Annotated in this window: 103 protein-coding genes and 2 tRNA genes (1 of these 105 running past the window's edge); 58 read left to right on the forward strand and 47 right to left on the reverse strand. The window is 70.8% G+C overall.

What is annotated here, in order from left to right; genetic code table 11:
* Positions 1-276 precede the first annotated feature (276 nt).
* Complete coding sequence (locus tag ACIREE_RS27870; protein WP_404157704.1) at positions 277-1,161, reverse strand: helix-turn-helix transcriptional regulator; 885 nt, start codon at positions 1,159-1,161, stop codon at positions 277-279.
* A gap of 100 nt (positions 1,162-1,261) precedes the next feature.
* Between ACIREE_RS27870 and ACIREE_RS27875 the strand changes: the two genes are divergently transcribed.
* A complete protein-coding gene (locus tag ACIREE_RS27875) occupies positions 1,262-2,044 on the forward strand; it encodes an NAD(P)H-dependent oxidoreductase (RefSeq protein ID WP_404157706.1) in 783 nt (260 codons plus the stop codon).
* A 100-nt stretch (positions 2,045-2,144) separates the two neighbouring features.
* On the opposite strand, the gene ACIREE_RS27880 is transcribed toward ACIREE_RS27875, so the two are convergent.
* Positions 2,145-2,267 (reverse strand): hypothetical protein, encoded by a 123-nt coding sequence (locus ACIREE_RS27880; protein WP_404157709.1) that lies wholly within the window; start codon positions 2,265-2,267, stop codon positions 2,145-2,147.
* A 22-nt stretch (positions 2,268-2,289) separates the two neighbouring features.
* On the opposite strand from ACIREE_RS27880, the gene ACIREE_RS27885 reads away from it, so the two are divergent.
* A complete protein-coding gene (locus ACIREE_RS27885) occupies positions 2,290-3,141 on the forward strand; it encodes a haloalkane dehalogenase (RefSeq protein WP_404157711.1) in 852 nt (283 codons plus the stop codon).
* Positions 3,138-4,064, forward strand: coding sequence for an RNA polymerase sigma factor (locus ACIREE_RS27890; protein WP_404157714.1), 927 nt, complete (start codon positions 3,138-3,140; stop codon positions 4,062-4,064). Before ACIREE_RS27885 ends, ACIREE_RS27890 begins: the two co-directional genes overlap by 4 nt.
* Here ACIREE_RS27890 and ACIREE_RS27895 read toward each other — a convergent pair.
* Positions 4,053-5,156, reverse strand: a complete 1,104-nt coding sequence (locus ACIREE_RS27895; RefSeq protein ID WP_404157717.1) for a tyrosine-protein phosphatase — start codon at positions 5,154-5,156, stop codon at positions 4,053-4,055. The two genes, ACIREE_RS27890 and ACIREE_RS27895, sit on opposite strands and share 12 nt — an antisense overlap.
* Before the next feature lie 270 nt (positions 5,157-5,426).
* On the opposite strand from ACIREE_RS27895, the gene ACIREE_RS27900 reads away from it, so the two are divergent.
* Positions 5,427-6,548 carry an ADP-ribosylglycohydrolase family protein gene (locus ACIREE_RS27900; RefSeq protein ID WP_404157720.1) on the forward strand — a complete coding sequence of 374 codons (1,122 nt, stop codon included), beginning with the start codon at positions 5,427-5,429 and terminating at the stop codon, positions 6,546-6,548.
* Positions 6,549-7,172: 624 nt separating this feature from the next.
* Here ACIREE_RS27900 and ACIREE_RS27905 read toward each other — a convergent pair.
* Positions 7,173-8,741: a sodium:solute symporter family protein gene (locus ACIREE_RS27905; protein ID WP_404157723.1), complete on the reverse strand. Its 1,569-nt coding sequence runs from the start codon at positions 8,739-8,741 to the stop codon at positions 7,173-7,175.
* Between the two features lie 326 nt (positions 8,742-9,067).
* Positions 9,068-9,862, reverse strand: coding sequence for an SDR family oxidoreductase (locus ACIREE_RS27910; RefSeq protein WP_404157726.1), 795 nt, complete (start codon positions 9,860-9,862; stop codon positions 9,068-9,070).
* A 115-nt stretch (positions 9,863-9,977) separates the two neighbouring features.
* On the opposite strand from ACIREE_RS27910, the gene ACIREE_RS27915 reads away from it, so the two are divergent.
* A complete protein-coding gene (locus tag ACIREE_RS27915) occupies positions 9,978-10,862 on the forward strand; it encodes a hypothetical protein (RefSeq protein ID WP_404157729.1) in 885 nt (294 codons plus the stop codon).
* 194 nt (positions 10,863-11,056) lie between these two features.
* Here ACIREE_RS27915 and ACIREE_RS27920 read toward each other — a convergent pair whose 3' ends face one another.
* The 3 genes from ACIREE_RS27920 to ACIREE_RS27930 form a co-directional block, all read right to left on the reverse strand.
* Positions 11,057-11,257: a DUF397 domain-containing protein gene (locus ACIREE_RS27920; RefSeq protein WP_404157732.1), complete on the reverse strand. Its 201-nt coding sequence runs from the start codon at positions 11,255-11,257 to the stop codon at positions 11,057-11,059.
* A gap of 271 nt (positions 11,258-11,528) precedes the next feature.
* Positions 11,529-12,386 carry a helix-turn-helix domain-containing protein gene (locus tag ACIREE_RS27925; protein WP_404157735.1) on the reverse strand — a complete coding sequence of 286 codons (858 nt, stop codon included), beginning with the start codon at positions 12,384-12,386 and terminating at the stop codon, positions 11,529-11,531.
* A gap of 402 nt (positions 12,387-12,788) precedes the next feature.
* On the reverse strand, positions 12,789-13,526 hold the full coding sequence (locus tag ACIREE_RS27930) for a GPP34 family phosphoprotein (protein ID WP_404157738.1): 738 nt from the start codon (positions 13,524-13,526) through the stop codon (positions 12,789-12,791).
* A gap of 214 nt (positions 13,527-13,740) precedes the next feature.
* Here ACIREE_RS27930 and ACIREE_RS27935 point away from each other — a divergent pair, with 214 nt between their 5' ends.
* Together ACIREE_RS27935 and ACIREE_RS27940 are read left to right on the forward strand one after the other, a co-directional pair.
* Complete coding sequence (locus ACIREE_RS27935; RefSeq protein ID WP_404157741.1) at positions 13,741-16,479, forward strand: D-alanyl-D-alanine carboxypeptidase; 2,739 nt, start codon at positions 13,741-13,743, stop codon at positions 16,477-16,479.
* 133 nt (positions 16,480-16,612) lie between these two features.
* Positions 16,613-18,463, forward strand: coding sequence for an MFS transporter (locus ACIREE_RS27940; protein WP_404157744.1), 1,851 nt, complete (start codon positions 16,613-16,615; stop codon positions 18,461-18,463).
* Positions 18,464-18,490: 27 nt separating this feature from the next.
* Here the strand turns inward: ACIREE_RS27940 and ACIREE_RS27945 are convergent, their stop codons facing one another.
* The 7 genes from ACIREE_RS27945 to ACIREE_RS27975 form a co-directional block, all read right to left on the reverse strand.
* Complete coding sequence (locus tag ACIREE_RS27945) at positions 18,491-19,819, reverse strand: alpha-glucoside ABC transporter substrate-binding protein (protein WP_404157747.1); 1,329 nt, start codon at positions 19,817-19,819, stop codon at positions 18,491-18,493.
* Positions 19,816-20,973 (reverse strand): hypothetical protein, encoded by a 1,158-nt coding sequence (locus ACIREE_RS27950; RefSeq protein ID WP_404157750.1) that lies wholly within the window; start codon positions 20,971-20,973, stop codon positions 19,816-19,818. The genes ACIREE_RS27945 and ACIREE_RS27950 overlap by 4 nt, the downstream gene beginning before the upstream one ends.
* A complete protein-coding gene (locus ACIREE_RS27955) occupies positions 20,970-23,228 on the reverse strand; it encodes a tetratricopeptide repeat protein (RefSeq protein ID WP_404157752.1) in 2,259 nt (752 codons plus the stop codon). Before ACIREE_RS27955 ends, ACIREE_RS27950 begins: the two co-directional genes overlap by 4 nt.
* 165 nt (positions 23,229-23,393) lie before the next feature.
* Positions 23,394-24,545 carry a galactonate dehydratase gene (gene dgoD, locus ACIREE_RS27960; RefSeq protein WP_404157755.1) on the reverse strand — a complete coding sequence of 384 codons (1,152 nt, stop codon included), beginning with the start codon at positions 24,543-24,545 and terminating at the stop codon, positions 23,394-23,396.
* A gap of 110 nt (positions 24,546-24,655) precedes the next feature.
* Positions 24,656-25,282, reverse strand: coding sequence for a bifunctional 4-hydroxy-2-oxoglutarate aldolase/2-dehydro-3-deoxy-phosphogluconate aldolase (locus tag ACIREE_RS27965; protein WP_404157758.1), 627 nt, complete (start codon positions 25,280-25,282; stop codon positions 24,656-24,658).
* On the reverse strand, positions 25,270-26,016 hold the full coding sequence (locus tag ACIREE_RS27970) for an IclR family transcriptional regulator (protein WP_404157761.1): 747 nt from the start codon (positions 26,014-26,016) through the stop codon (positions 25,270-25,272). The genes ACIREE_RS27965 and ACIREE_RS27970 overlap by 13 nt, the downstream gene beginning before the upstream one ends.
* Positions 26,017-26,020: 4 nt before the next feature.
* The gene (locus ACIREE_RS27975) at positions 26,021-26,980 is read right to left on the reverse strand and encodes a sugar kinase (RefSeq protein ID WP_404157764.1); all 960 of its coding nucleotides are present in this window, start codon (positions 26,978-26,980) and stop codon (positions 26,021-26,023) included.
* 116 nt (positions 26,981-27,096) lie between these two features.
* Here ACIREE_RS27975 and ACIREE_RS27980 point away from each other — a divergent pair, with 116 nt between their 5' ends.
* The 5 genes from ACIREE_RS27980 (at position 27,097) to ACIREE_RS28000 (ending at position 31,891) form a co-directional block, all read left to right on the forward strand.
* Positions 27,097-28,551, forward strand: coding sequence for an MFS transporter (locus ACIREE_RS27980; RefSeq protein WP_404157767.1), 1,455 nt, complete (start codon positions 27,097-27,099; stop codon positions 28,549-28,551).
* An 8-nt stretch (positions 28,552-28,559) separates the two neighbouring features.
* The gene (locus ACIREE_RS27985; RefSeq protein ID WP_404157770.1) at positions 28,560-29,141 is read left to right on the forward strand and encodes a GNAT family N-acetyltransferase; all 582 of its coding nucleotides are present in this window, start codon (positions 28,560-28,562) and stop codon (positions 29,139-29,141) included.
* Between the two features lie 214 nt (positions 29,142-29,355).
* Positions 29,356-30,444, forward strand: a complete 1,089-nt coding sequence (locus ACIREE_RS27990) for a GNAT family N-acetyltransferase (RefSeq protein WP_404157773.1) — start codon at positions 29,356-29,358, stop codon at positions 30,442-30,444.
* Between the two features lie 88 nt (positions 30,445-30,532).
* Positions 30,533-30,958, forward strand: a complete 426-nt coding sequence (locus ACIREE_RS27995; RefSeq protein WP_404158356.1) for a hypothetical protein — start codon at positions 30,533-30,535, stop codon at positions 30,956-30,958.
* A 39-nt stretch (positions 30,959-30,997) separates the two neighbouring features.
* Positions 30,998-31,891 (forward strand): ATP-grasp domain-containing protein, encoded by an 894-nt coding sequence (locus ACIREE_RS28000; RefSeq protein ID WP_404157776.1) that lies wholly within the window; start codon positions 30,998-31,000, stop codon positions 31,889-31,891.
* 260 nt (positions 31,892-32,151) lie between these two features.
* On the opposite strand, the gene ACIREE_RS28005 is transcribed toward ACIREE_RS28000, so the two are convergent.
* Positions 32,152-32,496, reverse strand: a complete 345-nt coding sequence (locus tag ACIREE_RS28005; protein WP_404157779.1) for a hypothetical protein — start codon at positions 32,494-32,496, stop codon at positions 32,152-32,154.
* A gap of 452 nt (positions 32,497-32,948) precedes the next feature.
* Here ACIREE_RS28005 and ACIREE_RS28010 point away from each other — a divergent pair, with 452 nt between their 5' ends.
* Positions 32,949-33,461: a hypothetical protein gene (locus ACIREE_RS28010; RefSeq protein WP_404157782.1), complete on the forward strand. Its 513-nt coding sequence runs from the start codon at positions 32,949-32,951 to the stop codon at positions 33,459-33,461.
* Positions 33,462-33,492: 31 nt separating this feature from the next.
* On the opposite strand, the gene ACIREE_RS28015 is transcribed toward ACIREE_RS28010, so the two are convergent.
* Positions 33,493-34,263 (reverse strand): GntR family transcriptional regulator, encoded by a 771-nt coding sequence (locus tag ACIREE_RS28015; RefSeq protein WP_404157785.1) that lies wholly within the window; start codon positions 34,261-34,263, stop codon positions 33,493-33,495.
* A 137-nt stretch (positions 34,264-34,400) separates the two neighbouring features.
* On the opposite strand from ACIREE_RS28015, the gene ACIREE_RS28020 reads away from it, so the two are divergent.
* Genes ACIREE_RS28020 through ACIREE_RS28030 form a run of 3 tightly spaced genes read left to right on the forward strand, consistent with a single transcriptional unit; the run spans position 34,401 to position 35,750 of the window.
* On the forward strand, positions 34,401-34,679 hold the full coding sequence (locus ACIREE_RS28020; RefSeq protein WP_404157788.1) for a hypothetical protein: 279 nt from the start codon (positions 34,401-34,403) through the stop codon (positions 34,677-34,679).
* Positions 34,680-34,683: 4 nt separating this feature from the next.
* The gene (locus ACIREE_RS28025) at positions 34,684-35,001 is read left to right on the forward strand and encodes a hypothetical protein (RefSeq protein ID WP_404157791.1); all 318 of its coding nucleotides are present in this window, start codon (positions 34,684-34,686) and stop codon (positions 34,999-35,001) included.
* Positions 35,001-35,750 (forward strand): ATP-binding protein, encoded by a 750-nt coding sequence (locus ACIREE_RS28030; protein ID WP_404158359.1) that lies wholly within the window; start codon positions 35,001-35,003, stop codon positions 35,748-35,750. Before ACIREE_RS28025 ends, ACIREE_RS28030 begins: the two co-directional genes overlap by 1 nt.
* A gap of 154 nt (positions 35,751-35,904) precedes the next feature.
* Here the strand turns inward: ACIREE_RS28030 and ACIREE_RS28035 are convergent, their stop codons facing one another.
* Positions 35,905-36,129 (reverse strand): cold shock domain-containing protein, encoded by a 225-nt coding sequence (locus ACIREE_RS28035; protein ID WP_404157794.1) that lies wholly within the window; start codon positions 36,127-36,129, stop codon positions 35,905-35,907.
* Between the two features lie 282 nt (positions 36,130-36,411).
* On the opposite strand from ACIREE_RS28035, the gene ACIREE_RS28040 reads away from it, so the two are divergent.
* Positions 36,412-36,762 carry a hypothetical protein gene (locus ACIREE_RS28040; RefSeq protein ID WP_404157795.1) on the forward strand — a complete coding sequence of 117 codons (351 nt, stop codon included), beginning with the start codon at positions 36,412-36,414 and terminating at the stop codon, positions 36,760-36,762.
* A gap of 223 nt (positions 36,763-36,985) precedes the next feature.
* On the opposite strand, the gene ACIREE_RS28045 is transcribed toward ACIREE_RS28040, so the two are convergent.
* From ACIREE_RS28045 to ACIREE_RS28055, 3 genes are all read right to left on the reverse strand, one after another.
* Positions 36,986-38,092, reverse strand: a complete 1,107-nt coding sequence (locus ACIREE_RS28045; protein ID WP_404157798.1) for a pentapeptide repeat-containing protein — start codon at positions 38,090-38,092, stop codon at positions 36,986-36,988.
* Between the two features lie 352 nt (positions 38,093-38,444).
* A complete protein-coding gene (locus tag ACIREE_RS28050; RefSeq protein ID WP_404157800.1) occupies positions 38,445-38,858 on the reverse strand; it encodes an Imm10 family immunity protein in 414 nt (137 codons plus the stop codon).
* A gap of 688 nt (positions 38,859-39,546) precedes the next feature.
* Positions 39,547-39,622: transfer RNA gene (locus ACIREE_RS28055), tRNA-Arg, on the reverse strand.
* A gap of 398 nt (positions 39,623-40,020) precedes the next feature.
* Here ACIREE_RS28055 and ACIREE_RS28060 point away from each other — a divergent pair.
* Both ACIREE_RS28060 and ACIREE_RS28065 read left to right on the forward strand, forming a co-directional pair.
* Positions 40,021-41,022 carry a chitinase gene (locus tag ACIREE_RS28060; protein WP_404157803.1) on the forward strand — a complete coding sequence of 334 codons (1,002 nt, stop codon included), beginning with the start codon at positions 40,021-40,023 and terminating at the stop codon, positions 41,020-41,022.
* A gap of 86 nt (positions 41,023-41,108) precedes the next feature.
* Positions 41,109-42,980, forward strand: coding sequence for a class I adenylate-forming enzyme family protein (locus ACIREE_RS28065; RefSeq protein WP_404157805.1), 1,872 nt, complete (start codon positions 41,109-41,111; stop codon positions 42,978-42,980).
* On the opposite strand, the gene ACIREE_RS28070 is transcribed toward ACIREE_RS28065, so the two are convergent.
* Positions 42,967-44,256, reverse strand: a complete 1,290-nt coding sequence (locus tag ACIREE_RS28070) for a M6 family metalloprotease domain-containing protein (RefSeq protein ID WP_404157808.1) — start codon at positions 44,254-44,256, stop codon at positions 42,967-42,969. The two genes, ACIREE_RS28065 and ACIREE_RS28070, sit on opposite strands and share 14 nt — an antisense overlap.
* Before the next feature lie 225 nt (positions 44,257-44,481).
* Here ACIREE_RS28070 and ACIREE_RS28075 point away from each other — a divergent pair, with 225 nt between their 5' ends.
* Both ACIREE_RS28075 and ACIREE_RS28080 read left to right on the forward strand, forming a co-directional pair.
* The gene (locus ACIREE_RS28075; protein ID WP_404157811.1) at positions 44,482-45,171 is read left to right on the forward strand and encodes a TetR/AcrR family transcriptional regulator; all 690 of its coding nucleotides are present in this window, start codon (positions 44,482-44,484) and stop codon (positions 45,169-45,171) included.
* 217 nt (positions 45,172-45,388) lie between these two features.
* A complete protein-coding gene (locus ACIREE_RS28080) occupies positions 45,389-46,927 on the forward strand; it encodes an MFS transporter (protein WP_404157813.1) in 1,539 nt (512 codons plus the stop codon).
* A gap of 27 nt (positions 46,928-46,954) precedes the next feature.
* Here the strand turns inward: ACIREE_RS28080 and ACIREE_RS28085 are convergent, their stop codons facing one another.
* Entirely contained in the window at positions 46,955-47,458 is a 504-nt protein-coding gene (locus ACIREE_RS28085; RefSeq protein WP_404158362.1) for a MarR family winged helix-turn-helix transcriptional regulator, read from the reverse strand.
* A 146-nt stretch (positions 47,459-47,604) separates the two neighbouring features.
* Between ACIREE_RS28085 and ACIREE_RS28090 the strand changes: the two genes are divergently transcribed.
* Positions 47,605-48,366 (forward strand): dioxygenase, encoded by a 762-nt coding sequence (locus tag ACIREE_RS28090; protein ID WP_404158365.1) that lies wholly within the window; start codon positions 47,605-47,607, stop codon positions 48,364-48,366.
* A gap of 126 nt (positions 48,367-48,492) precedes the next feature.
* Here the strand turns inward: ACIREE_RS28090 and ACIREE_RS28095 are convergent, their stop codons facing one another.
* Together ACIREE_RS28095 and ACIREE_RS28100 are read right to left on the reverse strand one after the other, a co-directional pair.
* Positions 48,493-49,503 carry a questin oxidase family protein gene (locus ACIREE_RS28095; protein ID WP_404157816.1) on the reverse strand — a complete coding sequence of 337 codons (1,011 nt, stop codon included), beginning with the start codon at positions 49,501-49,503 and terminating at the stop codon, positions 48,493-48,495.
* A 48-nt stretch (positions 49,504-49,551) separates the two neighbouring features.
* Positions 49,552-50,088 (reverse strand): GNAT family N-acetyltransferase, encoded by a 537-nt coding sequence (locus ACIREE_RS28100; protein ID WP_404157817.1) that lies wholly within the window; start codon positions 50,086-50,088, stop codon positions 49,552-49,554.
* 179 nt (positions 50,089-50,267) lie between these two features.
* Here ACIREE_RS28100 and ACIREE_RS28105 point away from each other — a divergent pair, with 179 nt between their 5' ends.
* On the forward strand, positions 50,268-51,275 hold the full coding sequence (locus ACIREE_RS28105) for an RNA polymerase sigma factor RpoD/SigA (RefSeq protein WP_404157820.1): 1,008 nt from the start codon (positions 50,268-50,270) through the stop codon (positions 51,273-51,275).
* A gap of 541 nt (positions 51,276-51,816) precedes the next feature.
* Here ACIREE_RS28105 and ACIREE_RS28110 read toward each other — a convergent pair.
* Entirely contained in the window at positions 51,817-52,806 is a 990-nt protein-coding gene (locus tag ACIREE_RS28110; protein WP_404157823.1) for a helix-turn-helix transcriptional regulator, read from the reverse strand.
* A gap of 61 nt (positions 52,807-52,867) precedes the next feature.
* On the opposite strand from ACIREE_RS28110, the gene ACIREE_RS28115 reads away from it, so the two are divergent.
* The 5 genes from ACIREE_RS28115 (at position 52,868) to ACIREE_RS28135 (ending at position 58,844) form a co-directional block, all read left to right on the forward strand.
* Entirely contained in the window at positions 52,868-54,403 is a 1,536-nt protein-coding gene (locus ACIREE_RS28115) for an MFS transporter (RefSeq protein WP_404157825.1), read from the forward strand.
* 137 nt (positions 54,404-54,540) lie between these two features.
* Positions 54,541-55,302 (forward strand): DeoR/GlpR family DNA-binding transcription regulator, encoded by a 762-nt coding sequence (locus ACIREE_RS28120; RefSeq protein ID WP_404157828.1) that lies wholly within the window; start codon positions 54,541-54,543, stop codon positions 55,300-55,302.
* Between the two features lie 80 nt (positions 55,303-55,382).
* Positions 55,383-56,339 carry a 1-phosphofructokinase gene (pfkB, locus tag ACIREE_RS28125; RefSeq protein ID WP_404158367.1) on the forward strand — a complete coding sequence of 319 codons (957 nt, stop codon included), beginning with the start codon at positions 55,383-55,385 and terminating at the stop codon, positions 56,337-56,339.
* Between the two features lie 106 nt (positions 56,340-56,445).
* Positions 56,446-58,512, forward strand: a complete 2,067-nt coding sequence (locus ACIREE_RS28130) for a fructose-specific PTS transporter subunit EIIC (protein ID WP_404157830.1) — start codon at positions 56,446-56,448, stop codon at positions 58,510-58,512.
* Between the two features lie 86 nt (positions 58,513-58,598).
* The gene (locus ACIREE_RS28135; protein WP_404157833.1) at positions 58,599-58,844 is read left to right on the forward strand and encodes a hypothetical protein; all 246 of its coding nucleotides are present in this window, start codon (positions 58,599-58,601) and stop codon (positions 58,842-58,844) included.
* 34 nt (positions 58,845-58,878) lie between these two features.
* Here the strand turns inward: ACIREE_RS28135 and ACIREE_RS28140 are convergent, their stop codons facing one another.
* The 4 genes from ACIREE_RS28140 to ACIREE_RS28155 all read right to left on the reverse strand — a co-directional run bounded on the left by ACIREE_RS28140 (position 58,879) and on the right by ACIREE_RS28155 (position 63,921).
* The gene (locus tag ACIREE_RS28140; protein WP_404157834.1) at positions 58,879-59,652 is read right to left on the reverse strand and encodes a DUF6227 family protein; all 774 of its coding nucleotides are present in this window, start codon (positions 59,650-59,652) and stop codon (positions 58,879-58,881) included.
* A gap of 267 nt (positions 59,653-59,919) precedes the next feature.
* A complete protein-coding gene (locus ACIREE_RS28145) occupies positions 59,920-61,110 on the reverse strand; it encodes an Ig-like domain-containing protein (RefSeq protein WP_404157837.1) in 1,191 nt (396 codons plus the stop codon).
* 133 nt (positions 61,111-61,243) lie between these two features.
* Positions 61,244-62,506, reverse strand: coding sequence for a P1 family peptidase (locus ACIREE_RS28150; RefSeq protein WP_404157839.1), 1,263 nt, complete (start codon positions 62,504-62,506; stop codon positions 61,244-61,246).
* A 179-nt stretch (positions 62,507-62,685) separates the two neighbouring features.
* Complete coding sequence (locus ACIREE_RS28155) at positions 62,686-63,921, reverse strand: low temperature requirement protein A (RefSeq protein ID WP_404157842.1); 1,236 nt, start codon at positions 63,919-63,921, stop codon at positions 62,686-62,688.
* A gap of 292 nt (positions 63,922-64,213) precedes the next feature.
* Here ACIREE_RS28155 and ACIREE_RS28160 point away from each other — a divergent pair, with 292 nt between their 5' ends.
* Both ACIREE_RS28160 and ACIREE_RS28165 read left to right on the forward strand, forming a co-directional pair.
* Positions 64,214-64,534, forward strand: coding sequence for a hypothetical protein (locus tag ACIREE_RS28160; protein ID WP_404157845.1), 321 nt, complete (start codon positions 64,214-64,216; stop codon positions 64,532-64,534).
* A gap of 70 nt (positions 64,535-64,604) precedes the next feature.
* A complete protein-coding gene (locus ACIREE_RS28165) occupies positions 64,605-64,787 on the forward strand; it encodes a hypothetical protein (RefSeq protein ID WP_404157848.1) in 183 nt (60 codons plus the stop codon).
* A 28-nt stretch (positions 64,788-64,815) separates the two neighbouring features.
* Here ACIREE_RS28165 and mscL read toward each other — a convergent pair whose 3' ends face one another.
* The 6 genes from mscL to ACIREE_RS28195 all read right to left on the reverse strand — a co-directional run bounded on the left by mscL (position 64,816) and on the right by ACIREE_RS28195 (position 70,765).
* On the reverse strand, positions 64,816-65,298 hold the full coding sequence (gene mscL / locus ACIREE_RS28170) for a large conductance mechanosensitive channel protein MscL (protein WP_404158370.1): 483 nt from the start codon (positions 65,296-65,298) through the stop codon (positions 64,816-64,818).
* Positions 65,299-65,448: 150 nt separating this feature from the next.
* Entirely contained in the window at positions 65,449-65,937 is a 489-nt protein-coding gene (locus tag ACIREE_RS28175; protein ID WP_404157851.1) for an RcpC/CpaB family pilus assembly protein, read from the reverse strand.
* A gap of 417 nt (positions 65,938-66,354) precedes the next feature.
* The gene (locus tag ACIREE_RS28180) at positions 66,355-67,209 is read right to left on the reverse strand and encodes an S-methyl-5'-thioadenosine phosphorylase (protein WP_404157853.1); all 855 of its coding nucleotides are present in this window, start codon (positions 67,207-67,209) and stop codon (positions 66,355-66,357) included.
* A gap of 89 nt (positions 67,210-67,298) precedes the next feature.
* Entirely contained in the window at positions 67,299-67,658 is a 360-nt protein-coding gene (locus ACIREE_RS28185) for an FmdB family zinc ribbon protein (protein ID WP_404157856.1), read from the reverse strand.
* A gap of 69 nt (positions 67,659-67,727) precedes the next feature.
* Complete coding sequence (locus ACIREE_RS28190) at positions 67,728-69,017, reverse strand: MFS transporter (RefSeq protein ID WP_404157858.1); 1,290 nt, start codon at positions 69,015-69,017, stop codon at positions 67,728-67,730.
* Between the two features lie 248 nt (positions 69,018-69,265).
* Positions 69,266-70,765 (reverse strand): potassium/proton antiporter, encoded by a 1,500-nt coding sequence (locus ACIREE_RS28195; protein WP_404158373.1) that lies wholly within the window; start codon positions 70,763-70,765, stop codon positions 69,266-69,268.
* Between the two features lie 244 nt (positions 70,766-71,009).
* On the opposite strand from ACIREE_RS28195, the gene ACIREE_RS28200 reads away from it, so the two are divergent.
* Positions 71,010-73,769, forward strand: a complete 2,760-nt coding sequence (locus ACIREE_RS28200; RefSeq protein ID WP_404157861.1) for a penicillin acylase family protein — start codon at positions 71,010-71,012, stop codon at positions 73,767-73,769.
* 63 nt (positions 73,770-73,832) lie between these two features.
* Here ACIREE_RS28200 and ACIREE_RS28205 read toward each other — a convergent pair whose 3' ends face one another.
* Entirely contained in the window at positions 73,833-74,456 is a 624-nt protein-coding gene (locus ACIREE_RS28205) for a 5-formyltetrahydrofolate cyclo-ligase (RefSeq protein ID WP_404157864.1), read from the reverse strand.
* Positions 74,457-74,550: 94 nt separating this feature from the next.
* Here ACIREE_RS28205 and galU point away from each other — a divergent pair, with 94 nt between their 5' ends.
* From galU to ACIREE_RS28240, 7 genes are all read left to right on the forward strand, one after another.
* On the forward strand, positions 74,551-75,453 hold the full coding sequence (galU, locus tag ACIREE_RS28210) for a UTP--glucose-1-phosphate uridylyltransferase GalU (RefSeq protein ID WP_404157867.1): 903 nt from the start codon (positions 74,551-74,553) through the stop codon (positions 75,451-75,453).
* Between the two features lie 4 nt (positions 75,454-75,457).
* Positions 75,458-76,810, forward strand: a complete 1,353-nt coding sequence (gene glp / locus ACIREE_RS28215; RefSeq protein ID WP_404157870.1) for a gephyrin-like molybdotransferase Glp — start codon at positions 75,458-75,460, stop codon at positions 76,808-76,810.
* 94 nt (positions 76,811-76,904) lie between these two features.
* A complete protein-coding gene (gene moaC, locus ACIREE_RS28220; RefSeq protein WP_404157873.1) occupies positions 76,905-77,405 on the forward strand; it encodes a cyclic pyranopterin monophosphate synthase MoaC in 501 nt (166 codons plus the stop codon).
* Positions 77,402-77,926, forward strand: a complete 525-nt coding sequence (locus tag ACIREE_RS28225) for a molybdenum cofactor biosynthesis protein B (RefSeq protein ID WP_404157876.1) — start codon at positions 77,402-77,404, stop codon at positions 77,924-77,926. The genes moaC and ACIREE_RS28225 overlap by 4 nt, the downstream gene beginning before the upstream one ends.
* Positions 77,923-78,591, forward strand: coding sequence for a GNAT family N-acetyltransferase (locus tag ACIREE_RS28230; RefSeq protein WP_404158376.1), 669 nt, complete (start codon positions 77,923-77,925; stop codon positions 78,589-78,591). Before ACIREE_RS28225 ends, ACIREE_RS28230 begins: the two co-directional genes overlap by 4 nt.
* Before the next feature lie 172 nt (positions 78,592-78,763).
* Entirely contained in the window at positions 78,764-79,912 is a 1,149-nt protein-coding gene (gene glpR / locus ACIREE_RS28235; protein ID WP_404157879.1) for a gephyrin-like molybdotransferase receptor GlpR, read from the forward strand.
* 70 nt (positions 79,913-79,982) lie between these two features.
* Positions 79,983-80,056 (forward strand) — tRNA-Ala (locus ACIREE_RS28240).
* Positions 80,057-80,124: 68 nt separating this feature from the next.
* On the opposite strand, the gene ACIREE_RS28245 is transcribed toward ACIREE_RS28240, so the two are convergent.
* Positions 80,125-80,631, reverse strand: coding sequence for a GNAT family N-acetyltransferase (locus ACIREE_RS28245; protein ID WP_404157882.1), 507 nt, complete (start codon positions 80,629-80,631; stop codon positions 80,125-80,127).
* Between the two features lie 46 nt (positions 80,632-80,677).
* Between ACIREE_RS28245 and ACIREE_RS28250 the strand changes: the two genes are divergently transcribed.
* Both ACIREE_RS28250 and ACIREE_RS28255 read left to right on the forward strand, forming a co-directional pair.
* Complete coding sequence (locus ACIREE_RS28250; protein WP_404157885.1) at positions 80,678-81,499, forward strand: exodeoxyribonuclease III; 822 nt, start codon at positions 80,678-80,680, stop codon at positions 81,497-81,499.
* Positions 81,500-81,651: 152 nt separating this feature from the next.
* Positions 81,652-82,686, forward strand: coding sequence for a DUF6528 family protein (locus tag ACIREE_RS28255; protein ID WP_404157888.1), 1,035 nt, complete (start codon positions 81,652-81,654; stop codon positions 82,684-82,686).
* 2 nt (positions 82,687-82,688) lie between these two features.
* On the opposite strand, the gene ACIREE_RS28260 is transcribed toward ACIREE_RS28255, so the two are convergent.
* Positions 82,689-83,336, reverse strand: a complete 648-nt coding sequence (locus tag ACIREE_RS28260; RefSeq protein ID WP_404158379.1) for a MerR family transcriptional regulator — start codon at positions 83,334-83,336, stop codon at positions 82,689-82,691.
* A 170-nt stretch (positions 83,337-83,506) separates the two neighbouring features.
* Here ACIREE_RS28260 and ACIREE_RS28265 point away from each other — a divergent pair, with 170 nt between their 5' ends.
* The 4 genes from ACIREE_RS28265 (at position 83,507) to ACIREE_RS28280 (ending at position 87,229) form a co-directional block, all read left to right on the forward strand.
* Complete coding sequence (locus tag ACIREE_RS28265; protein WP_404157894.1) at positions 83,507-85,054, forward strand: flavin-containing monooxygenase; 1,548 nt, start codon at positions 83,507-83,509, stop codon at positions 85,052-85,054.
* Positions 85,051-86,037, forward strand: a complete 987-nt coding sequence (locus ACIREE_RS28270) for an alpha/beta fold hydrolase (protein ID WP_404157896.1) — start codon at positions 85,051-85,053, stop codon at positions 86,035-86,037. The genes ACIREE_RS28265 and ACIREE_RS28270 overlap by 4 nt, the downstream gene beginning before the upstream one ends.
* The gene (locus ACIREE_RS28275) at positions 86,034-86,909 is read left to right on the forward strand and encodes an SDR family oxidoreductase (protein ID WP_404157899.1); all 876 of its coding nucleotides are present in this window, start codon (positions 86,034-86,036) and stop codon (positions 86,907-86,909) included. Before ACIREE_RS28270 ends, ACIREE_RS28275 begins: the two co-directional genes overlap by 4 nt.
* Before the next feature lie 113 nt (positions 86,910-87,022).
* A complete protein-coding gene (locus ACIREE_RS28280) occupies positions 87,023-87,229 on the forward strand; it encodes a hypothetical protein (RefSeq protein ID WP_404157902.1) in 207 nt (68 codons plus the stop codon).
* A gap of 87 nt (positions 87,230-87,316) precedes the next feature.
* On the opposite strand, the gene ACIREE_RS28285 is transcribed toward ACIREE_RS28280, so the two are convergent.
* Complete coding sequence (locus ACIREE_RS28285) at positions 87,317-90,604, reverse strand: S41 family peptidase (RefSeq protein WP_404157905.1); 3,288 nt, start codon at positions 90,602-90,604, stop codon at positions 87,317-87,319.
* Positions 90,605-90,783: 179 nt separating this feature from the next.
* On the opposite strand from ACIREE_RS28285, the gene ACIREE_RS28290 reads away from it, so the two are divergent.
* Both ACIREE_RS28290 and ACIREE_RS28295 read left to right on the forward strand, forming a co-directional pair.
* A complete protein-coding gene (locus ACIREE_RS28290) occupies positions 90,784-91,371 on the forward strand; it encodes a TetR/AcrR family transcriptional regulator (protein ID WP_404157908.1) in 588 nt (195 codons plus the stop codon).
* 170 nt (positions 91,372-91,541) lie between these two features.
* The gene (locus ACIREE_RS28295; RefSeq protein ID WP_404157911.1) at positions 91,542-93,749 is read left to right on the forward strand and encodes an MMPL family transporter; all 2,208 of its coding nucleotides are present in this window, start codon (positions 91,542-91,544) and stop codon (positions 93,747-93,749) included.
* Positions 93,750-93,796: 47 nt separating this feature from the next.
* Here the strand turns inward: ACIREE_RS28295 and ACIREE_RS28300 are convergent, their stop codons facing one another.
* On the reverse strand, positions 93,797-94,159 hold the full coding sequence (locus ACIREE_RS28300) for an SsgA family sporulation/cell division regulator (protein WP_404157914.1): 363 nt from the start codon (positions 94,157-94,159) through the stop codon (positions 93,797-93,799).
* Positions 94,160-94,292: 133 nt separating this feature from the next.
* On the opposite strand from ACIREE_RS28300, the gene ACIREE_RS28305 reads away from it, so the two are divergent.
* Genes ACIREE_RS28305 through ACIREE_RS28320 form a run of 4 tightly spaced genes read left to right on the forward strand, consistent with a single transcriptional unit; the run spans position 94,293 to position 97,375 of the window.
* Positions 94,293-95,348, forward strand: coding sequence for an energy-coupling factor ABC transporter permease (locus ACIREE_RS28305; RefSeq protein ID WP_404157917.1), 1,056 nt, complete (start codon positions 94,293-94,295; stop codon positions 95,346-95,348).
* A 1-nt stretch (position 95,349) separates the two neighbouring features.
* A complete protein-coding gene (cbiQ, locus tag ACIREE_RS28310; protein ID WP_404157919.1) occupies positions 95,350-96,111 on the forward strand; it encodes a cobalt ECF transporter T component CbiQ in 762 nt (253 codons plus the stop codon).
* Positions 96,099-96,872 (forward strand): energy-coupling factor ABC transporter ATP-binding protein, encoded by a 774-nt coding sequence (locus tag ACIREE_RS28315; protein WP_404157922.1) that lies wholly within the window; start codon positions 96,099-96,101, stop codon positions 96,870-96,872. Before cbiQ ends, ACIREE_RS28315 begins: the two co-directional genes overlap by 13 nt.
* Entirely contained in the window at positions 96,869-97,375 is a 507-nt protein-coding gene (locus ACIREE_RS28320; RefSeq protein WP_404157925.1) for a GNAT family N-acetyltransferase, read from the forward strand. Before ACIREE_RS28315 ends, ACIREE_RS28320 begins: the two co-directional genes overlap by 4 nt.
* Here ACIREE_RS28320 and ACIREE_RS28325 read toward each other — a convergent pair.
* Positions 97,365-97,970, reverse strand: coding sequence for a hypothetical protein (locus ACIREE_RS28325; protein WP_404157927.1), 606 nt, complete (start codon positions 97,968-97,970; stop codon positions 97,365-97,367). The two genes, ACIREE_RS28320 and ACIREE_RS28325, sit on opposite strands and share 11 nt — an antisense overlap.
* 101 nt (positions 97,971-98,071) lie before the next feature.
* On the opposite strand from ACIREE_RS28325, the gene ACIREE_RS28330 reads away from it, so the two are divergent.
* Positions 98,072-98,845: an SDR family NAD(P)-dependent oxidoreductase gene (locus ACIREE_RS28330; protein WP_404157930.1), complete on the forward strand. Its 774-nt coding sequence runs from the start codon at positions 98,072-98,074 to the stop codon at positions 98,843-98,845.
* A 40-nt stretch (positions 98,846-98,885) separates the two neighbouring features.
* On the opposite strand, the gene ACIREE_RS28335 is transcribed toward ACIREE_RS28330, so the two are convergent.
* The 5 genes from ACIREE_RS28335 to ACIREE_RS28355 all read right to left on the reverse strand — a co-directional run bounded on the left by ACIREE_RS28335 (position 98,886) and on the right by ACIREE_RS28355 (position 105,629).
* Entirely contained in the window at positions 98,886-99,737 is an 852-nt protein-coding gene (locus ACIREE_RS28335; protein WP_404157933.1) for an EamA family transporter, read from the reverse strand.
* Positions 99,734-100,234 carry a YbaK/EbsC family protein gene (locus ACIREE_RS28340; protein WP_404157936.1) on the reverse strand — a complete coding sequence of 167 codons (501 nt, stop codon included), beginning with the start codon at positions 100,232-100,234 and terminating at the stop codon, positions 99,734-99,736. The genes ACIREE_RS28335 and ACIREE_RS28340 overlap by 4 nt, the downstream gene beginning before the upstream one ends.
* Before the next feature lie 64 nt (positions 100,235-100,298).
* Positions 100,299-102,002 carry a penicillin-binding transpeptidase domain-containing protein gene (locus ACIREE_RS28345; RefSeq protein WP_404157939.1) on the reverse strand — a complete coding sequence of 568 codons (1,704 nt, stop codon included), beginning with the start codon at positions 102,000-102,002 and terminating at the stop codon, positions 100,299-100,301.
* Positions 102,003-102,100: 98 nt separating this feature from the next.
* Complete coding sequence (locus tag ACIREE_RS28350; RefSeq protein WP_404157942.1) at positions 102,101-103,741, reverse strand: penicillin-binding transpeptidase domain-containing protein; 1,641 nt, start codon at positions 103,739-103,741, stop codon at positions 102,101-102,103.
* Between the two features lie 124 nt (positions 103,742-103,865).
* Entirely contained in the window at positions 103,866-105,629 is a 1,764-nt protein-coding gene (locus tag ACIREE_RS28355) for a dolichyl-phosphate-mannose--protein mannosyltransferase (RefSeq protein WP_404157945.1), read from the reverse strand.
* An 84-nt stretch (positions 105,630-105,713) separates the two neighbouring features.
* Here ACIREE_RS28355 and rsmI point away from each other — a divergent pair, with 84 nt between their 5' ends.
* The 7 genes from rsmI to ACIREE_RS28390 all read left to right on the forward strand — a co-directional run.
* The gene (gene rsmI, locus ACIREE_RS28360; RefSeq protein ID WP_404157948.1) at positions 105,714-106,598 is read left to right on the forward strand and encodes a 16S rRNA (cytidine(1402)-2'-O)-methyltransferase; all 885 of its coding nucleotides are present in this window, start codon (positions 105,714-105,716) and stop codon (positions 106,596-106,598) included.
* Positions 106,599-106,795: 197 nt separating this feature from the next.
* A complete protein-coding gene (locus tag ACIREE_RS28365) occupies positions 106,796-107,263 on the forward strand; it encodes a hypothetical protein (protein ID WP_404157951.1) in 468 nt (155 codons plus the stop codon).
* Between the two features lie 23 nt (positions 107,264-107,286).
* Positions 107,287-108,168 (forward strand): TatD family hydrolase, encoded by an 882-nt coding sequence (locus tag ACIREE_RS28370; RefSeq protein ID WP_404157954.1) that lies wholly within the window; start codon positions 107,287-107,289, stop codon positions 108,166-108,168.
* Between the two features lie 151 nt (positions 108,169-108,319).
* Entirely contained in the window at positions 108,320-109,738 is a 1,419-nt protein-coding gene (locus tag ACIREE_RS28375; RefSeq protein ID WP_404157957.1) for a ubiquitin-like domain-containing protein, read from the forward strand.
* Between the two features lie 69 nt (positions 109,739-109,807).
* Entirely contained in the window at positions 109,808-110,680 is an 873-nt protein-coding gene (gene rsmA, locus ACIREE_RS28380; RefSeq protein WP_404157960.1) for a 16S rRNA (adenine(1518)-N(6)/adenine(1519)-N(6))-dimethyltransferase RsmA, read from the forward strand.
* Positions 110,677-111,567 (forward strand): 4-(cytidine 5'-diphospho)-2-C-methyl-D-erythritol kinase, encoded by an 891-nt coding sequence (locus ACIREE_RS28385; protein ID WP_404157963.1) that lies wholly within the window; start codon positions 110,677-110,679, stop codon positions 111,565-111,567. The genes rsmA and ACIREE_RS28385 overlap by 4 nt, the downstream gene beginning before the upstream one ends.
* Before the next feature lie 284 nt (positions 111,568-111,851).
* Positions 111,852-113,357, forward strand: partial view of an ABC-F family ATP-binding cassette domain-containing protein gene (locus tag ACIREE_RS28390; RefSeq protein ID WP_404157965.1) — the 5' portion only. It continues 303 nt past the right edge of the window; 1,506 of the gene's 1,809 nt are visible here — the first part of the coding sequence; the start codon lies at positions 111,852-111,854; the stop codon falls past the right edge of the window.

Here is a 113,357-nt window from a genome sequence, read left to right on the forward strand (position 1 = left end):
CTGCACACCTACAATCACCACCGCGGACACACCGCGCTGAAAGGCCAACCACCCGTCAGCCGCGTCCCCAACCTCACGGGTCAATACACCTAGGTCTGGGCTGACGGGCGGGCGTACCGGTGGTGGTACGCCCGCCTCTACGGGCCCGGTCCCCCTTCGGGCACGCGAGAAGAACCGCTTCCGCTGCAGAACTGCGACGAGTGCGACCGGGCGTTCCGGGTGGCCGGGCCCGGGGAGTGCCGGGACCGCTCCGCGACGGCGCCGGCCGCGTGAGTGTCAAGGCAGCTGTGGCGTCGGGACGCTCGTGCCGGGGGCGGTCAGCGGCAGGCGCGTCAGTGCTTTCGCCTCGGGGCCGGTCGGGTCGGCTCGGAAGATGTGGACCACCAGGGCCATCTCGCCCGGCTCCGCCGGAATGTGCAGGGTTTCGAAGTCGAGGTCGAGGGGGCCCGTCGCCGGGTGGCGGAGTTGTTTGCGGCCCGCTGTGCACATCACCACCTCGCCCGTCGCCCACAGCGCTCGGAACTCGGCGCTGTGCGCGCTCAGTTCGGCGATGAGAGCGGTGAGGGCCGCGTCGCCGGGGTAGCGCGCCGCCGAGACCCGGAGCTGGCCCACCGCCTCCGCCGCGCGGGTCTCCCACGCGGGGTGCAGGGCGCGGGCCGCCGGGTCCAGGAAGAGGAAGCGGGCGTTGTTGGGGTCCCGCCGTGACGGGTCGCCGAGGCCGCCCATCAGCTCCGCGCCCAGCGCGTTCCAGGCCACCACGTCCAGCCGGTGGTTGGTGACGAACGCCGGGAACAGGGCGGGGGAGAGGGCGTCCAGGACGGACCGGACCAACGGGCTGACCTCTGCCGTGGGCGGCGGGGCCGTGCGGCCGGTGGCCAGCGTCGTCAGGTGGGCGCGCTCCGCCGTGTCGAGGCCCAGGGCCGTCGCCAGCGCGTTCAGGATCTCCGGGGAGGGCTGGGTCGCGCGGCCCTGTTCCAGGCGGACGAGGTAGTCGACGCTGATCCCGGCCAGCTGCGCCAGCTCCTCGCGGCGCAGCCCGGCGACCCGTCGCCTGGCCCCGCCGTTGATACCCGCGCTGATACCGGCGCGCTCCGGCGTGACACGACCCCTGCGCGCCCGCAGGAACGCGCCCAGGTCCCGCCCGTCGTCCCCCATGCTCATGATGTCCAGTATGCGGGGAGGACCGGCAGTACCAGGATTGCAGGTCCGGTGGTCGAAGAGGGTGCTGGCTGGTCGTTCGTGGGCGGGAGAACGTGGCCGTATGGATACGCGGAAGCAGAAGGTCCTCGTTGTCAGCGCCCACCCCGAACCCCGTTCTCTCAACGCCTCGTTGACCGACTTCGCCGTCGAGCGGCTGCGCGCCGCCGGACACGAGGTGCGGGTCAGCGACCTGTACGCGATGAAGTGGAAGGCGACCACCGACGCCGACGACTACCCCGGTCTGGACGCCGGGGCGCGGCTGCACGTGATGGGGGCCTCCGAGCGGGACACCCTCGCCGGGCGGCTCACCGCGGACGTCGTCGCCGAGCAGGAGAAGCTGCGGTGGGCGGACGCCGTCGTGTTCCAGTTCCCGCTGTGGTGGTTCGGGGTGCCCGCGATCCTCAAGGGGTGGATCGACCGGGTGTTCACGGCCGGGTTCGCGTACGGGCCCGAGGTCGCGCCTCCGTACAGCCACGGGCCGCTCGCCGGACGGCGGGCGCTGGTGTCGGTGACGTACGGGGCGCGGCCGGGCGCGTTCTCCGACCGCGGGATCCACGGGCCGCTCGCCGACGTGCTGTTCCCCGTGCAGCACGGACTGCTCTGGTTCACGGGCATCGCGCCACTCGAACCGTTCGCCGTGTCCGGCGCGCACGAGGTGCCCGAGGCGCGGTTCACCGAGATCCGGGAGGTGTACGGGCGACGGCTCGACGCCCTCTTCACCGAGCAGCCGGTGCCGTTCCGGACGCTCACCGGCGGGGACTACGACCATGAGATGCGGCTGGTCGAGGGGCGGGAGGACGCGGGTGCGGACGGGTTCGCTCTGCATGAGCGCGGGCTCGGCTGAGAAAGTTGCCCGTGCCGTGTCACAGGCGGGTGCTTCCCTGTGTCCAATCCGAGTGAAGGCCCCGGGAGAGTCCGGGACCACCGCATCTCTCGGAGGGCACTCACATGTCGGCCAGCACCAGCACCAGCACCAGCACCAGCACCAGCACCAGCACCAGCACCAGCACCAGCACCAGCACCAGCACCAGCACCAGCACCAGCAGTATTGGTACCAGCAGTAGCACCGTTCCGGTTCTTGGCTCCTTTATGTCTCATCGGGAGACCGGTACCGGTGGTGGCCCCGCCGTCGTGTTCCTGCACGGCAATCCCACCTCCTCCCACCTGTGGCGCGGCGTCGTCCCGTACGTCGCCGGCCAGGCACGCACCCTCGCCCCCGACCTCATCGGCATGGGCGCCTCGGGCAAGCCCGACATCGGCTACCGGTTCGCCGACCACGCCCGCTACCTCGACGCCTGGATCGACGCGGCCGGACTCGGCGACGTCGTGTTCGTCGGGCACGACTGGGGCGGCGCCCTCGCCATGGACTACGCGGCGCGGCACCCCGGGCGGGTGCGCGGGCTCGCCCTCGTCGAGACCTTCCTGAGGCCACTGAGCTGGGCCGAACTGCCGCCACTCGGGCAGGAGTTGTTCCGCGGATTCCGTACGCCGGGCCGGGGTGAGGAGATGATTCTGCGGGACAACATGTTCATCGAGTTCAACCTGCCGCACGGCACCGCCCGCCTGTCCGCCGAGGATCACGACGTGTACCGCGCGCCGTACCCGACCGAGGCCTCCCGCAAGCCGCTCCTCGTGTGGCCCCGCGAGATCCCCTTCGACGGCGAACCCGCCGACGTGCATGCGCGCATGGAGGCGTACGGGGCGTGGCTGGCCTCCCAGGAGTCCGCCTCCGTGCCGAAGTTGGTCATGCACGGCACGGACGGGGCGGGCATGGGGTCCGCCGGGGTCGTGGCCTGGGCCCGGGAGACCTTCACCAACGTCGAGACCGCCGACATCGGTGTCGCCGGGCACCACGCACCCGAGGACCAGCCGGACGCGATCGGTACCGCCGTCTCCGACTGGCTGCGGCGGCACGACGACATGCTGACACTGTCCGTATGAGCGAGGAGCGGATGCGTAGCGATGTTGATGTCGGTGGTGGTGCCGGTGGTGCCGGTGGCGGGGGTGGTGAAGTGTTGGACGCCGAGCGGGAGTTGGTTGCCCGTGCCGTCTCCGGTGACAAGGACGCCCTGGAGGATGTCGTGCGGCGCGTCCAGGACCCGCTGTACCGGCTCGCCCTGCGGATGACCTGGCGGCCGGCCGACGCCGAGGACGCCGCCCAGGAGATTCTGATCCGCGTCGTCACCGGGCTCGCCACCTGGCGGGCCGAGGCGCGGCTGCTCACCTGGGCGTACCGGATCGGCGTCAATCACCTCCTGAACCTCAAGCGCCGCACGTCCCAGGAAGCGGCCGGGCTGAGCCTGGACGCGTTCGGGGAGGGACTGGTCGACGGGCTCGCCCCGGTTGCCTACGCGGGGCCCGACGCCGAGTTGCTCGCACGTGAGGTGCGGCTCACCTGCACCCAGGCCATGCTCCAGTGCCTGGAGCGCGGCGAACGCGTCGCTTATGTTCTGGGCGAGGTCTTCGAGCTGCCGTCGCCCGAGGCCGCCTGGGTGCTCGATGTCTCACCGGCCGCCTACCGCAAGCGACTTGAACGGGCGCGGACGCGGTTGCGCACCTTCATGGACGCCACGTGCGGGCTCGCGAACCCGGCCGCGCCGTGCCGCTGCGCGCGCCGGGTGGCGCCCGCGGTGGCCGCAGGCCGGGTCGATCCGCGCCGCCCCGCCCTCGCGTCGCACCCGGTCAGTCCGGGCGGCCGCGATCTCGCCCGCGCCTCGGCCCAGATGGGCCGGCTGCACGACGCGGCGACCGTGCTCCGCTCGCACCCGGATTACGCGGCGCCCCGGGCCCGGTCGGAGGTGGTGCTGGGGTTGCTGGGCTCGGGGCGGTTCCCCTTGTTGTCGGACGAGCACTCAGACCAGTAGGTCTCGCTTCAGACGCGCGATGTCCTGGGCGTCCAGGTGCAGTGCCTTCGCTTCGTACGCGTTGAACGACCCGAATGTCTTCTTGATCTCGTCGAATCCCGAGTTCAGGTACTCCGCGCGCACGTCGAGCATCGGCTTGTACACCTTCGCCTGCTCCGGCGGCATCGCGGCGAGCGTCGCCGCGTTGGCCTCGGCCCGGTAGTCGTTGGAAGCCAGGTAGTCGGCCATGACGGTCGCGCGGGGCACCCCGAGGGCCGTGAGCAGGGCGGCGTTCGCCCAGCCCGTGCGGTCCTTGCCCGCCGTGCAGTGGAACAGGTCGCCGCCGCCGTCCACGATGCCCGCCATCACCGTCCGGTAGGCCGCCTCCGCGGAGTCCGAGCTCACCATGGCCTTCTCGCCCTGGACCATCATCTCGGCCGCGCCCGCCTCGGACGTCGGCAGCTGGAAGACCGGGCTGTCGTCGCCGAGGACGTTCGCGACGACGTACGACGTGCCGGCCGGGACCTTGTCCGGCGCCGCGGCGCGCTCGCTCGTCGTCCGCAGGTCGTAGTCCGTGCCGATGCCGAGGCGCTTCAGCTTCGCCAGGTCGGCGGCGGTCAGCTTGTCCAGGGCGTCCGAACGGTAGACCTTGCCCATCTTCACCCAGTGGCCGTCCGTCGTCCGGTAGCCGCCCGCGTCACGGAAGTTGACCGCGCCGTCGAGCTTCACGAGACGGTCCGCGAGGTGCAGGCCCCGCCCGTGGTCGGGCACCAGGTCGAACCACTGACGGTCGACGCCCGCCGCGAGACCGGTGACCGTGAGTTCGCCCGTCGAGCCGCCGTGCGCCACCGTGCGGGCGCCCGCCTTGATGGTGACGTGCCGTACGCCCGGCGCCTTCCACGTGATCTTGTACGTTCCTGGCGTCGCTGTCGCCGTGATCCTCGCCTGCGTGAAGGGGATGCGGGGGGTGGGGGTGTGGTCGGTGTGGCTGCTATGGCTTGGGTGGCTGGTGTGGGCCGAGGCGGCCGGGGCTGCCAGGCCGATGAAGAGCGTGGCGGCCGACAGGGCGCAGAAGGGTAGTGCGGTGGCCCTTACACGAGTCATGTGCGTCATGAGACGGATGTTTCGGGCCTCAGGGGGGCGGGGTGCTACGCCCGGGTGAACGGTGGGCGAACCCGGGAGGAGGACGTGGGGGCGGGTGCCCGGCCCTGCCTGTACACCTTCGCGAATTGGGCAAATGCGGTCCGAACCGGCCTCAAGGGCTACTCCTCACATACCAGTTGAGGTCGCATGAGTAACGCAAGCGAACGTTCCCGGTCGCGCTCGGTCGATTACAGTGCTGCGAGTTGGAGGGGGTCGGAGGGGCCGGAGGGAAGGGAACCCATGGGCGCACCGGTTGCCGCTGCGGCCGTCTGGGGCCGCGTCGAGCAGCAGGACTTTCGCAGCCGTGTGCGCGGCACGCTGCTCGGAGCCGCGCTGGGCGACACCCTTGGCGCTCCGCTCACCGACCTCACGCTCGACGAGATCCAGGACGCGCACGGTGCCGCGGGGCTCACCCAGCTCGCGCCCTCGTACGGCCGCACCGGAGCGGTGACAGCGGCGACACAGCTCGCGCTGTTCACCGTCGACGGGCTCATCCGCGCGCAGGTGCGCCGCGACACCGGTGCCTGGCATCCGCCCACCGATGTGCATCGGGCCTATCTGCGGTGGGCCGCGACCCAGCGTGACTGGGGGCCCGACGAGCGGCGCAAGGAGGACGGGTGGCTGGCGCGCGAGGAGTGGCTGTACTCGCGGCGTGGCGCCTCCCAGGTCTGTCTGCTGGGGCTCGGCAACGACGTCATGGGCACCATGGACAAGCCCAAGAATCCGGACGCGGTCGGGGCGGAGGCGGTGACGCGGTCGGCGCCGTTCGGGCTCCTCGTCGGGTGGGAGCCGCAGCTCGTGCTGCAGTTGGCCGTCGAGTGCGCCGTCCATACGCACGGCGCTCCGGAGGCCTATCTGGCCGCGGGCGCGTACGCCGTGATCGTGCACGCCCTGGCGCGGGGCGACTCGCTGGATGCGGCTGTGCAGCGCACGCTGGTGCTGCTGGCGGCGCGGCCTGGGCATCTGCCGGTCGTGGAGGCGCTGAAGCATGCGGTGGGGGCTGTGCGGCAGGGGATGCCGAGTGCGGCGCGCGTCGGTGAACTCGTCGATGACGGTGGGGCGGTGGGGGCGCTTGCCGCAGCCGTGTACTGCTCGCTGGTCGGTGAGGACATTCGGCACGGGCTGGGGCTCGCCGTCCACCACGATGGGCCTTCGGCGGAGGTCGGGGCGTTGTGCGGGGGGTTGCTCGGGGCGCTGCACGGGGAGACGGCGTTGCCGCCCGCGTGGGTGGCGGAGCTGGAGGGGCGGGCGACGATCCTGGAACTCGCGGACGACTTCGCCATGGAGATGACGCAAGGGGCGGCGCTGCACGGGCCCGGGGCCTCGTCGCCGGGGTGGCTGGCGCGGTATCCGCGGGCCTGAACGGCGTTGGGGTGGGGCCGTGTCCGCATAGGCGGTCCTCCGCTGCGTTTGCGCCCTGTTTCGTGGGTGGGGCGGGGCCGTGTCGGGGTGCCTCCTCGGCCGGATCGGTCTCCACCCCTGATTGCGCCATGGGCGGTCATCCGGCGCTGAGTTCCCGCGGTGTCCTGCGGGGGCACCCCGACACGTCCCCTCCCGTCGCATTGCGTGCGCGGACCGGTGGGGCCTTGGGGTTTTCGGGTGCGCCGCCGTCGGGCGGCCCTATCGCCCCGCCCCGCCGACTGCCGTCGCTACCGTGCCGCCCCGCCGTCGGCTCCGCCACCCCAGCTGCCCCCGCATTGGTCAATCTGCCTCCCCCAGACTCCGTCCGGGGGGACCCCCAGGGCGGCAGGGCGGGCAAGGCGGCACCCCAGCGCCGGGGCACCGTGAAAGCAGGCCCCCGCGAAAGCACCGATACGGCACCCACAGTGCCGGGCGCACCGTGCAAGCAGGCCTGCACGGAAACACCGGTGCGTCCCCCCAGCGCTGGGGGACCAGGTAAGCAGGCCCCGCGAAAGCGACGCGCCCCGCCCCGGGCCACCGTTCAAGTAGGCCCGAGGCAGGGCGCGTTCGACTCAAGTGGCGGAGCTACAGGCGCTGGACGTCGTCCTGCGCTGCTGCCGGCGACGGCACCGCCGCGGGGGCCGTGCCGGGGCCGTCGTCGTCCGTGTTGAGGCGCTCGATGAGAGCGTCCCGCTCAGGCGTGTCCTCCGGCTTGACGAAGCCGATGACGATGTAGAGGACGAGCGAGACGGCCAGCGGGATCGAGACCTGGTACTGGAGCGGTACGCCGCCCTCTACGTTCCAGCTGATCGGGTAGTTGACCAGCCAGAAGGCGAGCAGGCCCATCGACCAGCTGGTGAGCGCCGCGGTCGGTCCGGATTTGCGGAAGGTGCGGAGCAGACCCAGCATCATCGGGATCGCGATCGGGCCCATGAGACCGGCGACCCACTTGATGACGACCGTGATGATGTCCTTGAAGGTGGGCGAGTTGACCTGTGTGGCCACCGCCATGGACAGGCCCAGGAAGATCACCGTGGTGAGGCGTGCTGCGAGCAGGCCCTTGTTGCCGACCCATTGCTCTTTTGCCTTCTTCGAGAGCGCGGGGGCCACGTCACGGGTGAAGACGGCGGCGATCGCGTTCGCGTCGGAGGAGCACATGGCCATCGTGTGCGAGAAGAATCCGACGATGACGAGGCCCAGCAGGCCGTGCGGGAGGAGCTGTTCCGTCATCAGGCCGTAGGAGTCGGAGCCGTCCGGCTTCTGTGCGTGCACCAGCAGCGGCGATACCCACATGGGGAAGAAGAGGACCACCGGCCAGACCAGCCACAGGATGGCCGAGAGGCGGGCCGAGCGCGTGGCCTCGCGGGCGCTGCCCGTGGCCATGTAGCGCTGGGCCTGGTTCAGCATGCCGCCGTTGTACTCGAAGAGCTTGATGAAGAGGAAGGCGAGCAGGAAGACCGTGCCGTAGGGGCCCACCAGCGGCTTGCCGTGGCCTGCCAGTTCCGGTTCGTCCCAGACTCCGAAGATGCCGCCGAACGGGCCCAGCTTGGAGACCACCGCGATGAACATCGCTACGCCCGCGATGAGCTGGATGATGAACTGGCCCAGTTCGGTCAGCGCGTCCGCCCACAGGCCACCGATGGTGCAGTAGACCGCCGTGATCACGCCGGTGATCAGGATGCCCTGGTTGATCGAGATGCCGGTGAAGACCGCGAGCAGAGTGGCGATCGCGGCCCATTTGGCGGCCACGTCCACGATCTTCAGGAGCATGCCCGACCAGGCGAGCGCCTGCTGAGTACCCAGGTTGTAGCGGTTCTTGAGGTATTCGAGCGGTGATGCCACGTGCAGGCGCGAGCGCAGCCTGTTGATCCGTGGCGCGAACAGCTTCGCGCCGATCGCGATGCCCAACGCGATCGGGAAGGACCAGGTGACGAAGGACGTCACGCCGTACGTGTACGCGATGCCCGCGTAGCCGGTGAACATCACCGCGCTGTAGCCGGACATGTGGTGCGAGATGCCGGAAAGCCACCAGGGCATCTTGCCGCCGGCCGTGAAGAAGTCGGAGACGTTGTCCACACGTTTGTGGGACCAGACGCCGATCGCGACCATGATGCCGAAATAGCCGATGAGCACGGCCCAGTCGAGACTGTTCATGTGCCCCCTCCAGGGGTCCGCCTTGTGAACGTTGCGGCTCTTCGTCAGTACGTCCGTTCCAGCGGGCGCCCCCGTGCGGGAGTGGGGACTTCCGGGATTGAACCGCTTGTTCGGTGGGCCGGTCAAGGGCTTCGGTGGTCACGGATGTGAACCGAGATCAGCAAGTCGAACGATTTTGCATTTTCGTTACCGGGTGGGGAGTTGTCGTGAACGTGACCCCGGCCACACCATGAGCGGGCACTTCGTCAGTAGCCGCACATACGCGAACGACCGCACGGGATGCGGGTCCCGTGCGGTCGCGTGAAGCAGAGAGGGGGGTGCGCGTGTCAGCGCATCAACTCACCGGCGTTCACCAGTAGTTGCTGGCCCGTGATGGCGCGGGCCCGGTCCGACGCCAGGAACGCAGCCGCGTCCGCCACATCGCCGTCGGTGGCGAGCTCCGGCAGTGCCATCCGCTCGGTGAGCCTCGCCAGCACCTCGTCCTCCGGTACTCCTTCGGTGTGCGCGGTGAACTGGACGTAGGCCTGCACCGGCGGGCCCCACATCCAGCCCGGCAGCACCGTGTTGACCCTGATCCGGTGCGGTCCGAGTTCGCGCGCCATCGAGTACATCGCACTCGTCAGCGCCCCCTTCGACGCCGCGTAGGCCGCCTGCCACACCTGCGACGGGGCGGCCACCGCCGATTGCGTCCCGATGATGACGACCGAGCCGCCGCGCTCCTTGAGGGCCGGCAGGCAGGCCCGGGTCATCCGTAGGGTGCCGAGCAGGTTCACGTCGAGGACCTGGCTCCAGGTCTCGAAGTCGGCGTCCTCCAGGCCCCCGAAGTAGCTGTCCCACGCGGCGACATGGACCACCGCGTCCACCCCGCCGAACCGCTCCCGCGCGAGCGCCGCGAGAGCCTCGCACTGCCCCTCGTCGCCGATGTCGGTCGACCGGTACGCCGTCCGGGCGCCCTCGGGGTCCAACTCGGCCGCGCACTTGGCGAGATGGGACTCCGTGCGCGCCCCGAGCACCGCGTTGCCGCCGTCGCGCAGTACGGCCGCCGCCACCTGGTGGCCGAGCCCGGCGCCGACCCCCGAGACGATCACGGTCTTTCCGGCGAGCAGCTCACCATTCCCCATTGGGGGCCTCCCGAGTCTGGCCATCTACCTGACGGGGCGTCAGAGTATGGGCGGCATCGGGACTTTGGAAGGCTCGCGTGGCTTCGGGTCGGCCTCGGGCGGAAGGGGAGTGGCAATGGAGAGCGATACGGCGAGTGGTGCAGGGAGTGGTGCGGGGAGTGGCTCCGGTACTCGTAGTGAGACGTATGCGGAACTGGCGGCCCTCGGCCCGTACGGGGTGCGCCCGGGGCACGCTCTGATCACCATGGTCGAACCGCACCCGGGGCACGAGTACGCGTACAACCGCTGGTACGAGGACGATCACTACTACGCCGGCGCGATGGCCATGCCCTGGATGTACGCGGGGCGGCGCTGGGTCGCCACCCGCGACCTCCAACTGCTGCGCTACCCCGAGAAGTCGGCGGTCGCCGAACCCGTCACGGCAGGCTGCTACCTCTCGACGTACTGGGTCACCGAGGGGCGCTACGACGACCACATGAAGTGGACCGTCGGCATCAACAAGCGGCTGAACCGCGACGGCCGCGTCTACCAGGACCGCACCCACGTCTTCACGGCGTTCCAGGACCACGAGGCGACCGTCTACCGGGACGGGGCCGCGGGCCCGCGCGACTATCACGCCCTCGACCACCCGTACGCGGGGCTCGTGGTGGAGGTCATCGACGTCGAATCGGCCGAGCGGCGTGCCGAGCTGCTGGAGTGGCTGCGGTCACGTCATCTGCCGAGGGCACTGGCCGGTTCACCGGCCGCGCTGGTCACGGCCTTCCGGCCCACGCCGCTTCCCGGCGACCGGATGACGTACGTGAGACAGGTGGAAGGCGTCGACACCCGGCTGACGCTGCTGTGGTTCCTGGAGGCGGATCCGCGCGAGTGCTGGCAGGAGCATTTCGCGGGGCTCGGGGAGCAGGTGGCGGGGGCGGGCCTCGGGGCGCGGGTGGAGCTCATGGCACCGTTCGTCCCGACGGTGCCGGGGACCGATCGCTATGTGGATCAATTGCGTTGAGCGAACGTGCGAACGCGCGAAGGCGGGAGGGTGCGAACGGGCGAGTGAGGGGTGGGCGGGCAAGGCCGAGCCCCCTCGGCCGGGACGGCGGGCCAGTCGAGAGGGCTCCTACTGTGGTGCTCTGGTGCTGTGGTGCGTAATACGTGTTGCGTGGTGCGTGGTGGTGCATATGTGATTGTTGTGCCGTTCTTCGGTCAGAACGAACCCGTGCTCACCTCGTGCACGAACGCATTCCAGGTCGCGGGGCCGAAGCCGATCGACGGGCCCTGTACGACCTTCGAGTCCCGTACCGCGATCGCGAGCGGCTGGGGCGACTTGACCTCTACACACGCGCCGTTCCCTGTGGAATACGAGGACTTGGTCCATGATTCCGTGGCGCCCTGCTGAATTGCCATGTTTGCTCCGCTTTAGCCAGTGGTCGAATTTCAGCCCCGCCTGGAGGTCCAGAGCGGTTCTCGCCAACGATGTTGTCCTGATGGCGTGATCGACGCTACTCGCCAAATTGGGTGCGTGAAGCGGGCATTCACCCGACCGGATGGCATATTCCATTGGGGTCTTCCATTCCTCCGAGGCGAAGGTGTACCGTGCGGCGCCTTTGCCTCGGAGGCACGGAATCCGGGGGAAACGGAGCGGAATCCAGCCTTCCGGAGATCGTCGCGGAGGGCGTCAGTGCGCGTACTCCTTGGCGATCTCCGAGATGTACTGTCGGGATTGCTCCACATTCAAGGCTTGTGCCCGCAAATGTTCGTACATGACGCTGTATTTCTGGACGTCATTCGCTTTCTCCAGGTACAGGTCGCTCGTGACACCCTCGATGTAGACCACGCTGGAATCCGCCGCGTCGGGGAACTCCAGGATCGCGTACTGCCCGTTGAGCCCCGGATGTGCGCCCATCTCGAACGGGATGACCTGCACGGTCACATGCGGCAGCGTGGACTGCTCCACCAGGTGCTCCAGCTGCTCCCGCATGATGTTCTTGCCGCCGACGAGCCGGCGCAGCGCCGCCTCGTCGAGCACGGTCCACAGGCGCAGGGGGTTGTCCGGCGCCTGGATGCGCTCCTGGCGGCGCATCCGGACCTGGACACGCTTCTCGATGTCCTGCGGAGTCGTCTCCGGCAGCGCGCCGTTGATGAGCGCCTCCGCGTAGCCACGGGTCTGCAGCAGACCGGGCACGACCTGCGGATCGTAGACGCGCAGGCTCGCGGCGTCGGTCTCCAGACCGATGTAGACGCTGTACGGGATGTCGCCGAAGGAGTGCCACCAGCCCTGCTGGCGCGAGTCCTTGGCCATTTGCATCAGCGAGTCCACTATGCGGTGGTCCTCGACCTCGTACACGCCGCACAGGTCGCGTACGTCGCGCTGGCTGATGCTGCGCCGCCCGTTCTCCAGGCGGCTGATTTTCGACTGCGAGACCAGCAGGCGCTCGGCGACCTCCTCGGCGGTCATGCCCTTGAGCTCTCGGAGCCGACGCAGCTCCTGGCCCAACCGGCGTCGCCTGACGGTGGGATTGACGTTGGACGCCACGGGGCGTGCACCTCCGGCTGCGTGCATCTTTTGTGCGTTGTGTATCTGCTGCTCAGCAGATTGCCACTCCGGGGCTTCCTGCCGCTGGGAAATGGCGGATATGTGCGTGGTACCCAGCACAAACGCGACCGCGCGGGGCGATGGCCGGGGTCGTCGTCCGGACGTCCGGTCCCTCGCCCCGCGCGGTACAGCGGCTCCCGAACCGGGTCTTGGGGACTGCGGTGCGGCGCTGTTGCGGGTGCTTTTTCAGATGCTGCGTGTGCTGCGGGTGGTGCATGCGCTGCGGAATGGTGCGTTGTGCAGCGCGTGGTGCCCTGAACTGCGTGTGGTGCGGCTGTGCGTGGTGCTCGTGCGGCCCGGGTGCTGCCTGTGGCGCCGGTGGTGCTCTGGTGCCCGCCGTGCCTAATGGGCCACGGCGCGCGCCATGGAACCGTGCCGTGGCTGCATCGGAACGCCCCTGGCGGGCTCCGGTGCCGGCCGGCCCGTCGGGATGGCGGGCGAACGGCGTGGCTGAGCGGCCACCCCGTTCTGGACGTCCATCACGGCGTGCGCCACGAGGCCGCCCATCGGGTCGTGCCTGATCAGGTCCCGTAGCCGGGATCGGGACGACCGTCCCTCGTTGCCCGGATACAGGTGCTTGCCGAGACCGACCGCATGGGCCAGCGCGGCGAGCGCCGCGGTCCGTGGGTCCGGCGGAACGCCGGTACGGATCGCTGAATCCAGCCGGGACCTGATCTCCCGGCTGATTGCCGTGTCCGTCGCCTGATAGCGAGTCGTCGGCAGTACCCCGCACATCTGGCCCGCCACGGCATGCACCATGCCGCACCGCTCCAGGTGCGAGAGGTAGGTCTGGCGCAGCCCGAGACGCGGCCCGCCAATCCAGTGGACCGCCCGCACAGGAGCGCCGCGCCTTCGCAGCAACTCCAACGCGCAGTCCAGAGTCGGATCTCCGGTCGGCCGTGGTGCCACCACGGCGATACGATCCCCGTCTGGGGCTATCCGTCCGGCCAGCGCCAGCTCTACTAGCTGTGCTCCGGCCAGACCTAGGTCGAGCGACTGCGGCTGTGCGGTGGTACCCGTGGTCGGGTCCAGCGCCAGCAGCAGAAGCTCCTCCGGAAGTGTTCTGCGGCTCCTGCCCATCCATGCCTCCCCGCGTGGATGAATGACAGGGTGACCCCTCTCACATTGGTCTGTCGAGAGTGCGTGGTTGCTTTGGACGGGAACCAGTAGGTATGTCGTTCTCGTCTACCACGGGGGTTAAGCCCCCACACAGGACACTGGTACATGGTTCGGACAGGGCCGGACAGGCATCGGCCTGTCCGGCGCTCAGTGGTTAGCGGTCGAGGAGGCATCGGTGGCGGGGACCCCGGACAGGTCGGGCGAAGAGCAGAAGGCGTCGGGCGGCCCGGCCCGGGACGAGCAGGACCCGCGCCTCGCGGTGGCGCGGGAGACTCCGTCGCGGTCGGGCGTGGATCAGGCGACGGCGGTGTTCTCGGTCCGTGACGTCGCCGAGACGGACTCCGGTTCCGGGAACGGGTCCGGAAACGGTTCCGCTGCCGCGGAGGAGGCGGGTTCCGGAAACGGTTCCGCTCCCGCGGAGGAGGCCGGTTCCGGAAACGGTTCCGCTCCCGCGGAGGAGGCCGAGGACGCGCCTTCCGCCTCCGCGGAGGAGCCCGGGGACGCTCGGCTGAGGAACGCGGTGGCGGCGTGGGTGACGTCGGCCGCGGCCGCCGGGGCCGAGGCCAGGGGCGAGACGGGCGCTGCGGGGGCCGAGGCGGCCCCGAGCGCGGACGTGGAGCCGGCATCGGATGCCGAGGGCACTGCCGCCGCCGCGGACGCCTCCAAGGGCGCTGACGCGGACGCAGAGCCGAGGCCCGGCGCGGGCCGCGCTGCCACGCCGGAGCCGGGCACCGACGCCGAGCCGCAAGCCGAGCCGGCCGATGTCGTACCGGAGGCGACCGCTGCGGATGCCGCGGCAGCCGCAGCAGCCGCAGCAGCCTCCACGGATGGCGCTGCCAAGCCGGGCGCCCACGAGGACGCCGACGCCGAGCCGCAGGCTGAGCCGGGCGATGTCGTACCGGAGGCGGCCGCTGCGGCTGCCCCCACGGGTGCTGAAGCCGAGCCGAAGGCCGGTGCCGCCGCCAACGACGATGCCAAGCCGGGCGCCCCCGAGGACGCCGATGCCGAGCCGGAGGCGGAGCCGGCGGTAGGCGCCGAAACGAAGCCGAAGCCGGATACCGACGCAGAGCCGAAGGCCGAGCCGGCCGATGCCGCGCCGGACGCGGCCGTCGCCGCTGCCCCCACGGGCGGCGCTGAAGCCAAGCCGAAGGCTGGTGCCGACGCCCGCGCCGAAGCCAAGCCGGACGCCCCCAAGGACGCCGGCACCAAGGCGAAAGCCGACGCCGCTCCCAAGGACGCCGGCACCAAGGCGAAAGCCGATGCCGCCCCCAAGGGCGCCGGCGCCGACGGGCCCGTCGATCAGCCCACCGCCGTGTTCAAGGCCGTCGCACCCCCGGTCGACCAGCCGACGACCATGCTGAAGTCCCCGGGTGCAAAGCCTGCAAAGCCTGCAAATCCTGCAAAGGATGCCAAGGACGCAAAGGGCACAGCGGCAGCGAAGAGCACAGCGGCAGCGAACGGCGCGGCGTCCGTCAAGGGCGGGAAGCCGGAGACCGAGGCCGAGCGGACCAGTAAGTTCGTGCCGCTCAAGGGACTCGACAGCGCGGCCGCGCCCGGCACCGGCAAACCGGCGGAGCCCCCGGTCGCGGAGCGGACCACGCAGCAGCCGTTGCCGCCGAAGCCGCCGCTGGACCTGCTCGCCGAGCTGACCAACACGCCGCCGCCCCCGGAGACCCGCGTCCGCACCACGGTGCGCCGCGTCAAGGTCTGGACGCCGCTGGTACTGCTCCTCATCGTGGTCTTTGCAGTCGTACAGGCCGTGCGCCCGCTGCCGACGCCCACGCTCCAGCTCACCGCGCAGGAGTCCGTCTCCTTCGACGGCGGCAAGCCGTCGGTCCCGTGGCCCGGCCAGGGCCAGGCGGCGATGGACGTGAACGGCATCGGTACGTTCGGCACGTCCGGCGACCAGAAGCCCGTACCGATCGCCAGTATCGCCAAGGTCATGACGGTCTATCTGATCCTGCGCGACCACCCGTTGAAGACCGGCGAGAAGGGTCCGAAGATCCCGGTCGACGCGGCGGCGCAGAAGCACTACGAGACCGGCAAGGCCGAGAACGAGTCGGTCGTGAAGGTCACCGAAGGGCAGCAGATCAGCGAGTACGAGGCGCTGCAGGCGGTCATGCTGCCGTCGGCGAACAACATCGCCAAGCTGCTGGCCCGCTGGGACACCGGAGAATCCTCCGAGGACACGTTCGTCGACAAGATGAACAAGACCGCCAAGGAGCTGGGGATGAAGAACACCACCTACACGGACCCCAGCGGCCTCGACAAGACGACCGTCTCCACCGCCGAGGATCTCGTGAAGCTCGGCCGCGCCGCGATGGAGAACCCGGTCTTCAAGGACGTCTCCAGCCAGCCCAGTTACGTGGACCTCAACGGGGACAAGCAGAACAACTTCTTCGGGCTCGTCCCCACCGTCGCCATCGGCATCAAGACCGGCACCACCACCGCGGCGGGCGGCAACATCCTCTTCGCCGCGGAGAAGAAGGTCGGCGGCAAGACCCAGACGATCATCGGCGCGGCTCTCGGCCAGTACGGACGCAACGGCACGGCCAACATCGACGAGGTCACCGGTGTGGTCCGCAAGCTGATCGAGTCGGGGCAGAGCGCGCTCACCGCCAAGAAGATCGTCACGAAGGGCGACGTCGTCGGCCAGGTCGACGACGGTATGGGCGGCACCACCCCGGTCGTCGCCACGAAGGACGTCACCGCCGTCGGCTGGTCGGGGCTGACCGTCAGGCTGAAGCTCGGTGAGAAGAAGGGCGAGACGCCTCCGCACGCGGCCAAGGCCGGCACCGAGGTGGGTGTGCTCAGCGTCGGTGACGGCAAGAACGACGCCGTCGAGGTCCCCGTAGCGCTGCAGAAGGACCTCGCCGAGCCCGGGTTCGGAGCGAAAATCAAGCGCGTCGGATAGCGCGTTCGCGGGAGGCTGGAGCCACCGGTCTCCCGCGGCGCCCGTACCGGGCGCCCGTGCTAGCGTCGCGAGACCGGGGCAGGACCGGGCGTTCCCTCGGTCGCTAACGACGGTACGTACGGGAGTGTCAGTAGTGGCCACAGCGGAGCCGACGCGCGCCGACGACGACGCCGAGCCGGGTGGCGGGCGCGGACGAATACGGGTGCAGGACCGACCGCCGCAGGACCGGGATCCGGGCCCCGACGGGAACGGCGGCGCGTCCTCCTGGGCGGCGCGTGCCGAGCGGCACCCCGTCATCGTCGTCACCGCCGTCGCCGCGGTGCTGCACATCATCTGGTTCTTCACGTTCGCGAACAGCGGCGGCGACCTCGCGGCGCAGGACGCCTGGGCCGAGTTCGTGGGCCGGCACCCCGACTCCGCGTACAACCTCGCCTGGTACGGCGGCATGCACCCGGTCTCGTACAGCGTGGTCTCGCCGTATCTGATGGCCGTGCTCGGTGTCCGTACGACGATGATGATCGCGGGCACCGTCTCCGCCGCCCTGCTGACCCTCATCCTGATCCGTACGCGGATCGTCGCGAAGCCGCTGTGGCCCGCGCTCGCCGGTGTGTTCGCGCTGCTGTGCAACGCCGCGTCGGGCCGTGTCACCTTCGGGCTCGGCATGATGTTCGGGCTCGCGGCGGCCGCGGCCGTGTTCTGCTGGCCGTACCGCTGGCGCTACAAGCGGTGGGCGAAGGCGGTCGTCGCCGCGCCGCTCGCCGGGATCGCGACGGCCTGTTCACCGGTCGCGGGACTCTTCGTCGGACTCGTCGCCGTCGCGCTCTTCCTCCAGAAGCGGCGGCCCGGCGCGTACGCGCTCGGGATCGCGCCCGCCGTCGTGGTCGGGCTCTCGGCGTGGCTGTTCCCGTTCTCCGGGACCCAGCCGATGTCGTTCTGGTCGGCGCTGCTGCCGATGGTCTACGGCGCCCTCATCTGCTGGCTCGCCCCCAGGGAGTGGCTGACTGTCCGGATCACCTCCGCCGTCTACACCCTGTCCGTGCTGCTCGTGTGGCTGATCAGCTCGCAGATCGGCTCCAACATCACGCGCCTGCCGATGCTGTTCGCGGGCGTCGCGCTGCTCGCCGTCCTGCCGTTCACCGTGCCGCGCTCGCGCAAGTGGTATGTGACGGTCGTCGCCTTCGTCGGGCTGAACGGCTGGGTCGGGTTCAAGTCCGTCGACGATGTCGTGCATACGACTCCGGCCGCCTCCTGGGCCCGTGAACTCGCCCCGCTCGTCAACGAACTCCAGCAGGTCAAGGCCGAGCGCGGCCGCGTCGAGGTGGTGCCCGCGCGCTCGCACCGGGAGGCGTCCGCGCTCGCCCCGTACGTGAACCTGGCCCGCGGCTGGACCCGGCAGGCCGACATGAAGCGCAACCCGCTCTTCTACGACGACACGCTCAACTCGGCGAACTACCACGAGTGGCTGAAGCGCTGGGCCGTGCACTACGTCGTGCTCCCCAAGGGCGAACCGGACGGGACCGGCGGCGAGCGCGAGCGGGAGCTGGTGCAGCGCGGGCTGCCGTACCTCAAGCAGGTCTGGGGCGACGCCAATTGGCAGCTGTTCGCCGTCACCGACGCGGCGCCGATGGCCGAGCCGAACGCGACGGTGGACGCCGCAGAGCAGGCCGAGTTGACCATCGAGGTGACGAAGCCGGGCCGGGTCCGCATCCGCGTCCCGTACTCGCCGTGGCTGGCCGTCGTCGACGCGGAAGGCAAGGCGCTTCAGGCCCCGCAGGAGACCGAGGCGTCGCAGCGGGCGCGGGAGAGCGACGAGGCGTCGCCGAAGCGGTACGAGAACGTGCACGGGTGCCTGTTCGAGACGGAGGAGGACGCCTCCGGCGACAAGTGGACGGAGCTGGTCGCTCCGCGGGCCGGCACGTATCACCTGGCGGCGCCCTATAAATGGTGGTCGCGGGGGACGCCCTGCCCGGAGGAGTTGCAGTAGCCCCGCGGCGTGCGGAGGAGACGGCGGCTATCTGCAGATGTCCGTCGGGGGGCGGATGCCCTTCGGCGTCTCCGTTCCCGCCACCTCCGTGCGTACCGTGTCCAGCTGGCCCAGCAGCTTGCGCAGCGTGGCGTCGTCCGGTGAGCGGAAGTACTGCAGGACGGCGCGGTAGAACGCGTCGCGCAGCACCGGCGGCATCACGTCCGACGCGTCGAGGCAGAGCTTGTTCCTGCTGTCGGTGAGGTAATGGGCGATCTCCTGCGCCGCCGCGTTGTCGTCGGGCTCCGGATCGGTCGCGTCGGGGAAGAACGGGCGCAGGTGCGGACGCGCCGCGTTCCTCCACTGCTTGCGGCCGTCCTCGCTGGTCAGGCGCTTCACCAGCTCCTGCGCGCCGGGGTTGTCGGTGAGTACGGCGGCCATGTCGCCCGACACCTCGAAGGCGTTCTTGTACGCGGCGGAACCCTTCAGGAACCGGGCCGCCGGCTCCACCCGGATGTCGCTGCGTGACGCGTACACGAACCGGACGAACGACCCCTGGTGCTCGTACGTGCAGCCGGGCAGCGAACCGCCGAGCAGGCCGCGCGGGTCCCCGCTCGGACGCTTGGGGTCGGCGGTGCCCCAGAACGACATGGTCAAGGAGCGCTCCACCGCCGCCTGGGAGGCGGCCGGGGAACGGAAGCCGCCCGCCGCGAGCAGCCGCGCCCAGGTGGTGAACGCCCGCGTCACCTTGGGGGAGTCCCAGCTGAGCTGCCCGGTCGCCCACCGCGTGTACGTGTCCGGGCCCGCCTGGTGCAGCAGGATGTCCTCGACCCAGTCGGTGCCCGGCCACCCGGATGTGGCCTGCGCCGCCATGCCCACGCACCATTTCGGGGCGGTGTCGGAGGCGTCGGCTCTGCTCCACATCAGGCTCTTCAGGTCGACCTTGAGCGGCACCCAGTATGTGCGGCGTCTGCCGTCGACCATGAGGGTGGGGGACCAGGGCGCGTAGGCGCGTTCGGCGGTGGACGGGTCGAGGGGCTTCAGCTTGTTCTGGATCGCGTACTCGGTGAGTTCGCCGATGCTGCTGAGGATGGCCACGTCCGGTGGCGCGTCGGCGGCGAGTTGCGCGATGAGGGTCTCGCGCAGCGAGCGGGTGCCCTTGTAGACGTACGTGTGCCCGGAGCCGCGGGACAGATCGCGCAGGACGCTCTCGAACGCGGCGCCCTCGGGGCCGGTCCACGGGCCGAGCACGACGACCGGGGAGCCGCCGCCGGACGAGCAGCCACCGCTGAGTGCGGCCAGGCCCAACAGGCAGGCGGCCAGGAGGAGTTGCAGGACGCGTCGCATGCGGGTGAGCTTCGTGCGGGGGCTTCTCATGAGGCGCCTCCGCCGCGGCCGACCACGAGGTACTCCCGCCGGTACGCGTGCAGTGTGCCGCCCATGACCCCGGCGGCCGCCAGGCCGAGCGGTGCGAGCCAGTCGGCGACCTCCCCCACGTCCCCGAACTGCCCGCGCCGCACGGTGTGTTCCATGCGCGCCGTCGCCGGGTGGATCGCCGCGTCGCTGGGTGAGTCCAGCGGGTTGTCCTCGATGGTGACCTCCGTGTCGGGCGACGCCTGGTCCGCCAGCACATGTGCGTACGGCACGGTGTCGCGCTGCGCCTGCCACGCCCGCACCCCGTCGGCGACGGCCCACGGCACCAGGAGCAGCGGCAGCGCCGCGGCGAGCAGCGGCACGCTCGCCCGGATCCGCATCCGGCGGTGCAGGAAGACGAGGGTGCGCCACAGGCCCACCGTCAGCAGGGTGAAGGCCACCAGCGAGACGGCGGCGGCCGCCAGCACACCCGGGCCGAGTGCGGAGCGGTCGGCCAGGCGGTGGCGGAGATCGCGCTCGAGGGCGGCGATCCGGTCGACGACGGTCGTGGCGTCGACGCCCCGCGCGGCCCCGCACGCCGGGTAGGGCGCGTCCCGGCGCGTGGTCGGCCCGGTGGTGGTCTGCGAGCACAGCATGCTCTGCGCGTACGCGAGTCCGGCCTTGCGCAGCGACTGGTTGCCGACGTTCGTCCTGGCCCAGGCGATCCACTCCTCGTAGCCGTCGATGAGTCCGGAGATGACGTCGAGTTCCTGGCGCTGCGCCTCGCCGAACGCGCCGCCGCGGGAGAGCCGGGCGATGTCCTGGGCGGCGGCGCCGGTACGGGCGGCGTAGCGGGGGCCGAGGCCGGAGAGTTCGACGGCGCGGCCCGCGTCGAGACTGACCTCGGCCTCCCGCTGGGCGATCCGCAGTGAGATCCTCGCGTCGGCCAAGTCGCCCAGAGCGGGGACGAGTTGCGTGCGCACGTACGTCGAGTCGGCGCGGACGTCCGCGTAGGCCCAGCCGAACGTGGCGAAGGCGACGGCCGTCAGCAGCGGCAGTGCGATCAGCCGGTCGCGCAGGTAGACCCGGTTGCGGGTGCGGCCGGGCGGCGGCCACAGCAGGCGGCGCAGGACGGACAGCCACGGGGGCGGCACCGGGTGGCGCGGCAGTGGCCTCACCCGTTCCGCCTCAGCAGAGGGCCGAGCAGGGCGGTCAGCGAAGGCCGGTGCCGTTGGTGGCGCAGTGCCAGCGGGCGGACGAAGTAGGCGCGGTCCAGCAGGCGTTCGGTGATCCCGTTGCCGTGCGGAAGGTCCGCGGAGCGGGCGGCCTGGCGGGCGAGGAAGAGGTAGAAGCGGGACAGGTCGCTGCCCAACTCCCGTTCCTGGGAGGGGAAGGCGAGCCGGGCGCCGGCGTCGCGCGCCTCGCTGTCACGGGCCGCCGCCTGCCGGGCCAGCTGCCCCAGCCCCTCGGCATCGATGATGCCGCCCGTCACGAGCTGCTGCGCCGCCTCCCACACCTCGGCCTTCATGCGGACCCTGGCCGGTTCGTCGGTGAGGCCGTGCTCGGTGAAGAGGCGGGCCAGGCGGTCCAGGACGACGCCCAGGGCTCTGGTGTCGGCGGCGTACTCGATGGCGATCCGGACCGTCGCGGTGCGCGCGGCCGTGCGGTGCCGGGAGTGCTGCGGCACCGCGTCCAGCGCCCTGATCGCCTTCGCCGACGCGTGCGGCTCGCCCAGGGCGAGCTGGGTCCGCGCGGCCCCGAAAGCGGCGCTGCCCAGCGAGGGATTGCGCAGCCTGACGGCCTCGTAGAGCGTGTGCGCCTCCTGGTGCCGGCCGAGGCGCTCGGCGCAGAGCCCGAGGGCGAGTTTGGGCGCGTACTCGCCGGGGATCGCGGCGTAGACCCGGTCGAAGTGGTCGCGGGCCGAGGCGACCTCGTCGCGGGCGAGCTCCAGGAGGCCGCGGTGCCAGTCGACGCGCCAGTCGTACTCCGCGCGCTCCGTGCCGATGGCGTCGATCGCGCCGCTCAGCTCTTCTCCCGCGAGGGACAGGCCGGCCGCGTCGAGGTCGGCGCGCAGGGCGACCCGGAGTCTCAACCGGCAGCGCAGCAGGTGCACTTCGGCGGACTCGTGCCAGCCGGCGGTGTTCTGCAGCAGCGCCGCCGGGTCGGCGTCGGCGAGACGGCTGAGCTCCGTGTGGTGGTCGTCGTGCGGATCGGGCCGGGGCACCGGGAGGCGGGCCGCGGCGTCGGCGGCGGCCGGCGGCTCGTGCAGCGGACCCGGAGGCCCCTCGCCGGGCGGGACGGCCCAGCGGGGAAGGGCGGGCGCGGTGCCGAGTCCGGCGTCGAGGGCGTACGGCGACTGGGTGAACAGCGGTGACGGCTCGAACGTCTCGTCCCCCGTGCGCAGGGACCGCAACTCCCGCCATACTCCGCGCAGTTGTGCCTCCATCTCGCGGGCGTCGGCGAACCGTGTGCCGGGCGTGGAGCGGGTGGCGCGGGCCAGCACCCGGGCCAGCGAGAGCCGGCCGAGGCCGACCGGCGGGAGCGTGGTCGTCAGCAGTGCGGCGTCGGCCGCCCGCTCGTCGTCCTCCCGCAGCCGGTCGAGCGCGCCGAGCTTCGCGAGGTCGGTGTGGTGCCGGCCGAGCCCGCACAGGACGCGCAGCGTCTCGCCGAGCCCGAACAGATCGTCCAGCGGCTCGCTCTCGCCGGACGGCTCCACGTTCGGGGCGCGGTACTCCTCCGTCGTCAGGCCCGGCGCGCCCGCGGGCCGGATCGAGCCGACGTCCACGACCTTGATGGCGGCGCCGTCGTGCATCACGTTCTGCGGCTTCAGGTCCCCGTAGACCAGGACAGCGGCCGCCGGCCGGGAGTGCAGATGGTCCAGGGCCGACAGGATCCGCACCCCGTACGCGAGGACGAACTCGTGGAAACGGGCGTCGCCGAACCGCCCGGGGGTGTGCTGCGCGAGCGCGCGCACCTCCTCCAGGTTCAGCCCGTCGACGTACGGCAGGACGAGGAAGTCGCCGACCGTCTCGTGGGTGCCGTAGTTGAAGACGGGGATGATGCCCTCGTGGTTGAGGTCGGCGAACGCCTGCCGTTCCTCCGCCAGCGCCTGGGACGCCGCGTAGGCGACTCGCTCGGAGCGCAGGGTCTTGACGGCGACCTCGCGGTTGTCGACCTTCTCGTCGAGCGCGAGATACACGTCGCCCATTCCGCCGAGCCCGAGCCGCCGCACCACCCGGTACTGCCCGGCGAGCAGTTCGCCCTCGGCCAGGCCGGGCAGGTCGTCCAGCGCGCCGCCGGCCACCGGTAAGCGGGGCCGTATCTCCGGCAGCGCCGTGACGTCGGCACCTTCCGGAGGCAGCACGACATCGGCGTCACGCGGCGCGATCGACAGCGGCATGACGAACAGCGGTCCCGAGGAGTCCCCCTCCATGGCGACCCAGAATAGGTGCGGGGGGCTGATATTCGACCCCGTACGGACTGTGCGGATTCGACTACAACTCGGTTACAGGAGAGCTGTGTTGGTAAAGGGAGGTCCAGAGGGGGAGGCGAGGACGGCGGCGCGGGGAACGGCGGAGGTGCCGGGACGGGCGGGGGCTCACCACTCCGCGAAGGAGCCGTCCGTGTGCCGCCAGACCGGATTGTGCCAGCGGTGGCCGGTCGCCGCGGCTTTGACGACGGCCTTCTCGTCGACCTCGATGCCGAGGCCGGGCGCGGTGAGGCGGGCCATGTGCCCGTCCGTGGTGTCGAAGGCGAAGACGGACGTGTCGACGAGGTAATCGCCCAGGTCGGAGCCGACGTTGTAGTGAATGCCGAGGCTGGTCTCCTGGATGAACGCGTTCGGGCTCGCGAAGTCCACCTGGAGACAGGCGGCGAGCGCGATCGGGCCGAGCGGGCAGTGCGGGGCGAGTCCCACGCCGTGCACCTCGGCCTGCGCCGCGATCCGGCGGACCTCGGAGATGCCGCCCGCGTGCGAGAGGTCGGGCTGGGCGAGCGCGATCCCCGAACGCAGCACCGGGTCGAAGTCCCAGCGCGAGTAGAGGCGCTCGCCGGTGGCCACGGGGATGGTGGTCGCGGACGTGAACTCGCTGTACTGCGAGGTGAGTTCAGGCAGCAGCGGCTCCTCGATGAACATGGGGCGCAACGGTTCGAGGGCGCGGGCGAGCTGCTTGGCGAGAGCCGGGGACGTGCGGCCGTGGAAGTCGATGGCGACGTCGCCGTCCGGGCCCATGGCCTCCCGTACGGAGGCGACGCGCTCCACGATCGCGTCGATCTCGCGCGCGGTCTCCAGGTGCTTGAGCCGCCCGCCGACGTTCATCTTCACGGCCCGGTAGCCCTGTTCGAGCCGCTCGCGCGCATGCTCGGCGGCCTCGCTGGGGTCGTCCCCGCCGATCCATGAGTACATCCGCATCCGGTCCCGTACGGCGCCGCCCAGCAGATCGTGCACGGGTACGCCGTGGAACTTGCCCTTGATGTCCCACAGCGCCTGGTCGATACCGGACACGGCGGAGGAGAGGACGGGCCCGCCGCGGTAGAAGCCGCCCTTCGTCATGACCTGCCAGTGGTCCTCGATGCGCAGCGGGTCCTTGCCGACGAGGTAGTCCGAGAGCTCGTCGACGGCGGCGGCGACGGTGTGGGCCCGTCCTTCGACGACGGGCTCGCCCCAGCCGGTTATCCCTTCATCGGTCTCGACCTTGAGGAAGAGCCAGCGGGGGGCGACGAGGTAGGTGGTGAGGGCGGTGATCTTCATGAGTACGGCTCCTAGATTCTTGGCTGTACAGCCCATCCGGGGGCGCCATCCAGCCGGTTGATCCAGCCCCTCCGGCGATTGAGGAGCGGGGTCCGGGGCAGAGCCCCGTGTCAGTGCGCCAACAGCTCGGCGAGAAGCGGGAGCTGGGCCGGATCCTCCAGCGCGGAACCGACGGCGACAACCCGAGCCCCGGCAGCCAAATACGCGGCAGCGTTACCCGCATCCATCCCCCCCGTGGCAACGAACGGCACCTCCGGGAACGGCCCCCGCATGGCCCGGAACCACTCCACCCCGAGCACGCTCGCCGGGAACGCCTTCAGCCAGGTCAGCCCGAGCGCCCGCGCCGCCTGGACGTCGGTGGGCGTGGCCACCCCGGGCAGATGCGGCAGGCCGGCCGCGACACTGGCCCGCGCCACGTCGGGGTCGAGGCCCGGGGCGACGGTGAACGCGGCGCCCGCCGCCACCGCCCGGTCGAGCCGCTCGGCGGAGGTCACGGTGCCCGCGCCGACCGGCATGCCACGCTCGGCCCCGGCGGCCACGACGGCGGCGAGGACCCGCCCGGCCTCCTTGTCCTGCACCGGGACCTCGACGCACCTGATGCCCAACTCCCAAGCCCGGACAGTGAGTTCGACGGTCTTGTCGACCGGCATACCGCGCAGGATCGCCATCACGGGCGCCCCGGCGAACAGCTCATAAAATGTGGGTGCCCCGGTCGTGGCAGGGTTCACGGACGCCATCCCAGCTCCTTGGAGATCGTCTCGGCGGTGGCCGCCAGGTCGGGCAGCACATCGGAGACGAGGGCGGGCAGGTCCGCCCTCGCCTTGAGCGCGGTCACGGACACGGCGGCGACCACGTCACCGCCGCTGTCCCGCACGGGGACCGCGACACAGTTCACGTAGTCCTCGTACTCGCCGTCGTCGACGGCCCAGCCGCGCGCCCGCGTCTCGTCGAGGGCTCTGCGGTAGGCGGCCGCGTCGGTGAGTGTCGTGCCGGTGTGCGGCGCGAAGTCGCAGCCGGCGAGGAGTTCGGCGGCCCGCTCGCGCGGCAGGTGGGCGAGGATCGCCTTGGCGACCCCGGCGGTGTGCAGTGTCACCGGGCGGCCGATCTGCGAGTAGAGCCGCACCCCGTCCACCGGGTCGACCTTGTCGACGTACACGATCCGGTCGCCTTCGAGCGCGGCGAGATGCACGGTGTGCCCGCACCGCTCGCCGAGGCCGCGCAGATGCTCGCCCGCGACGTCCTTCAGCCCGAACTGTTCCAGCGCGAGGTGGGCGAGTCCGGCGAGCCGGTGCCCGACCGCGTACCGCCCGTCGGGCAGCCGCCGCGCGAGCCCGCCGTCGGTCAGGGACTCCAGGATGCGCAGCGCGGTCGAGCGGTGCACGCCCAGGTGCTCGCCGACCTCGGTCTGGGTGCGGGGTCTGCGGGCGACGAACTCCAGGATGTCGATGGCCCGCCGTACGGTCTGTGACACGGGGTCAGTTCCCTTCCGTCGCCGCTGCCGCGGGAACGTAGTCCTCGATGCTGCGCAGGGTGCGCCCGGCGAGCCGGTGCCCGAGGGCGAGCCGGTCGTGCGCCGCCGCCCCGTTCAGCAGGGCGCTGAGATATCCGGCGGCGAAGGCGTCCCCGGCTCCGACGGCCTCGACGACCTCCACGACGGGCGCCGCCACGAACTCCCGTGTTCCCGCGCCGAATTCCGTGGCGCCGACGGATCCGTCCTTGACGACCAGAGTGCCGCGCGGGGCGAGGTGGTCGCGGATGTCCTCGGCGGCCGGGGTGCCCCACAGGGCCTCGCCCTCGTCGCGCCCGACGAGTACGACATCGGCACGGCGGGCGAGGTCGAGCAGTGCCTTGGCCGCGTCGTCGCGTGAACTCCACAACGCGGGACGGTAGTTGACGTCGAACGACACCAGGGTGCCGGTCTCGGCCGCCCGCTCCATCAGGGTCCGTACGAGCGCGGCGCACCCCTCGGACAGTGCGGGCGTGATTCCGGTCAGGTGCAGCAGCCGTACGCCGCTCAGGTCGACGCGGTCGGCGTCGTCGGGGCCCATCCGGGAGGCCGCCGAGCCGCCGCGGTAGTAGTGCACGCGGGTGCCGTCGGGCCCGGGGTCCTTGAAGTAGACGCCGGTCGGGGCGTCCGCGTCGGCCCGTACGCCGCTCACGTCGACGCCCCGCTCCGCGACCGCCGCCACGATCCGCCGCCCGAACGGGTCGTCCCCGACGCGGCTGACCCAGGCGGCCCGGTGGCCGAGGTCGGCGAGGTACTGGGCGACGGTCGACTCGGCGCCCGCGACGGCGAGCCGCAGCTCACGGCTGCGCTCGAGTCCTTCCCCGTCGGCCGGGGTGACCTGCGCCATCGTCTCGCCGAGACAGACGGCCGTACTCGTACCCGGATCCGCACCCGTACCCGGATCCGCACCCGTACTCGTACCGGACATTCGCCGTCCCTCCATTGACATCCCGCTGGCCCCATGAAGAACATTAGCAGCTTCTGCGCAACAGGCGTGCGTATGTTGCAACAACAGTCCCCCCGTGCAGCGTGAAAGGGAGTGAGATGAGCCCAAAGACGAGCGCATCCGCCCACAAGGAGACCGCTCCGCCGAAGCCGCCGAAGTCGCCGAAGTCGTCGTCGGAGCAACCGACGCCGCCGAAGGCGATGAGCGCCAGGACGCGGCAGCGCCGCACCGCCGCCGCGAGCGTCGTCGGCTCGATCCTCGAGTGGTACGACTTCTTCCTCTTCGGCGCCTCGGCCGCGCTCGTCTTCAACAAGGTCTTCTTCCCGGACGTCTCCCCGCTCGCGGCGACGCTCGCGTCCTTCGCGACGTTCGGCCTGGGCTTCGCGGTGCGCCCCATCGGCGGCCTCGTCCTCGCCCACCTCGGTGACCGGATAGGCCGCCGCCCCGTCCTGATCCTCACCGTGATCCTGATGGGCGCGGGCACCCTCGCCATCGGCTTCCTGCCCACGTACCACCAGATCGGCATCTGGGCGCCGGTCCTGCTCGTGGTCTGCCGGATGCTGCAGGGCTTCGGCGTCGGCGCCGAACTCGGCGGCGCGTACGTCATGTCGACGGAGGCGGCGCAGGCCGAGAAGCGCGGGCTCTACGGATCGCTGCCCGGCGCGGGCGAGTTCATCGGCGTCGTCATCGCCTCCGGCGCGGTCGCCGCCGTCTCCACGCTGCCCGAGGACGACTTCCTCGGCTGGGGCTGGCGCATCCCGTTCCTGGCCAGCGCCGTCGTCGTGATCATCGCCCTGCTGATCCGCAACGCGGCGCCCGAGACCGAGCAGTTCGAGGCCACCCGGGACAGCGGCAAGCGCGAGAAGCTGCCGGTCCTCGCGGCGATCAAGGAACGCCCGAAGGCCATCGCGCTGCTCATCGGCTCCGGCTGCGCCACGGCCATCGCCTCGTACGCGATCCAGGGCTATCTGCCCAGCTACCTCACCAACCAGCTCGGCCTGTCGTCCGGCACCTCGGTCCTCGGCATCACGATCGCCTCGGCCGTCTCGATCCTCACGATCCCGCTGGCCGGGGCACTCTCCGACCGGATCGGCCGCAAGCCCGTGATGATCGGCGGCGCGGTGGCGATCATGCTCTTCGCGTACCCGTTCTTCTGGCTGGTGGACACGCGCGAACCGTGGCTCATCTACCTGGCGATCACGATCGCGTTCGCGCTGATGCTGAACTCGATCTTCGCGGTCGCGGGCACCTTCTACGCGGAGTCGCTGCCCACCGAGGTGCGCTACAGCGGCCTCGTCTTCGTCCGCGAGATCAACGGCGTTGTTTTCGCGGGTACTTCACCCTTCGTGGCCACGCTCCTGGTCGACGCGGGCGGCGACCGCCCCTGGTACCTGGCCGGGTACATGGCGGCGGCGGGCCTGGCCAGCGCGGTGTGCACCTGGCTGCTCCCGGAGACGGCACCCGCCCGCGCCGAGCAGAACCCCGCCGAGTCCGTCCAAGCCGGGGACCGACCCGGAATCTCGGATGCGCGGGACGGCGGGACCCGGCGATGATGCGGATCATGCCGATCGAGATCAAGCCCGTCATCGCGCCTGGCACCTTCACCTCGGCCCCCCAGCCGACGCTGCCCACCGCGGACGGCGAACTGACCCTTCGGCCCTTCGAGTTGAGCGACGCGCAAACCGTCCACGACGCCTTCCGGGACCCCGCCCTGCGCTTCTGGCACGCCCGCACCATGGAGTCCCCGGACGAGGCGCGCGCCTGGGTGGAGAGGACGCACGAGGACTGGTGCAAGGAAGCGGCGGCCCAGTGGTTCGTCACGCGGGACGCCGACGGGGCCCCGCTCGGCCGGATGGCACTGCGCGACATGGACCTCCTGGAGGGCTTCGCGGAGATCGGCTACTGGGTGCTCCCGGAGGCGCGCGGCCAGGGAGTCGCCCCCAGGGCGCTGACCGCGCTGACGGACTGGGCCGTCGACGTGGGCTTCCACCGCATCGAAGTCCAGCACTCGACCCGTAACGAGCCGTCGTGCCGGGTGGCCCTCAAGGCCGGCTATCCGCTGGAGGGCACGCGCCGCAGCTCGGCGCTGCACACGGACGGCTGGCACGACATGCACGTCCACGTCCGCATCCAGGACGCGTGAGCCGCGGGCCGCCCCCGCTACGCCTGCTCTGCGCCTGCCCTACGCCTGCTCTACGCCAGAGGTACGCGGGTCCGACCGTGGCTTCGACCAGGCCGTGTACATCAACGTGCATGTCACACCGAACGCGGAACTGATCGTGCCCGAACACCTCTTGACAGCGTGCGTACTATTTCGCGACCTTTGAGCCCCATGGGGGAATAGGGGGCGTCCGCAGGTGAAGATCACGACCTATAGACCCGATGAGCTGAGCGCCGCGCTCCGCGGTGCCTGGCACGAGGCCATGGACCAGTCACCGGACTACCAGAACCCTTTCCTGGCACCCGAGTTCGCGATCGGCGTCGGCAGACACCGGGGGCGGGCGCAGGTGGCCGTCCTGCGCGAGGGGAACGAACCGGTCGGCTTCTTCCCCTACGAGAAGGGCCGCCTCGGCGTGGGCCGTGCCATCGGCCTCGGCCTCTCGGACTGCCAGGCGCTGGTGCACAGGCCCGGGATCAGCTGGGACGCGCAGCAACTCCTGCGGGCCTGCGGCCTCTCGGTCTTCGAGTTCGACCACCTCGTCGAGGAGCAGAAGCCCTTCGGCCGCTACGTCACCGGTACGTTCGCCTCGCCGGTCCTCGACCTGAAGGACGGCGGCCACGACTCGTACGAGGAGTGGCTGCGCGCTGCCTACCCGGGCCAGGCCAAGACGGCCCTGAAGAAGGAACGCCGGCTGAGCCGCAACGTAGGGGAGATGCGTTTCGTCTACGACGAGCGCGACCCGAAGGTGCTGCGACGGCTCATGACGTGGAAATCGGCCCAGTACCGCAGGACCGGCCGCATGGACCGCTTCGCCAGGCCCTGGATCGTCGACCTGGTCGACCACCTCTTCAATGTCCGAGAGGACCACTTCACGGGTGTCCTCTCCGTCGTCTACGCGGGCGACCGCCCGGTGGCGGCCCACTTCGGCCCGACGTCCCGCACGGTCTTCGCGGCCTGGTTCACGGCCTACGACCCGGAGTTCGGCTACTACTCGCCCGGCCTGATGATGCATCTGCGCATGGTCGAGGCGGCCGGCCGCCAGGGCACCCGCCTGATGGACTGGGGCCGCGGGGAGAAGGAGTACAAGGACTGGCTCAAGACCCGCGAACTGCGCGTCTGCGAGGGCTTCGCCACCCGCACGCACCCGGTGGCGGCCGCGCACCGGCTGTGGCGGCGCCCGGTCCGGGGCCTGCGCAACACGGTGCTGGCGCATCCGGCGCTGCGGGTGCGGGCGGATCGCCTGCTGAAGACGGTGGGTTCGATGCGGGAGGGCGGCCCGCCCTAGTACTCGGGTCTTCTCTGAGTACCTGCTGAGTACGTGTGCTCTGGGCGGGGCGGAGGCGAGCGGGAACGCTGGTCCCATGGAACAACGAATGGAACCCCGGCTCGGGAAGACCGTCCGCGCGCTGCTCCGGGCCCTGGCCCTGGCGGTGCTCGCGTCGGCGGCGTGGGCCGTCTGGCTGGGCTGGGACCAGCACCGTGACGTGCACCCCGACGGCACGGAGACCGGCCCGTACGCGGCGTGGCAGGTGATCGGGCTCGTGGTGACCCTGCTGGCCCCGGTGTGCTGGGCGGCGACCCGACAGCACATCGCGCCCGCCGTGCTCGGAACGACGGCGGGCCTGACCGTCGCCGCCTACGTCGACTGGTCGGACGACTCCAGCGGCCTCTTCGCGGTCGGCGTGGCGCTGGTCATGGTGGGCACCCTCGCGGCGACGGCGGCTGTCTCCGCGGTGATCGCGGCGGCCCGGCGCGGCGGCCCGCCGCTCGGACGGACGGGTGGCTTGTCGCGCGGATGACCACTTCAGTTGTGGGACCGGTGCCAATACGGTGACCAGGTGCCCGCTACTCCCGCCTCTCCCGCTTCCCCCATCTCGCTGCTGCTGTGCAACGATCCGCTGCGCCCCGCACGGTGCGACCCGCACTTCGCGCCGCAAGCCGCAGCGGCCCGGCAGTCCGGCGCGGCAGTGGCGCTGATCGACCACGACGCGCTGCTCGCAGGCCACGCGGACGAGGCGGTGCGCCGCGTCCCGCAGGGCCTCGGCGCTGCCTGGTACCGGGGATGGATGGTCCCCGCGGCGGCCTACGCGGACCTGGAAGCGGCGCTGACCCGGCGCGGCACACACCTGCGCACCACCGCCCCGATGTACCGTGCCGCACACGAACTCCCGGGCTGGCACGGCGCGTTCACCGCCGCCACCCCGCTCAGCGCTTACGCCGCCTGCGCACCGGGCCGCCCTCCGAGCCCCGCGGCGCTGGCCGACCTCGCGGGGGCCCTGCCTGCCGGCCCCGGAATCGTGAAGGACTACGTCAAGTCCCGCAAGCACGACTGGCACGAGGCCTGCTACCTCCCCGATCTCACCGATGCGGCGGCGGTGCACCGCGTGGTCACCCGCTTCGTCGAACTCCAGGGCGACGACCTGGCCGGCGGCATCGTGCTCCGCGCCTTCGAACCGTTCGACCGGACGGCGGGCGAGGCCCGGGTGTGGTGGCTGGACGGCGAACCCGTGCTCACCACGCCCCACCCCGACACCCCTGACCTGCGGCCGCGCCCTGCCCTCGACGCCATACGCCCGCTGGTCCACGCCCTCGGCTGCCGCTTCGTGACCACGGACATGGCGTACAGGACCGACGGCACGTGGCGGGTGATCGAGGCAGGCGACGGCCAGGTGAGCGACCTCCCGTCCGGGACGGACCCGGCTTTCTTGATCACCGCGCTGCTGGCGACGTGATCGAGTAGCCGACGTGGAGCTCGCCGGGGTTCGGGGCGGCGAGTCGGCGCGGAGTTCGTCGGGGTCGGGGGCGGCCAGTTGGCGTGGAGTTTGTTGGGGTTCGAGGCGGCCGGTTGGCATGGAGTTTGTTGGGGTTCGGGGCGGCCGGTTGGCATGGAGCCGACCAGAGCCGGGGCGGCCAGGCGGTGCGGAGCCGACCTGGGTCGGGCGCGGCCAATCGGCACCGAGCCCGCAAAGGTCCGGTCCGGGCGGGGCCGGCTTCACCACCCGCAGTCGATGTCGGCCCACCCTCCACGGACGACCGGATCGGTCTCCGTCCCGCTGACCCGCAGAAACCCCCCATCCCGCTCCCAGCTCAACTCGTACGTGCCTGCCGCGACGGGCCGGTAACCGTCATCGACCGCCCATGACCCCGACGTGCCCACGGCCACCCCGGTACGCCCCACCGCGTACGCCTCGCCATTGCCGATCACGAAGAACGAGGTCTCCCGCACCACGACCGTGCATCCCCCGGGCCCCGTCGGGCGCAGAACGTGGTACTCGGCTCCGGAGATCAGGTCGTCCACGCCGCCCCACGCGGTGCCGAGCACCGCGGCGACGATCAACAGACGGTTCCCCCGCCGTACCCACCCGGCGCCCCGTGTCACCGAATCCAGCGAAGGCCCTGCTGGGCGACCCGCCCGCCAGAGGGCCCATCGGAACACGAGCGCCATGACGAGAAGAGCCGCACTCACCATCCACCCGGGAACCACCCGCCCCTCAACCACCAGCAGCAGACTGCTCCAGCTCGTCACCGCGGCGAGGACCAGACTCCCGGTGCCGGCGGCCGTGTAAAGGGCGGGCGACAACCCAACGGTGTGCTGTGTACGTATACGCGTACGCGTACGTGCTTCGGTCACAGCGGTTACGACTCCCTACTGATCCACAAAGTTGCGGAAGCCGCCGACCTGCCCGAGCCGGAGCCCCCGACATGTGCCCTTTATGTGTATGAGGCATGCAAGTAGGGTGAACGGTGAGGCGGATCTTCGAAGCGGGCATCGTGAACTGGGGGCGTGGCGTGGGCGAAAGACGCGAGAACGGGAACCTCGGGCGGGCGGCGCTTGGCGGCGCCGTCGGGACCGCGATAGCCGCGGTGGGGGCGATCGTCGCCATAGGCGTCAACGCCGACTTGCCGTGGTGGGCGGTGGCAGGCATGGCCGTGCTGGCGGCAGGTCCGGCCGCCTGGACCGGGGCGCAGATCGGCCGCCGTGACGGCGTTCGCAACGAGGCACTGGAGCCGGGGGAGACGGTACTGGGCACCTACGCGGTCCGGCCCCCCTTCCGCGATCACACCCCACCCGCCGCCCACGAGGGCCCGCAGTACCAGCTCCTGGTGACCAACCACGGCCTGCAGATGTGGGAACGTTCAGCCCTCCTATGGCGCCACCCGTGGCCGGAGCTACGCGTATTCACGGAGGGCCCGCGCCTGCGCATCCACCGCGACGGCCTCGAGGTCGGAGCGATGCGCTTCGCCCGAGCGGGAGCCGAACAGGAGGTCCGCCTGATCGCCCAGCGATACGCGGCGGTCTAGCGGACGGGGCCTCCAACGGGGCCGGTGAGGGTCAGCTGCCGGCGCCGGGGCGGTCGATCCCGAACTCGTAGGCAATTTCCCAGCGGGCATCCGGCACCACGATGTCAGCGGTCTCGACCGGTCGCCCTTCCGTGTCGTAGTAGGTGCGCTCGATCGCGAGCAGCAGGTCGCCCACGCTGATCCCCAGGAGGTTCGCCTGTTCCTGTGTCGCGCGGGAGGGCCGAGGCACTTCCACGGCACGTTCGATCTCGACGCCGATCGACCGCATCCGAGCGACGACTCCCGCTCCGGCAAGCGGCCCCATCTCCGGCAGCACGACGGGAGTTCCGTCCGTCACGGCCATCGGCTCCCAGGACTCGGAGAGCTGGACGGGCTGCCCGTCGGCCAGGAATTCGTAACGCGTGACGACGCACGGTTCACCGGGGCTGATGGCGAGCCGGTCCGCAATGGCGAGGGGCGCCGGCTGACGGGCCTGGCTGTGCGATTCCCAAGTGCCCGCGATGCCACGCTCGCGCAGGTCGGCACGGAAGGGCGAGCCGCCCCGGTCCTCCTGGTGTCGTGAGCGGACCATGCGCATACGTTCGCGCGGGCTGCGGACGTACGTACCCGATCCGGCGCGGCCCTCCAGCAACCCCTCGGTGATCAGCCGGTCCATGGCGCGCTGTGTGACGTTGCGCCCCACTGCGTACTCCTCGGCGAGCCGGGCCCGCGACGGCAGGCGGACGCCGACCTCCCACTCGCCCGCGAGGATGCGGGTGCGCAGCGAGTCGGCGACTTCGAGGTACGGAGCCTCACGGGGCATGGGCGGCTCTCCGGTGGTGTGGCCGTGCAAGGGCGACAACTACGAACAATCCCAACGACATTGACAAGTTACTGCATCAGGTAGAAGCTACTGGAGTAGAACTACTCTCCGCGTTCGGACGACTACGGAGCCTGCCTGTGTGCTCGATGAAATCGAGAGCGGTGTCGCTGGCCGCGCAGCTCGCGGCGCTGACGGGCGACGAGGTTCGCGTCGATGAAGCGGCGAGCCACGTTCGCGTCACTTGCGCGGTGCCTCCGCACCTCGCGGAACGCAGCCGGCGCCTGCTGCTGATCGCTCTGGCGGGCGCGGACCGGTACGGCCATGACGCGACGGCTCAAGGTGCGCACATCTGGGCTGAGATTGCGGCCGATGGCGAGCAACTGGATGCCGATACCCAGGCACTGAAGGGAAGTTGAACGTATGCGCGCTCTCCTCTCACGACTGACCCGCAGAGTGAAGAGCTTTCTGCGCCCGACCGGCCGACACCGGATCGGCTCCCCGGTGCCCGCACCGCATGCAATCCCGTCGCCACAGGAGCCGTGCATCGCTTCCACCGTCCGCGCCTGGTACGCCCCCATCGACGGCGGGGCCACCCGTCTCATCCGCCCGTATCTCGTCGCGTACGAACACGAGGAGTCGGCCCGTCTGCAACGCCTACGCCGCGACACCCTCTGGTGTGCCACCTACGGCATCGACCTCGATGCCCGGAACATCCACGATGCGCTGGAGGCGGCGTGATGGACCACGAACTACGAGCTACCGCAGCTCAGTCGACCTGGACGCAAGGCCGCGGAAGGACCTGTTCGCCGGCGGGCGATGCCGTCGACGGCGACAGTGTGCTCTCCCGCCACGCCGACTCGATGGACGACATCCAGCTCGGCCTCGCGAACAGGCTTCTCATCCGCTCGAGAAAGGCGCTTGCCGCGACGTACCAGGACGGGGCCGAACTCTCCAACCTGACAGCAGACTTGTCGAACGCCCTCAGGGACACCCTGCACATCGCTCGATCACGCGACGCCGCACTCTCCTGCCCACCGCCAACGTACGAGTACAGATCAGCGGAGCTACGGGCCTACACCATGACTCGCATCCCCGGCGACGATTACTCAGCCGCACGCGTCGCCCGCCATCACGTACGCGACGCGGCCCGGACCTGGAAGCTGAGCCCGCAGAGCTGCGACGACCTGGAGACCGTCGCGGGGGAGCTGGTGGCAAACGCGCTGGAGCACGGCAGCGGCGGCACGCTCGCGCTCACCTGCGCGCTGACGGCGAGCGCGGTCACGCTCGGCGTCACCGAGGAAGGGAACTCCGGCGCCCTGTCGATCGAATTGACCCCACCAGGCCCGCCCCGCCCGGACGCGGAGCACGGCCGGGGCCTACTGATCGTGGAGGCGCTCGCTACCCGCTGGGGGAGCCGGAGAACGGCAACGGGGCTGACGGTTTGGGCCGAGCTGTCTGCCTCCTCGGCATCTCCCGAGCCCGCTTAGAGTTGCAGCCCTGGGAGATTGGTCGCGGCGATCAGGACGCTCACCCGCGGCGACCTCGTCCCGGTTCCATAAGGCCCCGCGCTGACGCATGCGGTGGCGTTGCGGACTGTTGGGGACCGTGGACGTACGCCGGCGTTGCTGTCAGCTGTGGATGTCAGGCAGTCCGAGGCACGATGCTCACCGCGCGGTACTCGTACCCGTCCTGCTTGAAGCCCGGGGCTTCCCACGTGAGGTCGATCTGCTGTCCGGCAGACAGCGTGCGGAAGCCGGTCACCTGGATGTCGGAGTAATGGCCGAAGCAGCCGCCGGGAGTCTCGGATGAGTCGAGAACACCCCATCCTTCCTCGTCGTTCCACTCGCGGACAGTCGCGGCCACCATGGACGGAACCCTATATCCTTCCCTGTGGCGACGCGGCTGGCCCCTGACCTTGAAAGGCCCGGTGTACCAAGGGGAGTTGAGCGCCTGAGCTGCGAGGGAGTGCCCTGGCGGCTGCTGTGTGCTGATGGCTCGATGCCAGCCGTTCCCCGTGGTTTCCCGCTCAACCTGACACGAGTCTGGCACGGCCCTGTTGGTGGGGCAGGCGACCCTATAGGGCGCCCATCCGATACGCCCCTGGGCCCTCTGCGTATCCTCGGCTCCGCGCAGGAGGGGGCGAGCAGTATGTGGGACGGGCCGTTTTACCGGGTGCATCGGGAAGGCTATGAGATCTGCTTCGTGCCCGGAGCAGGTGAGAACCTGGCGGAGATCGACGACGTTGACATGTGGGTGGTCCTCGACAATGGCGACCGCTGGTCCGGGACCGTGCACACCCTGGATGTGGTGCGGCGAACCATGGACCGCTGGCGTGACACGGGTGAGTGCCTCGATGGCAGCTACTTCTGGGTCTGGGATGGCCTGATCGTCCGTGATCCGGGCATCCCCGCCATGGTTCGTGTCATTGACCATCTCGTGAGCACAGGCGAGTACCGCACGACGCTGCGCCACGTGGGGCCGGAAGCGGATCTGGACTGAGAAGATCATCGCCCGGGATTGGTGCGCGTCCTTCGCGCGGCAGACTCGTACCTACTTCTTCTTGCTCTGGGTGTTGTCGGGGATCTTGGCAGCCTGCGTTTTAGCAGCTCCGGGGCCTGGTGGAGGTCGCCTGAGTGGTCGTCGTTGGTCGTTGTCGGCTGGCGTTGAGCGGCCTCGGACGGCCCAGGGACGGCCCAGGTGCAGGCCGCCGTCGTGGAGCACCTTAAGCCAACTCATCTGGAGTCCTACGCGGCTCGGATGGCAAGATCGTGCCCTCGTCTGTTTGTCCTTCCGCCAGTGGCTGAGTGAACCCTCGAACGTCTGACAGGTTTGCACCGCGTAGGTCGGTTCCGGTGAGGTCAGCCCCAGTGAGGTCAGCCCCAGTGAGGTCAGCCCCGGCGAGTGTCGCGCCGCGCAGGTTTGCCCCAGTGAGGTCGGCACCGGCAAGCCTCGTCTCGCGTAGGTAGGCACGCGCGAGCGTCGCTTCGCCTAAGTAGGCGCCGGTGAGTGTCGCTCCTTTTAAGAAGGCCTCGGTGAGGTCGGCGTGACTGAGAAGCGCACCGGCAAGATGCAAGTCACTGAGGGCTAGACCTTCGCGGATGGACACATGCGGACGCAGGTCTGCGCGGGTCAGGAAGGTCAGAGCCGTCTGGACGTCGGCGGCTAGTTCTTGGGGGAGCCCTGAGCCGTCTGGCCCCGTAGAAGTGGGGGCCGCTCTGGGGACGCGGTCGCGAACGAAGTGGCGCAGGACGGTGGCGGCATCGGTGGCGGCTTGCTCGGGCGCATCCTGAAGGATCTGTTCCATGGCGAGAATGCCGCCGATACGTACGTATTGCTGCTCTGAGCCGAGGCGCTCCAGAGCCTTGGTGAAGCGATCCGTGATCTGCCCCCGCCGAGTGAGCCGGTATGTGCGGGCGGTGTAGAGCAGGGCCAAACCTGCACCGAGGGCGGCGGTGCAGGCAACTATGGCGGTGCGTAGACCGGTCACTAGCGCAGCTGACCCCTTCGCCAGTTCGCTACGGTCCAGGTACTCGCCATCGATCACATAGGGGCCCCGCCACACCAGCCATGGCAGCCCAACGAGTATGGCCGTCACACCCACCACGGCGAGCGCTTGCCCGATCTGTCGGCGATTGTGAGCCTTCTGATTAATCCTGATTCGCCGTTGCTGAAGGCGAGGAAGGCTGTTCCATGGGACGCCGTAGCGAGCTTGGAAGTGGCGTGCATAGATGCCGGCGAGAACCTGGCGGAGGGCATGGGGAGTCTTCATACCCGCTACATGCCAGTACCTGACGGTTCGGTTGCGTACGCGTCCGCTCTTGGAGGTCATAGCCGCAGGCTCTCGCCGAACTTCTGGAGTTCCTCAGCTTGCCCAGCGGCACTTCTGCCAGCGGTTCCGTAGTTGTTCAGCCGTGTGACCTGGCGTTGGGCTGCGGGCAGTTGTCATCGTTGGTCATCTGGTCGCCGAGGCGATCCGACTGTTCATGTAGGTCCCCGAGCGATCTTGAAAACCGACGTGGCGAGAGTCACCGTGGGTTCAAATCCCACACCCACCGCGCCGGTTGAAGGCCCCTGACCAGGAACATCGGTCGGGGGCCTTCGTTGTGCTCGTTGCCCGTCGGTGACCGTGGTTCCCCGTGAGTTCCCGGTCTATCGGGCACGGCTGGGGCACGAAGCGCTCGTTACGCCCTGATCAGTCTGGGACGGGCCTCTAGACGTCCGTATTGGAGGATGCGCGGTAGGACTTCACGCATACGTGCCAAGTCCTCTGCTGGCGCCCGAAGCAGCGCCTCGACGACAGGGTCGGTCAGTCCGAGGTCGTCCAACGACTCAGGATCCAAGGTCACCCGCAGCACGTCGTTGTCCAGCTGTACTTCACGGACACAGCCGTAGGCAGTGCCCTGATCAGGTGTGACGAGGCAGTGAGTGTCCATGCCCAGGGACACTTCTTGTGTGTCGGGCTCCTCGAAGTCACACATGAACATCAGCGAGAATCCATCCTCGTCGTCCGACTCCGCTACACCCGCCATTAGGCAGTCATCCATATCTGGATCATCGAGTCCGCATGCCATCAGCGCCGTGAACCTGTATGTCATGCAGGTGTTCTAGCACTGTGGTCTGAAGGTTGATCGGGTGGCCAGCAAGACGGCTACGCTCCTCTCCCACCGCATACCCCCGCTCCCATCCCGTCCGCCGTCGACCCACACGCATGTGGAGCGGGCGTGGTTCATGGCGTCCAGGTGGAGCGCGCCACTGGACGAACGACCTGGACGCCCCTGGGCCGCGTCTGCTCGGCTCTGCCTAGGTCGACGGCGGACGGGAGGGGAGCCCCCACGCTCACCACGATGTGCCCGCGGCCGGGAACGGCGCCTCCTCCCGCCCGGTGCCGGCCGGTCCCCCGCCGGAGGCATGTCCTTGACCGTGGGCCGGATGCGTCGGGTGCTCGACTCATGTCCTCCGGCCCTATCCACATGTGGGCGGGCGTCGGCGCAGCCGAGGCAGCGCGGGCCGAAGGCATGAGCGGCAGCCCCAGCGGAGCCGGGAAACCCGCCCGGCGGAGCGGAGCGCAGCCGGGTGCTTGAACCAGTAGAGAAAGTTGTAACTCAGTGGCTCTTATGAGGCGCAAGTACCGCGCCCGCACGTCGTCCAGGACACGCAGTGCGAGGCCATCAGTCACATGGATCGGCTGCTCAGGAGGTGGCCCGGTCGTCAGCGACCGCATGCGGTGATGTCAGAAGGAGGCGTCAAAGGCCCCGGACCATGATCGGTCCGGGGCCTTTTGGCTGGTGCCCCCGGCAGGATTCGAACCTGCGACACCCGCTTTAGGAGAGCGGTGCTCTATCCCCTGAGCTACGAAGGCCGGGCAGGTGGTCGGACGGCAAGGTCTGAGCCACCGCCGACAGTGTAGCGGGTGGTCCAGGGCGTCGTTCCGGTTCCCATGCTGGGCCATTTTCTCGCAGGTGGGAGCGTTCCGAAGCTGCCTGGGTCACCAGTAGAAGGACGGTGGCTTGTGGCCGCTCCTCTGTGTCCCCCTGGGGCCGCACCTTTGCCGTTGTCGCCGTCGCACGTGCGGGGTTTTCCCACCTGGCGAAGCCGCTTCTTGCGAAGCTGCGGGCTACGTAAGCACGAGAGGGCCGCACGATGGCGAAGCCGCTTCTTGCGAAGCTGCGGGCTACGTAAGCACGAGAGGGCCGAACGATGACGAAGCCGATCATGACGCCTAAGCCGATGATGACGCCGACGCGGAGGACGACGCCGATGATGACCAGGCCCGTTCCCCTGAAGGCGGGTATTGGCTTGCTGTTTCTGGGGCTGATCGCGTGTTCTGGGTGTTCTGGGTGTTCTGGGGCGAGAGGTGAGGGCGCTTCCGGTGAGGTGCGGGGTGGCACTTCGTACGCGCCCTATGTCAACGCTACGACGGGCTCCGCCACCGACCGCGCCGGTTCCCCCTCCGCGTACAACCTTTCCTTCGTCGTCGCCGACGGTGACAGATGCGCGCCCGTCTGGGACGACCGGACGGGGATCGGCGAGGCGAGCGTGAAGTCCCGTATACGGAAGCTGAGTTCCACGGGGGCCGACGTGCGTGTCTCCTTTGGCGGGGCTACTGACAAGGAGCTCGCCGTCACCTGCGGCAGCGCCGCCGCGCTCGCCGCCGCCTACGCGAAGGCGCTGGACGCGGCCGGTGGTGCGACCCTCGCCGATTTCGACATCGAGGGTGATGCCCTGGCCGACAGGGAGTCGACCGCCCTGCGCGCCGAGGCCATCGCGCTGCTGCAGAAGCGGCGTGATCTTGATGTCACCTTCACGTTGCCCGTCATGCCCTCCGGCCTCGACGCCGACAGCGTCGCGCTCCTGGAGGCTGCCAATGACAAGGGAGTGCAGGTCTCCACCGTCAACCTCATGACGATGAACTACAGCGAGTCCCACGACGGCGACATGGGCGGATACGCGATCACCGCCGCGCGGGCCGCCCACACCCAGCTGAAGAAGGTGTTCGGGCTGTCCGACGCGGGTGCCTGGAAAGGTATGGCGCTCACCTCGATGCTCGGCGTGAATGATGTCGACGGTGAGACGTTCACGCTCTCCGACGCGGCGCAGGTCCGCACGTTCGCCCGGCAGCGGGGCATCGCGTGGGTGTCGATGTGGGCCACGTTCCGCGACGTGCAGTGCAAGGCGGGCGCGGCGACGCAGGACCCGGCGACGGACTGCAGCGGTGTGAAGCAGGGCCCCGGAGCTTATGCGCGGGCCCTGTCCGGCTGAGCGGAGGATGGCCATTGCAGCGGCCCTTGCGACGGCCCTTGCACGGATCTTGACGCGGGGTGGGCGCCGGGACGTACCGTCCGGAAATGGAATCCCTTGAAGGCGTGGAAGGTTCCGAAGGTTCGGAAGGCTCGGACGGATTCGAAGGCTCTGGAGGCCTGGAATCTCTGGAAGCGTTGCTGACCGGGCCGGGTGCTCCGTTCGCCGTCGCCCGAGGTGAGGATGGGCGGCTTGCCTACGCCGAAGGGCCGGGCACCTTGCGGGAGTTCGTCGAGACGACATGGGCGTTCGGCGACACTCCCTTTCTGATCTCTGAGACCGGGCGGCTGACGTACGGGGAGTTCTTCGCCGCCGCGAGCGCGCTCGCCCGCCGCTTCCTCGACACCGAGGCCGACGGGGGGTACGGGCTGCGGCCCGGCGACCGCGCCGTCATCGCCATGCGCAACCACCCCGAGTGGCAGATCGCCTTCTGGGCCGCACAGTTGGCGGGGCTCGTGGCGGTGCCGCTCAACGCGTGGTGGACCGCGGACGAGTTCGCGTACGCCCTCGACGACTGCCGCCCCGGCGTGCTCCTCGTGGACGGGGAGCGGTACGAGCGGATCGCCGCCTGGCGGGAACAGGAACAGGAACAGGAGCGAGGAGCAGGGTGTGAACGGCCCTGGGTTCTTGTCTTTCATGACGAGCATGAGGGGGTGCGGGCGCCGCGCGTTGAGCGATACGTGGATCTGCCCGTCGCCGATCCACTGCTCGGGCCGCCCGACATCGACGTGTCGCCGGACGCGGACGCCACCATTCTCTATACGTCCGGGACGACGGGCCGGCCCAAGGGTGCTGTCGCCACGCACCGGGCGCACATGGGTGCCATCGCCAACCCCCGTTATTTCGCGGCGCTTTCGGCCCTGGCGCGCGGAGTCGTACCGGGGCAGGGGCCGGCCCCGGTCGGGCTTCTCACGTTCCCCTTCTTTCATGTCGCGGCGTTCACCGGGTTCTACGGAGCGATGGCGGCGGGCGGCACGCTCGTGGTGCTGCGTAAATGGGATGCGGACAACGCGCTCGCGGCGATCCGCGAGCACAGCGTCGGCTCGTTCGGTGGGGTGCCCGCTACCGCGCTGCAACTCCTCGAGCGTGCGGCGGAGTTGGGGGATGCGATGCCGACGCTGACCGGGTTCAGCACCGGAGGAGCCGCCGCGCCGCCGCACCTGGTCGCCGGCCTCACGGCTCGCCACGGGGAGCGCATCGAGCCCCGTAATGGTTACGGGCTGACCGAGACGCTGGGCGGGGTCACCGCCAACTTCGGTGCGCAGTACCGCAGTTGGCCGGGGAGTGTGGGCAAGCCCGCGCCCGCCGTGGAGGCGCGGATCGCCGGGCCGGGCGGGGAGCCGCTGCCCGATGGAGAGGTCGGGGAGCTGTGGCTGCGCGGCCAGTGCGTGATCCGCGGCTACTGGGAGGACCCGGCGGCGACCGAGGCGGCCTTCACGAAGGACGGCTGGTTCCGTACGGGCGATCTGGCGGTGCTGGAGGAGGGGCGGATCAGCGTCGTCGACCGGATCAAGGACATGGTGATCCGGGGCGGCGAGAACGTCTACTGCGTCGAGGTCGAGGCGTGTCTGCACGGGCACCCCGATGTCCTGGAGGCGGCCGTCGTCGGAGTGCCGCACCCGGTGCTCGGCGAGGAGGTCGCCGCGGTGGTCCGCTCGCGCCCCGGCTCCGCCCTCGACGCGCGCGCCCTGCGCGAGTTCGCCGCCAGGTCCCTCGCCGCGTTCAAGGTGCCCGCGCACGTGCTGGTGCAGGAGTCGGAGCTGCCGCGCAACGCCACCGGGAAGGTGCTCAAGCGGGAGGTGCGGCTTAGCTTCAGCCCTGACAGTCCTAGCGGCCCCGGTAATCGCGCCAGCCCCGCCAGCCCCGACAGCCCCCACCAGCCCGGCGGACCCTCGGAGCGCGGCGCTATCGCCGAGTGACGAACACCCGGTAATTGCCGGAAGCGTCCACGCCCGCCACGGAGATCCGCACCCCCGTCCTGCGGTCCCGGAACACCTCGCCCGGCCGGTAGGGCGCGTCGGACAGTTCCGCGTGGACGTTCGGGCGGCGGGTGCAGCCGCCGCTGTCGGGGGTGGAGTCCTCCACCGTGATGGGGCCGCGCCCGGTGTCCACGTCTGCGTCGACCTTGTAGATCAGGACGCCGGGGCGGCACACCGCCTCGTCGTTGCCCTCCTGGCCGCGGGCCTCGATCGCGTAACCCGTCGTCTCGGTGAGCGGGACGAACGCCAGCTTGGTGCCGCCGCCGTCCCGGGAGAGCGGGGACAGCAGGTGCTCGGTCGTGCCGGGCTGCGCGGCGCAGCCGATCTGGGAGTCGTCGAGCCAGCCCAGCTTCCACTTGTGCCAGCCGAGCAGGTCGTTCCCGACGCCCCAGTCCTCGCTCATGATGTCCCAGTGCCCGACGGCCCCGCCGCCCTCCTGGGTGTAGAGGTCGGGCAGTCCGAAGACGTGGCCGTTCTCGTGCGGCAGGACGCGGTAGCCGGTCTGGGCGTACGAGCCGGAGCCGTCGTCCTGGCGCGAGTAGACGAAGGACGCGTTCGACAGGGGGACGCCGTCGGCGACCGGCGCCTCACGGTTGCCCGCGAACGTCACGGACAGGACCGTGTCCAGGGCGGAGGGCCCGGCGTTCGGCGTGACCAGGATGTTCGCCAGGTCGTACCGGCGGAAGTCCACGTCCGGGTCGGCGGCCGCCACGATGTCGTCGACCAGCTCGCGGTAGCCGGGTTCGAAGGGGGCGCCGCGCTCTATCCCGTAGGCGGAGAACGGCTTCGGCATCCGCAGCCAGTGCTTGACGGGGGCCTCGGGGACGTAGTCGAGGCGGCCGTACGAGCCTGTGCGGAACCAGTTCTGGGTCTTGGGGAAGAACTCGCCGAGTCGGTCCATCGCCGTGCCCTCGCCGGGCGCGTCCGGGAAGTCGATCATCAGGTTGAGGGCCCGGACGGTACCGGTGGAGCGGGCGTAGCCGGGGGAGGTCGGCACGCCCTCCGACATCTGGACGCCCAGTGCGCCGCGGATCATGCAGGGGCCGAGCGAGGCCGCCCTGGCCACGGCCACCGGGCCCGCCGCGGTCGGTGACCTGTCGAGCAGCCGGCCGGTGCTGGCGGTCATGGTCAGCGCGAGGGCCACGGCGGTGGCCCCGGCGAGCACCGCACCGTGTCGGCCCTTGCCTATCCGCCGCTGCCGCTGACGCTGCCGCATCCGACCCGCCTCACCCTCGGCTCTCTTTGGATCACCCTGTGTCGGGGGGCGGCGGGCCGCGCGCTGGGTGCGCCGATCGTGGGAATCCGAGGCCAGAGGGGTGTGAGTCAGGTCACAAGGCGTACGGGAAATAACCGGGGACGCTCTCCCCGTTTAGCCCTGTGTCCGCAAGAAGCGGGGACTCGCTCCCCGGTTCGCGTGAACCGCACGAACCAGCCGTCGTAGATGAACGAAGCGCCGAAGGAGACTGTCGTGGTGACCACCGCCCCCACCGAGCCGCAGCGCCGCGTCCCGCGTCCGCGGGCCGATGCCCTGCGCAATCGGGAGCGGATCGTCGCCGCCGCACGGGAAGTGCTCGTGGAGTACGGGACCGAGCTCCCGCTCGACGAGACCGCCCGCCGCGCCGGCGTCGGCAACGCCACGCTGTACCGGAACTTCAAGGACCGCGACGAGCTGATGCACCACGTGGTGCTCTCGGTCACCGACCACATCACCGAGCACGCCGAGAAGGCACTCGCCGCCGAGGAAGCCGGCGAGAGCAGCGCGTTCGAGGCGCTGCGGACCTTCGTGCACGCCGCCGCGGACGAGCGCATCGGCGCGCTGTGCCCGACACTGCAGGCCACCTTCGACAAGGACCACCCGGATCTGGTCGCCGCTCTCGACCGGCTGACCGTCGGCATCGAGGAGCTCATCGGGCGCGCCCGCACGGCCGGCGAGCTGCGCACCGACATCGGCGTCGGGGATCTGATGGTCGCTCTCTCCCAGCTCACCCGGCCGTTGCCCGGCAAGGGCTGTCTGGCCTTCGACCGGTTCGTCCACCGCCATCTGCAGCTGTTCCTCGACGGCCTGATGGCGCCCGCCCGCTCGGAACTCCCGGGCGCGGCCGCGACCTTGGAGGACCTCCGCAAGGGCTGACCCTCCGGGTCCCCGTTCTCGTCCGCGCCCCCCCATACATACGGGCAGCCGCCTCGCACACGCAGGGCAGCCGCCTCACCTACATACGGGCAGCCGCCTCACACGTAAGGCGGTCGCCCCGCACACCCAGGGGCAGGCCCGCCCCACATCTCCGTACCGAACCGATTTCTCAGCCTTCTTTACGAAGTGCACGACATTCACGACTTGGAGTCCCGCTGTGGGTACGCCCTTGCCGAAAACGGCACCTCTTGAAGGCGACGCGCGCCGCTGGAAGGCACTTGTCTTCATCGCGCTCGCCCAGCTGATGGTGGTCCTCGACGCCACCATCGTGAACATCGCCCTGCCCTCCGCCCAGACGGACCTCGGCATATCCGACGGCAACCGGCAGTGGGTCATCACGGCCTACGCGCTCGCGTTCGGCGGTCTGCTGCTGTTCGGTGGCCGCATCGCGGACCTGTGGGGCCGCAAGCAGACCTTCATCACCGGCCTGATCGGCTTCGCGCTCGCCTCCGCGGTCGGCGGTGCCGCGCAGAACGAGGCCATGATGCTCGGCGCCCGCGCCCTGCAGGGCCTGTTCGGCGCGCTGCTCGCCCCGGCCGCCCTCTCCCTCCTCGCCGTGATGTTCACGGACGCCAAGGAGCGCGCGAAGGCGTTCGGTATCTACGGTGCGATCGCCGGTGGCGGTGGCGCCGTCGGCCTGATCCTCGGCGGATTCCTCACCGAGTACCTGAACTGGCGCTGGACCTTCTTCGTCAACATCCCCTTCGCGGCCGTCGCCGCGCTCGGCGCCGTCTTCGTCATCCGCGAGCCGGCCGGTGGCCGCAACCGCTCGCCGCTCGACATCCCGGGCGTCATCCTGTCCACGCTGGGTCTGGTCTCCCTCGTCTACGGCTTCACGCGCGCCGAGTCGAGCGGCTGGTCCGACGTGAGCACCATCGGCCTGTTCGTCGCCGTCGTCGTGCTGCTGTTCGCCTTCGTCGCCGTCGAGGCCCGGGTCAAGCACCCGCTGCTCCCGCTGCGCGTCATCGCCGACCGCAACCGTGGCGGTGTCTACGCGTCTCTCGGCCTCGCCGTGATCGGCATGTTCGGCCTCTTCCTCTTCCTGACCTACTACCTGCAGATCGTGAAGGGCTTCTCGCCGGTCAAGACCGGCTTCGCGTTCCTGCCGATGATCGCGGGCATGATCACGGGCTCCACCCAGATCGGCGCCCGCCTGATGACCCGCGTCCCGCCGCGCCTGCTGATGGGCCCCGGCTTCCTGCTGGCCGCGCTCGGTATGGGTCTGCTGACCCAGCTCTCGGTCGACGCCTCGTACGCCGGTCTGATCCTCCCCGCCCAGCTGCTGCTCGGCCTCGGCATGGGTACGGCGTTCATGCCCGCCATGTCGCTCGCCACGATCGGCGTCGAGGCGCGGGACGCCGGTGTCGCCTCCGCGATGGTCAACACCTCGCAGCAGGTCGGCGGCGCCATCGGCACGGCCCTGCTGAACACGATCGCGGCCTCGGCCACGACCGCGTACATCGCGGACCACGCGGCCGGCGCGCGCAACGCGCAGCTGCTCCAGGCGCAGGCCATGGTCAGCGGCTACACCCACGCCATCTGGTGGGCCGTCGGCATCCTGGTCGTCTCGGCCACGATCGCCTTCACGCTCATCAACACCGGTGTCCCGGGCTCGGGTTCGGCCGCGGCCTCCGGTGACACGGACGGCGTCGAGGGTCTCGAGGACGAGTTCCGGATCCCGGTGGTCGCGCACTGACCTCCGGTACCGGCTGCGGGGCGGGCCTCACCTGAGCCAGGGGAGGTCCGCCCCGGCCTCCTTCGGCTGAAGTCCCTCGGCGACGATCCGCATGATCTCGCCGAGGGATTTCTGCTGTGCGGGGGTGAGCCGGTCGAAGAGGGCCTGGCGGACCGCCGTGACGTGGCCGGGGGCGGTCTCCTTCAGGATCTCCAGGCCCGCGTCCGTCAGGACCGCGAACTGGCCGCGCTTGTCCGAGGGGCAGTCCTCGCGCCGCACCCACCCGTTCTTCTCCAGGCGCGCGATGGCGTGCGAGAGCCGGGAGCGGGTGATCTTCGCCCGCATCGCCAGCTCGGTCATCCGCAGCCGCCGCCGGGGCGCCTCGCTGAGCTGGACGAGCAGCCCGAAGTAGATGTGCGGCATCTTCGCGTCGTGCTGCAGCTGCCGGTCGAGGTGGTCTTCCAGGAGAGTGGTGGCGTGCAGATACGCACGCCAGACGTGCTGTTCGTCCTCGCTGAGCCACTGGGGCGGCGTCTTCGCGGTCTGTTTCATCGGTTTCATCGACTCCGTCGGCTTCATTGACTCCATCGTAAAGACCTGCTTCTTGAATGTTAAACAAACAACGGTTATTTTTGTCGGTACCTAGAGCTTGAAACTTCAAGGAGGTCGTCGTGTCCACCGCACCCGCACCCGAGCGCATGCCCGCGCTCTACCTCAGCCACGGCGCCCCGCCGCTCGCCGACGACGCCCTGTGGACCGGCCAGCTCGCCGCCTGGTCGGCCGACCTGCCGCGCCCCAAGGCGATCCTGATGGTCTCCGCGCACTGGGAGGAGGCCCCGCTCGCCCTCGGCGCCGTCGAGACGGTGCCGCTCGTCTACGACTTCTGGGGCTTTCCCGAGCACTACTACCAGGTGCGGTACGCCGCCCCCGGCGCCCCCGAACTCGCAGCATCCGTACGGAAGTTGCTGCACGCCCCGGGTACTCCGGTGCAGGACGTGCCGGACCGCGGGCTCGACCACGGCGCGTACGTCCCGCTGGTGGAGATGTACCCGGACGCCGACATCCCGGTCCTCCAGGTCTCCATGCCGACACTCGACCCGAAGAAGCTGATGGACATCGGGCGGCGGCTCGCTCCGCTGCGGGACGAGGGGGTGCTCATCGTCGGCTCCGGGTTCTTCACGCACAACCTGGCCGCGCTGCGGCAGGGCGGCATCCCCTCATGGTCGGCCGAGTTCGACGACTGGGGGCAGCGGGCGCTGGACGCGGGCGATGTGGACGGGCTGCTCGACTTCGCCCATAAGTCGCCCGCCGGGGGGCTGGCCCATCCCCGCACCGAGCACTTCGCTCCGCTGTTCGTGACGATGGGGGTGGCGGATGCCTCCGGCGAGCTGGGGGTGCAGCGGTCGGTGATCGACGGGTTCTGGATGGGGCTTGCGAAGCGGTCCGTTCAGTTCGGGTGAGCTCGCGACGCGGCCGGCCCGCCGTTGTGTCGCGGCGGACCCGCCGTTGCACGGGGCTCCGCCCCGGACCCCGCTCCTCAAGCGCCGGAGGGGCTTGATCTGGCGGGGCCCGATCGATGAGGTCGGTTACGCCGGGGGGATCAAGGTGAGGGCTCGGCGCGCCGCGGCCATGGCCTCGTCCGTGCCCACGTCCAGGGCGGTGTCCGCGAACTTGATCGCATGGTCGTCGCCGTGCGCGGCGGCCCGAGCGAAGACCTCCTCGGGGTCGGCCCCGGCAGCGACGAACGACCGGTCCGGCGCGGCGGGCGCGTACGCCGCCGTGACGGCCGCGCTCGCGGCCCACGCGGCGGCGAGGGACTCGGGCCACAGCTCGCGGGGCAGGGCGGGCAGCGTCCGCAGGACCGCGTTCGGGGCCGTCGCCGCGTGCACGAGCATCACCGGGTTGCCCTGGGCGTGCGTCGCGTATCGGTGCACCGCCGCCGCGACCAGTTCCGTCAGCCGGTCCCGGGCGGTGTCCGGGTCGACCGGTCCTGAAGCCCACGCGGGGAAGCCGGTGAGCCGGTCGAAGCGGGCCACGAGACCCCCGCTCTGGTCCGCGACGCGCGGCACCGCGTCGAGGGCCGCCGCGGCGTCCGGCGCGGACGGCAGCGCGGTCAGCGCGGGCAGCGGCTGGTGGCGGGCGGCCCAGTAGCCCAGGCCGTGGGCGAGTTCGGCGAGGCGCGGAGCGGTCGGCTCGGCGGACAGCAGGGTGCGTACGGCATGACCGACACGGATCACCGGGTGCGTGGCGCCGGCCGCGATCCCGGGCAGCAGCCGCGGCCACCACTCGGCGAGCACGTCCCGCCACGGACGCTCGGCCACCGCCCGCTCGAAGTACCCGATCCAGTCCGCGAGGCGGCGGGGATCGCCGAGCGCGGACCGCCAGTCGGCGTCGCGGACGGGGGAGCCGGCGGTGGGCATCTCGTCGAGCCGCCGCTCGTAGTGGTCGAGCCAGCGGTGCACGCGGGGCGCCTGCCCGCCGCGTACGAGGGACTCGACGGCCATCGGCCCGTGGTTGCTGAGCCAGCCCTCGAACTCGGGACCGGTGGTGTGCAGCCGCTGGAGCGCTTCGTCGAGAGTGCCCGAGGTGTCATTCATGCGGGGAGATTAGGCGCGGGTGCAGCCGCGACGTAACGGTCCGTGGCCCTAGTCCTTATGGCCGAGCGGCTTCTCGTACCAGGCGACATCCCAGTACGCGTCGAACTTCCGGCCGACCTCCCGGTACGTGCCCACATGACTGAAGCCGAAGCGGGTATGGAGTCGGACCGAGGCGTCGTTGGGAAGGGCGACGCCCGCGTACGCACGGTGCAGGTCCTCGTCCGCGAGAGCTTCGAAGAGGCTCTTGTAGAGGAGAGTGCCGATGCCCCGGCCGCCCGCGTCCGGAGCGCAGTACACCGTGACCTCGACCGAGGTGGCGTACGCGGCCTTCGGGCGGAACGGGCTGGACGTGGCATAACCGAGGATCGGGCCGAAAGTCCCCTCTCCGCGCTCCTGCGCAACCAAGAGGCGGTACGGGCCGTCTTCAGGGTGAGAGAGCAGCCAAGGACGTCGCTCTTCCGGAGTGAACGCGACCGTGTCGAACGTGATCGGCGTCTCACGTACGTAGTGGTTGTAGAGCTCTGTGAGCTCGCTGAGGTCGCCCGCTACTCCTGGCCTGACCTGCACCTCTGTGAGGTTCGACATCCACCCGCCTGCCCGTCGTGTGCCACGTGGCGGCACAGGGTACTGCATGATCACAAAAATGATGGGGCGGCTTGGGAATTCTGTCCGGATTCCAGTCGTTGTTTCCTACGGATGCAGGGCACCCGGGAGGGTGTACGAGCCGTCCGGCCCAGCCGACCAACGATCGCAAGGGAGCACGCATGGCAACCCGTGCCGTAGCCCGTCGTAAGTCCGCCGCCTCCGGCGAGACTGATGCGGCACGCAGTGTTCGCGCCGTAGGCGGGGAGATCGCCGACCGCGACCTGGTCGGTATGTACCTCGACGAGATCGCGCGGACACCGCTGCTCGACGCCGCAAAGGAAGTCGATCTCTCGCAGACCATCGAGGCGGGCGTGTACGCCCAGCAGATCCTCGACGGGGAGGTCTCCGACAGCGAGACCGCGGGCAAGGCGTCCCGCGAGGAGCTCGAGGCGCTGGTCGCCGAGTCGGAGAAGGCCAAGGACATCTTCATCCGGTCGAACCTGCGGCTGGTCGTGGCGGTCGCCCGCCGTTACCCGCGCAGCGGCCTCCCCCTGCTCGACCTGATCCAGGAGGGGAACGCGGGCCTGGTGCGCGCGGTCGAGAAGTTCGACTACCGCAAGGGCTTCAAGTTCTCCACGTACGCGACGTGGTGGATCCGCCAGGCCATCACGCGCTCGATAGCCGACCAGTCCCGCACGATCCGCCTCCCCGTCCACCTGGTCGAGGAACTGGGCCGCATCCGCCGCGTCCAGCGCGAGTTCAACCGGAAGAACGGGCGGGACCCCGAGCCCACCGAGATCGCCGCCGAGCTCGACACCAAGCCCGAGCGCGTCGTGGACGTCCTGGACTGGGCCCGCGACCCGGTCTCGCTGAACATGGCGGTGGACGACCAGGGCGAGACGCAGTTCGGTGACCTCCTCGAGGACACGTCGGCCGTCTCTCCCGAGCAGTCCGTGCTTACGCTGCTGCGCTCCGAGGAACTGGACGATCTGATCGGCCGGCTCGACCAGCGCACCGCGTCCATCATCAAGATGCGGTACGGCATCGAGGACGGGCGCGAGCGGACGCTGACCGAGGTCGGCAAGGAGCACGGCCTGACCCGCGAGCGGATCCGCCAGATCGAGAAGCACGCGCTTCTTGAGCTGAAGAAGCTGGCGCGGGACACGGGGTTCGACGCCGCCGCGTGACCCTCCGGGGACCTGGTCATCGGGCGGCCCGCACTTCATCGTGCGAGCCGCCCGACCTGTTTTCTGGCGTGCTTTCGTCGCCGGGTGCGTGCCGGTGGCCGGGGGTGCGGGGTCATGTGCGGCGCCGTCGTCGCTGGGCGCGCCCCCGCGCCCCTGGGGGGGTTGTTGTCCGCGGGCGGGTGGGGGCTTCTCGCGCAGTTCCCCGCGCCCCTGGGGGGTTTGTTGTCCGCGGGCGGGTGGGGGCTTCTCGCGCAGTTCCCCGCGCCCCTGAAATGCGCACTGCGTGCGCCATTTCATCGGCACGCATCACGCGCCCCTGGGGCAGCGGCGAAGCCGCATGCACCAGGGGCGCGGGGAACTGCGCGAGAAGTCCCCACCGGGGCGCACCCGGCGACGCCACGCGCACCCGGCGACGCCACGCGTACCCGGCGACGCCACGCGTACCCGGTGACGGGACCCGCATACGGTGACGGGACCCGCATACGGTGACGGGACCCGCATACGGTGGCGGGACCCGCATACGGTGGCGGGGCCCCGCCCCTCACCCGGCAGGCATGCCAGGCGCGGCTCGGGTCATTCGAGAGCCCAGTTCCCGCACAGCGGTGACCAGTTCCTCCGGCCCCCGGACCCGGAAGTCGAAGCCGGACATGGCCAGCCGGACAGCCATCCACTCGACGGGACCGGACGCGGCCGCCCGCAACCGGCACCCGCCCCCGGGCAACCCCTCGGGCCGCCCCACCGCCGGAGGCACCCGCGCGGCAACTTCCTCGACCGGCGCCGCGAACTCGACGTCCACCTCGTACGCGGCGCCGCCCCGCGACTCCATCGACCGGCGCAGATACTCCGCCGCGTCCCCTTCCGGCACCTCCCGCGGAGCGAACCGCGCCCCGGTGGCGAACGGCTCCGAGACCCGGTCGACCCGGAACGTACGCCAGGCGTCGCGATCGATGTCGTAGGCCACCAGGTACCAGCGGCGCCCCGTCGACACCAGCCGGAACGGTTCGACCAAGCGGCGCGTCTCCGTGCCGTCGGCCGCGCGGTAGTGGAACCGGAGCCGCTCCGTGCCGGCCGTGGCCGACGCGATGACCGTCAGCGTCTCGGGCGCGATGGTCGCGCCGTCGCCCCAGGTCAGCGGAATCGTCGCGGCCTGGAGCGTCGCGACGCGGTGCCGCAGCCGCGACGGCAGCACTTGTTCCAGCTTGGCAAGGGCCCGCACCGACGCCTCCTCGACGCCGTCCACCGCGTGCCCGGCACCGGCCCGCAGACCCACCGCGATCGCCACCGCCTCCTCGTCGTCGAGGACGAGCGGCGGCAGCGCCTTGCCCGCGATCAGCCGGTAGCCGCCGTCGGCGCCCATCGAGGCCTGCACCGGGTAGCCGAGGTCGCGCAGCCGGTCGATGTCCCTGCGCACGGTGCGCCGGGATACCCGTAGCCGCTCGGCGAGTTCACCGCCGGGCCATTCGCGCGGGGTCTGGAGGAGGGAGAGGAGTTGGAGCAGCCGGGCCGGGGTGTCCGTACTGTTCGTCGTCATGTCTCCAGGATGCCGCCTGAGTAGGACATGACCTGACCTATATGGCCCCTAGGTTTCGTACATGACCTCACCGACCACCCCGGCAGCAGCACCTGAGCCACCCGCGACCGACGCGACTACGGCGACCGACGACCGTCGGCGCTGGTTCGCGCTCGCCATCGTGATGACGGCGGCGTTCATGGACCTCGTCGACGTCACGATCGTCAATGTCGCCCTGCCCACCATTCAGCACGACGAGGGCGCCACCACCGGGCAGATCCAGTGGATAACCGCCGGGTACGCGCTGGCGTTCGCGGCGCTGCTCATCACGGGCGGGCGGCTCGGCGACATCTTCGGCCGCAAGCGGCTCTTCCTCCTCGGCATCACCGGGTTCACCGTGGCCTCCGCGCTGTGCGGCTTCGCGGCGAATCCGGAGATGCTCGTCGCCTCCCGCATCCTCCAGGGCGGTATGGCGGCGCTGATGGTGCCGCAGGTCCTGTCGATCGTGCACGCGACGTTCCCGGCGCACGAGCGCGGCAAGGTCTTCGGCCTGTTCGGCGCGATCGTGGGCCTGGGAGCGGTCACCGGGCCGCTGCTCGGCGCGCTGCTGACCGAGTGGAACATCTTCGGTCTCGAATGGCGCCCGATCTTCCTGATCAACCTGCCCGTCGGCGTCGCGGCCCTGATCCTCGGCTCGCGTGTCATCACCGAGTCGAAGGCGCCCAAGGCGCTGAAGCTGGACCTCGTCGGCGTCGTGCTCGTCACCCTCGCCATGCTGGCCCTCGTCTACCCGCTGACCCAGGGCCGGGAGAACGGCTGGCCGGTCTGGGGCTACGTGATGATGGCGTCGTCCGTCGTGATCGGCGGCGTACTGATCGCGTACGAGAAGGCGAAGATCCGGCGCGACGGGTCCCCGCTGATCGAGCTGTCCCTGTTCAAGGTCAAGAGCTTCGCGGCGGGCATCGCCGTGCAGACCGTCTTCGGCATCACCATGGGCATCTTCTTCCTGACCTGGACGCTCTACATGCAGCTCGGTCTCGGCTGGAGCGCGCTGCGGGCGGGCGTGACCGGGGTGCCGTTCTCCATCGCCGTCTCGGTCGCGGCCGGTATCTCCGTACAGAAGCTGGTGCCGCGCTTCGGCCGCAAGGTGCTGCAGGCCGGCGCGCTCACGATGGCCGCGGGCGTCCTCATCTACGTCTGGGAGTCCGGGCACTACGGCCTGGGCATCGCCTCCTGGCAGATGGCCCTGCCGCTCGTCGTGATGGGTCTCGGTATGGGCCTGATCGTCGCCCCGCTGACCGATGCGGTGCTCTCCGAGGTGCCGCGTGAGCACGCCGGTTCGGCGTCCGGCCTCATCAACACGGTGATGCAGATGGGCAACGCGCTCGGCCTCTCCCTGGTCTCGGTGATCTTCTTCAACGTCGTCGAGGACCACGCGAAGCAGGGCGCGGGCAGCGCCGCTTTCATCGACGGATTCCACAGTTCGTTGCTGTGGGCCGCGGGCATTCTGGTCGGCATCTTCCTGCTGATGTTCGCCTTGCCCCGCAAGGCCTCCGAGGGACCGGGCGAGACGGCCGCCGACGCGCCGCGGGACGAGCGCCAGCCCGAACTGGTGTAACCCCGCCCACCCCTCAGGGTGTCTGTTTATGTCTGTGTGATGCCCGAACCTGTTTACTTTCCCGAAGTCCAGCCTTAATCTCGGGGTGAAGTCACAGGTTCGGGCACACTCACAGGTGAGGGCACAGGTAAACGGGCATGTACGCACCGGAGCGCCAGCAGGAGATCCTCCGCCTCGCCCGCGACGGCGGCCGGGTCGACGTGCTGTCGCTGGCCGAGGAGTTCCAGGTCACCGCCGAGACCATCAGGCGTGACCTGAAGGCCCTGGACAGGGCCGGTCTCGTACGACGTGTGCACGGCGGCGCCATCCCGGCCGGGCGGCTCGACTTCGAGCCCGACCTCGCCGAACGTGAGGGCACCGCCGCCGACGAGAAGGACCGCATCGCCCGCGCCGCGCTCGCCGAGCTGCCGGCCGAGGGCAGCGTCATCCTGGACGCCGGTTCGACGGTGGCCCGGCTTGCCGCCGCCCTCCCATTGGAGGCCGAACTCACCGCCGTCACGCACTCGTTGCCCACCGCGGCGCGACTCGCCGACCACCCCGGCATCCAGCTCCACCTCATCGGCGGCCGGGTCCGCCACCGCACCCGCGCCGCCGTCGACGCCTGGGCGCTGCGCGCGTACGGCGAGATCCGCGCGGACGTCGCCTTCATCGCGGCCAACGGATTCTCCGCCGGGGCCGGCCTGACCACCCCCGACCTCGCCGAGGCCGCCGTCAAGCGCGCCGCCGTCGCCGCGGCCCGCCGGGTCGTCCTGCTCGCCGACTCCGGCAAGCACGGCCAGGAGCACCTCGCCCGGTTCGGCGACCTCGCCGACGTCGACCTGCTCATCACCGACACCGGCCTCACCCCCGAGGACGCCGCCGTGATCGAAGCGGGCGGCACGGAGGTGATCCGCGCATGAGCCCCGGCTCCACCGGCACCAGCGGCACTCCTCGTACGGGCCCCCCTCGTACGGACCCCACGGAAACGGCGCAACGCGGCATGATCCTCACCGTCACCCCCAACCCCTCCCTCGACCGCACCTACGAGGTCCCCGACCTGGACCGCGGCGAGGTCGTTCGCGCCACCCGCGAGCGCATGGACCCGGGCGGCAAGGGCGTCAACGTCTCGCGGGCCGTCGCCGCCGCCGGCGCCCCCACCCTGGCCGTGCTCCCGCTGGGTGGCGCCCCCGGCGCCCTGGTCGCCGAACTCCTGGACCGCCAGGGCATCAAGGTCGCCCCGGTCCCCGTCGCGGGCCGGACCCGGTCGAACATCGCGCTCGCCGAGCCGGACGGCACACTCACGAAGATCAACGCCCCGGGCCCCGAACTCACCCCGGAAGAAGCCGAATCGCTGCTCTCCGTCGTCGGTGAACAGGCCCGGCTCGACGGGGGCGCCGACTGGATCGCCTGCTGCGGCAGCCTCCCGCGCGGCCTCGCGCCTTCCTGGTACGCCGAGTTGGTGGCCCGCGCGCACGACGCGGGCGCCCGTATCGCCCTCGACACCTCAGGGCCGGCGCTGTTGGCGGCCCTCCGCGAGCGCCCCGACGTCGTGAAGCCGAACGCCGAGGAGCTCGCCGAAGCCGTCGGCCGCCCGCTCGCCACGGTCGGCGACGCGGTCAAGGCAGCGGAGGAACTGCGAGAGTCGGGCGCGGCTGCCGTGCTCGCCTCGCTCGGCGCGGACGGGCAGCTCCTCGTCGACGCCGCGGGCACCTGGTTCGCGAGCGCCCCCGTCGACGTCGTACGGAGCAACGTGGGCGCCGGCGACTCCTCCCTCGCCGGATTCCTGATCGCGGGCGGCGAGGGCCCCGAAGCGCTGGCATCGGCGGTCGCCCACGGCGCGGCGGCGGTACAGCTGCCGGGCAGCGCGATGCCGACACCGGCGGACCTGGACCCGGACGCGGTGACGCTGACGGCCGAGGTGCCGCTCGATCGTCCTCTCAAGGAACCGGTGACGTGATGAACAGCCCCGCCGGGGGCGCGCGGAACTGCGCGCCCTGCCACGACGTACCCGCACCCGCCATGACTGGGAGCACCCAGCAGCCACGTAGGCAAAGGAGCCCGCGATGACCGCCGAGATGATCACCGCGGACCTGGTCGACCTCGACCTGTCCGCCTCCGCCCAGACCAAGGACGAGGCCGCCCGCTCCCTGGCGGAACGCATGGTCGCCCGGGGCCGGGTCACCGACCTGGACGGCTTCCTCGCCGACGTCGCCGCCCGCGAGGCCCAGATGCCGACCGGCCTCGACGGCGGCATCGGCATCCCGCACTGCCGCAGCGCACACGTCACCGAGCCCACGCTCGCGTTCGGCCGCGCGCCGGGCGGCATCGACTTCGGCGCGCCGGACGGCCCCGCCGACCTGATCTTCCTGATCGCGGCACCCGCCGGCGCGGACGACGCCCACCTCACGATCCTCTCCTCTCTCGCCCGTCAGCTGATGGACGAGGACTTCAAGGCGGCCCTGCGCTCGGCGACCGGCCCCGGGCAGGCGGCGGCGCTGATCCGCGGCGAGCGGACAGCGCCGGAAGCGACCAGGGACGAGGGGGCGGAAGAGGCCCCGGCCGCCGAACCGAAGCCCCCCGCGGAGAGCGCGCCCGCCGCACCGGCCGCACCCACCGCGCCCGACACGTTCAAGATCGTCGCTGTCACCTCCTGCCCCACCGGCATCGCCCACACCTATATGGCGGCCGAGGCCCTGGAGAACGCGGCCCGCGACACCGCCGGCGTCGAGCTGGTGGTCGAGACGCAGGGCTCCGCGGGCTTCACCCGCCTCGCCCCCGAGGTGATCGCCGCAGCGGACGGCGTGATCTTCGCCCATGACGTCCCCGTCCGCGAGAAGGCCCGCTTCGCCGGAAAGCCCACGGTCGACGTAGGCGTGAAGGCCGGCGTCAACCGCCCCGCCGAACTCATCGACGAAGTACGGCAGAAGGCATCCCGCGGCGAGACGACCGCCCCCGGCGCGCCCGCGTCATCCACACCTGTGGACAACTCCGGGGAATCGGGGGACGGTTACGGGACGAAGCTGCGCAAATGGCTGATGTCGGGCGTCAGTTATATGGTGCCGTTCGTCGCGGCGGGCGGGTTGCTCATCGCGCTCGGCTTCGCGGTCGGCGGCTACGAGGTCGCGAACGTCAAGGTCGACACTCTCCTCAACAGTTTCGACTGGGGCTCAACGACCAGCTGGGCGGCGCTGCTCTTCTACACCGGCCAGGCAGCGTTCGCCTTCCTCGTCCCGGTCCTCGCCGGCTACATCGCATACGGGATGGCGGACCGCCCAGGGCTGGTCCCCGGCTTCGTCGGCGGCTCGATCGCGCTGACCGTCAACGCGGGCTTCCTCGGCGGTCTCGCCGCCGGTCTCATCGCGGGCGGCGTGGTCATGGCGATCCAGCGGATGAACGTACCGGCCGTGCTGCGCGGCATCATGCCCGTCGTCGTGATCCCGCTGTTGTCCTCGATAGCTGTCGGCTTCCTGATGTTCGTGGTGATCGGCAAGCCGATCGCCTCCCTGCAGAACGCCCTGACGGACTGGCTCAACTCCCTCTCCGGCGCCAACGCGATCGTCCTCGGCGTGATCCTCGGCCTGATGATGTGTTTCGACCTGGGCGGTCCGCTCAACAAAGTTTCCTACGCCTTCGCGGTCGGCGGGCTTGCCAACCCCACCGACGGTTCGCTCAAGGTCATGGCCGCGGTGATGGCCGCCGGCATGGTGCCGCCGCTCGCCATGGCGTTGGCCACGACCGTCCGGGGCCGGCTCTTCACGAAGGCCGAGCGGGAGAACGGCAAGGCGGCCTGGGTGCTCGGCGCCTCCTTCATCACCGAGGGTGCCATCCCGTTCGCCGCGGCCGACCCGCTGCGCGTCATCCCCGCCTCCATGGCGGGCGGCGCGGTCACCGGCGCCCTGTCGATGGCGTTCGGCTGCACCCTGCGCGCCCCGCACGGCGGCATCTTCGTCATCCCGCTGATCGGCAACGCGTTCCTCTACCTGATCGCGATCGCCGCCGGTGTCTGCGTCTCGGCCGCCCTGGTCGTCGTACTGAAGGGCATGCGCAAAGCGGGACCGGAGACGGCGACGGACACTGCCGACAAGCAGGCACCCGCGGTCTCCGCGGCGAAGGTTCCGACCGCCGCGTAAGGACCAGGAGGCCGGAACTGTCCCTTCCTGCGAGATACGTCACGGTCCGGGACCAAAGGCCCGGACCGTGGTGTTCACTGGGGCGCATGCCTGAGCATGTGTCGGTCTTTCAGCAGATAGCCGTGGTGATCCTCGCGGTCGCCACGGTGGCGTGGGTGGTCGGTCTGGTGCGGCTGGTGCGCGTCGTCGCCTTCGCGCCGCCGCAGGCGCCGAGACTGCCGCTGGGTGCGCTGCCGGGCCAGTCCCAGGCGCCCGCCCAGGAGTCGGTCCCGCTGACGGCCTACGAGCAGGACGCGTTCGCCGGGCTGGTGCGCCAGTTCGGCCGACGCTGAGCCCGCGCCGCCTCCCTCGCCTTCCGCGGCGCGCTCAGGCTCTTGTGCGGCGCGTCGCCGCCCGCAGCTCGATCGCCGCGCGGGCCGCTTCCTGCGTCGGATAGACCTCACACATGTGCCGGCCGTCCGGCGTCGCCGTGTGCTCGACCTCCCACAGGCTGACCTCGCAGCCGTCGCGCAGCAGGAACGCGTGCTCGTACAGCGCGAATCCCTGGCTGACCCGGCGGCCGAACGCCTGCGTGATCTGGTGCGCGCACGCTTGCCGCAGCAGCCGGGCCGTGCCGGGGCCCGGACGGGTCGCCGCGTCCGGGTTCTCCGCGCGGCGCAGCAGCCGGCGTGCGTGGTCCACGGAACTGTCCGGGTCGGCGGGGCCGAAGCGGCGTCGCTCCGGCGGGACCACCGGGAGCTGCAGGGGAGCGATGGGGGCCTGTAGGTCGAAGTCCGGTGTGGCCTCCGGGGGCAGCGGCAGCCGGCCCGTCGCCAGATGCAGCTCGTCCTCGGTGACGTAGACCTCGTGCTGCTCCCTGCCGTCCCGGCCCGTGTTGTGGACCAGCTCCCACAGGGTCAGGGCGTTCCCGTCGGCGAGCAGCCAGGTGTGCCGGTACGTCTCACGGTGCCGGCCCGCGCTGTGGTGGGCCGAGTGGAGGGAACCGGCGTACGCGAGCGCGCTCTCGAGCAGGAGCAGCGTCTCATCAGGGAGTTCGAAGGAATTGAGCGTGCGGCCGAGGAGATGGGCCAGATGCTCGTCGGGTGACGTGGGGGCCGTGGCCGACTCAGATGGCCCGGACGACCCAGACGACCCAGACAAACCAGACGACACAGCGTCGAATTCGTAGTCGTGCGGAACGCTCAAGGCACCTCCCGGCATTGCTGCATGTCACCTTGTGGGTGCATACCGTAGCCCCTACGTCCGACATCATGTCCGTGAAATCGCAAACAGGGAACGGGAATTGGGAAACCTGCTTACACAACGTGCGGGCCGCACGGGAGGTTCCCGTGCGGCCCAGGCCGTTCTGTGCAGGTGGAGGGGGTGGAAGGGGGGAGAAGAGGGCGGAAGGAAGGGAGGGAGGCGGGGTCAGGCGGCGCTGCCCGCCGTCCACTGGCTCCAGCTCATGTTCCAGCCATTGAGGCCGTTGTCGGGCGCGATCGTCTCGTCGTGCGAGTTCTTCATGACCACGACATCGCCGACGAACGACTTGTCGTAGAACCACTTGGCGGTCGTGTCGCCGCCCGCGCCCTTGACGTCGCGCATGCCGACGCAGCCGTGGCTGGTGCCCTGGGCGCCGAAGATGCCCGGCGAGCTCCAGTAGTTGCCGTGGATGAACGTCCCGGACTGCGAGAGGCGCATCGCGTGCGGCACGTCCGCGATGTCGTACTCGCCGCCGAAGCCGACCGTCGAGCCGTTCATCCGGGTCTGCACGAACTTCTCGGAGATCACCATCTGGCCGTTGTACGTGGGGTGCGAGGCGCTGCCCGTCGAGACGGGGACCGTCTTGATGGTCTGCCCGTCGCGCACGACCGTCATCTGCTGGGTGTTCGCGTCGACCGTGGAGACCTGCTTGCGGCCGACGGTGAAGGTGACCGTCTTGTCCTGCACTCCGTGGACGCCCTTCGCCCCCTCGACCCCGTCGAGGGCGATCTTCATCGTGACCTTGGAGCCGGCCTTCCAGTACTCCTCGGGCCGGAAGTCCAGCCGCTGGCCGCCGAACCAGTGGCCGGCGATCTGCTGCCCGCTGCTGGAGCTGACCGTGATGTGCGACTGCACGGCCTTCTTGTCGGTGATCGCCTTGTCGAACGTGAACGACACCGGCATCCCGACACCGACCGTCGCCCCGTTGTCCGGCGTGTACGTGCCGATGAAGCTGTTCGCGGACGAGACCGTCGTGAAGATCGAGTTGGCGGCGGCCGTGTGTCCGTCCGCGTCCTTGGCGGTCGCGGAGAGGCGGTACTTGGTGCCGCGCTCCAACTGCTCCTTCGGCTTCCACGTCGCGCCGCTCGCGGCGATGGTGCCCGCGACCTGCTTGCCGGACGCGGACTCGGTCAGCTTCACGTCGGTGAGCTTGCCGTCGCTGACCTTGACCCCGGTCGCGTTGATGGACGCGCCGGTGGAGCCGTCCTTGGCGGAGAGGGTGATCTGCGGGGCGTCCTGCGCGCCGCCCTTGCCGGCCTTGTCGTCGTCGGCGCTGGCGTTGCCGCCGCAGGCCGTGAGGGTGAGTGCACCGAGGGCGAGAGTGGCGCACGCGACGGCTATGTTCTGCCTTCTCACGGTCTGCTCCTTCTGTGGCGTTGCAGTTGATTGATCCGGTACGGGGAGAGAGTCCCGGACGGCCGGAGAGGTTCCTTCCGTTTGTTGTGAAGGGAGACACAGGGACAGTTCTGTTACGCAGGTGAAGGCGCTGTTACGTAGCGGATGGCGCCGCCGCCTCCGGATGCCCGTAGAGATCGCAGTACGACAGGAACGTGCCGCCGGGCCCCTGCGCCGACTCCGCCGCGCGCACGGCCCGCACGATCGCGCGCGTCACCAGGTCCGCGCCGGCGGCCAGGATCTCGTTGAGGGCAAGGGGGTTCGCGGCGTCCAGCGGACGGGCGCCGGTGGCGAGAGCGAAGACGGTGTCACCGTCGTTCAGCAGATGCACCGGACGCACGGCGCGCGCGATGCCGTCGTGCGCCGTACCCGCGACCTTCTGCGCCTGGGCGCGACTGAGATCGGCGTCCGTGGCGACCACGGCGAGTGTGGTGTTGAGCGGGGGTGTGGTGCCCGTGCTTGGTTGGTCGGGGGGTGCGGGGTGGTTTGTGGTGGCGGTGGGGGTGGCGGTGGCGGTCGGGGTGTTGGGTGGGGGTGCGGTGCCCGTGCTTGGTTTGTTGGGGGGTGCGGGGTGGTTCGTGGTGGTGGCGTCGGTGGGGGTGTTGAGCCGGGGTGTGGTGCCCGTGCTTGGCTCGCTGAGGGGGGCGGGGCCGTTCGCGGTGGCGATGTCGGCCAGCCGCTTGCCGGCCGCTTCATGGAGCTCGGGCGAGGGATACGTCACCGGGCCGCGCCCCGCGAAGAACTCCCCGTACAGCGCCCCGGTCGCCGGGTCCAGCGCCGAGCCCGCCGCGTTGGCCACCACCAGCGCGCTCACCGTGATCCCGGAGCCGAGCACGGTGGAGGCGGTGCCGATGCCGCCCCGCAGCGGCCCGACGAGTGCGCCGGTACCCGCGCCCACATTGCCTTCCTGGACGGGGGAGTTCAGCTCCGTCGCCGCGGCGGCCTCCACCGCGGCGCGGCCCGTGCCTGCGTCGGGACGGGCACGCCAGTCACCGCCCCGGCCGAGGTCGAAGACGCAGGCCGCGGGCACCACCGGGACAACCCGCTCGGGCCCGTCGACCGGAATCCCGCGTCCCTGCTCCTCCAGCCAGGCCATCACCCCGGACGCCGAGTCGAGCCCGTACGCGCTGCCGCCGGTCAGTACGAGCGCCTCGATGCGCTGCACCAGATTGCGCGGGTCGAGGGCGTCGGTCTCCCGGGTGCCGGGGCCGCCGCCGCGCACGTCGACGGCGGTGACCGCGCCGCCCCGTGGGGCGAGCACGACGGTGGTGCCGGTCAGAAATCCGTCACCGGCGCGGGTGGCGTGGCCGACTCGCAGCCCGGCCACGTCGGTGATGGCGTCGTTGTACGTCGTCATGCGGCATGCGTACCACGGGGGTTGGGCCCGGTTCGGGCCACGGGAGTTGCGTCGGATCGGATCGCGCGACTCGTGGCCGGTTCGGGCCACGGGAATTCGTCGGGTCGGATCTCGCGAGCCGGGCCGGGTTTTCGTGCCACGGCAGCCGCGCCGGTTCATGTGACGGGGGTTGCGCCCCGTTACGCCTGTGCGGCCCGAGCCTCCCGCGCGCTCCTGGCCGACAACGTCACGCCCACCGCCACCGTGAGCGCCGTCACGAGCCCCGCCGCGAACACCGCCCAGTGTCCGGCGAACGTACAGACGAGCACCAGCAACGCGCTCACCGGCAACGTCAGTTGCTGCGCCGTCCCCACCTTGAAGTACCGCGCGTGCAGCGCCCACACCGTCAGCAGGAACACGGCCGAGGGGATCGTCACGGCCGCGGACGCCGCGGTCGTGGAGATGTGCGCCTCGCCGACCGACTGCTCCACGGCGACCTCGATGCCCGCCCCGATCGCCGCCGCCGACGCGAAGACCAGGTAGTGGCCGTAGCCCCACAGGAACGCCTGCCGAATGCTCCGCAGCCGGTCGTGGATCGGCACTCCGAAGTAGATCCACCACGCCGCGAACACGATGAGGACGCCGCCGGCCGCGATCGGCAACAACTCGCCGAGCGCGTCGTTCTCCTCCACGCCGGACTTCACCGCGACCGTCGCCGCGGCGATCGTCTCGCCGAGCACGATGATCGTGAACAAGCCGTACCGCTCGGCGATGTGATGCGGGTGCCACGCCGTCTGACGGCGCCTCTCGGCATACACCGGTACGCACATCTCCAGGAGCGCCATCACCAGGAACACCCAGTCCCGCGCGCCGGCCGGGGTGAACATCATCGCGAGCCAGCCGACCTGGCAGAGCAGCACCCCGCCCGCGTATCGCAGCGCGACGGTCCGCTCGGCGCCGCTCGTCGACTTCGCCGCACGCAGCCAGTGCGCCGCCATGGCGAGGCGGATGATCAGGTAGCCGAGCACGACCACCGTGAAATCGTCCGCGAAGGCGCGGGAGACCCCCGCCGCGAGCACCAGCACACCGGCGATCTGGACGAGCGTGACGACCCGGTAGAGCACGTCGTCGTTGTCGTACGCCGACGCGAACCAGGTGAAGTTCATCCAGGCCCACCAGATCGCGAAGAAGACCCGCGCGTAGTCGATCACGCCGCTGCCCGCGTGCCCCTCCGCGATCGCGTGCACGAGCTCCACGCCGCCCTGCGCCACTGCCACGACGAAGCAGAGGTCGAAGAACAGCTCGAGCGACGATGCGACGCGGTGCTTCTCGTCCCGCCTCCTCTCCTTCAAGCGGCGCACAGGGGAGCGGTCGGGTGAGGTGTGCTGCGCGGGGTCCGGGCCGGGCGCGGCGGGTGTGGTGGGCGTGGACGTCATGCGGCAAGCACAGCAGATGGGGCGGCGTGGTGCGCGACCCGCTCGTGTCGGGCGGGTGACACACGCACACGGCCGAATTCTTGTGAATGCGTTCACAAGTAGACCCGGGTCGAAAGTCCCTGAGGAAACCCCAGGTCATCGCGGTGATTGTCCATCGCTTCGGAGCGGCACAGGGCCCAAGGGCCCCGAACTCAGGACCAATGCGGCCCGCCGACCCGGCCTGCCCGGAGTCCAATGAATGCGTAGCGGAGAACGCTGCGAGCCGTTCGAACGGATGGGGAAGGTGTCGGCGATGACTGCCACTCCCGTGGAGAAGACGACGTACGGAGAGGCCGCGCACCGCCTCGCAGCCCTCGGCAAGAACGTCTGGGTGCGCTTCGTGCTCGTCCCCGGCCTGACCGTCGACCCGGCCGACATCGACGGCGTCGCTGCCTTCGCCGCGTCCCTGGGCGCTGTCTCCCGGGTCGACGTACTGCCCTTCCATAAGCTCGGTGAGGCGAAGTGGAAGGCGCTCGGCAAGGCCTTCACGCTGCACGACACGCCTCCGCCTTGCCCCGAGCAGGTGGCCGCCGCCAAGACGATCTTCGAGCGCCACGGGCTCACCGCGGTCTGAGCCACGGAACGAGCCGCGTGCTGAGTCGCAGTCCGATCGTGGGGGTGCCCCCGCGACGTACCCTGGAGGCATGAGTACCGCCCCCGACCCCGAGCCGCGCGACCCCAAGGCCGCGCTGATCTTCGACGATCCGCTGACGGCACAGTCCGACGACGACACGGACCGCGGATGGGGCGACCGGCCGGCGGCCGGCGACAACAGCGCCGCCGACCTGGCCCGCTTCCTCGACGAGAAGCCGCCCCACCACCTGTGAAGCGTTGCTAGACCGTGTTCGACACGGACTAGGCCTCGGTGGAGCCGGAACCAGAACCGGAACCGGAGCCGGAGCCACGCTGCGCCACGAGCACGTCGCGGATCTCCTTGAGGACCTCCAGTTCGGAGAGCTCCAGCACTTCCTGCGTACCCTCCTTCGCCGCGTCCTGCGCCGCCTTCCTGGCCAGGTACTTCGCCATGGGCAGCACCATCAGGAAGTAGACGACCGCGGCCGTGATGACGAAGCCGAGCGCCGCGCTGAGGACCGAACCCCACAGGATCTCGATGCCGTCGTCCGCCGTGCACGGGCCCTTCAGACAGGACTTGTAGCCCTCCAGGTCCTTGGTGCCGAAGGCGCCGACGATCGGGTTGATGACGCCCTTCACCACCGCGTTCACGATGTTGGTGAACGCGGCTCCGATGACGACCGCGACCGCCAGGTCGATCACATTGCCGCGCATCAGGAAGGCCTTGAAGCCCTCCCACAGACTCGATCGGTTCTTCTCGCTCACCAGGAGGCCTTTCTTCACGTGCACGGGATGCGGAGCAATCGACTTCGCAACCTACGACAGCACGGGTCAGACCTGTCCAATTCGGTAACACGATCGGGGGACTTGACGAAACGCACGCCCCCTCTGTCGCCACGCCTTTCGCCACGCCCGTCACCACACCGTCACCGCCAGCCGAGAGGTGGCACCGGCACCCGCGAGCCGCGCTGCCGTGGCACGTCCCACCGACAGCACCACCAACGACCCACCCGCGGCCAGGGCGTCACCCGGCAGATCGGACGACGGCAGGTCGGACGTGGGCCGCTCCTCCGGCACAGACGTCACCCGCGCCCCCGAGGCGAGGACCCGCACTCCGGGCCGGCCGTCCGCCCGCGCCGCCACCACGTCCACCCGGTCGCCCGGCCGCAGCAGCCGCACCGCTCCCGCGTCCGCGATCCGCACCGGTGCCGACACCGACACGGCGGGACCACGTGCCCGCTCGCCGGGTGGCGCCTGCGCCCTCTCGTGCCCACGTCCCGCGCCGGACGACGGCACCGCTGCCGCCAGCGCCGCCGCGGCCAGGACGAGGCCCGCGGCCGCGGTCGGCCCGCGCCGACGGCGCCCCGCACGGCCGGGGCGCCACCGCGCACCTCGTACGCGCACGGGAGGGAACGAGGGCACCTCGGACGTCGGAGGAGTACTGAGCTGGGCCGGGGGAGTCATTGCGGACAAGGCCGTCACCGCCTGCGGATCGTGTCGGAAACGACGGGCACCACGCCCGTCTCGCCGACCACGATCCGCCTCCCCGCCGAATCCCGCTGAGCTCCGTGGACTACCCCGCGGTTGTGGACAACTCCCTCACTCGAAGGGGTACTTCCGCAGAGCCGCACCCCCAGAACCGGCTACAGCCGCACCCCCAGAACCGGCTACAGCCGCACCCCCAGAACCGGCTACAGCCGCACCTCCAGAACCGGCTACAGCCGCACGTCCAGAAACGGCTACAGCCGCACCCCCCCCAAAAAAAACAGCTACAGCCACCCCGCGGAACCAGCTACAGCCACCCCGCGGAAACATCCACGGCTACGGCAGCCGAATCCCCGGGTCCATCCCGCCGAGCGCGCCCGCGCACAAACAGTCCCGGTCCTCGCTCGCAGGCAACCCCGCGACCGCGTCGAACAAGACCGTCCGCAGCCGGTCCACGTTCGCGGCGAAGACCTTGAGCACCTCGTCGTGCGAGACGCCCTCACCGCTCTCGGCACCCGCGTCGAGGTCGGTGACGAGGGTCAACGACGTGTAGCAGAGCTCCAGTTCACGGGCGAGCATCGCCTCCGGGTGCCCGGTCATGCCGACCACGGACCAGCCCATCGCGGCGTGCCACCGGGATTCGGCGCGCGTCGAGAAGCGCGGGCCCTCGACCACGACGAGGGTTCCGCCGTCCACCGGCTCCCAGTCCTTGCCCCGCGCCGCCTTCACGGCGACTTTGCGGCCCGTCGGGCAGTACGGGTCGGCGGGCGAGACGTGCACGACGTTCGGCACGGTGCCGTCCGGCAGCGGCAGCCCGTCGAAATAGGTCTGCGCCCGGGACTTCGTACGGTCCACGAACTGGTCGGGCACCAGCAGCGTCCCCGGCCCGTACTCCGGCCGGAGCCCGCCCACGGCGCACGGCCCGAGGACCTGGCGTACGCCCACCGAGCGCAGCGCCCACAGATTGGCGCGGTAGTTGATGCGGTGCGGCGGCAGATGGTGGCCGCGGCCGTGCCGGGGCAGGAAGGCGACCCGGCGCCCGGCGACCTCGCCCAGGAACAGGGAGTCGCTGGGTGGCCCGTAGGGGGTCTCCACCTGGACCTCGGTCACGTCGTCGAGGAACGAGTAGAAGCCGGAGCCGCCGATCACGCCGATCTCGGCGTCGGCAGGGGTGTTCGCGTTGGTCGCCATGGTCAGCACAGTAGCCAAGGGCGGGAACGCCGAAGACCCCGCCGTCGGGGACGACAGGGTCTCGTAAGACGTCTCGTGGAAGGTCGCGCCTAGGCGGCGGACGACGAGCTCGAGGAACTGGACGAGCTGGAGGAGCCGGCAGACGCCGACGAACTCGACTTCGCGTCCGAGCTCGAGCTCGACTTCGTGTCCGAGGACGACTTCGTCTCCGACGACTTCGACTCGGAGCCTGACTTGGCGGACGCCGGCGCCGGGCTGCTGCTCGACGACGAACCGCGGCTGTCGTTGCGGTAGAAGCCCGAGCCCTTGAAGACGATGCCGACGGCCGAGAAGACCTTCTTCAGGCGTCCACCGCAGTTGGGGCACTCGGTGAGGGAGTCATCGCTGAACTTCTGCACCGCCTCGAGGCCCTCGCCGCAATCGGTGCACTGGTACTGGTAAGTCGGCACTGTGTCTTCCTCCTGGCACTCTCACTCGATGAGTGCTAACGACGATCCATAGTGACGTATTCCGCGAGATCAGTCCACTGCCACCGGCACGCGGTGACCCACGCCACGCGCCACAGTGCGCCCCGAGGGCGGCGGTACGAGCCGTGAACGCAGCAGAAACATGACCCCCAGGGCGAGCACGGTGCCGACCATCGGGACCAGGAAACCGGCGCCGTCCCAGAAGCGGTCCTCCAGTTGTCCGGCCACCGTCACGGCGACCGCCTGGCCGAGTGCGACCGCGCCGGTCAGCCAGGTGAAGGCCTCGGTGCGGGAGCTCGCGGGGACGATCGACTCGACGAGGGTGTAGCCGGTGATCAGGGCGGGCGCGATGCAGACGCCGACCAGCAGGCCGAGCCCGGCGAGCAGCAGTACGGACTGCGCTGCCCACAGGCCGGACGCGGTCAGGGCCAGGGCCGTGTAGCCGACGAGCAGGCGGCGCTGCGGCGCGACCTTCCAGGCGACGGCGCCGCAGACGATGCCGGAGAGCATGTTGCCCGCGGCGAAGGTTCCGTAGAGCACGCCGTTGAGGCCGGGTTCGCCGATCGCCTCTGTGTAGGCGGCGAGCGAGACCTGCATGCCGCCGAAGACGGAGCCGATGCCGAGGAACGTGACGATCAGTACGCGCACCCCCGGGACGCGCAGCGCGGAGGGGTGCTCCACGCGCGCGTGCCCGTCGACGGAGTGCGCCGACGGCGTGGGCTGCGTGCCCTTCTGGGCGGCGAACAGCAGGCCGCCGAAGAGGGTGAGCGCGGCTTCCGTGATGAGTCCGGCGGCCGGGTTGACCCCGGTGCACAGCGCGGTGGCGAACAGCGGGCCGAGGACGAAGGTGAACTCGTCGGTGACGGATTCGAAGGCGGCCGCGGTCTGCATCAGGGGCGAGCCTTGGAGCTTGACGCCCCATCGGGAGCGCACCATGGGTCCTACCTGGGGCGTGGAGGCGCCGGTCGGTACGGCCGCGAGGAACAGCGTCCAGGTGGGCGCTCCGGACAGGGCGAGCACGGTCAGCGTGAGCCCTGAGGCGGTGTGCACGAGGACGCCTGGCAGCAGGACGGCCCGCTGGCCGAAGCGGTCCGCCAGCTTGCCTCCGTAGGGCGCGAAGAGCGCCATGGAGACACCGGTGGCCGCGGAGACCGCGCCGGCGGTCCCGTACGAGCCGGTGGTGTGCTGGACGAGCAGCACGATGGAGATGGTCAGCATCGCGAACGGCTGGCGTGCCGCGAAGCCGGGGAGCAGGAACGTCCAGGCCCCGCGCGTGCGCAGCAGCTGTCCGTAGCCGGGGCGGGTGCCGGGGGTGCCGGGAACCGTGTCCTTCTGTGGCACGGTCCTCGCCTTTCTGCCGCCTGGTAGCCCGGTGGCCTCCTGGTCGAGGGGCACCGGGCCGAGAGCCGTCCTCATGTGCGCCGGGAACCGAGTGATACCTACGGTCCGCGCCAGGAGAGGCCCTGGGCCAGGCAGAGGGGGCACTTCGAAAGCGCGCGCTGCAAGGGGACCGCGGCCGCTTTGCGGTCGCGCCGGCTCTACGTCAGGCAGAGTCGGTGGTTCGTGGATCTTTGGTCTGTCCGACCATGTTAACGGGCGGTTTCGCCCCCGGTGCCCAGCCAGCCCGCGAGCTTGCCGCCGTGCGCGATGGCCCGCAGGCGCGCTTCCGCCGCGTCGCGCACCGGGTCGGTGGCCACGACCAGGAGTTCGTCACCGTGGCGCAGCACGGTGGTGGGTGCGGGTACGAAGGAGGTCCCTTCGCGTACGACCAGGGTGACGGCGGCGCCCTTGGGCAGCCGCAGTTCGCCGACTTCCACGCCGTGCATCAGGGAGCCCTTCGGTACGGACACGGACAGCAGGTGCCCGCGCAGCCGCTCCAGGGGCGCGGACTCGATGCCGAGGTCGGCGGGTTCCGAGGCGCCCAGGCGCAGTTTTCTGGCCAGCCAGGGCAGCGTGGGTCCCTGGATGAGGGTGTACACGACGACCAGTACGAAGACGATGTTGAAGATCCGCCGGCTGCCCGCGATGCCGGTCACCATCGGGATGGTCGCCAGGATGATGGGCACGGCGCCGCGTAGCCCTGCCCACGACATGAGGGCCTGCTCCCGCCAGGGCATGCGGAAGGGTGCCAGGCTGACGATCACCCCCAGTGGGCGGGAGACCAGCGTGAGCACGAGCCCGATGAGGAGCGCGGGCACGATGTCGTCGGCCAGTTCGTGCGGGGTGACAAGCAGTCCGAGCAGTACGAACATGCCGATCTGCGCGATCCAGCCGAGTCCTTCGGCGAAGCCCCGGGTGGCAGGCCAGTGCGGCAGCTTGGCGTTGCCCATGACCATGGCGGCCAGGTACACGGCGAGGAAGCCGCTGCCGTGGGCCATGGCGCCCGCGGCGTACGCGGCGGTGGCGATGGCCATCACGGCGATCGGGTAGAGGCCGGAGGCGGGCAGCGCGACGTGCCGCAGTCCGTAGGAGCCGAGCCATCCGACCGCGAGGCCGATCGCGGCGCCGATGGCGAGCTCCAGAGCGATCTCGCCGATGAGGACGTACCAGTGCTCTACAGGTCCTGCGGTCGAGAACGCGACGACAAGGATGACGACAGGGGCGTCATTGAAGCCGGACTCCGCTTCCAGGACGCCCGTGATGCGCGTCGGGAGCGGCACCTTACGTAGGACGGAGAAAACGGCTGCCGCGTCCGTCGAGGACACCACGGCCCCGATGATGAGGGCTTGTCGCCATTCCAGGCCGACCAGATAGTGGGCGCCCGCCGCTGTCACGCCCACGCTCACCGCGACGCCCGCGAGCGACAGGGCCGCGGCTGCCGGGAGCGCCGGTCTGATTTCCTTCCACTTCGTGCCGAGGCCGCCTTCGGCCAGGATCACGACGAGGGCCGCGTACCCGATGACCTGGGTCAACTCGGCGTCGCTGAAGGAGACGTCGCCGATGCCGTCCTGGCCCATGGCGATGCCGATGCCCAGGTACAGGAGCAGGCTGGGCAGCCCGCTGCGCGAGGAGATGCGCACCGCGGCGACCGCGATGAGCAGCACGAGAGCGCTCACGAGCAGGAGCTGGTTGAGGTGGTGGACAGTCAGGGGCTGTTCCTTCCGCGAGAAGTCGTCGCAGGGCGGATGTGGGGGGTTTCGTTCCCTTCGCTCCGTAAGCAGCGAGCGAGGGGTTACTTCGTTACCTTACCTAATCGTTAACGCTTTCTTGACGCTCGGGCCTCATCCGCGGACCGCAGTACGCCCTCGCTTCCCGACTCCGCGTCCGGGCCCGCACCGCACTGCTCGTATGGTTGCTCCAGCCAGCCGCTAGCGAAGGACAGCAAGGATCGCGATGCCCTCCACTACGAACGCCTCTTCCGGTCGCCAGTCCGGCAAGAAGAAGGGGCGCCGAGCCCGACTGCTCGTGATCGTCCTCGTGTTGGCCGTCGTCGCGGGCATCGGATACGGCGCCTACTGGGGCGTCGACAGCGTGCGCGCCTCCTTGCCGCAGACGACGGGCTCGGTACAACTCGACGGGCTCGACGGGCCCGTGCAGGTCAAGCGGGACAACTACGGGATCCCGCAGATCTACGCCTCCTCGGACGAGGACCTGTTCATGGCGCAAGGTTTCGTCCAGGCGCAGGACCGGTTCTACGAGATGGACGTGCGCCGTCATACGACCTCCGGCCGGCTCTCCGAGATGTTCGGCAAGGGCCAGGTCAAGACCGACGAGTTCCTGCGCACCCTGGGCTGGCACCGGGTCGCGCAGAAGGAGTACGACTCCAAGCTGTCGCCCTCGACCAAGAAGTACCTCCAGGCGTACTCCGAGGGAGTCAACTCCTACCTGTCGGGCAAGAGCGGCAAGGCGATCTCCGCCGAGTACGTGGCGCTCGGCCTGGAGAACGACTACAAGCCGCAGAAGTGGACCCCGGTCGACTCCGTGGCCTGGCTGAAGGCGATGGCCTGGGACCTGCGCGGCAACATGCAGGACGAGATCGACCGCTCCCTGATGACGAGCCGCCTCGGCCCGAAGCAGATCGCCGATCTCTACCCCGAGTACCCGTACGACCGGAACAAGCCGATCGTGCAGGAGGGCGCCTACAACAGTGCCACGCAGTCGTTCGACTCCTCCGCCGCGGGCACGCAGACGCAGTCCGGCACCACGGGGGCCGCGGGTACCGGCCTGACGGGCAACGCAGAGGCCCCTGACGGCCTTCAGAGCCAGTTGGGCGGCCTCGCCGACGTCCTGGACCAGATCCCCGATTCCGCGGGCCTGGGGCCCAACGGGAACGGCATCGGGTCCAACTCGTGGGTGGTCTCCGGCGACCACACCATCACCGGCAAGCCGCTGCTCGCCAACGACCCGCACCTGGCGCCGCAACTGCCGTCCGTCTGGTACCAGATGGGCCTGCACTGCACGAGCCTGTCGGCGAAGTGCCAGTACGACGCGACGGGCTACACGTTCGCCGGCATGCCGGGCGTGGTCATCGGCCACAACCAGAACATCTCCTGGGGCCTGACCAACTCGGGCGCCGATGTGACCGACCTCTACCTGGAGCGGTTCAACGGCGACGGGTACCTGTACGACGACAAGACGGTGCCGTTCAAGACCCGCAAGGAAGTCATCAAGGTCGCCGGCGGCGATTCCAAGACGATCACCGTCCGCGAGACCAACAACGGCCCTCTGGTGTCGGACCGCAACGATGAACTGGTCAAGGTCGGCAAGAAGGCCCCTGTGGGCAGTTCGGCGCCCGACCGCGGTGACGGCTACGGTGTCGCGCTGCGCTGGACCGCGCTCGACCCCGGCAACACCATGGACGCCGTCTTCGAGATCGACCGGGCGAAGAACTGGACGGAGTTCCGCAAGGCGGCCGCCGACTTCCAGGTGCCCTCGCAGAACCTCACGTACGCGGACACCGAGGGCCACATCGGCTACCAGTTGCCCGGCCGCATCCCGACCCGCAGCAAGGGCGACGACGGCTCGCTGCCGTCGCCCGGCTGGAGCTCCGAGTACAAGTGGACCGGCTACATCAAGCAGGCCGAGCTGCCCTACGAGTTCGATCCCAAGCGCGGTTACATCGTGACGGCCAACCAGGCCGTGGTCGGCAAGGACTACCCGTACACGCTCACCACGGACTGGGGCTACGGCACCCGCAGCCAGCGGATCACCGATCTCATCAAGTCGAAGATCGACGGCGGCGGGAAGATCTCCACCGACGACATCCGCACCATGCAGATGGACAACAGCAGCGAGATCGCCAAGCTGCTCGTGCCCAAGCTGCTCAAGATCGACGTCAAGGACAAGGACGTCCGAGAGGCGCAGCAGCTCCTGGAGAACTGGGACTACACCCAGAACCCCGACTCGGCGGCGGCCGCGTACTTCAACTCCGTGTGGCGCAACATCCTGAAGCTCGCCTTCGGCAACAAGCTGCCCAAGGAGCTGCGGGTCAAGGGCCAGTGCCTGAGCGTCACGCCGGTCGACAACAGCGGTCCGGCCGACGACGACGTGAAGGTGCGCGAGTGCGGTCAGCGGGACGCGGACTCGGCGCAGCCGGACGGCGGCGACCGCTGGTTGGAGGTCGTCCGAAAGATCATCAACGATGAGAAGAACGACTGGTGGCGGGCGCCCAAGACCCGCACCGACAAGGCGGCCGTCAACCGTGACCAGCTGTTCGCGCGTGCCCTCGGGGACGCCCGCTGGGACCTCACGGCCAAGCTCGGCAAGGACATCGACACCTGGAGCTGGGGTCGCCTGCACAAGCTGGAGCTGAAGAACCAGACTCTCGGCACCGAGGGTCCGGGCTGGCTGCAGTACGTACTCAACCGCGGTCCCTGGAAGCTCGGTGGCGGCGAGGCGGCCGTCAACGCGACCGGCTGGAATGCGGCGGGCGGGTACGGCGTCGACTGGGTGCCGTCGATGCGCATGGTGGTCAACCTGGCCGACCTCGACAAGTCCAAGTGGATCAACCTCACGGGCGCCTCGGGGCACACCTTCAGCGCCCACTACACCGACCAGACCGACAAGTGGGTCAAGGGCGAACTGCTGCCGTGGAACTTCACGGAGAAGGCCGTCGGTGCCAGCACCTCGGACACCTTGGTGCTGAAGCCGTAGACCGGCGGTGCATGGTGAAAGGGGCCTCCACGCGCGCGTGGAGGCCCCTTTCCGTAGCGGCAGTCACGTGAAGCGGCGCGCGCCCGAGGGGGTCACCACGGCGTGCACGGCCTTGTCGTGCGCCTCCTCCGGGACGTGCGCGACGACTTCGGCGTCGTAGAGCAGCACGACGAGGGTGGGGTGCGCGCCGGCTGCTTCGAGGCGCGCGAGGACTCTGTCGTACGAGCCCCCGCCCCGGCCGAGCCGCATCCCGCGCGCGTCCACGGCGAGCCCGGGCAGCAGTACGACGTCCGCGGCCGTCACGGCGTCGGGTCCGAGCCGTTCGCCGCCCGGCTCCAACAGGGCGATCCTGCCCGGGTGTTGCACGCCCACGAGCGAGGAGGCGCCCTCGTACGTGCCCCAGTCCAGGTCGTTGTCGGGCAGCAGCACCGGCAGCAGAACCCGCGTCCCGCGCGCGCGGAGTGCGTCGAGGAGCACCGCGGTCCCCGGTTCGCCGCCTACCGAGACGTACGCCGCCACGGTGCGGGCTCCCGCCAACTCCTCGACCTCGAAGGCCCGCTCGGCGAGAACTGTTTCCGTCTCCCGTACGTCATCCATTGGCAAGGTGTTCCTCACCGCGAGGAACTCTCGTCGCAATGTGCGCTTGTCAGGGTGGGCGCCGCGGGCGTCACCTGTGTGCTGACTCATGGGCGGCTCACAAACCTCTCCTAATCTGTGCATATATGTGCCAACAAATCGGATGCACAGATTCCGCCCATAGTCGCCGGATATGGTGACGGGCATGACTGACTCGCACCCCAGGATCACCAAGGCTGTCATCCCCGCAGCAGGCCTCGGCACCCGGTTCCTGCCCGCCACGAAAGCGACTCCCAAAGAGATGCTTCCGGTGGTCGACAAGCCGGCGATCCAGTACGTGGTCGAAGAGGCCGCGTCAGCGGGTCTCGACGACGTCCTCATGATCACAGGTCGCAACAAGCGCCCCCTGGAAGACCACTTCGACCGCAACTACGAGCTGGAGTCCGCCCTTCAGAAGAAGGGCGACGCCGCCCGCCTCGCGAAGGTCCAGGAGTCGAGCGACCTGGCGACGATGCACTACGTGCGCCAGGGCGACCCCAAGGGCCTCGGCCACGCGGTGCTGTGCGCGGCCCCGCACGTGGGCCACGAGCCGTTCGCGGTCCTCCTCGGCGACGACCTGATCGACCCGCGCGACCCGCTGCTCGCGCGCATGGTCGCGGTCCAGGAGCGGCACGGCGGCAGCGTCGTCGCCCTCATGGAAGTGGAGCCCTCGCAGATCCACCTCTACGGATGTGCCGCGGTCCAGGCCACCGGCGACAGCGACGTGGTCAAGGTCACCGACCTCGTGGAGAAGCCGGACCCGGCGGACGCCCCCTCCAACTACGCGATCATCGGCCGCTACGTCCTGGACCCCCACGTCTTCGACATACTGCGCCAGACCGAGCCGGGCCGCGGCGGTGAGATCCAGCTCACCGACGCCCTGCAGCAGCTCGCCGCCGACGAGAAGATCGGCGGCCCGGTGCACGGCGTCGTCTTCAAGGGCCGCCGCTATGACACCGGCGACCGGGGCGACTATCTGCGTGCCATTGTCAGACTCGCATGCGAACGTGAGGACCTGGGCCCGGACTTCCGCGCCTGGCTTCGCAGTTACGTCACCGAGGAGATGTAGCACCTTGAGCAGCGCGACCCCCGCGTCCGCCGTCGGCCAACAGCACCTGTGGTCGGTGGACGAGCATCTGGAGGACATCCTCAGCACCGTCCGTCCGCTCGACCCCATCGAGCTGCAGCTCCTCGACGCCCAGGGCTGTGTGCTCGTCGAGGACGTGACGGTCCCGGTCTCGCTGCCCCCGTTCGACAACAGCTCGATGGACGGATACGCGGTGCGCGTCGCCGACATCGCCGGCGCGAGCGAGGAATATCCGGCCGTACTCACGGTGATCGGCGACGTCGCGGCGGGCCAGGCCGAGCCGCCCACCGTCGGCCCCGGCCAGGCCGCCCGCATCATGACCGGCGCCCCGCTGCCGCCCGGCGCCGAGGCCGTCGTCCCCGTGGAGTGGACCGACGGAGGGCTCGGCGCGGGCCCCGTCTCCTCGATGCCCGCCCACAGCAGCGCACCCGAGGGCGCCTCGGGAGAGGTCCGGGTCCACCGCCCCGCCGAGGCACGCGCACACGTACGCGCGCAGGGCAGCGACGTCCAGGCGGGCGACCGCGCCCTCACCACCGGCACGGTCCTCGGCCCGCCGCAGATCGCCCTGCTCGCCGCCATCGGCCGCGGCACGGTACGGGTGCGCCCGCGCCCGCGCGTGGTCGTCGTCTCCACCGGCAGCGAACTCATCCAGCCCGGCGAGCAGTTGAGCCACGGCCAGATCTTCGACTCCAACAGCTTCGCCCTCACGGCCGCGGCCAGGGACGCCGGAGCCATCGCCTACCGGGTCGGCGCGGTCGCCGACGACGCCGAGACGCTCCGCTCCACCATCGAGGACCAGCTGATCCGCGCCGACCTGGTCGTCACGACGGGCGGCGTCAGCGTGGGCGCGTACGACGTCGTCAAGGAAGCCCTCTCCTCGATCGGCGACCCGGACGAGGAGGGCGGCATCGGCGCGGGCAGCGGCGTCGAGTTCCGCAAGCTCGCCATGCAGCCCGGCAAGCCGCAGGGATTCGGCTCCGTCGGCCCCGACCACACCCCGCTGCTCGCCCTGCCGGGCAACCCGGTCTCCAGTTACGTCTCCTTCGAGCTGTTCGTCCGGCCCGCGATCCGCGTCCTGATGGGCCTGCCCGACGACAGCGTGCGACGCCCCACCACGCGCGCGGTGCTGACCAGCGACAAGGCACTGACGTCGCCGGACGGCCGCCGCCAGTTCCTGCGCGGCGCCTACGACGCCGAGGCGGGCGCGATCGCTCCCGTAGGAGGCTCCGGCTCACACCTGATCGCGGCGCTCGCCCACGCGGACGCGCTGATCGTGGTGGCCGAGGACGTGACATCGGTGGAGCCCGGCACCGAGGTCGACGTGCTTCTCCTGGGCTGAGAACCTGTTTTTGCGGGGCCCGCGATACCGTGTCGCGCACAACAGTCCGGCGCGCCGCACCGCGCACGGCTCGGATCGGGAGCGCCGCAGCACCATGAGCACTTCGCAGGACCGGTTTGATCGGCTCACCCACATCGACGAGGCGGGCGCCGCCCGCATGGTCGATGTGTCGCAGAAGGACGTCACCGCGCGCACCGCACGCGCCAGCGGCCGCGTCCTCGTCTCGCCGCGCGTGATCGAACTGCTGCGCGGCGAGGGCGTGCCCAAGGGCGACGCCCTCGCGACGGCCCGGATCGCCGGGATCATGGGAGCCAAGCGCACCCCCGACCTGATCCCGCTCTGCCACCCGCTGGCCGTCTCCGGCGTGAAGCTGGACCTGTCCGTGGCGGACGACGCGGTGGAGATCCTCGCCACGGTGAAGACGACGGACCGTACGGGCGTCGAGATGGAGGCCCTCACGGCCGTCTCCGTCGCCGCGCTGACGGTCGTCGACATGGTCAAGGCCGTCGACAAGGGAGCGGTCATCACCGACGTCCGCGTCGAGGAGAAGACGGGCGGCAAGTCCGGCCCCTGGCAGCGCGAGGACCAGGCATGACGGGCATTATCGGGACCTACCGCGCCCTCGTCGTCACCGCCTCCAACCGGGCCGCCGCCGGAGTCTACGAGGACAAGGGCGGCCCCCTGATCGCCGCCGGCCTCACGAAGCTGGGCTTCGATGTCGAGGGGCCGCAGGTCGTGCCGGACGGCGACCCCGTGGAAGCCGCGCTGCGCGCCGCGGTCGAGGCGGCGTACGACGTCGTCGTCACCACCGGCGGCACCGGGATCTCGCCCACCGACCGCACGCCCGAGGCCACGGCCCGGGTCATCGAGTACGGCGTACCGGGCATCCCCGAGGCGATCCGCGCGTACGGACGGCAGCACGTACCGACCGCCGCGCTCTCGCGTGGCCTCGCCGGAGTCGCGGGACGCACACTGATCGTGAACCTGCCGGGTTCCAGCGGCGGAGTGAAGGACGGTCTCGCCGTCCTGGAGCCGCTGCTGACCCACGCCGTCGACCAGCTCCGCGGCGGCGACCACCCCAGGGCCGATGCCCACGCCGCCGGGGGTGCGCACTGAACGGCCCGTCCTGGCCCGTCGTCCTGGCGGAGGGCGATGTCGTCCTCCGTCCCATAAGGCTGCGCGACCAACGTGCCTGGCGCGAGGTCAACCGCCGCAACCGCGACTGGCTGCGCCCCTGGGAGGCGACCATCCCGCCGCCCACCCCGAGCGGCCCGATCGCGCACCGCCCGACCTACCGTCAGATGGTGCGGCACCTGCGCGCGGAGGCGAACGCGGGCCGGATGCTGCCCTTCGTCATCGAGTACCAGGGGCGTCTCGTCGGCCAGTTGACGGTCGCCGGGATCACCTGGGGTTCGATGTGCTCGGGCCATGTCGGCTACTGGGTGGACCAGGGCGTCGCCGGGCGCGGGGTGATGCCCACGTCGGTCGCGCTCGCCGTCGACCACTGCTTCCGCGCGGTGGGCCTGCACCGCATCGAGGTCTGCATTCGGCCGGAGAACGGGCCGAGCCGCAGGGTCGTGGAGAAACTCGGATTCCGCGAGGAGGGCCTGCGTCCACGGTATCTCCACATCGACGGGGGCTGGCGGGACCATCTCGTCTTCGCGCTCACCGCCGAGGAGGTCCCGGAAGGGCTCCTCAAGCGTCTGCGGCGCGCACGGCGCGGTAATACCGCAGGTCCGGGCGCCTCCAGCGCCATCGACCCCGGTACTCCCTCGAAATAAAATAAATGTTCGAAATTGATCGCTGAACGGCCACGGGAGCCATTAAATTCACCTCCCGGGTGGCCAGTTGATCGCACCAGTCGCAAAAAAAGCTCGAAATATCAGCCAGATCGTGCGACACACCGGCTCAATTGGCGGATGGCCTCGCGCAAACCCCTCTACGGTGTGAGGCGTGAGCAGCAGCGGCCTCATCTACGCAGTCATCGTCGGGGCCTGGGCCGCCTACTTGGTGCCGATGTGGCTCCGTAGGCAGGACGAGCTGAACGAAGCCCGTCCGACGGAACGCTTCAGCACCGCCATCCGGCTTCTCTCCGGACGGGCGGGCATGGAGCGCCGGTACGCCAAGGACCTGCAGGCGCGCTCGCCGGAGACGGACGAGCGGCGCGGCACCCCGGCCGACCCGGACGCGCCCACCGACGCGGTGGACGCCCGGAGTTTCGTCACGCCCCCGCCCGTCACCCGGGAGTACGCGGAGCCCGTCCGCGAGCCCGAACCCGAGCCGGTACCCGTACCGGCGCCCGCAGCAGCCGCAGAGCCCGCGGCGCCCGTCAAGTCCCGCCCCGCGCGCGTCACTTCCGCCGAGGCGCAGGCGCGCGCCCGGCGCACCAAGGTGCTCGCGCGCCGCCGCCGCACCACCGTGCTGCTCTTCGTCGCCTTCTCCATCGGCGCCGTCGTGGCCGCGGTCGGCGGCACCGCGTTCCTGTGGGCACCCATCGCGCCTGCCCTGCTGCTCAGCACGTACATCGTCTATCTGCGGGCCCAGGAGCGACGCCGCTTCGCCTACGTCATGGACCGCCGCCGCGCCGAGATCGCCGCACAGCGGCTGCGGGAGCGGCAGCCGCGCAGGCGGCAGGCGGCCGGACAGCGCGCCGCCGGCGAAGACCTGGAGGAGGGTCCAGGCGGCGACCCGGCCACCGACTCCGGCCTGGAGGCGCTCGCCGCCGACCGGCGCGCGCTCGTCGAGCAGACCGACCACGCGGAGTGGGTCGACCAGCAGCGCGAGCGGCAGGGTCGCCCCGGCCCCGGCGACAGCTGGGACCCCGTCCCGGTGCCACTGCCCACGTACGTGACCGCCCCGGTCGCCCCCCGCGCGGGCGGCGGCATCGACTACGGCGCCCCCGAGACGTGGAGCGCGGCCCGCTCGTCCGCCGCGGAGCAGCAGGCCGAGGCCGAGCCCGAGCAGGAGCAGGCCGCCGACGACGGACGCAGCGACGCCCGCCGCGCCGCGTCCGCCCGGCGCTCCCGCGAGCGCGGCCGCACGCCGCTCTTCGACCAGTACGACGACGGTGCCGACGGGCGGCCGCGAGCCGCCAACGAGTGACCGGGCTGACCAGCTCGGGAACCGATTTCCGAGCACCCCGATGAGGGTGCTAGAGTTTCACTCGTTGCAAGGGCCTGTGGCGCAGTCTGGTAGCGCACCTCGTTCGCATCGAGGGGGTCTGGGGTTCAAATCCCCACAGGTCCACCGCAATTGAGAACCCCGCCGGGTCACCCGGCGGGGTTCTTGCTCTGCCCGGCGCCCGCCCTGGGCGGCTACAGCGCCTTGGCGTAGCAGCGGCTCAGCTCCTCGAAACGGTAGAGGCCGAACTTGGCGCAGGGCTCGTAGCCGCTGGAGACGTAGAGCGCGATGGCCTCCGGCTGCTTCGTCCCCGTCTCCAGGACCATGCGGGTGCGTCCGGCCGCGCGGGCGTCCGCCTCCAGAGCCGCGAGTATCTGGCGGGCCAGGCCCAGGCCGCGCGCCTCCGGGGTGACGTACATGCGCTTCAGCTCGGCGTCGCCGTCCGCGTACCCCTCGTCGTTCGCGTCCTGCGCGCGCCAGCCGCCGGTCGCGAGCGGCGTGCCCGCCGCGTCGTACGCGATCAGGTACAGCCCCTGCGGCGGGGTGAACATCGTCGGGTCGAGCGGTGTGACATCGCCCTCGTCGCCGTAGCGCTCCGCGTATTCGAGCTGGACGCGGTCGTTCAGCGCCACCGCGTCGGGGTGGCCGAAGGAGACGGGGCGCAAGGTGAGGGCAGCGGCGGGCGCGGGGTGAATACTCATGCGGGTGATCGTAACTCTATGCTTGAGGGTGCGGCTTACGTATTAAGTGTGCCGGTACGGTGGCCCGGTGCTGACTGTGACCTCTGTGAACGTGAACGGGCTGCGTGCGGCCGCCAAGAAGGGCTTCGTGGAGTGGCTCGCCGAGACCTCCGCCGACGTGCTGTGCCTGCAAGAAGTGCGCGCCGAGCCGGACCAGCTGCCCGCCGGGGTGCGGGAACCCGAGGGCTGGCACGTCGTGCACGCTCCGGCCGCCGCCAAGGGGCGGGCCGGCGTCTCGCTCTACACGCGGCGTGAGCCGGAGCGGGTGCGGATCGGCTTCGGGTCGGCCGAGTTCGACGGCAGCGGCCGGTACGTGGAGGCCGACCTCCCGGGTGTCGTCGTCGCCAGTCTCTACCTGCCCTCCGGCGAGGTCGGCACCGAGCGGCAGGACGAGAAGATCCGCTTCATGGCCGAGTTCCTCGAGTACCTGAAGGGGCTGCGGGTGCGGGCCGCCGCCGAGGGGCGCGAGGTCGTCGTCTGCGGCGACTGGAACATCGCCCACACCGAGGCCGACCTCAAGAACTGGAAGGGCAACAAGAAGAACTCCGGGTTCCTCCCCGAGGAGCGGGAGTGGCTGAGCCGGGTCTTCGAGGCGTCGGACGGCGGTTACGTCGACGTCGTGCGGGCCCTGCACCCGGATGTCGAGGGGCCGTACTCGTGGTGGTCGTACCGGGGGCGGGCCTTCGACAACGACACCGGCTGGAGGATCGACGCGCACGTCGCGACACCCGGGCTCGCGGACCGTGCGGTCAAGGGGTTCGTGGAGCGGGCCGCCACGCATGAGCAGCGTTGGTCGGACCATGCCCCCGTGACAGTCGTCTACGGGTGACAGTCGTCTACGAGTGGCAGTCGTCTACGGGTAGGAACAGAGCGCGTCGTAGGGCTTACGTACCCTCGTGCGGCATGGCAGATTCTGGTCGCGTACATGATGAGCCCGGGGTTGGCCCCCTGGGGCAACTGCCTTTCGTACGGGGGTAATTCATGTCCAGTTCCTCTCGTGTTCCGTCCCGGCGCGGTCTGCTGCTCGGGGTCGCGGGGGCCGGCGCCGGGGTCGCGCTCGGGGCGGCCGGGGCGGGGCAGGCGGCGGAGGGCGCGGGGGTGCCGCCCGTGGTGCTCACCGAGCAGGCGAGCAAGCGGATCCTGGTGCTCGATCCGGCGAAGGACGTCTGGGACCCGGGGGCCGATCCGGGGGCGGTCCGGTGGGCGTTCTCTCCCGTGGGGGACGGCCGGTACCGGGATCTGGAGCCCGAGGTCAGCTGGGTGTATCCGAGTGAGGCGAAGGTGCGGCGGCACCGTGGGCGGACGTTCCTGCTGACCACCGCGTCGTTCGGGTTCGTCGGCGTGGTGGAGTGGCCGGGCGGGCGGCGGTACTGGGGCACGGCCATCGGGGCCGGGGACGATCTGTTCAACCCGCACACCGCCGAGATCCTCCCGGACGGGAACGTCGCCGTCGCCTGCAGCACCGGCGCCCGCGTGCGGCTGTACGCCGCCTCGCTCGGGCCGCGGGCCACCCGGTTCACGGAGGCCGAGCTGAAAGGCGCGCACGGGCTGCACTGGGACCGGGAGCGCCGGGTGCTGTGGGCCATGGGGGACGACGAGCTGGTGGCGTTCGAGGTGGCGGGGACGGCGGCGCGGCCGCGGCTCGTGCGGCGGTTCGCCGATCCGCTGCCGGTCGCGACGCCGGGGAAGTCGGCCGGCGGGCACGATCTGTTCCCCGTCGCGGGGCGGCCGGGGCGGGCGGGACGGATGTGGGTGACGACCAGCGCGTCGGTCTTCCAGTACGAGCCGCGCGGCCGGACCTTCGTGCAGGACTTTGCGGGTGCCGGGGAGATCGTCCGCAAGGGCGTGAAGTGCGTCGGCAACGATCCGCGCACCGGGCGGGTCGTGACCACCGTGCCCGAGGCGGGGCTCGGGGAGACCTGGTGGACGACGACCGTGAGTGTGCACCGGCCGCAGGGCGCGTACAAGCTGGTCGGCGGTGGGATCTACAAAGCCCGCTGGTGGCTGCCGGCCTGACCTCAGCGTGACGGCGGGCCGAGTTTGCGGTCCAGGGCCATCGAGAGCTCGGCCTCGACCACCGACTTGGCCAGTGGGCGCAGGCGCTGGACGTCCTTCTCGTCGCCGTGCGCGAGGATCAGGTCGGTGAAGAGGGTGGCCATGGCGTCGGCGTGCTCCCGGACGCGGCTCGCCGCCGCGAGGACCTCCGCGAGCGGGACGCCCTCGCGCACCAGGGCCGCCGAGACCTCCAGAAGGCGGCGGCTGATGTGCACGATCTCTTCGCCGTCGGTGCCCAAGTAGCCGAGATCCAGGGCTGCTTGGAGGTTTTCGGGGGTCACTTCGCCGGCGAAGTGATCGGCCAGTTCCTCTGGGGTGAGGCGGACCGGGGTCTCCTCCGTGGGTTCGCCGAGGCCGAGGAGTTCGCCCACGTCGCGGCCGCGGTCGAAGGCCTCGGAGAGTTCGGCGATGCCGTTGAGGGTGTGGCCGCGGTCCAGGAGGGCGGCGATCGTGCGCAACCGGGTCAGGTGCGTCTCGTCGTACCAGGCGATGCGGCCGTCGCGCCGCGGCGGCTTGATCAGGCCGCGCTCGCGGTAGAAGCGCACGGTGCGGACCGTGATGCCGGCTTCCTTGGCCAGCTCCTCCATGCGGAACTCGCGGAATTCCCGCAGCTCGCCGTGGTCGCCGCCTGTTCCCGTTGCTTCTATTGCCACGTAGGAAGCCTATGTCCAACCGCCGGTAACTTTCCTCGGCCCGACCCCTACCCATCGGTACGGTGCTGCTCTACGCTCCAATTGCGCCAGTGTTCACTGGCAGAGTCGCGCGGCAGGGAGGCGCCGGGATGACCGAGCAGGAGCACGAGCACGTACGGGTGGCGGTGATCGGGTCCGGCTTCGGCGGGCTCGGCGCGGCGGTCAGGCTGCGCCGGGAGGGCGTCACCGACTTCGTGGTCCTGGAGCGGGCGGACGCCGTCGGCGGCGCCTGGCGCGACAACAGCTACCCGGGGTGCGCCTGCGACGTGCCGTCCCACCTGTACTCGTTCTCGTTCGCCCCGAACCCGGACTGGCCCCGCACCTTCTCGGGGCAGGAGCGCATCCGGGAGTACCTGGAACACGTCGCCGACATCTTCCGGCTGCGGCCGCACATCCGGCTCAACTCCGAAGTACAGGAGCTGCGTTGGGACAGCGAGCGGCTCTGGTGGGAGATCGACACGGCGAGCGGGACGCTCACCGCCGACGTCGTCGTCTCCGCGACCGGGCCGCTCTCCGACCCCAAGACGCCGGACCTCCCCGGGATCGACACCTTCCCGGGCAAGGTCTTCCACTCGGCGCGCTGGGATCACGGCTACGACCTGCGCGGCAAGCGCGTCGCCATGATCGGCACCGGCGCCTCGGCCATCCAGATCGTGCCCGCCATCCAGAAGGACGTCGCCGCGCTGACCCTCTTCCAGCGCACGCCTCCGTGGGTCATGCCGCGCGCCGACCGCGCCATCACCAAGGCCGAGCGCTGGGTGCACCGGCAGCTGCCCTTCACCACGCAGGCGCGGCGCGGACTCCTGTGGGGCATACGGGAGTTGCAGGTCCAGGCGTTCACCAAGCGGCCCAACGAACTGGGCATGGTCGAGCAGCTCGCCAAGCGCAACATGCACCGGGCGATCAAGGATCCGGGCCTGCGCGCCAAGCTCACCCCTGACTACCGCATCGGCTGCAAGCGGATCCTGCTCTCCAACACCTATTACCCCGCGCTCGCCCAGCCGAATGTCGACGTCGTGGCGTCGGGGCTGAGCGAGATCCGGGGCAGCACCCTCGTGGCCGCCGACGGCAGCGAGGCCGAGGTGGACGCGATCGTCTTCGGCACCGGGTTCCACGTCACCGACATGCCGATCGCGCAGCGGGTCATCGGCGCGGACGGCGTCAGTCTGGCCGAGAGCTGGAAGGGCGGGATGGCCGCCCTGCGTGGGGCCACCGCCGCCGGATTCCCGAACTTCATGACCGTCATCGGGCCGAACACCGGCCTCGGGAACTCCTCGATGATCCTGATGATCGAGGCCCAGCTGAACTACCTCGCCGACTACATGCGGCAGTTGAACGTGCTGGGTGGCCGCGTCGCCCTCACCCCCCGCGCGAGCGCCGTCACCGGCTGGAACAACCGCGTACAGGACCGGATGAAGCGCACCGTGTGGAACACCGGCGGCTGCAACAGCTGGTACCTCGACGAGAACGGGGTCAACACGACCGTGTGGCCCGGCACCACGACCGAGTTCCGGCAGGCCACACGCCATGTGGACGTAGGGGAGTACGAGGTGGTGCGGGCCCCGGCCGAAGCGCCGCGGGCCCGCACGGCACAGGTCAGGGGTTCGAGGAAGAAGACGGAGGCGAGCGCCGCGTGAGCCGCTTGATGCACATGCGGACCGGGCCCTTCGCGCCGCCTGTCGCCGCCCACGAACTGACCGCCGTCTCGGCGGACGGGTCCCGGCTGCACGTCGAGGTGCACGGCCCCGAGCACGCGCCCTCGGTGGTGCTGTCGCACGGGTGGACCTGCTCGACGGCCTTCTGGGCCGCGCAGATCCGCGCCCTCGCCACCGACCACCGGGTGATCGTGTACGACCAGCGCGGGCACGGGCGTTCCCCCGCCGCCACGCAACTCCCGTACGCCCCCGACATGTTGGCCGACGACCTGGAGGCCGTGCTCGACGCGACGCTGGCGCCGGGGGAGCGGGCGGTGCTCGCCGGGCACTCCATGGGCGGCATGACGATGATGGCCGCGGCCGGGCGTGAGAAGTTCAAGGAGCACGCGGCCGCCGTCCTGCTGTGCAGCACCGGCAGTTCGAAGCTCGTGGCGGAGGCGACGGTCGTGCCTCTGCTGGTCGCGGGCGCGCTGCGGACCCGGATGACCCGCGCGATCCTCGGGTCGAAGGCGCCGCTCGGCCCCGTCACGCCCTTGGGCAAGCGGGTGTTGAAGTTCGCGACCATGGGTCCGGGTGCGTCGCCCGGCAAGGTCGAGGCCTGCGCGCGGATCGTGCACGCGTGTCCGCGCGGGGTGCGCCACGGCTGGTCGCACGTCCTGGAAACGCTCGAAATGGACGCGGCCATAAGGGAGTTGACGATGCCGGTGGCCGTGCTCGGCGGCACCGTGGACCGGCTCACGCCCATCGTGCACGCCCGGCGGATCGCTGCCGAACTGCCGCACTGCGTGGGTCTGACCGAGCTGCCCGGCCTCGGGCACATGACGCCGATCGAGGCACCGGAGGCCGTCACGGAGAACATCCGTGAACTGGCCGCCACTTACCTGGGAACAGAGTCCGGCACACAGCCGGACTCGTCGCAAGCGCAGTCGCAAGCACAGTCGGAGAAGGGGGCGGATGTCGCATGAGCAGGGTCAGTCTTGAGGGGCAGGTCGCGGTCGTCACGGGAGCCGCGCGCGGCGTCGGTGAGCTGCTCGCGCGCAAGCTGTCGGCGCGCGGCGCGAAGATCGCGCTGGTCGGCCTGGAGCCGGACGAGCTGAAGCAGGTCGCGGGCCGGCTGCACGCCGACGCCGACTGGTGGCACGCCGACGTCACGGACCACGTGGCGATGGCGCGGGTCGCCGAGGAGGTGAAGGAGCGGTTCGGGAAGGTCGACATCGTCGTGGCGAACGCGGGGGTGGCCACGGGCGGCCCCTTCGTGGACTCGGACCCCGTCGCCTGGCGCCGCGTCATCGAGGTCAACCTCATCGGCTCCGCCGTGACGGGCCGCGCCTTCCTGCCGGTCCTGATGGAATCGCGCGGCTACCTGCTGCAGATCGCCTCGCTCGCCGCGATCACGCCCGCGCCGATGATGAGCGCGTACTGCGCGTCCAAGTCGGGCGTGGAGGCGTACGCGCACAGCCTGCGCGCCGAGGTCGGCTACAAGGGCGTAGGGGTCGGCGTCGGCTATCTGTCCTGGACCGACACCGACATGGTGCGCGGCGCCGACCAGGACGACGTGATGCGTGAGCTGCGCCAGCGGCTGCCGTGGCCGTCGAACAAGACGTACCCGCTGGGCCCGGCCGTCGACCGGCTCGTGGCGGGCATCGAGCGGCGGTCCTCGCATGTGTACGCGCAGTGGTGGCTGCGCGGCATGCAGGGCATCCGCGGCTATCTGCCCGCGGTCATCGGGTCCGTCGGCCGGCGCGAGATGCGCCGGTTCGAGCCGCGGCTCGGCAGCGTGTCGCGGGGCCTGGTGGGGGCGGGCGGCGCGGCCGACGAAACGGTACGTGCTGGCTGACCTGCGTTTTCTTCGCCTCCGCACCGACGGTCACTGATCGAAATGCGTGGAATGTCGGGGCGTGTCAGTCTGGTCGGGGCCCACCCCTCCAACCCACTACGGGAGTGAAAAGCATGGGCATCATGGACCAGTTCAAGGACAAGGGCGAAGAGCTCTCCAACAAGGCCAAGGACCGCGCGAGCGGTGCCAAGGACGAGGCGAGCGAGCGCGGACAGCAGGGCCAGGACCAGCTTCGCGAGCGTGGCTCGCAGGGCCGGGACCAGGCTCGCGACCGCGCACAGGATGCGCAGGACAAGTTCGACCAGGACCGCGACTCCTGACGCTCTTCCCTGAGCGAAGTGGGCCCCGCCCGGGACGCCGGGTGGGGCCCTACTGCGTTGCCCTGCCGCCGCCCCACCCTGCCCCCGTTACCGCGGCGGCAGGGTGGGCCGGCGCCGGTCCGGGACGTCCGAGAGGTCCGGCGGGTTCTTCGCGCCCTGTTCGCGCAGCAGGTCGAGAGCGAGGTGGACCGCGTCGTCGAGCTGCGCGTGCCGGCCCTCAGCCCAGTCGAGCGGGGTGCGCAGCGCCTCGATGTCGGGGTCGACGCCGCGGTTCTCGATCGACCAGCCGTACTCGGGGAACCACGCCGCGTTCATCGGCACCGTGATCACCGTGCCGTCGCCGAGTCGGTGCCGTCCGGTCATGCCGACGACGCCGCCCCAGGTGCGCTGGCCGACGACCGGGCCGAGACCGAGCAGTTTGAACGCCGCGGTGATCATGTCGCCGTCGGACGAGGTCGCCTCGTCGGCGATGGCGACGACCGGGCCCCGGGGCGCGTTCGACGCGTAGGAGACGGCCTGGGCGTTGCGGGTCAGGTCCCAGCCGATGATCTTCCGGGTGAGCTTCTCGACGACCAGCTCGCTGATGTGGCCGCCCGCGTTGCCGCGTACGTCGACGATGAGCGCGGGCCGGGACACCTGCTGGCGCAGATCCCGGTTGAACTGGGCCCAGCCGGAGCCGCCCATGTCGGGGATGTGCAGATAGCCGCACTCGCCGTTGCTCAACTCCCGTACGTACTCCCGGCGTTTGGCCACCCAGTCCTGGTAGCGCAGCGGCCGTTCGTCGACGAGGGGGACCACCGCGACGCGGCGCGCGCGGCCGCCGCCCTCGGCGCGGGTGAAGGTCAGCTCGACGGTCGTGCCGCCCGCGCCGGCAAGCAGCGGGAACGGTCCCGTGACGGGGTCGACCGGGCGGCCGTCTACGTGGGTGAGGACGGCGCCCTCGCGGATGCCGGTGCCGGACAGCGGGGAGCGGGCCTTGGAGTCGGAGGAGTCGCCGGGCAGGATCCGGCTGATCGCCCAACCCCCGTCCCGCGAGCAGAAGTTGACGCCGAGCAGGCCCTGGGCGCGCTGGTAGTGCGCCGGGCCCTCGTTGCGGCGGGCCGCGGAGACGTAGGCGTGCGAGGTACCCAGTTCACCGAGGACCTCGCGCAGCAGGTCCGCGAACTCGTCCGGCGATGCGACCCGTTCGACCAGCGGGCGGTACTGGTCGAGGACGCCGGGCCAGTCGATGCCGCACATGTTCGGTTCCCAGAAGTACGCGGGGATGATCCGGCCCGCTTCCTCGAAGGCGCCGCGCCACTCGGCGGGCGGCTGGGCCTCGTGCAGGATGCGGCGCAGGTCGATGAAGACGGTGCTGTCGTTGTCGCCGGCCTCGGTGGAGGGCACGGCGCGCAGCTCGCCCTCGTCGCCGACGACCAGCCGGGTGCCGTCGCCGCTGACCTCGAACCAGTCCATGTGGTCGACGAGTTGGGTCTTCTTGCACTTGGCGAGGCTGAAGTGTTCGAGGGTGGGCTGGGAGGAGGTGTCGGCGGGGTTGGCGAACGTCTCGCCGAGCGCGCCGGAGATCGGCCAGCGCAGCCAGACCAGGCCGCCGCCGGCGACGGGGCGCAGCGCCGAGTACTTGGAGGCGGCGACGGGGAAGGGGACGACCCGGTTCGCCAGGCCCTCGATCTCCACGGTCGGCGCGGCCTGGGTGAGGCCGGATTCCTCGACGGGGTCGAGCCCGCCGGCCGCCGTGCGCCCGTCGGGGGAGAGCGCGAAGGGCGAGGGCGTGGCCGACGACAGCGGTACGAGGTAGGGGCGGCAGCCCAGCGGGAAGGAGAGGTCGCCGGTGTGCACGTCGTAGACCGGGTCGAAGCCGCGCCACGACAGGAACGCCAGGTAGCGGCCGTCGCGGGTGAAGACCGGGTTCTCGTCCTCGAAGCGGCCGTTGGTGACGTCGACGAGGGTGCGGTCCTTGATGCGGGCCATCTTGATCTGCCGCAGGGAGCGGCCGATGCCCGGGTGCGACCAGGTGAGCCAGGCCCCGTCGGGTGAGAAGGCGAGATCGCGGACCGGGCCGTTCGCCGACCGGATCAGCTCGGTGACCTCAGTGCCGGAGGCGTCGGAGGCGTCAGTGGCATCAGGGCCGTCAGCGGGGTCGGATGGCTCGGCCGTGTCCAGGAGCAGCAGCCTGCCGTCGTTCGAGGCGATGGCGAGCCGTTCGCCGTCCGGGTCGCTGACCAGTTCCTGTACGCGGCCCAGCGCGCCGGACGCGAGCCGGCGCGGCGGGCGGTCGCCGGAGGCGCGCGGCAGGTAGGCGATCTCGACGGCGTCCTCGCCCTCGGCGTCGGTGACGTAGGCGACCTGCCCGCCGGAGCCGAGCATCTCGGGGAGCCGGACGCGTACGCCCGGGGTGTCGCCGAGGGTGCGGGCCGGGCCGTCGCGGTGGGTCAGCCAGTACAGGGAGCCGCGTACGACGATCGCGCCGGCCCGGCCGGTCTCGTCGACGGAGAGCGCGTCGACGTGCAGGGCGGCCGGGACCTGGTAGCCGCGCCGCCCGGCGCGCGGGCCGCCCAGGCGGACGTGGAGCCTGCGGGGCTGCGAGTCGGGGGAGAGGTCGTCGAGGATCCACAGCTCGCCCGCGCACTGGTAGACGATCCGGGCGCCGTCGGAGGAGGCGTGCCGGGCGTAGAACTCGGCGTGGTCGGTGTGCCGGGTCAGGTCCGATCCGTCCGGCAGGCACGAGTAGACGTTGCCGATGCCCTCGTGGTCGGAGAGGAACGCGATGCGGCCGTCCACGAACATCGGGTCGTCGAGGTGCCCGTCCAGGTCGGCGAGGATGCGCTGCCCGTGCACCCAGAGGCGGCCCTGGGCGCCGCCCCGGTAGCGCTTCCAGGCGGCCGGCTCGTGCGGCGGGGTGCCGGTCAGGAGCAGGGTCTGCCGTTCCCCGCCGATGTCGGCGATCTGGATGTCGGAGACCGGGCCCCAGGGCAGTTTGCCGCCGGGGGAGCCGTCGGTGGGGACGCTGTAGGCGAAGGTGAAGTAGGAGAACGGCTCGCCGTGCGAGGCCACGGCGAGGATGTCCCCGTCGGGTGACCAGCCGCGTACCTGCGTGTCCACGCTCCCCCAGTAGGTGAGCCGGCGCGCGGAGCCGCCGTCCACCGGCGTCAGGTAGATCTCCGGGTCGAGGCTGCGCCAGGTCGTGTACGCGATGTGCGTGCCGTCGGGGGAGAACCGCGGGTGGCTGACCTTGGTGCGGTCGACGGTGACCCGCCAGGCCCGCGCCGAGCCGTCGAGCGGCGCGACCCACAGGTCGTCCTCGACGACGAAGCACAGTCGCTCGCCGCTCACGTGCGGGAACCTCAGGTACGCCTCGGCTGCATCTTCTGTCACCTCCCCATGCTTTTCCGCGGCGGGGCCTCCGGCAACCGGGCACCACGGGAGAGAGCAACCGGGCACTGCGTGAGAGACGTGGCGCGGAGATGTGGTGCACCCCACGTACGAAACGGTTTCGTTTCGTTAGTGGACGGGGTATGTTCAGGGCGTAGGTGGACCGAGGAGAGGTGACGATCATGGTCGCGGAAGCAACGGCGCGCCGCAGCCGGATCACGCCCGAGCGTGAGGCCGAGCTGTACGGGGCCGTGCTCGAGCTGCTCCGCGAGGTCGGCTACGACGCCCTGACGATGGACGCCGTGGCAGCCCGCACCCGGGCCAGCAAGGCGACGCTCTACCGCCAGTGGGGCGGCAAGGCCGAGCTCGTCGTGAAGGCGCTGCGCCAGCAGAAGCCGCAGTTCGACGAGATCGACACCGGGTCGCTGCGCGGTGACATGCACGCGATGGCGGTCCGTGACGACGACTGTCACATGGAGCAGAACAGCGCGCTGATGCGCGGCCTGATGGTGGCCGTGCACGCCAACCCCGATCTCCTGGAGGCATTCCGGGAGTGGATCGTCGCGCCCGAGCTCTCGGGGCTCGACCGGCTGCTGCGCAGAGCCGTCGACCGCGGCGAGATCCGGGCCGACAACCCGGCGCTCGGCTATGTGATCCACATGCTGATCGGCGCCTTCGCCACCCGGACGCTCATCGACGAGCAGCCGCCGACGCAGGCCTACCTCACCTCGTACATCGACGCTGTCGTCCTCCCCGCCCTCAGCGCCTGAGATATCCCTACCCCGCACACCTGACGCGACCGCTCACGTCGTCGGGCTGAACTTCCCTGCCCCCGGGCTCGGGTCGGGGGTGACGTCTGCCTCGCGGCGTCCCTTCGGGCGAACGACGTCACCCCCGACCCGAGCCCGCCGCCAAACGACCTGACCGGGAGTACGCCTTCGTGGCCACTTTCCTCTACAAACTCGGCAAACTCGCCTTTCGCCGACGGCACTTCGTCGCCCTGATATGGGTGGCCCTGCTCACCCTCGCGGGCGTCGGCGCGGCCACCGCGCCGACCGCCGCCGCCAGCTCCTTCTCGATCCCCGGCACCGAGGCCCAGAAGGCCTTCGACCTCCTCGACCAGCGCTTCCCCGGCTCCTCCGCCGACGGCGCCACCGCCCGCGTCGTCTTCAAGGCTCCGGCCCACGAGAAGCTGACGGACGCCGCGAACAAGGCGGACGTCCAGGACGCCGTCGCCGCGCTGAAGTCCAGCTCGAAGCAGGTCGCCTCCGTGGCCGACCCGTATCTCGCGAAGACCGTCAGCAAGAACGGCACGATCGCCTACACCTCGGCCACGTACAAGGTCTCCTCGATGGAGCTGACCGACGACGACCGGGACGCGCTGCAGAAGGTCATCGACCAGGCGAAGGAGACCGGCCTGACCGTCGAGGTCGGCGGTGACGCCCTCCAGGCGATGCCGGAGACCGGCGCCACCGAGGTCATCGGCATCTCGATCGCGGCCGTGGTCCTCGTCATCACGTTCGGCTCGCTGCTCGCGGCCGGGTTCCCGCTGCTGACCGCGCTGATCGGCGTGGGCATCGGCGTCTCGTCGATCACGGCGCTCGCCAATGTGCTGGACCTCGGCACCACCACCTCCACCCTGGCGATGATGATCGGCCTCGCGGTCGGTATCGACTACGCCCTGTTCATCGTCTCCCGCTACCGCGCCGAACTGGCCGAGGGCCGGGAACGCGAGGAAGCGGCCGGACGGGCCGTGGGCACCGCCGGCTCGGCCGTCGTGTTCGCCGGTCTGACCGTCGTCATCGCGCTGGTCGGCCTCGCCGTCGTCAACATCCCGATGCTGACGAAGATGGGCATCGCCGCGGCCGGCACGGTCGCCATCGCGGTCCTCATCGCGCTGACCCTGATTCCGGCGCTGCTCGGCTTCGCGGGCAAGCGCATCCACGGCCGCAAGGCCCGTAAGGCACTCGACTCCACCGAGAAGGCGGAGCCCAGGACCAACATGGGCACCCGCTGGGCCCGCTTCGTGCTGCGCCGCCCGGTCATGGTCCTGGTCGCGGGCGTCATCGGGCTCGGCGCGATGGCGATCCCGGTCGCCTCGCTGGAGCTGGGCCTGCCCGACGACGGCGTCCAGCCCACCGACACCACCCAGCGCAAGGCCTACGACCTGCTGTCCGACGGCTTCGGGCCCGGCTTCAACGGTCCGCTCATGACGGTGGTCGACGCCAAGGGCGTGGACGACCCGAAGGGCGTCGTCGACCAGGTCGTCTCCACGATCAAGAAGACGGACGGCGTCGCGGCCGTCGCCCCGGCCACCTTCAACAAGGCCGGCGACACCGCGATCGTCAGCGTCGTCTCCAAGTACAAGCCGTCCTCCGTCGAGACCGAGGACGTCGTCCACGCGATCCGTGACGCGGGCCAGGATGTCAAGGCCGACAGCGGCGCCGAGCTCGCGGTCACCGGCTCCACGGCCATGAACATCGACGTCTCGCAGAAGCTCAACGACGCGCTCGTGCCCTACCTGGCACTCGTCGTCGGCCTGGCGTTCCTGCTCCTGATGGTCGTCTTCCGCTCGGTCCTCGTCCCGCTCAAGGCGGCCCTCGGCTTCCTGCTCTCGGTGCTCGCCGCGCTCGGCGCCGTCGTCGCCGTCTTCCAGTGGGGCTGGCTCGGCTCGGTCTTCGGCGTCGAGCAGACCGGCCCGGTCATGTCGATGATGCCGATCTTCATGGTCGGTGTGGTCTTCGGTCTCGCGATGGACTACGAGGTCTTCCTCGTGACCCGGATGCGTGAGGCGTACGTCCACGGGGAGCGGCCCGCGCAGGCCATCGTCACCGGGTTCCGGCACGGCGCCCGGGTGGTCACGGCCGCGGCGATCATCATGATCGCGGTGTTCGCCGGCTTCATCGGCTCCTCCGAGCAGATGGTCAAGATGATCGGCTTCGGCCTGGCGATCGCCGTCTTCTTCGACGCGTTCGTCGTCCGCATGACGATCGTGCCCGCGGTGCTCGCGCTGCTCGGCAAGAGGGCCTGGTGGCTGCCGAAGTGGCTGGACCGCGCGCTGCCCAACGTGGACGTCGAGGGCGAGGGCCTGAACGCGGCCGAGGCCGCCGGGCGTCCCGGGGAGAACAGGGAGCTCGTCGACGCCTGACCGGGTGATCCGACCGGGTGATCCGACCAGGTGACCCGACCGGATGATCAGTGCGTGATCGTCGCCGGGGTGACGGCCGTGTACGTACGACGCAGGAAGCGGATCAGCGCTTTGACGTCGAACTGCACGACCGTCACCCCGTTCGGCTGTCCGGGGCCGTGCGTGTGGAACTCGATGACCGCCTGCACCCGCCCGCACGGCCAGATCCGGACGGAGCCGCCGCTGACCGGGGCGCGCAGCCCCTGTTCGAGGAGCTCGCGCGGGAAGATCCATTCGCCGGAGTCGGGGAGGGTGACGCGGATCCGCCCGTCGTAGCGCAGCACGACCGGCACGGACCGGGGCGCGTCGGGGGAATCGGTGACGACATGCGCCCGGGCGTACTGCTCCACGTACTGCTCGGAGACGGTCATGCCATCCAATGTCCCATATGTCCGGGTGTGCGGGCCAGGGTCAATTGAGGACGAGGCGCTCTTGCGAAGGGTTCGCAACAAGGCACTATCATCGAACGGTTAACCAGTTGCCCGAGCGCCGGAGTGCCCTGCCATGCATGTCCCCGACGGATTCATCAACGCCCCCGTGTCGGCGGCCGCCGGTGTCGTCGCCGCGGGCGCCGTCGCCGTCAGCCTGCGTGGCGCCCGCCGCGAACTGGACGAGCGCACCGCGCCGCTCGCCGGCCTGGTCGCCGCGTTCATCTTCGCCGTGCAGATGCTCAACTTCCCCGTCGCGGCGGGCACCAGCGGCCACCTCCTGGGCGGAGCGCTGGCCGCGATATTGGTGGGGCCCTATACCGGGGTCCTGTGCGTGTCCGTGGTGCTCCTGATGCAGGGCGTGCTGTTCGCGGACGGCGGCCTGACCGCGCTCGGCGTGAACATCACGGACATGGCGATCACCACCACGGTCGTCGCCTACCTCGTCTTCCGCGGCCTCGTGAAGGTGCTGCCCCGCAGCCGCCGCTCGATCACCGTCGCCTCCTTCGTCGCCGCCGTGCTCTCCGTCCCGGCGGCCGCCGTGGTCTTCACCCTCATCTACGCCATCGGGGGGACGACCGACGTCTCCATCGGCAAGGTCGCCACCGCGATGATCGGCGTGCACGTCCTCATCGGCATCGGCGAGGCCGCCATCACCGCCCTCACCGTCGGCGCGGTCGTGGCCGTGCGGCCCGACCTCGTGTACGGCGCCCGCGGGCTGACGCAGCCGCTCAAGCTGAAGATCGCCGGCGAACTGGTCGACGCCCCGGCCGCGGCCCCCGCCCCGGTTGCCGCCCGCTCGCACCGCAAGATCTGGATCACCGGCCTGGTCACCTCCCTCGTCCTCGCCGGGTTCGTCTCCTTCTACGCCTCGGCCAGCCCCGACGGCCTGGAGAAGGTCGCCCACGACAAGGGCATCGACAGCAAGGCCAAGGAGCACGCCTCCGCCGACTCGCCGCTCGCCGACTACGGCGTCAAGGACATCACCGACGCCCGCATCTCCGGCGGCCTCGCCGGGATCATCGGCGTCGGCGTGACCGTCGTCGCCGGGTCCGGGATCTTCTGGGCGCTGCGCAGGCGGCGTACGAGCGACGCGGCGTCGACCGAGGTCCACGCCACCGAGTCCGTCTGACATGGGCGCCGGACACGCGCACCGCCTCTACCGCGCCGGGCACTCCCCGGTGCACGCGCTGCCGCCCCACACCAAACTCGCCGCCGTCTTCGGCTTCGTCGTGGTCGTCGTCTCCACGCCGCGCGAGGCGATGTGGGCGTTCGCGCTGTACGCGATGCTGCTGGGCACCGTGGCGTACGCGGCGCGCGTCCCGGCCGGCTATCTGCTGAAGCGGCTGCTCATCGAGGTCCCCTTCGTCGCCTTCGCGGTCCTCATGCCGTTCGTCGCCGAGGGCGAGCGGGTGCAGGTGCTCGGCCTGTCGCTGAGCGAGAGCGGCCTGTGGGGCGCGTGGAACGTGCTGGCCAAGGGCACGCTCGGCGTCGCCGCGTCGGTGCTCCTCGCCTCGACGACGGAGCTGCGGGAACTGCTGCTCGGGCTGCAGCGGCTGAAGCTGCCGCCCCTGCTGGTCCAGATCGCGTCCTTCATGATCCGCTACGGGGACGTCATCACGGACGAGATGCGGCGGATGAAGATCGCGCGGGAGTCGCGCGGCTTCGAGGCGAGCGGCGTACGGCACTGGGGGGTCCTCGCCAAGTCGGCGGGGGCGCTGTTCATCCGCTCCTACGAGCGCGGCGAGCGCGTGCACCTGGCGATGGTCAGCCGGGGGTACGCGGGTTCGATGCCGGTGATCGACGAGGTGACGGCCTCGCGGACGCAGTGGTCGTCCGCGCTGGCCCTGCCGGGTGCGGCGCTCGTGGTGTGTCTGCTGGGATGGGTGCTGTGACTGCTTCTGCTTCTGCCTCTCTTGAAGTCTCCGGGCTTGCCTTCGCCTACCCCGACGGGCACCAGGCCCTCTTCGGTGTCGACCTGACCATCGGGCAGGGCGAGCGGGTCGCGCTGCTCGGCCCGAACGGCGCGGGCAAGACGACCCTCGTCCTGCACCTCAACGGCATCCTGACCGGCGGCGCCGGGACCGTCACGGTCGCGGGCCTGCCCGTCGGCAAACGGCACATGGCGGAGATCCGGCGCAAGGTCGGCATCGTCTTCCAGGACCCGGACGACCAGCTGTTCATGCCGACGGTCCGCGAGGACGTCGCGTTCGGCCCGGCCGCGGCCGGCATGAAGGGGCCGGAGCTGGAGGCACGGGTCCGCAAGGCGCTCGCGTCGGTCGGCATGGAGGAGTACGCGGACCGGCCCCCGCACCATCTCTCCTTCGGCCAGCGCCGCCGGGTGGCGGTCGCCACGGTCCTCGCGATGGAGCCGGAGATCCTCGTCCTGGACGAGCCGTCGTCCAACCTCGACCCGGCCTCGCGCCGCGAACTCGCCGACATCCTGCGCTCGTTGGACGTGACGGTCCTGATGGTCACGCACGACCTGCCCTACGCCCTGGAGCTCTGCCCGCGGGCGGTGATCCTCAGTGAGGGCGTCATCGCGGCGGACGGGGCGACCGGCGACCTGCTCATGGACGAGGACCTGATGCGGGCGCACCGCCTGGAGCTCCCCTTCGGATTCGACCCGAAGTCGGTCGCGGGGAAGGCGAGTTGAGCCTTCTGTCGGCTCAGGTCATCGCGACCGGCCGCCTCGACCTGCTGCCGCTGGAGGTCGCGCACGCGCCGGAGATGGCCGGGGTGCTCTCCGACCCGGCGCTGCACACCTTCATCGGCGGCGCCCCGCACACCCCGCACTCCCTGCGGGCCCGCTACGAGCGCCTGACCGCGGGCTCCCCCGACCCGGCCGTCGCCTGGCTGAACTGGGTGATCCGGCTGCGCGCAGAGAACTGCCTGACGGGCACCGTCCAGGCGACGGTGACCGCATCCGACACCGAGATCGCGTGGGTGGTCGGAACTCCCTGGCAGGGCAGGGGAATCGCGGGCGAAGCGGCCAGGGAGCTGGTGGACTGGCTGAGCGGTCAGCAGGTGCGGTCCGTGATCGCCCACGTCCACCCCGGCCATCACGCCTCCGCCGCCGTGGCCCGCTCCGCCGGGCTCGCCCCCACCGACATCCGGCAGGACGGCGAGACCCGCTGGAGCCGCCGGCTCAGGCCTTGACGAGCGCCGCGCGCGAGGTGTCGGCGGTGCCGCGCCACAGGGGAGCGTAGGAGAGCACCAGCATGACGGCGCCGAGCGGGATGAGGTCCTTGACGGTGTAGGAGAGCAGTGAGTCGGCGAGCACCAGGGCCGGCGCCCACACCTTGAGGGTGCGCAGGGCGGCCAGCCGGCCGGTGAGCAGGAACTGGCCCACGAAGAACAGGAGCGGGCCGAGGATGTAGAAGGCGAGCTCCACGCCCGGCAGCGCCTGGAAGTCGCCGACCCGGTCGCCCATCTCGGCGTGGTCGGCGGAGATCAGGCCCGTCACGATGTCCGCGCCGAACTGCACCACGAGCGCGGCGATCCCGGCGCCGCCGATCCACAGCCCGGCGAGGGACCATCTGTCCCGGCCGGCGACCTTCTCCACCGCCGACCTCCGCATCGCGGCGAACCCTTGGGCGAAGAAGGCGAGCCCCGCGAGGAAGCACAGATGCCCGGCGGTCCAGGCGAGTCCTGGCCCCTTCACCCCGTCGATCCCGTCGAGAAGACGGATCACCCCGTAGGCGCCGAAGAGGACGGGACCGTAGAGGAACGCGCGCTGCTGTGTCGTTGTCATGCGACGATCCTTTCGGCCCCGGGTCGTCAACTCGATCCGGAAACACCCTGGTTGGACCCCTAGGGCCCCTCCGGGTTCCACCCCCGAGTAGCGTCGGGGCCATGACACGCTTCGAGGGGTACGCGGCACTGGTCACCGGCGCGGGACGCGGCATCGGCGCCGCCGTCGCGCACCGGCTCGCCGCCGAGGGCAGCCAGGTCCTGGTCACCGATATCGACGTGGTGGCCGCCGAGAAAATCGCCGGGGAGATACGGGAACAGGGCGGCGCGGCCACCGCGTGGCGCTGCGACGTGGGCGACCGGGACTCCGTGACGGCGGCCGTCGCGGGCGCCGTCGAGACCTTCGGCCACCTCGACGTCCTCGTCAACAACGCCTACGCCTGCCACCCCGACACCGCGCTCTTCGAGGACGAGGACGACGAGGCGTGGTCCCGCGACCTGGACCTCTCCCTCAACGGCGCCTACCGCTGCTGCAAGGCCGCCCTGCCGCACCTCGCCGCGTCCGGCCGCGGCGCCGTCGTCAACATCGGCTCCGTCAACGGCCTCCAGGACTTCGGCAACCACGCCTACAGCGCGGCCAAGGCCGGCCTGATCTCCCTGACCCGCACCCTCGCGGGGCACGCGGGCCCGCGCGGCGTCCGCGTCAACCTCGTGGCCCCCGGAACGGTACGCACCCGCGCCTGGACCGACCGGGGCCGCAACCCCGACGCCATGAGCGCGTTGTATCCGCTCGGCCGGGTCGGGGAGCCCGAGGACATCGCGGCCGCGGTGGCGTTCCTGGCGTCGCGCGACGCGGCCTGGGTGACCGGGGTGGTGCTGCCGGTGGACGGCGGGATCACGGCGGTGCACACCGGGTTCAAGGGCACCACCGTCTGAACCTCTGAGTCTCCGAACTTCTGAGCCGTCGCACGTGACGTCACCCCGCGTGCAGCATCAGCCCGATCCCGGCCACCATCACCCCGGCGGCGACGATCCGCGGCAAGCCGAACCGTTCCTTGAAGAACACCGCCCCGATCGCCGCGCCCACGATGATCGACGACTCGCGCAGCGCGGAGATCGGGGCCAGGTCCGCCCGGGTCTGCGCCCACAGCACCAGGCCGTACGCCGCCACGGACAGCGCCGCGCCCAGCAGCCCGAGCAGGGCGAACGGGCGCAACTTCGCGACCAGTTCACCGCGCCAGCGGTACGCCGCGTACACCGGCACCGCGAGCCCTTCGAGGATCATCAGCCACGCGATGTACCCCATCGCGGAGCCGGACGCCCGTACCCCGAGACCGTCCACCACCGTGTACGCGGCGATGGACACGCCCGTCGCGAGAGCCGCGCCGATCGCCCGCCGGTCGGGCCTGCGTCCGGAGCCGCTCAGCCCCCACACGGCGAGCCCGGTCAGGCCCGCGCAGGACACCGCGACCCCCGCCGCCTGCCAGCCGCCCGGCACCTCGCCCGCGAACACCGCCGCGAGCACGGTCACCACCAGGGGAGCCGTGCCGCGCGCGATCGGGTACGCCTGGCCGAAGTCGCCGAGCCTGAACGACGTCATCAGCAGCACGTAGTAGGCGATGTGGATGACCGCCGACGCGATCAGGTACGGCCACGCGCCCGCCGCCGGGAGGGGCGCGAACGGTGCGATGACGAGCCCGATGAGCGTGCCGCCGCCGGAGATGAGCGTGAAGCCGACGAGCTTGTCGGTGATGTGGTGGGCCAGCGCGTTCCACGACGCGTGCGTGACCGCGGCGAGCAGCACCGCCGCGGCGACTATCGGGGTCATTCCCTGGCTTCCTCGCGTACGTCCACGAGCGTGGCGCCCGCATGCGCGACCAGGGCCTTGGGCTCCATCGGGAAGACGGCGTAGGGGGTGCCCGCCGCCGCCCACACCACGTCGTGGGCGAGCAGCGAACGGTCCGCGAGGACCCGGGTCTTGCTGCGGTGGCCGAAGGGCGGGACGCCGCCGATCGCGTACCCGGTGAACTCCCGCACCACGTCCGCCTTGGCGCGCGTCACCTTCGCCGCGCACAGCTCCCACCGCACGCGCTCGAGGTCGACCCGCGACGCCCCGCCCATCAGGACCAGCACGGGCACCCCGTCCGACGCGAAGATCAACGACTTGCAGATGGCGCTCAGTTCGCAGCCGATGGCGTCGGCCGCCTCCTGCGCGGTGCGGGTCGCCTCGGGGAAGCGCCGTACGCGCGGAAGGAGTTCGGCCAGACCCAGCTCGGTCACGGCCGTGGCGAACCGGGGGTGCGCTGCGCTTGCTTCTGACGTCATGAACGGCACGCTAGCGGTCGGTGTAGCGCCCACGCGACCGAGTAGCGGGACTTCGGCGACACGGTCACCCGGCGCCGTTGAGCAGCATCTGGCGTACGACAGGGCCCGCCGAGTCGCCGCCGTGCCCGCCCTGTTCCACCACCGCCGCCGAGACGAGATCACCGCGCCAGGCCGTGAACCAGCCGTTGGGCTCCTTCTGCCCGTCGACCTCCGCCGAACCGGTCTTCGCGCCCATGTCGGATCCGAGCCCGGACATCGGCTCCACGGCCGTGCCCGCGACCGCCGTGTAGTGCATCAACTCCCGGATGTCCGCGGCCGTCCCGGCGGACAGGGACCGGGCGGCCTTGGCGAGGGTGCGGTGGTCGACGTCGGGCGAGACCAGGTAGGGCTGGTGGAAGGTGCCGGACTTCACGGTCGCCGTGACCGACGCCATGTTCAGCGGGTTCATCCGTACCGCGCCCTGCCCGATCAGCGAGGCCGCCATCTGCGCGTCCGACTGCACCGGCACCGAACCGTCGAAACTCGGCACGCCGATCGCCCAGTTGTCGAGGCCGAGCCCGAAGACCTGCTGCGCCTGCTTGGTCAGCGAGTCGTTCTCCAGCTTCGGGGCCTGGCTGATGAAGGCGGTATTGCAGGACCTGGCGAAACTCGCCTTGAACGTGCCGTCCTTGATCTCGAACTTGTCGTCGTTCTGGAACTTCCAGTGCCCGTACGTGAAGTACTTCGGGCAAGGATGCTTCTTGTCCACGCCCGCCAGGCCCTTCTCCAGGAGCAGCGACGACGTGATGACCTTCATCGTGGAGCCGGGGGCCAGGGAACCCTGGAACGCGGTGTTGAAGCCGTGACTGGAGTTGGCGACGCCCAGGATCTCCCCGGTCGAGGGCCGCAGCACGACGACCGAGGCCTTCTCGCGGGAGGCGACCTGCTTCTCGGCGGCGGCCTGCACGGCGGGGCTGATCGTGGTCTTCACCGTGCCCGGCGTGCCCTCGGAGAGAGTCACCAGCGTCTTGTCGGGCAGCGCGTTCTTCTCGGCACCCTTCGCGGGCGCCTTGCGCACGACGCGCAGTTCGACGCCGGCCGTGCCGCCCGCCTTCTTGCCGTACTTCTCGCGCAGCCCGTCGATGACGGTGCCGAGCGACGGGTACTTCTTCGCGGTCAGCTCACCGCCGTCGCGGTCCTCCGCCTTGACCGGCGGGTCCCCGGCCTCACCCGTGACGAGCCGGTCGCCGTCCTTCAGCTCCGGATGCGCGACGGACGGCTGCCAGCCGACGAGGACCTTGCCGTCGCTCTTGCGGCGCACCGCCGTCAGCGAGGAGTCGTACGCGTACGGCTTGCTGAGCTTCTTCGCGTCGGCGCCCTTCTCCTCGTACGAGACCGTCGACGCGACGTGGAAGGGGACCTTGGCGCCGGTCCGGGTACCCGGGGTGACCTTCACGTCGGTGAGGCGGGCATCCTTGGTCAGACCGGTGAGCGCGGCCTGTGCGGCGCTCGCGTCGTCCGTGTACGAGGCCGCCTTCGCCGCGTCCCCCGCCTGCCAGGCGGTGAGGAACCCGTCGGCCGCCGTCCGCACCTCCGCGGCGCTCGGCGGACCCGTCTTCACCTCGGGCTTCCCGTCCGAGGTCGCGGCGGACGACGTGCCGCCGCTGTCCATCAGGACGTAGGCGCCGACGCCTGCCCCGACGACGGCGACCACGGCGGCCGCGCCGATCACCAGGGCGTGGTTGTGCTGCCGCCCGGGGACAGCCTTCTGCTTGCCTCTGGTGCCCAACGTCGTCCTCCGGTGGTTCTGCGGGTGGCCCAGATTACGGGGTGCCCCAAGTCGCTTCCGTCGAAGGACAGAACGCCGTACACAGGCCCCTGGTTTCGTTACGATCCGGCCCGCAACACCGAAGCCACGATCGGACCGGCCGCGTCGCCGCCGTGGCCGCCGCCCTCCACCATCGCCGCGGTGGCGACATCGCCCCGGTATCCCGTGAACCAGGAGTTGGAGACGGACTGCCCGTCGACCTCCGCCGAGCCCGTCTTCGCCCCGATGTCACCGCTGAGCCCGGCCATCGCGTTCGTGGCCGTACCGATCGACGAGGTCGCGGTCTGCCGCATCATCGACTTGAGCTGGTACACGGTCGAGGACGGCAGGCCCTGCGCGGTGGCCAGCCGACGGTCGCCGAGCTTCGGGGAGACGAGGACCGGCTGGCGGAAGGTGCCGGTGATCGCGGTCGCCGTGACCGACGCCATGTTCAGCGGGTTCATCGCCACCTTGCCCTGGCCGATCATCCCGGCCGGGTCGTCCGAGTTCCCGTTGACCGGCACGGAGCCGTCGTACGACACGATCCCGGTCTGCCAGTCCTTGCCGAGGCCGAACCGGTTCTGCGCCTCGGCCGCGAACTTGTCCGCGCCCAGATCGTCGGAGAGCTTGATGAAGGCGGTGTTGCAGGACCGCTGGAAGCTGTTGGACAGCGTCGCGCCCTCGTTGGGCTGCATGCCCGTGAGGTTGTGGAAGGTCTGGCTCTGCGCGACGACCGAGTCCGGGCAGGGGGCCGACCCGGTCATCGACGTGACACCGTTGTCGATGAACGCCGCCGCGGTGATGACCTTCATCGTGGAGCCGGGCGCGATCCTCCCCTCGAACGCGGCGTTGAACTCACCCCACCCGTGGTTGGCGACCGCAAGCACTTCACCGGTGGACGGTTTGACCGCGACCACGGACGACTTGGCGAACTTCGTCACCGCGCCCTCGGCCGCCGCCTGCGCGCTCGCGCTGATCGTCGTCCGCAGCGTGCCGGGCCTGCCCTTGGCGAGAGTGAGCAGCGTCTTCGCGGTCGTCGCCCCGTCGGCGCTCTCGCGCTTGATGAACGTCTCGACGCCCGGCGTACCGCCCGCCTCTTCCCCGTACTTGGCGCGCAGCGCCTCCAGAACGGGCCCGAGCGAGGGGTACTTCGCCTTCGTCAGCACCGCGCCGCCCCGGTCCACGGCCTCGATGGGCGGCGCCGCCGCCTCACCGGTGACGAGCGTGTCGCCCTCGCGCATGTCCGGATGCAGCACCGCGGGCTGCCAGCGCACCAGCGCCCGGCCCGTGGTCTCGCCGCGCACGACCGTCAGCGACGAGCCGTACTCCATCGTCCGCTTCTTGCCGCCGAACGACACCGTGGCCTCGACCTTGAACGGCACCTTCGCCCCGGCCGGCGTGCCCGCGGTCAGCACGGTGTGCGTGATGTGCGCGTCGTCGTGCCAGCCCTGCAGCGCGGGCCGCGCGGTCTCCGCGTAGTTCGTGTACGCCGCCGCGCCCGCCGCGTCGTTCTTCGCCCACGCCGCCAGGAAATCGTGCGACGTCTCCTTGATCTCGTCGCTCGTCGGCGGCCCGCTCCTACGCGCCCCCGGCGCGCCCGCGGACGACGAACCGCCGTCCCCCGCCACCGCCGTGATGATGTTGTACGCCCCGTACCCGGCACCGCCCACCATCACGGTGAACGCCCCGCCGACGATGGCGGCCTTGACCCCCTTGCGCATGCGCGCACCCCTCCCCAGGTTGACGGAAGGGACTGTAGGCACGTCAGGAGCCCGTGGTGCGCGGTGTTTCCAGATGGTGTCCGAAGGTGACCGAAGAGTGATCACGAATACGGCTGAAAACCGGTCATACCCAGGTGTCCAGCCACATCCGCGACCGCCAGGAATCCATCGGGATGGCATGGCCCGTGTAGATCGGCCAGAAGTAGATGAAGTTCCACGTGATCAGCAGGACGATCACCCCGGCCCCCGCCGCGCCGACCACCCGCCGTCGCTCGCTCGACCCGGGCCGGCCGATGATCGCGCCCAGCATCATCGCCAGCGCCAGGCAGAGGAACGGGCCGAAGACGACCGCGTAGAAGTAGAAGATCGTCCGCTCCTGGTACTGGAACCAGGGCGCGTAACCCGCCACCACACCGCAGACGATCGCGCCCGCCCGCCAGTCGCGCCGGAAGAACCAGCGCCACAGGACGAACAGCAGCGCGAAGCAGGCCGCCCACCACAGCAGCGGCGTACCGAGCGCCAGGACCTCGCGGGCGCACTTGTCGGCCGCGTCCGCCGGGCAGCCCTGCTGACCCGCCGACGGCGACTCGTAGAAGTACGAGACCGGGCGGCCGTCGACCATCCAGCTCCAGGGGTTGGACTGGTAGGTGTGCGGCGAGCTGAGGTGGGTGTTGAACTCCCAGACCTCGTGCTCGTAATGCCACAGGCTGCGCACCCAGTCCGGCAGCCAGGTGAAGTGGCCGCCCTTGCCCGCGGTCGCCGCCCAGTTGCGGAAGTAGCCGCCGGTGCCGTCGGTGGGGGAGAGGATCCAGCCCAGCCACGACAGGACGTACATGGCGATCGCGACCGGCACCGTCGAGACGAACGCGGGCACGACGTCCCGCTTGAGCACCGCGAGATACGGGCGCCGCGCCCCGGCCACGCGCCGCGAACCGACGTCCCACAGGACCGACATCAGCGCGAAGGCGGCCAGGTAGATGAAGCCGTTCCACTTCGTACCGGCGGCCAGGCCCAGGCAGAGGCCCGCGAGCAGCCGCCACGGGCGCCAACCCAGGCGCAGCGTCTCGGCGACGTGCGCGTCCGGGCGCACAAGGCCGTACTCGTCGACGGGCAGCGACGCCGCCAGCCGCTCCCGGGCCCTGTCCCGGTCCACGACCAGGCAGCCGAACGCCGCGACGACGAAGAAGACAAGCACCGAGTCGAGCAGCGCGGTGCGGCTCATCACGAACGCGAGGCCGTCCACCGTGAGCAGCGCCCCGGCCAGACAGCCCAGGAAGGTCGAGCGGAAAAGACGCCGCCCGATCCGGCACACCATGAGCACGCACAGCGTTCCGAGGACCGCCGTCATGAACCGCCAGCCGAACGGGTTGAACCCGAACAGCCACTCGCCGATCCCGATGACGTACTTGCCGACCGGCGGATGCACCACGTACGACGCGTCCGTCGGGATCGCGACGTGGCCGTCCTTCGACAGGATCAGGTCGTTGGCGTTCTTGGCCCAGTTCACCTCGAACCCGTGGTGGATGAGCGCCCACGCGTCCTTCGCGTAATACGTCTCGTCGAATATCACGGCCTTCGGGCTGCCGAGATTCCAGAACCGCAGCAGCCCCGCGACGAGCGTGACGAGCAGCGGACCTGCCCAGCCGAGCAGCCGGTTCGCCTGCCCCGCGGTGAACCGGCTCAGGCCGAACGACGCCCACAGCCGGGAGGACGGCGAGGGCTGCGGCGGCACGAGGTGCGCACGGACATCACCGCCGCTCTCCGGCGCCCGGTACCCGAAACGGCGCAGGCCGCGCAGGTAAGGCGACGGCTGCCGCTCCCCGTCGGGGGCCTGCTCGGGCGGGGCGCTGGTCGGGGTCGACTGGGACGACGACGCGGTACTGGTCACCGCGCCATCGTAGGGAACCGCGCTGTGCACGTCCCGTGCACGGGCCCGACTCGGCCGGGCGCGCGTCCCTGCGAGGATGGAACCGTGACAGGAAGCCCTGATTCCCCCCAGCCCGCCGGAACGCTCGTGCTTGCCGGTACGCCCATCGGCGACACCTCCGACGCGCCGCCGCGGCTCGCCCAGGAGCTGGCCGCCGCCGACGTCGTCGCCGCCGAGGACACCCGGCGCCTGAAGCGGCTCACCCAGGCGCTCGGCGTGCATGTCAACGGGCGCGTCGTGTCCTACTTCGAGGGCAACGAGGCCGCCCGCACCCCGGAGCTGGTCGAGGCCCTGACGGCCGGTTCGCGCGTGCTGCTCGTGACCGACGCCGGCATGCCGTCCGTCTCCGACCCCGGGTACCGGCTCGTCGCGGCCGCCGTCGAGCAGGACATCCGGGTCACCGCCGTACCGGGTCCTTCCGCCGTGCTCACCGCGCTCGCCCTGTCCGGGCTGCCCGTCGACCGGTTCTGCTTCGAGGGGTTCCTGCCGCGCAAGGCGGGGGAACGGCTGAGCCGGCTGAAGGACGTCGCGGACGAGCGCCGCACCCTCGTCTACTTCGAGGCCCCGCACCGCCTCGACGACACGCTCGTCGCGATGGTCGAGGCGTTCGGCGCGTCGCGCCGGGCCGCCGTCTGCCGGGAGCTCACCAAAACGTACGAGGAAGTGAAGCGCGGGTCTCTGAAGGAGCTCGCCGAGTGGGCCGCCGACGGCGTGCGGGGCGAGATCACCGTCGTCGTGGAGGGCGCCCCCGAGAAGTCGGGCGAGGACGTCACCCCCGCCGAGCTGGTGCGCAGGGTGCAGGTGCGGGAGGAGGCGGGCGAGCGGCGCAAGGAGGCGATCGCCGCTGTCGCCGCGGACGCCGGGCTGCCCAAGCGGAACGTCTTCGATGCGGTGGTCGCGGCAAAGAATGCGTCCCGGGACACCCCATAGGCGCGCAAAGGACTAACCTGAAAAGCAAAGCGAAGACCGGGTGTCACGGCCATTTCGGCAGGGAAATGCCAAAAGGGATCCAATAGTCGACAGGTCTTTTGCGCTCGGCCCGCCGGAGGCGTCCACTGGTTGAAGGGACGCACCCGTCCCCACGCTGCCCCCGGGCAGCGCTTGTCCAGCGGACAAGAGGAGCTGGCATGAGCGAGTTCGCGGCCTCCAAGACGGCCACCGGTGCACAGACGCCCCCCGTCCCGAATCGCAGCGCGGCGATATCGATCGGTCATGAGTCATATTCATTCGCCTGCATGCGCTGCGGGCACGGCTGGGAGCAGTCCTACGAGATAGAGCACCACGTCGACGGTGACGGTGCGGAGTTCGTGACGTACGTGGCGAACGGCGATCGGGTGCCGTCGCCGCTGACCCGGCCCGCCTGCGTGAACTGCGGCGGCAGCGTCGTACGGATCATGCGGGCCGGCCGGGTCTCCTCGGTGCTCGACGTGCTGCACTCGAGCCACCACAGGTCTCCGGCCGCAGGCCCGGTGGAGGTCCCCGAGCCCGAGCCGGGGGTCGCGGCCGAGGCCTCGGCGTCGACCTCGGCCGAGCACCACCACTGGCACCTGTCCGACCTGCTGCACCCCTTCGCGCACCACAAGAAGGAGGCGTGAGCGCGGCTTCGTAGGATCGGGGCATGAGCCCCGACCGTTCCAAGGACGTCACCCCGCCGCCGCTGCCCGCACCCCTCGCGGTGGAGGTCGCCGACTCGCACACCCACCTGGACATGCAGGCGGGCACGGTCGAGGAGGGCCTCGCCAAGGCGGCATCGGTGGGCGTGACGACCGTGGTGCAAGTGGGCTGCGACCTCGCCGGTTCCCGCTGGGCCGCCGAGACCGCGGCCGCCCACGCCAGCGTGCACGCGACCGTCGCCCTGCACCCGAACGAAGCCCCGCGCATCGTCCACGGTGATCCCGACGGGTGGTCGCGGCAGGGGGCCCGGCAGCCGCTCGGCGACGCAGGGCTCGACGAAGCCCTCGCCGAGATCGACCGGCTCGCCGCGCTGCCCCAGGTCAAGGGCGTGGGCGAGACCGGCCTCGACTACTTCCGCACAGGCCCCGAGGGCAAGGCCGCCCAGGAGCGGTCCTTCCGCGCCCACATCGAGATGGCCAAGCGGCACGGCAAAGCGCTGGTCATCCACGACCGCGAGGCCCACGCGGATGTGCTACGCGTCCTGAAGGAGGCGGGCGCCCCCGAGCGCACCGTCTTCCACTGCTACTCGGGCGACGCCGACATGGCCCAAGTCTGCGCGGAGAACGGCTACTTCATGTCCTTCGCGGGCAACGTCACCTTCAAGAACGCGCAGCCGCTGCGCGACGCCCTCACCGTCGCCCCGCTCGAACTGGTCCTCGTCGAGACCGACGCGCCCTTCCTGACCCCGGCCCCGTACCGCGGTCGGCCTAACGCCCCGTATCTCGTTCCGGTCACGCTCCGGGCCATGGCGGCGGTCAAGGGCGTCACCGAGGAAACCCTTGCGGCGGCGGTCTCCGCCAACACGGCCCGTGCTTTTGATTACTGACCGATAACGGTCGGACCCGTTCACCTTCAGGCAGAGTCGCGACACTGTGTAGTCGCGTTGCTTTGGAGAGTGACGGACGCTCCGCTAGGTTCTGCTCGCCCGCACCTCCCCGCCCGGGGGGCCGGAACACTGGAGCGCCTGGAGCGTCGTCGTGAGCAATACGCCGTACGAGACGTACAAGGACACGTACGTGGACCCCGACGCGGCGTTCCCGCGCTACGGCGACGCCGCGCCCTACGAGGCGTACCCGCAGAGACCCTACGAGCCCGTCGCCGAGGCGCCCGACACCTACCGGCCCGCCTACGAGTACGCGTACGAGCAGGCCACCGCCCCGACCGAACCCCGGCTGCCGCGCCAGACGCCTCTCCCTCCGACCGTCCCTCCGGCCGTCCCCGCGGCCACCCGGCCGGAAGCCGCCCCGCCCGCGGGCCGGGCCGCCGCCCGCCGCGCCGCCCGCCGCAAGAAGTCCGAGCAGCGCCCCGACGCGCTGCGCAGGCTGCTCCCGCAGGCCCTGGTCGTCGCGTTCCTCGCGGGCGGCACCTCCGCGTTCGTCGCCAACGACAAGGCGATCCAACTCAGCGTCGACGGGAAGGAACGCACCCTGCACACCTTCGCCGACGACGTCCCCGAACTCCTCGCCGACGAGGGCGTCGACGTGGGCGAGCACGACATCGTGGCGCCCGGCCGCACCAGCGCGCTGGCCAACGGCGACGAGGTGGCCGTCCGCTACGGCCGCCCCGTCCGGCTCACCCTCGACGGAGAGCGCCGCCAGGTCTGGACGACCGCCCACACCGTCGACGCGGCGCTCAAGCAGCTCGGGGTGCGGGCCGAGGGCGCCTACGTCTCCACCTCCCGCTCCCAGCGCATCGCGCGGCACGGCCTCAACCTCGACGTACGCACCGAGCGCAGCGTCACCGTCATGGCCGACGGGCGGCGCCGCACCATCCGCACGAACGCGGCGACCGTCCGCGAGGCCGTCGAGGAGGCCGGGATCCAGCTGCACGGCCAGGACACCACCTCCGCGCCGGCCATGAGCTTCCCGCGCGACGGGCAGACGATCACGGTGATGCGGGTGACCGGCACGAGAGAGGTGCGCGAGGAACCCATCGCCTACGCCACCGAACGCACCCAGGACCCGACCTCGTTCCAGGGCACGGAGGTCGTCACCCGGGCCGGCGAGCCGGGCCTGCGGCGGGTCACGTACTCGCTGCGCACCGTCAACGGCGTCAAGCAGAGGCCGCGCCGCGTCAGGGACGAGGTGGTGCGCGAACCGCGTACGCAGCTGATCAAGGTCGGCACGAAGCCGATGCCCACCTCCGTCGGCGGCACCGACACCCTGAACTGGTCCTCGCTGGCCAGCTGCGAGTCCGGCGGCCGCCCCGCCGCGACCGACGCGAGCGGCACCTACGGGGGCCTCTACCAGTTCGACACCCGGACCTGGCAGAGCCTCGGCGGTTCGGGCCGCCCGCAGGACGCACCGGCCGCGGAACAGACGTACCGGGCGAAGAAGCTGTACGTGCGCAGCGGCGCCAGCCCCTGGCCGCACTGCGGGCCCCGGCTGCACGGCTGACCCGGGCCGCACGGCTGCCCCGGCCCGCACGGGTGCCCCCGGGGCGAAGGCGCCCCGTACCCTTGAACGGTGAGCACCCCTGACCCCCAAGGCCCCCTGTTCGGCGCGGCCGACATCCGCGAGCTGGCCGCCGCCCTCGGCGTCCGCCCCACCAAGCAGCGCGGCCAGAACTTCGTCATCGACGCCAACACGGTCCGCCGGATCGTCCGTACCGCGGAGGTCACCGAGGACGACGTGGTCGTCGAGGTCGGCCCCGGCCTCGGCTCGCTCACGCTCGCGCTGCTGGACGTGGCCCGGCACGTGACGGCCGTCGAGATCGACGACGTGCTCGCCGCCGCGCTGCCCGCCACGATCGCGGCCCGCGTCCCGGCCAAGAAGGACGCCTTCGACCTCGTCAACATGGACGCGATGCAGGTGACCGCGCTCCCGGGCCCCGCCCCGACCGCCCTCGTCGCGAACCTCCCGTACAACGTCGCCGTCCCCGTCCTCCTCCACATGCTCGACACCTTCCCGACCATCGAGCGCACCCTCGTCATGGTCCAGGCGGAGGTCGCCGACCGGCTCGCCGCGGGCCCCGGCTCGCGGGTCTACGGCGTCCCGTCCGTCAAGGCCAACTGGTACGCGCAGGTCAAGCGCGCGGGCAGCATCGGACGCAACGTCTTCTGGCCCGCGCCGAACGTCGACAGCGGCCTTGTCGCCCTCGTGCGCCGCGAGGCGCCGGTCGCCACGACCGCGTCCAAGGAAGAGGTCTTCGCGGTCGTCGACGCCGCGTTCGCCCAGCGCCGCAAGACGCTGCGGGCAGCCCTCGCCGGGTGGGCAGGATCGGCACCCGCCGCCGAGGCGGCACTCGTCGCGGCCGGGGTCTCGCCGCAGGCGCGCGGCGAGGCGCTGACGGTGGAGGAGTTCGCGCGGATCGCGGAGCACAAGGGAGCGGCCGCGTGAGCGTGACCGTGCGCGTACCGGCCAAGGTCAACGTCCAGCTCGCGGTGGGCCCCGCCCGCCCCGACGGCTTCCACGACCTGGCCAACGTCTTCCTCGCCGTCGGCCTCTTCGACGAGGTGACGGTCGAGCACGCGGACTCCCTGAGCCTCACGTGCACGGGCCCGGGGTCCGACCAGGTCCCCCTCGACCGTACGAACCTGGCGGCCCGCGCGGCGATCGCCCTGGCCGCCCGGCACGGACTCGGCGACCCGAAGGTCCGTATCCACATCGCCAAGGACATCCCCGTCGCCGGCGGCATGGCGGGCGGCTCCGCGGACGCGGCGGGCGCCCTCGTGGCCTGCGACGCCCTGTGGGAGACCGGCGCCTCGCGCGATGAACTCCTCGACATCTGTGCCGAGTTGGGCAGCGACGTGCCGTTCAGCCTGGTCGGCGGGGCGGCGCTCGGCACCGGGCGCGGTGAGAAGCTTCGGCTTCTGGACGTGGGCGGGGAGTTCTGGTGGGTGTTCGCCGCCGCGGACGGCGGCCTGTCCACACCCGCCGTGTACCGGGAGTTCGACCGGCTGAGCCCGCACGCCCCCGAGCCCGTCGCGTCGCCCGCCGTGCTCGAAGCACTGCGCACCGGTGACGTGGCGGCCCTCGCCGCGACCCTCACCAACGACCTGCAGCCCGCCGCGCTCTCCCTCTTCCCGTCGCTCAAGGCCACGCTCGACGCGGGGGCCTCCGGCGGGGCGCTGGCTTCTCTGGTCTCGGGGTCCGGGCCGACCACGGCGTTCTTGGCGGCGGATGCGGATGCCGCGCACCGGGTGGCTGCCGCGCTGGCCGCGTCCGGCACGTGCCGCTCCGTCCGGGTGGCGTCCTCGCCGGCGCCGGGGGCGACGCTGCTCTGACGCGAGCGTCTGCGCGGATCCGTCGTTTCGCGGCTGCGGCCCGGTGGGGCTTCTCGCGCAGTTCCCCGCCCCCCTGGTGCATGCGGCTTCGCCGCAGCCCCATGAGGGCACGCGCGTGGGCCCTCTGAGATGGCGCACGCAGTGCGCATCTCAGGGGCGCGGGGAACTGCGCGACCAGCCCCCACCGGGGCCGCGGGCAAAGGACACCCCAGACCCCGCGGCGCGAAGGCCACCACAAGACCCCGACTACGCTGGACAACCGGTACCCCCCTGGCAGGAGCGAAATGGCAGTCAATCTGGTCAACGTCGAGAACGTCACGAAGGTCTTCGGCACTCGTGCGCTGCTCGACGGCGTCTCCCTCGGCGTATCGGAAGGTGACCGGATCGGCGTGGTCGGCCGGAACGGGGACGGGAAGACGACCCTGATCCGGATGCTCGCCAAGCTGGAGGAGGCCGACACCGGCCGCGTCACGCACAACGGCGGGCTGCGCCTGGGCGTACTCACGCAGCACGACTCGCTCGACTCGCAGGCGACCGTCCGGCACGAGGTGATCGGGGACCTCGCCGACCACGAGTGGGCGGGCAACGCCAAGATCAGGGACGTGCTGACCGGCCTGTTCGGCGGGCTCGACATGCCGGGATTCCAGCAGGGCCTGGACACCGTCATCGGCCCGCTCTCCGGCGGCGAGCGGCGCCGTATCGCGCTCGCCAAGCTGCTCATCGACGACCCGGACCTGCTCATCCTCGACGAGCCCACCAACCACCTCGACGTGGAGGGCATCTCCTGGCTCGCCCGCCACCTGCGGGCCCGGCGCTCGGCGCTCGTCTGCGTCACGCACGACCGGTGGTTCCTCGACCAGGTCTGCACCCGCATGTGGGACGTGCAGAAGGGCGACGTCTACGAGTACGAGGGCGGCTACTCGGACTACGTGTTCGCCCGCGCCGAGCGGGACCGGATCGCCGCGACCGAGGAGAGCAAGCGGCAGAACCTGATGCGCAAGGAGCTGGCCTGGCTGCGCCGCGGCGCCCCCGCCCGCACCTCCAAGCCGCGCTACCGCATCGAGGCCGCCAACGAACTGATCGCCGACGTGCCGCCGCCGCGCGACACCAGCGAGCTGATGAAGTTCGCGAACGCCCGGCTCGGCAAGACCGTCTTCGACCTGGAGGACGTGACCGTCCAGGCCGGACCCAAGATGCTGCTCAAGCACCTCACCTGGCACCTCGGCCCCGGCGACCGCGTCGGCCTGGTCGGGGTGAACGGCGCGGGCAAGACGTCCCTGCTGCGCGCCCTCGCGGACGCCGCCCGCACGCAGGGCGAGGAGCAGCCCGCCGCCGGGAAGATCGTCGTCGGCAAGACGGTCCGGCTCGCGTACCTGTCGCAGGACGTGACCGAACTGCCCGGCTCGCTGCGGGTACTGGAGGCCGTCCAGCAGGTCCGCGACCGCGTCGACCTGGGCAAGGGCCGCGAGATGACCGCGGGCCAGCTGTGTGAGCAGTTCGGGTTCAGCAAGGAGAAGCAGTGGACGCCCGTCGGGGACCTGTCCGGTGGTGAGCGCCGCCGCCTGCAGATCCTGCGCCTGCTCATGGACGAGCCGAACGTGCTCTTCCTCGACGAGCCGACGAACGACCTCGACATCGAGACCCTGACGCAGCTCGAGGACCTGCTCGACAGCTGGCCGGGCTCCATGATCGTGATTTCCCACGACCGGTTCTTCATCGAGCGCACCACCGACAACACCTACGCGCTGCTCGGCGACGCCACCCTGCGGATGCTGCCGCGCGGTATCGAC

The organism is Streptomyces sp. NPDC102467 (assembly GCF_044765445.1).
In the GTDB taxonomy this organism is placed as follows: domain Bacteria; phylum Actinomycetota; class Actinomycetes; order Streptomycetales; family Streptomycetaceae; genus Streptomyces.

Coding starts and splice junctions, on each gene's coding strand:
- ACIREE_RS27870 (WP_404157704.1), bottom strand. CDS start 1,161: ATGAGCATGGGGGACGACGGGCGGGACCTGGGCGCGTTCCTGCGGGCG.
- ACIREE_RS27875 (WP_404157706.1), top strand. CDS start 1,262: ATGGATACGCGGAAGCAGAAGGTCCTCGTTGTCAGCGCCCACCCCGAA.
- ACIREE_RS27885 (WP_404157711.1), top strand. CDS start 2,290: ATGTCTCATCGGGAGACCGGTACCGGTGGTGGCCCCGCCGTCGTGTTC.
- ACIREE_RS27890 (WP_404157714.1), top strand. CDS start 3,138: ATGAGCGAGGAGCGGATGCGTAGCGATGTTGATGTCGGTGGTGGTGCC.
- ACIREE_RS27895 (WP_404157717.1), bottom strand. CDS start 5,156: ATGACGCACATGACTCGTGTAAGGGCCACCGCACTACCCTTCTGCGCC.
- ACIREE_RS27900 (WP_404157720.1), top strand. CDS start 5,427: ATGGGCGCACCGGTTGCCGCTGCGGCCGTCTGGGGCCGCGTCGAGCAG.
- ACIREE_RS27905 (WP_404157723.1), bottom strand. CDS start 8,741: ATGAACAGTCTCGACTGGGCCGTGCTCATCGGCTATTTCGGCATCATG.
- ACIREE_RS27910 (WP_404157726.1), bottom strand. CDS start 9,862: ATGGGGAATGGTGAGCTGCTCGCCGGAAAGACCGTGATCGTCTCGGGG.
- ACIREE_RS27915 (WP_404157729.1), top strand. CDS start 9,978: ATGGAGAGCGATACGGCGAGTGGTGCAGGGAGTGGTGCGGGGAGTGGC.
- ACIREE_RS27920 (WP_404157732.1), bottom strand. CDS start 11,257: ATGGCAATTCAGCAGGGCGCCACGGAATCATGGACCAAGTCCTCGTAT.
- ACIREE_RS27930 (WP_404157738.1), bottom strand. CDS start 13,526: ATGGGCAGGAGCCGCAGAACACTTCCGGAGGAGCTTCTGCTGCTGGCG.
- ACIREE_RS27945 (WP_404157747.1), bottom strand. CDS start 19,819: ATGAGAAGCCCCCGCACGAAGCTCACCCGCATGCGACGCGTCCTGCAA.
- ACIREE_RS27955 (WP_404157752.1), bottom strand. CDS start 23,228: ATGGAGGGGGACTCCTCGGGACCGCTGTTCGTCATGCCGCTGTCGATC.
- dgoD (WP_404157755.1), bottom strand. CDS start 24,545: ATGAAGATCACCGCCCTCACCACCTACCTCGTCGCCCCCCGCTGGCTC.
- ACIREE_RS27965 (WP_404157758.1), bottom strand. CDS start 25,282: ATGGCGTCCGTGAACCCTGCCACGACCGGGGCACCCACATTTTATGAG.
- ACIREE_RS27975 (WP_404157764.1), bottom strand. CDS start 26,980: ATGTCCGGTACGAGTACGGGTGCGGATCCGGGTACGGGTGCGGATCCG.
- ACIREE_RS27980 (WP_404157767.1), top strand. CDS start 27,097: ATGAGCCCAAAGACGAGCGCATCCGCCCACAAGGAGACCGCTCCGCCG.
- ACIREE_RS27985 (WP_404157770.1), top strand. CDS start 28,560: ATGCCGATCGAGATCAAGCCCGTCATCGCGCCTGGCACCTTCACCTCG.
- ACIREE_RS27995 (WP_404158356.1), top strand. CDS start 30,533: ATGGAACCCCGGCTCGGGAAGACCGTCCGCGCGCTGCTCCGGGCCCTG.
- ACIREE_RS28015 (WP_404157785.1), bottom strand. CDS start 34,263: ATGCCCCGTGAGGCTCCGTACCTCGAAGTCGCCGACTCGCTGCGCACC.
- ACIREE_RS28025 (WP_404157791.1), top strand. CDS start 34,684: ATGCGCGCTCTCCTCTCACGACTGACCCGCAGAGTGAAGAGCTTTCTG.
- ACIREE_RS28030 (WP_404158359.1), top strand. CDS start 35,001: ATGGACCACGAACTACGAGCTACCGCAGCTCAGTCGACCTGGACGCAA.
- ACIREE_RS28035 (WP_404157794.1), bottom strand. CDS start 36,129: ATGGTGGCCGCGACTGTCCGCGAGTGGAACGACGAGGAAGGATGGGGT.
- ACIREE_RS28040 (WP_404157795.1), top strand. CDS start 36,412: ATGTGGGACGGGCCGTTTTACCGGGTGCATCGGGAAGGCTATGAGATC.
- ACIREE_RS28045 (WP_404157798.1), bottom strand. CDS start 38,092: ATGACCTCCAAGAGCGGACGCGTACGCAACCGAACCGTCAGGTACTGG.
- ACIREE_RS28050 (WP_404157800.1), bottom strand. CDS start 38,858: ATGACATACAGGTTCACGGCGCTGATGGCATGCGGACTCGATGATCCA.
- ACIREE_RS28060 (WP_404157803.1), top strand. CDS start 40,021: ATGATGACCAGGCCCGTTCCCCTGAAGGCGGGTATTGGCTTGCTGTTT.
- ACIREE_RS28065 (WP_404157805.1), top strand. CDS start 41,109: ATGGAATCCCTTGAAGGCGTGGAAGGTTCCGAAGGTTCGGAAGGCTCG.
- ACIREE_RS28070 (WP_404157808.1), bottom strand. CDS start 44,256: ATGCGGCAGCGTCAGCGGCAGCGGCGGATAGGCAAGGGCCGACACGGT.
- ACIREE_RS28075 (WP_404157811.1), top strand. CDS start 44,482: ATGAACGAAGCGCCGAAGGAGACTGTCGTGGTGACCACCGCCCCCACC.
- ACIREE_RS28085 (WP_404158362.1), bottom strand. CDS start 47,458: ATGAAACAGACCGCGAAGACGCCGCCCCAGTGGCTCAGCGAGGACGAA.
- ACIREE_RS28090 (WP_404158365.1), top strand. CDS start 47,605: ATGCCCGCGCTCTACCTCAGCCACGGCGCCCCGCCGCTCGCCGACGAC.
- ACIREE_RS28095 (WP_404157816.1), bottom strand. CDS start 49,503: ATGAATGACACCTCGGGCACTCTCGACGAAGCGCTCCAGCGGCTGCAC.
- ACIREE_RS28100 (WP_404157817.1), bottom strand. CDS start 50,088: ATGTCGAACCTCACAGAGGTGCAGGTCAGGCCAGGAGTAGCGGGCGAC.
- ACIREE_RS28105 (WP_404157820.1), top strand. CDS start 50,268: ATGGCAACCCGTGCCGTAGCCCGTCGTAAGTCCGCCGCCTCCGGCGAG.
- ACIREE_RS28110 (WP_404157823.1), bottom strand. CDS start 52,806: ATGACGACGAACAGTACGGACACCCCGGCCCGGCTGCTCCAACTCCTC.
- ACIREE_RS28115 (WP_404157825.1), top strand. CDS start 52,868: ATGACCTCACCGACCACCCCGGCAGCAGCACCTGAGCCACCCGCGACC.
- ACIREE_RS28120 (WP_404157828.1), top strand. CDS start 54,541: ATGTACGCACCGGAGCGCCAGCAGGAGATCCTCCGCCTCGCCCGCGAC.
- pfkB (WP_404158367.1), top strand. CDS start 55,383: ATGATCCTCACCGTCACCCCCAACCCCTCCCTCGACCGCACCTACGAG.
- ACIREE_RS28130 (WP_404157830.1), top strand. CDS start 56,446: ATGACCGCCGAGATGATCACCGCGGACCTGGTCGACCTCGACCTGTCC.
- ACIREE_RS28135 (WP_404157833.1), top strand. CDS start 58,599: ATGCCTGAGCATGTGTCGGTCTTTCAGCAGATAGCCGTGGTGATCCTC.
- ACIREE_RS28150 (WP_404157839.1), bottom strand. CDS start 62,506: ATGACGACGTACAACGACGCCATCACCGACGTGGCCGGGCTGCGAGTC.
- ACIREE_RS28155 (WP_404157842.1), bottom strand. CDS start 63,921: ATGACGTCCACGCCCACCACACCCGCCGCGCCCGGCCCGGACCCCGCG.
- ACIREE_RS28160 (WP_404157845.1), top strand. CDS start 64,214: ATGACTGCCACTCCCGTGGAGAAGACGACGTACGGAGAGGCCGCGCAC.
- ACIREE_RS28165 (WP_404157848.1), top strand. CDS start 64,605: ATGAGTACCGCCCCCGACCCCGAGCCGCGCGACCCCAAGGCCGCGCTG.
- ACIREE_RS28180 (WP_404157853.1), bottom strand. CDS start 67,209: ATGGCGACCAACGCGAACACCCCTGCCGACGCCGAGATCGGCGTGATC.
- ACIREE_RS28200 (WP_404157861.1), top strand. CDS start 71,010: ATGCCCTCCACTACGAACGCCTCTTCCGGTCGCCAGTCCGGCAAGAAG.
- ACIREE_RS28205 (WP_404157864.1), bottom strand. CDS start 74,456: ATGAGTCAGCACACAGGTGACGCCCGCGGCGCCCACCCTGACAAGCGC.
- galU (WP_404157867.1), top strand. CDS start 74,551: ATGACTGACTCGCACCCCAGGATCACCAAGGCTGTCATCCCCGCAGCA.
- moaC (WP_404157873.1), top strand. CDS start 76,905: ATGAGCACTTCGCAGGACCGGTTTGATCGGCTCACCCACATCGACGAG.
- ACIREE_RS28225 (WP_404157876.1), top strand. CDS start 77,402: ATGACGGGCATTATCGGGACCTACCGCGCCCTCGTCGTCACCGCCTCC.
- ACIREE_RS28245 (WP_404157882.1), bottom strand. CDS start 80,631: ATGAGTATTCACCCCGCGCCCGCCGCTGCCCTCACCTTGCGCCCCGTC.
- ACIREE_RS28255 (WP_404157888.1), top strand. CDS start 81,652: ATGTCCAGTTCCTCTCGTGTTCCGTCCCGGCGCGGTCTGCTGCTCGGG.
- ACIREE_RS28265 (WP_404157894.1), top strand. CDS start 83,507: ATGACCGAGCAGGAGCACGAGCACGTACGGGTGGCGGTGATCGGGTCC.
- ACIREE_RS28275 (WP_404157899.1), top strand. CDS start 86,034: ATGAGCAGGGTCAGTCTTGAGGGGCAGGTCGCGGTCGTCACGGGAGCC.
- ACIREE_RS28280 (WP_404157902.1), top strand. CDS start 87,023: ATGGGCATCATGGACCAGTTCAAGGACAAGGGCGAAGAGCTCTCCAAC.
- ACIREE_RS28290 (WP_404157908.1), top strand. CDS start 90,784: ATGGTCGCGGAAGCAACGGCGCGCCGCAGCCGGATCACGCCCGAGCGT.
- ACIREE_RS28300 (WP_404157914.1), bottom strand. CDS start 94,159: ATGACCGTCTCCGAGCAGTACGTGGAGCAGTACGCCCGGGCGCATGTC.
- ACIREE_RS28305 (WP_404157917.1), top strand. CDS start 94,293: ATGCATGTCCCCGACGGATTCATCAACGCCCCCGTGTCGGCGGCCGCC.
- cbiQ (WP_404157919.1), top strand. CDS start 95,350: ATGGGCGCCGGACACGCGCACCGCCTCTACCGCGCCGGGCACTCCCCG.
- ACIREE_RS28315 (WP_404157922.1), top strand. CDS start 96,099: ATGGGTGCTGTGACTGCTTCTGCTTCTGCCTCTCTTGAAGTCTCCGGG.
- ACIREE_RS28325 (WP_404157927.1), bottom strand. CDS start 97,970: ATGACAACGACACAGCAGCGCGCGTTCCTCTACGGTCCCGTCCTCTTC.
- ACIREE_RS28330 (WP_404157930.1), top strand. CDS start 98,072: ATGACACGCTTCGAGGGGTACGCGGCACTGGTCACCGGCGCGGGACGC.
- ACIREE_RS28335 (WP_404157933.1), bottom strand. CDS start 99,737: ATGACCCCGATAGTCGCCGCGGCGGTGCTGCTCGCCGCGGTCACGCAC.
- ACIREE_RS28340 (WP_404157936.1), bottom strand. CDS start 100,234: ATGACGTCAGAAGCAAGCGCAGCGCACCCCCGGTTCGCCACGGCCGTG.
- ACIREE_RS28350 (WP_404157942.1), bottom strand. CDS start 103,741: ATGCGCAAGGGGGTCAAGGCCGCCATCGTCGGCGGGGCGTTCACCGTG.
- ACIREE_RS28365 (WP_404157951.1), top strand. CDS start 106,796: ATGAGCGAGTTCGCGGCCTCCAAGACGGCCACCGGTGCACAGACGCCC.
- ACIREE_RS28370 (WP_404157954.1), top strand. CDS start 107,287: ATGAGCCCCGACCGTTCCAAGGACGTCACCCCGCCGCCGCTGCCCGCA.